The 114,746-nt window shown below is 63.2% G+C and carries 104 protein-coding genes and 1 tRNA gene (1 of these 105 running past the window's edge); 53 read left to right on the top strand and 52 right to left on the bottom strand.

What is annotated here, in order from left to right:
* The 6 genes from pheT to CFB17_RS11385 all read right to left on the bottom strand — a co-directional run.
* Positions 1-1,138, bottom strand: partial view of a phenylalanine--tRNA ligase subunit beta gene (pheT, locus tag CFB17_RS11410; protein ID WP_088561674.1) — the 5' end (the start) only. It extends 1,271 nt beyond the left edge of the window; only the first 1,138 of its 2,409 coding nucleotides appear in the window; the start codon lies at positions 1,136-1,138; its stop codon lies off the left edge, out of view.
* Entirely contained in the window at positions 1,135-2,229 is a 1,095-nt protein-coding gene (gene pheS / locus CFB17_RS11405) for a phenylalanine--tRNA ligase subunit alpha (protein ID WP_088561673.1), read from the bottom strand. Before pheS ends, pheT begins: the two co-directional genes overlap by 4 nt.
* 164 nt (positions 2,230-2,393) lie before the next feature.
* Entirely contained in the window at positions 2,394-2,753 is a 360-nt protein-coding gene (rplT, locus tag CFB17_RS11400) for a 50S ribosomal protein L20 (RefSeq protein WP_088561672.1), read from the bottom strand.
* 143 nt (positions 2,754-2,896) lie between these two features.
* A complete protein-coding gene (gene rpmI, locus CFB17_RS11395; protein WP_088561671.1) occupies positions 2,897-3,094 on the bottom strand; it encodes a 50S ribosomal protein L35 in 198 nt (65 codons plus the stop codon).
* A gap of 165 nt (positions 3,095-3,259) precedes the next feature.
* Positions 3,260-3,487, bottom strand: coding sequence for a hypothetical protein (locus CFB17_RS19455; RefSeq protein ID WP_207762031.1), 228 nt, complete (start codon positions 3,485-3,487; stop codon positions 3,260-3,262).
* 248 nt (positions 3,488-3,735) lie between these two features.
* Entirely contained in the window at positions 3,736-4,254 is a 519-nt protein-coding gene (locus tag CFB17_RS11385; protein WP_088561670.1) for a protein phosphatase CheZ, read from the bottom strand.
* A gap of 192 nt (positions 4,255-4,446) precedes the next feature.
* On the opposite strand from CFB17_RS11385, the gene larC reads away from it, so the two are divergent.
* Entirely contained in the window at positions 4,447-5,634 is a 1,188-nt protein-coding gene (gene larC / locus CFB17_RS11380; protein WP_088561669.1) for a nickel pincer cofactor biosynthesis protein LarC, read from the top strand.
* Here the strand turns inward: larC and CFB17_RS11375 are convergent.
* The 7 genes from CFB17_RS11375 to clcA all read right to left on the bottom strand — a co-directional run bounded on the left by CFB17_RS11375 (position 5,627) and on the right by clcA (position 14,841).
* The gene (locus CFB17_RS11375) at positions 5,627-6,442 is read right to left on the bottom strand and encodes a carbohydrate ABC transporter permease (protein ID WP_088561668.1); all 816 of its coding nucleotides are present in this window, start codon (positions 6,440-6,442) and stop codon (positions 5,627-5,629) included. The two genes, larC and CFB17_RS11375, sit on opposite strands and share 8 nt — an antisense overlap.
* The gene (locus CFB17_RS11370) at positions 6,439-7,353 is read right to left on the bottom strand and encodes a carbohydrate ABC transporter permease (RefSeq protein ID WP_322112138.1); all 915 of its coding nucleotides are present in this window, start codon (positions 7,351-7,353) and stop codon (positions 6,439-6,441) included. The genes CFB17_RS11375 and CFB17_RS11370 overlap by 4 nt, the downstream gene beginning before the upstream one ends.
* 16 nt (positions 7,354-7,369) lie before the next feature.
* On the bottom strand, positions 7,370-8,704 hold the full coding sequence (locus tag CFB17_RS11365) for an ABC transporter substrate-binding protein (protein ID WP_088561666.1): 1,335 nt from the start codon (positions 8,702-8,704) through the stop codon (positions 7,370-7,372).
* Between the two features lie 421 nt (positions 8,705-9,125).
* Positions 9,126-10,100: a transaldolase gene (gene tal / locus CFB17_RS11360; RefSeq protein WP_088561665.1), complete on the bottom strand. Its 975-nt coding sequence runs from the start codon at positions 10,098-10,100 to the stop codon at positions 9,126-9,128.
* A 120-nt stretch (positions 10,101-10,220) separates the two neighbouring features.
* Positions 10,221-11,114 carry a 50S ribosomal protein L11 methyltransferase gene (locus CFB17_RS11355; RefSeq protein WP_088561664.1) on the bottom strand — a complete coding sequence of 298 codons (894 nt, stop codon included), beginning with the start codon at positions 11,112-11,114 and terminating at the stop codon, positions 10,221-10,223.
* Positions 11,114-13,372: an ATP-dependent helicase gene (locus tag CFB17_RS11350; protein WP_088561663.1), complete on the bottom strand. Its 2,259-nt coding sequence runs from the start codon at positions 13,370-13,372 to the stop codon at positions 11,114-11,116. The genes CFB17_RS11355 and CFB17_RS11350 overlap by 1 nt, the downstream gene beginning before the upstream one ends.
* A gap of 47 nt (positions 13,373-13,419) precedes the next feature.
* Positions 13,420-14,841, bottom strand: coding sequence for a H(+)/Cl(-) exchange transporter ClcA (clcA, locus tag CFB17_RS11345; protein WP_207762030.1), 1,422 nt, complete (start codon positions 14,839-14,841; stop codon positions 13,420-13,422).
* Positions 14,842-15,019: 178 nt separating this feature from the next.
* On the opposite strand from clcA, the gene CFB17_RS11340 reads away from it, so the two are divergent.
* The 4 genes from CFB17_RS11340 to CFB17_RS11325 all read left to right on the top strand — a co-directional run bounded on the left by CFB17_RS11340 (position 15,020) and on the right by CFB17_RS11325 (position 17,608).
* Positions 15,020-15,580, top strand: a complete 561-nt coding sequence (locus tag CFB17_RS11340; RefSeq protein ID WP_088561662.1) for a hypothetical protein — start codon at positions 15,020-15,022, stop codon at positions 15,578-15,580.
* A gap of 118 nt (positions 15,581-15,698) precedes the next feature.
* Positions 15,699-16,700, top strand: coding sequence for a ketopantoate reductase family protein (locus CFB17_RS11335; protein WP_088561661.1), 1,002 nt, complete (start codon positions 15,699-15,701; stop codon positions 16,698-16,700).
* A 27-nt stretch (positions 16,701-16,727) separates the two neighbouring features.
* Positions 16,728-17,219: a GreA/GreB family elongation factor gene (locus tag CFB17_RS11330; protein ID WP_088561660.1), complete on the top strand. Its 492-nt coding sequence runs from the start codon at positions 16,728-16,730 to the stop codon at positions 17,217-17,219.
* Positions 17,220-17,362: 143 nt separating this feature from the next.
* Entirely contained in the window at positions 17,363-17,608 is a 246-nt protein-coding gene (locus CFB17_RS11325; RefSeq protein WP_088561659.1) for a DUF2312 domain-containing protein, read from the top strand.
* Between the two features lies 1 nt (position 17,609).
* On the opposite strand, the gene CFB17_RS11320 is transcribed toward CFB17_RS11325, so the two are convergent.
* Positions 17,610-19,040 (bottom strand): MFS transporter, encoded by a 1,431-nt coding sequence (locus tag CFB17_RS11320; RefSeq protein ID WP_088561658.1) that lies wholly within the window; start codon positions 19,038-19,040, stop codon positions 17,610-17,612.
* Between the two features lie 206 nt (positions 19,041-19,246).
* On the opposite strand from CFB17_RS11320, the gene CFB17_RS11315 reads away from it, so the two are divergent.
* From CFB17_RS11315 to CFB17_RS19830, 3 genes are all read left to right on the top strand, one after another.
* On the top strand, positions 19,247-20,146 hold the full coding sequence (locus CFB17_RS11315; RefSeq protein ID WP_088561657.1) for a M48 family metalloprotease: 900 nt from the start codon (positions 19,247-19,249) through the stop codon (positions 20,144-20,146).
* Positions 20,147-20,265: 119 nt separating this feature from the next.
* Positions 20,266-20,580: an SWIB/MDM2 domain-containing protein gene (locus tag CFB17_RS11310; RefSeq protein WP_088561656.1), complete on the top strand. Its 315-nt coding sequence runs from the start codon at positions 20,266-20,268 to the stop codon at positions 20,578-20,580.
* A 39-nt stretch (positions 20,581-20,619) separates the two neighbouring features.
* Positions 20,620-20,754 (top strand): hypothetical protein, encoded by a 135-nt coding sequence (locus CFB17_RS19830; protein WP_279311743.1) that lies wholly within the window; start codon positions 20,620-20,622, stop codon positions 20,752-20,754.
* Between the two features lie 6 nt (positions 20,755-20,760).
* Here the strand turns inward: CFB17_RS19830 and CFB17_RS11305 are convergent, their stop codons facing one another.
* Complete coding sequence (locus CFB17_RS11305) at positions 20,761-21,168, bottom strand: DUF4326 domain-containing protein (protein ID WP_106408568.1); 408 nt, start codon at positions 21,166-21,168, stop codon at positions 20,761-20,763.
* A 301-nt stretch (positions 21,169-21,469) separates the two neighbouring features.
* On the opposite strand from CFB17_RS11305, the gene pyk reads away from it, so the two are divergent.
* Both pyk and CFB17_RS11295 read left to right on the top strand, forming a co-directional pair.
* A complete protein-coding gene (gene pyk, locus CFB17_RS11300) occupies positions 21,470-22,882 on the top strand; it encodes a pyruvate kinase (RefSeq protein ID WP_088561655.1) in 1,413 nt (470 codons plus the stop codon).
* Positions 22,883-23,020: 138 nt separating this feature from the next.
* Complete coding sequence (locus CFB17_RS11295) at positions 23,021-23,227, top strand: DUF1127 domain-containing protein (protein WP_106408569.1); 207 nt, start codon at positions 23,021-23,023, stop codon at positions 23,225-23,227.
* Between the two features lie 23 nt (positions 23,228-23,250).
* Here the strand turns inward: CFB17_RS11295 and CFB17_RS11290 are convergent, their stop codons facing one another.
* Positions 23,251-24,117, bottom strand: a complete 867-nt coding sequence (locus tag CFB17_RS11290; RefSeq protein WP_088561653.1) for a response regulator transcription factor — start codon at positions 24,115-24,117, stop codon at positions 23,251-23,253.
* The gene (locus tag CFB17_RS11285) at positions 24,114-27,536 is read right to left on the bottom strand and encodes an ATP-binding protein (RefSeq protein WP_243389855.1); all 3,423 of its coding nucleotides are present in this window, start codon (positions 27,534-27,536) and stop codon (positions 24,114-24,116) included. Before CFB17_RS11285 ends, CFB17_RS11290 begins: the two co-directional genes overlap by 4 nt.
* A gap of 199 nt (positions 27,537-27,735) precedes the next feature.
* Here CFB17_RS11285 and urtA point away from each other — a divergent pair, with 199 nt between their 5' ends.
* The 5 genes from urtA to urtE are packed head-to-tail and all read left to right on the top strand — an operon-like array spanning position 27,736 to position 33,253.
* A complete protein-coding gene (gene urtA / locus CFB17_RS11280; protein ID WP_088561652.1) occupies positions 27,736-29,061 on the top strand; it encodes an urea ABC transporter substrate-binding protein in 1,326 nt (441 codons plus the stop codon).
* 24 nt (positions 29,062-29,085) lie between these two features.
* Positions 29,086-30,681, top strand: coding sequence for an urea ABC transporter permease subunit UrtB (gene urtB / locus CFB17_RS11275; protein WP_088561651.1), 1,596 nt, complete (start codon positions 29,086-29,088; stop codon positions 30,679-30,681).
* Between the two features lie 11 nt (positions 30,682-30,692).
* Positions 30,693-31,787, top strand: coding sequence for an urea ABC transporter permease subunit UrtC (gene urtC, locus CFB17_RS11270; protein WP_088561791.1), 1,095 nt, complete (start codon positions 30,693-30,695; stop codon positions 31,785-31,787).
* Positions 31,784-32,551, top strand: coding sequence for an urea ABC transporter ATP-binding protein UrtD (urtD, locus tag CFB17_RS11265; RefSeq protein WP_088561650.1), 768 nt, complete (start codon positions 31,784-31,786; stop codon positions 32,549-32,551). The genes urtC and urtD overlap by 4 nt, the downstream gene beginning before the upstream one ends.
* Before the next feature lie 6 nt (positions 32,552-32,557).
* Positions 32,558-33,253 carry an urea ABC transporter ATP-binding subunit UrtE gene (urtE, locus tag CFB17_RS11260; RefSeq protein WP_088561649.1) on the top strand — a complete coding sequence of 232 codons (696 nt, stop codon included), beginning with the start codon at positions 32,558-32,560 and terminating at the stop codon, positions 33,251-33,253.
* Here urtE and CFB17_RS11255 read toward each other — a convergent pair.
* The 7 genes from CFB17_RS11255 to CFB17_RS11225 all read right to left on the bottom strand — a co-directional run bounded on the left by CFB17_RS11255 (position 33,238) and on the right by CFB17_RS11225 (position 37,874).
* Complete coding sequence (locus CFB17_RS11255; protein ID WP_088561648.1) at positions 33,238-33,669, bottom strand: DUF6314 family protein; 432 nt, start codon at positions 33,667-33,669, stop codon at positions 33,238-33,240. The genes urtE and CFB17_RS11255 overlap by 16 nt on opposite strands.
* A gap of 177 nt (positions 33,670-33,846) precedes the next feature.
* Positions 33,847-33,923: transfer RNA gene (locus tag CFB17_RS11250), tRNA-Arg, on the bottom strand.
* A gap of 61 nt (positions 33,924-33,984) precedes the next feature.
* On the bottom strand, positions 33,985-34,272 hold the full coding sequence (locus CFB17_RS11245) for an ETC complex I subunit (RefSeq protein WP_088561647.1): 288 nt from the start codon (positions 34,270-34,272) through the stop codon (positions 33,985-33,987).
* An 80-nt stretch (positions 34,273-34,352) separates the two neighbouring features.
* Positions 34,353-34,997 carry an NUDIX domain-containing protein gene (locus CFB17_RS11240; RefSeq protein ID WP_207762028.1) on the bottom strand — a complete coding sequence of 215 codons (645 nt, stop codon included), beginning with the start codon at positions 34,995-34,997 and terminating at the stop codon, positions 34,353-34,355.
* 27 nt (positions 34,998-35,024) lie between these two features.
* Positions 35,025-35,267, bottom strand: a complete 243-nt coding sequence (locus tag CFB17_RS11235) for an Lrp/AsnC ligand binding domain-containing protein (RefSeq protein ID WP_088561645.1) — start codon at positions 35,265-35,267, stop codon at positions 35,025-35,027.
* Positions 35,267-36,817, bottom strand: a complete 1,551-nt coding sequence (locus CFB17_RS11230; protein WP_322112136.1) for a DEAD/DEAH box helicase — start codon at positions 36,815-36,817, stop codon at positions 35,267-35,269. The genes CFB17_RS11235 and CFB17_RS11230 overlap by 1 nt, the downstream gene beginning before the upstream one ends.
* Before the next feature lie 505 nt (positions 36,818-37,322).
* Positions 37,323-37,874, bottom strand: coding sequence for a hypothetical protein (locus tag CFB17_RS11225; protein WP_088561643.1), 552 nt, complete (start codon positions 37,872-37,874; stop codon positions 37,323-37,325).
* On the opposite strand from CFB17_RS11225, the gene CFB17_RS19020 reads away from it, so the two are divergent.
* From CFB17_RS19020 to CFB17_RS11195, 6 genes are all read left to right on the top strand, one after another.
* Complete coding sequence (locus CFB17_RS19020; RefSeq protein WP_133063892.1) at positions 37,858-38,286, top strand: hypothetical protein; 429 nt, start codon at positions 37,858-37,860, stop codon at positions 38,284-38,286. The two genes, CFB17_RS11225 and CFB17_RS19020, sit on opposite strands and share 17 nt — an antisense overlap.
* Positions 38,283-39,731, top strand: coding sequence for an amidase (locus tag CFB17_RS11215; RefSeq protein WP_088561641.1), 1,449 nt, complete (start codon positions 38,283-38,285; stop codon positions 39,729-39,731). Before CFB17_RS19020 ends, CFB17_RS11215 begins: the two co-directional genes overlap by 4 nt.
* A gap of 1 nt (position 39,732) precedes the next feature.
* Positions 39,733-40,632 (top strand): DMT family transporter, encoded by a 900-nt coding sequence (locus tag CFB17_RS11210; protein ID WP_088561640.1) that lies wholly within the window; start codon positions 39,733-39,735, stop codon positions 40,630-40,632.
* Positions 40,633-40,668: 36 nt separating this feature from the next.
* Entirely contained in the window at positions 40,669-41,979 is a 1,311-nt protein-coding gene (locus tag CFB17_RS11205; RefSeq protein ID WP_165769571.1) for an NAD(P)-dependent oxidoreductase, read from the top strand.
* Positions 41,980-42,060: 81 nt separating this feature from the next.
* Positions 42,061-42,900, top strand: a complete 840-nt coding sequence (gene map, locus CFB17_RS11200) for a type I methionyl aminopeptidase (RefSeq protein WP_088561638.1) — start codon at positions 42,061-42,063, stop codon at positions 42,898-42,900.
* An 84-nt stretch (positions 42,901-42,984) separates the two neighbouring features.
* Positions 42,985-44,568, top strand: coding sequence for a peptide chain release factor 3 (locus CFB17_RS11195; RefSeq protein ID WP_088561637.1), 1,584 nt, complete (start codon positions 42,985-42,987; stop codon positions 44,566-44,568).
* A 6-nt stretch (positions 44,569-44,574) separates the two neighbouring features.
* Here the strand turns inward: CFB17_RS11195 and putA are convergent, their stop codons facing one another.
* The 3 genes from putA to CFB17_RS11180 form a co-directional block, all read right to left on the bottom strand.
* Positions 44,575-48,402 carry a trifunctional transcriptional regulator/proline dehydrogenase/L-glutamate gamma-semialdehyde dehydrogenase gene (gene putA, locus CFB17_RS11190; RefSeq protein WP_088561636.1) on the bottom strand — a complete coding sequence of 1,276 codons (3,828 nt, stop codon included), beginning with the start codon at positions 48,400-48,402 and terminating at the stop codon, positions 44,575-44,577.
* Between the two features lie 121 nt (positions 48,403-48,523).
* Positions 48,524-49,381 carry a glycine betaine ABC transporter substrate-binding protein gene (locus CFB17_RS11185; RefSeq protein WP_088561635.1) on the bottom strand — a complete coding sequence of 286 codons (858 nt, stop codon included), beginning with the start codon at positions 49,379-49,381 and terminating at the stop codon, positions 48,524-48,526.
* A 43-nt stretch (positions 49,382-49,424) separates the two neighbouring features.
* Positions 49,425-50,267, bottom strand: coding sequence for an ABC transporter permease (locus tag CFB17_RS11180; protein ID WP_088561790.1), 843 nt, complete (start codon positions 50,265-50,267; stop codon positions 49,425-49,427).
* Positions 50,268-50,646: 379 nt separating this feature from the next.
* Between CFB17_RS11180 and CFB17_RS11175 the strand changes: the two genes are divergently transcribed.
* Positions 50,647-51,078, top strand: a complete 432-nt coding sequence (locus CFB17_RS11175) for a hypothetical protein (protein WP_088561634.1) — start codon at positions 50,647-50,649, stop codon at positions 51,076-51,078.
* Here the strand turns inward: CFB17_RS11175 and CFB17_RS11170 are convergent, their stop codons facing one another.
* The 5 genes from CFB17_RS11170 to CFB17_RS11150 form a co-directional block, all read right to left on the bottom strand.
* Positions 51,079-52,116 carry a TAXI family TRAP transporter solute-binding subunit gene (locus tag CFB17_RS11170; RefSeq protein ID WP_088561633.1) on the bottom strand — a complete coding sequence of 346 codons (1,038 nt, stop codon included), beginning with the start codon at positions 52,114-52,116 and terminating at the stop codon, positions 51,079-51,081.
* Positions 52,117-52,131: 15 nt separating this feature from the next.
* On the bottom strand, positions 52,132-52,809 hold the full coding sequence (locus CFB17_RS11165) for an ABC transporter ATP-binding protein (protein ID WP_088561632.1): 678 nt from the start codon (positions 52,807-52,809) through the stop codon (positions 52,132-52,134).
* The gene (locus CFB17_RS11160) at positions 52,802-54,052 is read right to left on the bottom strand and encodes a lipoprotein-releasing ABC transporter permease subunit (protein WP_088561631.1); all 1,251 of its coding nucleotides are present in this window, start codon (positions 54,050-54,052) and stop codon (positions 52,802-52,804) included. The genes CFB17_RS11165 and CFB17_RS11160 overlap by 8 nt, the downstream gene beginning before the upstream one ends.
* A gap of 25 nt (positions 54,053-54,077) precedes the next feature.
* Positions 54,078-55,370: a proline--tRNA ligase gene (gene proS / locus CFB17_RS11155; RefSeq protein WP_088561789.1), complete on the bottom strand. Its 1,293-nt coding sequence runs from the start codon at positions 55,368-55,370 to the stop codon at positions 54,078-54,080.
* Positions 55,371-55,520: 150 nt separating this feature from the next.
* Positions 55,521-57,167: a response regulator gene (locus CFB17_RS11150; protein ID WP_088561630.1), complete on the bottom strand. Its 1,647-nt coding sequence runs from the start codon at positions 57,165-57,167 to the stop codon at positions 55,521-55,523.
* Between the two features lie 137 nt (positions 57,168-57,304).
* Here CFB17_RS11150 and CFB17_RS11145 point away from each other — a divergent pair, with 137 nt between their 5' ends.
* Complete coding sequence (locus CFB17_RS11145) at positions 57,305-57,967, top strand: TenA family protein (RefSeq protein ID WP_088561629.1); 663 nt, start codon at positions 57,305-57,307, stop codon at positions 57,965-57,967.
* 4 nt (positions 57,968-57,971) lie between these two features.
* On the opposite strand, the gene hydA is transcribed toward CFB17_RS11145, so the two are convergent.
* From hydA to CFB17_RS11120, 5 genes are all read right to left on the bottom strand, one after another.
* On the bottom strand, positions 57,972-59,432 hold the full coding sequence (gene hydA / locus CFB17_RS11140; protein ID WP_088561628.1) for a dihydropyrimidinase: 1,461 nt from the start codon (positions 59,430-59,432) through the stop codon (positions 57,972-57,974).
* An 83-nt stretch (positions 59,433-59,515) separates the two neighbouring features.
* Entirely contained in the window at positions 59,516-60,244 is a 729-nt protein-coding gene (locus CFB17_RS11135) for an HAD family acid phosphatase (RefSeq protein WP_088561627.1), read from the bottom strand.
* Positions 60,245-60,589: 345 nt separating this feature from the next.
* Positions 60,590-61,702 (bottom strand): NAD(P)/FAD-dependent oxidoreductase, encoded by a 1,113-nt coding sequence (locus CFB17_RS11130; protein ID WP_088561626.1) that lies wholly within the window; start codon positions 61,700-61,702, stop codon positions 60,590-60,592.
* Positions 61,703-61,714: 12 nt separating this feature from the next.
* Positions 61,715-62,779 carry a malate/lactate/ureidoglycolate dehydrogenase gene (locus CFB17_RS11125; protein ID WP_088561625.1) on the bottom strand — a complete coding sequence of 355 codons (1,065 nt, stop codon included), beginning with the start codon at positions 62,777-62,779 and terminating at the stop codon, positions 61,715-61,717.
* Positions 62,780-62,855: 76 nt separating this feature from the next.
* The gene (locus CFB17_RS11120) at positions 62,856-64,808 is read right to left on the bottom strand and encodes a potassium transporter Kup (protein ID WP_088561624.1); all 1,953 of its coding nucleotides are present in this window, start codon (positions 64,806-64,808) and stop codon (positions 62,856-62,858) included.
* 501 nt (positions 64,809-65,309) lie between these two features.
* On the opposite strand from CFB17_RS11120, the gene dusA reads away from it, so the two are divergent.
* Complete coding sequence (gene dusA, locus CFB17_RS11110; RefSeq protein ID WP_088561622.1) at positions 65,310-66,296, top strand: tRNA dihydrouridine(20/20a) synthase DusA; 987 nt, start codon at positions 65,310-65,312, stop codon at positions 66,294-66,296.
* 98 nt (positions 66,297-66,394) lie between these two features.
* Positions 66,395-66,772 carry a DUF4870 family protein gene (locus CFB17_RS11105; RefSeq protein WP_207762027.1) on the top strand — a complete coding sequence of 126 codons (378 nt, stop codon included), beginning with the start codon at positions 66,395-66,397 and terminating at the stop codon, positions 66,770-66,772.
* 30 nt (positions 66,773-66,802) lie between these two features.
* Here the strand turns inward: CFB17_RS11105 and CFB17_RS11100 are convergent, their stop codons facing one another.
* A complete protein-coding gene (locus CFB17_RS11100; protein ID WP_088561788.1) occupies positions 66,803-68,278 on the bottom strand; it encodes an AMP nucleosidase in 1,476 nt (491 codons plus the stop codon).
* Between the two features lie 171 nt (positions 68,279-68,449).
* Between CFB17_RS11100 and CFB17_RS11095 the strand changes: the two genes are divergently transcribed.
* Positions 68,450-69,646: an acyl-CoA dehydrogenase gene (locus CFB17_RS11095; protein ID WP_088561620.1), complete on the top strand. Its 1,197-nt coding sequence runs from the start codon at positions 68,450-68,452 to the stop codon at positions 69,644-69,646.
* 7 nt (positions 69,647-69,653) lie between these two features.
* Complete coding sequence (locus CFB17_RS11090; RefSeq protein WP_088561619.1) at positions 69,654-70,136, top strand: PaaI family thioesterase; 483 nt, start codon at positions 69,654-69,656, stop codon at positions 70,134-70,136.
* Between the two features lie 12 nt (positions 70,137-70,148).
* Here the strand turns inward: CFB17_RS11090 and CFB17_RS11085 are convergent, their stop codons facing one another.
* The 7 genes from CFB17_RS11085 to CFB17_RS11055 are packed head-to-tail and all read right to left on the bottom strand — an operon-like array spanning position 70,149 to position 78,129.
* Complete coding sequence (locus CFB17_RS11085; protein WP_088561618.1) at positions 70,149-71,066, bottom strand: sulfotransferase domain-containing protein; 918 nt, start codon at positions 71,064-71,066, stop codon at positions 70,149-70,151.
* Positions 71,067-71,081: 15 nt separating this feature from the next.
* The gene (locus CFB17_RS11080; protein ID WP_088561617.1) at positions 71,082-71,486 is read right to left on the bottom strand and encodes a ketosteroid isomerase-related protein; all 405 of its coding nucleotides are present in this window, start codon (positions 71,484-71,486) and stop codon (positions 71,082-71,084) included.
* Positions 71,487-71,545: 59 nt separating this feature from the next.
* The gene (locus CFB17_RS11075) at positions 71,546-72,289 is read right to left on the bottom strand and encodes a TrmH family RNA methyltransferase (RefSeq protein WP_165769570.1); all 744 of its coding nucleotides are present in this window, start codon (positions 72,287-72,289) and stop codon (positions 71,546-71,548) included.
* 11 nt (positions 72,290-72,300) lie between these two features.
* Positions 72,301-73,083: an RNA methyltransferase gene (locus CFB17_RS11070; RefSeq protein WP_207762026.1), complete on the bottom strand. Its 783-nt coding sequence runs from the start codon at positions 73,081-73,083 to the stop codon at positions 72,301-72,303.
* Positions 73,084-73,099: 16 nt separating this feature from the next.
* Entirely contained in the window at positions 73,100-74,515 is a 1,416-nt protein-coding gene (cysS, locus tag CFB17_RS11065; RefSeq protein WP_207762025.1) for a cysteine--tRNA ligase, read from the bottom strand.
* 42 nt (positions 74,516-74,557) lie between these two features.
* Complete coding sequence (locus CFB17_RS11060) at positions 74,558-75,880, bottom strand: glutamate--tRNA ligase (protein WP_088561613.1); 1,323 nt, start codon at positions 75,878-75,880, stop codon at positions 74,558-74,560.
* A gap of 20 nt (positions 75,881-75,900) precedes the next feature.
* A complete protein-coding gene (locus CFB17_RS11055; RefSeq protein ID WP_088561612.1) occupies positions 75,901-78,129 on the bottom strand; it encodes a ComEC/Rec2 family competence protein in 2,229 nt (742 codons plus the stop codon).
* A 143-nt stretch (positions 78,130-78,272) separates the two neighbouring features.
* On the opposite strand from CFB17_RS11055, the gene gltX reads away from it, so the two are divergent.
* From gltX to CFB17_RS11000, 11 genes are all read left to right on the top strand, one after another.
* Positions 78,273-79,700 (top strand): glutamate--tRNA ligase, encoded by a 1,428-nt coding sequence (gltX, locus tag CFB17_RS11050; protein ID WP_088561611.1) that lies wholly within the window; start codon positions 78,273-78,275, stop codon positions 79,698-79,700.
* Positions 79,701-79,794: 94 nt separating this feature from the next.
* The gene (gene gltA, locus CFB17_RS11045; RefSeq protein WP_088561610.1) at positions 79,795-81,096 is read left to right on the top strand and encodes a citrate synthase; all 1,302 of its coding nucleotides are present in this window, start codon (positions 79,795-79,797) and stop codon (positions 81,094-81,096) included.
* A 224-nt stretch (positions 81,097-81,320) separates the two neighbouring features.
* Positions 81,321-82,544, top strand: a complete 1,224-nt coding sequence (locus CFB17_RS11040; protein WP_207762024.1) for an FAD-binding protein — start codon at positions 81,321-81,323, stop codon at positions 82,542-82,544.
* Between the two features lie 4 nt (positions 82,545-82,548).
* Positions 82,549-83,856 carry a glycolate oxidase subunit GlcF gene (gene glcF, locus CFB17_RS11035; protein WP_088561609.1) on the top strand — a complete coding sequence of 436 codons (1,308 nt, stop codon included), beginning with the start codon at positions 82,549-82,551 and terminating at the stop codon, positions 83,854-83,856.
* Between the two features lie 190 nt (positions 83,857-84,046).
* Complete coding sequence (efeU, locus tag CFB17_RS11030) at positions 84,047-84,892, top strand: iron uptake transporter permease EfeU (RefSeq protein WP_088561608.1); 846 nt, start codon at positions 84,047-84,049, stop codon at positions 84,890-84,892.
* Between the two features lie 24 nt (positions 84,893-84,916).
* Positions 84,917-86,077, top strand: a complete 1,161-nt coding sequence (gene efeO, locus CFB17_RS11025) for an iron uptake system protein EfeO (protein ID WP_088561607.1) — start codon at positions 84,917-84,919, stop codon at positions 86,075-86,077.
* 5 nt (positions 86,078-86,082) lie between these two features.
* On the top strand, positions 86,083-87,393 hold the full coding sequence (gene efeB / locus CFB17_RS11020; RefSeq protein ID WP_088561606.1) for an iron uptake transporter deferrochelatase/peroxidase subunit: 1,311 nt from the start codon (positions 86,083-86,085) through the stop codon (positions 87,391-87,393).
* 54 nt (positions 87,394-87,447) lie between these two features.
* Positions 87,448-88,278, top strand: coding sequence for an iron uptake system protein EfeO (efeO, locus tag CFB17_RS11015; protein WP_088561605.1), 831 nt, complete (start codon positions 87,448-87,450; stop codon positions 88,276-88,278).
* Positions 88,279-88,375: 97 nt separating this feature from the next.
* Positions 88,376-89,149 carry a DUF6683 family protein gene (locus CFB17_RS11010; RefSeq protein ID WP_088561604.1) on the top strand — a complete coding sequence of 258 codons (774 nt, stop codon included), beginning with the start codon at positions 88,376-88,378 and terminating at the stop codon, positions 89,147-89,149.
* 216 nt (positions 89,150-89,365) lie between these two features.
* On the top strand, positions 89,366-90,994 hold the full coding sequence (locus CFB17_RS11005; RefSeq protein ID WP_088561786.1) for an MFS transporter: 1,629 nt from the start codon (positions 89,366-89,368) through the stop codon (positions 90,992-90,994).
* Between the two features lie 243 nt (positions 90,995-91,237).
* A complete protein-coding gene (locus CFB17_RS11000) occupies positions 91,238-91,720 on the top strand; it encodes an autotransporter outer membrane beta-barrel domain-containing protein (RefSeq protein ID WP_165769568.1) in 483 nt (160 codons plus the stop codon).
* A 13-nt stretch (positions 91,721-91,733) separates the two neighbouring features.
* Here CFB17_RS11000 and CFB17_RS10995 read toward each other — a convergent pair whose 3' ends face one another.
* Entirely contained in the window at positions 91,734-92,432 is a 699-nt protein-coding gene (locus tag CFB17_RS10995) for a fumarylacetoacetate hydrolase family protein (protein WP_088561602.1), read from the bottom strand.
* A 223-nt stretch (positions 92,433-92,655) separates the two neighbouring features.
* Between CFB17_RS10995 and folE the strand changes: the two genes are divergently transcribed.
* Positions 92,656-93,279: a GTP cyclohydrolase I FolE gene (folE, locus tag CFB17_RS10990; protein WP_407642409.1), complete on the top strand. Its 624-nt coding sequence runs from the start codon at positions 92,656-92,658 to the stop codon at positions 93,277-93,279.
* A gap of 137 nt (positions 93,280-93,416) precedes the next feature.
* Here folE and hemA read toward each other — a convergent pair whose 3' ends face one another.
* Positions 93,417-94,628, bottom strand: a complete 1,212-nt coding sequence (gene hemA, locus CFB17_RS10985; protein WP_088561601.1) for a 5-aminolevulinate synthase — start codon at positions 94,626-94,628, stop codon at positions 93,417-93,419.
* Positions 94,629-94,820: 192 nt separating this feature from the next.
* Here hemA and apaG point away from each other — a divergent pair, with 192 nt between their 5' ends.
* A complete protein-coding gene (apaG, locus tag CFB17_RS10980; RefSeq protein WP_088561784.1) occupies positions 94,821-95,213 on the top strand; it encodes a Co2+/Mg2+ efflux protein ApaG in 393 nt (130 codons plus the stop codon).
* A 49-nt stretch (positions 95,214-95,262) separates the two neighbouring features.
* Positions 95,263-95,727: a tellurite resistance TerB family protein gene (locus CFB17_RS10975; protein WP_165769567.1), complete on the top strand. Its 465-nt coding sequence runs from the start codon at positions 95,263-95,265 to the stop codon at positions 95,725-95,727.
* 15 nt (positions 95,728-95,742) lie between these two features.
* Here CFB17_RS10975 and CFB17_RS10970 read toward each other — a convergent pair whose 3' ends face one another.
* On the bottom strand, positions 95,743-96,831 hold the full coding sequence (locus tag CFB17_RS10970; protein WP_165769566.1) for an MBL fold metallo-hydrolase: 1,089 nt from the start codon (positions 96,829-96,831) through the stop codon (positions 95,743-95,745).
* 198 nt (positions 96,832-97,029) lie between these two features.
* Here CFB17_RS10970 and CFB17_RS10965 point away from each other — a divergent pair, with 198 nt between their 5' ends.
* From CFB17_RS10965 to CFB17_RS10920, 10 genes are all read left to right on the top strand, one after another.
* On the top strand, positions 97,030-97,587 hold the full coding sequence (locus CFB17_RS10965; RefSeq protein WP_088561598.1) for an HNH endonuclease: 558 nt from the start codon (positions 97,030-97,032) through the stop codon (positions 97,585-97,587).
* Positions 97,588-97,939: 352 nt separating this feature from the next.
* A complete protein-coding gene (locus CFB17_RS10960) occupies positions 97,940-99,229 on the top strand; it encodes a flagellar hook-length control protein FliK (RefSeq protein ID WP_165769565.1) in 1,290 nt (429 codons plus the stop codon).
* A gap of 12 nt (positions 99,230-99,241) precedes the next feature.
* Positions 99,242-99,916, top strand: a complete 675-nt coding sequence (locus CFB17_RS10955) for a flagellar hook assembly protein FlgD (RefSeq protein WP_088561596.1) — start codon at positions 99,242-99,244, stop codon at positions 99,914-99,916.
* A gap of 42 nt (positions 99,917-99,958) precedes the next feature.
* Positions 99,959-101,308, top strand: coding sequence for a flagellar hook protein FlgE (flgE, locus tag CFB17_RS10950; RefSeq protein ID WP_088561595.1), 1,350 nt, complete (start codon positions 99,959-99,961; stop codon positions 101,306-101,308).
* 125 nt (positions 101,309-101,433) lie between these two features.
* Positions 101,434-101,736 carry a CtrA inhibitor SciP gene (gene sciP, locus CFB17_RS10945; RefSeq protein WP_243389854.1) on the top strand — a complete coding sequence of 101 codons (303 nt, stop codon included), beginning with the start codon at positions 101,434-101,436 and terminating at the stop codon, positions 101,734-101,736.
* A 342-nt stretch (positions 101,737-102,078) separates the two neighbouring features.
* Positions 102,079-103,830: a flagellar basal-body MS-ring/collar protein FliF gene (gene fliF / locus CFB17_RS10940; RefSeq protein ID WP_088561594.1), complete on the top strand. Its 1,752-nt coding sequence runs from the start codon at positions 102,079-102,081 to the stop codon at positions 103,828-103,830.
* Between the two features lie 34 nt (positions 103,831-103,864).
* Positions 103,865-104,881, top strand: coding sequence for a flagellar motor switch protein FliG (gene fliG, locus CFB17_RS10935; protein ID WP_088561593.1), 1,017 nt, complete (start codon positions 103,865-103,867; stop codon positions 104,879-104,881).
* A 1-nt stretch (position 104,882) separates the two neighbouring features.
* Positions 104,883-105,566, top strand: a complete 684-nt coding sequence (locus CFB17_RS10930; RefSeq protein WP_088561592.1) for a hypothetical protein — start codon at positions 104,883-104,885, stop codon at positions 105,564-105,566.
* Between the two features lie 15 nt (positions 105,567-105,581).
* Positions 105,582-105,890, top strand: a complete 309-nt coding sequence (fliN, locus tag CFB17_RS10925) for a flagellar motor switch protein FliN (protein ID WP_088561591.1) — start codon at positions 105,582-105,584, stop codon at positions 105,888-105,890.
* Positions 105,891-105,959: 69 nt separating this feature from the next.
* Entirely contained in the window at positions 105,960-107,282 is a 1,323-nt protein-coding gene (locus CFB17_RS10920) for a sigma-54 interaction domain-containing protein (RefSeq protein ID WP_088561782.1), read from the top strand.
* 1,866 nt (positions 107,283-109,148) lie between these two features.
* Here CFB17_RS10920 and ctrA read toward each other — a convergent pair.
* On the bottom strand, positions 109,149-109,847 hold the full coding sequence (gene ctrA, locus CFB17_RS10910) for a response regulator transcription factor CtrA (RefSeq protein WP_088561589.1): 699 nt from the start codon (positions 109,845-109,847) through the stop codon (positions 109,149-109,151).
* Between the two features lie 133 nt (positions 109,848-109,980).
* Here ctrA and CFB17_RS10905 point away from each other — a divergent pair, with 133 nt between their 5' ends.
* Together CFB17_RS10905 and CFB17_RS10900 are read left to right on the top strand one after the other, a co-directional pair.
* Positions 109,981-111,426 (top strand): FliI/YscN family ATPase, encoded by a 1,446-nt coding sequence (locus tag CFB17_RS10905; RefSeq protein WP_088561588.1) that lies wholly within the window; start codon positions 109,981-109,983, stop codon positions 111,424-111,426.
* 253 nt (positions 111,427-111,679) lie between these two features.
* Positions 111,680-112,123, top strand: a complete 444-nt coding sequence (locus CFB17_RS10900) for a cation:proton antiporter (protein WP_088561587.1) — start codon at positions 111,680-111,682, stop codon at positions 112,121-112,123.
* A 612-nt stretch (positions 112,124-112,735) separates the two neighbouring features.
* Here CFB17_RS10900 and CFB17_RS10895 read toward each other — a convergent pair.
* From CFB17_RS10895 to CFB17_RS19205, 3 genes are all read right to left on the bottom strand, one after another.
* The gene (locus tag CFB17_RS10895; protein WP_088561586.1) at positions 112,736-113,050 is read right to left on the bottom strand and encodes a 2Fe-2S iron-sulfur cluster-binding protein; all 315 of its coding nucleotides are present in this window, start codon (positions 113,048-113,050) and stop codon (positions 112,736-112,738) included.
* Between the two features lies 1 nt (position 113,051).
* A complete protein-coding gene (locus tag CFB17_RS10890; protein ID WP_088561585.1) occupies positions 113,052-114,095 on the bottom strand; it encodes an NAD(P)/FAD-dependent oxidoreductase in 1,044 nt (347 codons plus the stop codon).
* A gap of 180 nt (positions 114,096-114,275) precedes the next feature.
* Positions 114,276-114,746, bottom strand: a 471-nt coding sequence (locus CFB17_RS19205) for a hypothetical protein (protein ID WP_165769564.1), incomplete at its 5' end; no start/stop codon positions are given.

Raw genomic sequence — 114,746 nt, 5'->3', positions numbered from 1 at the left:
CATATTCGGTAGCCGGCATGACCAGTTCTGGATCGAGCCCACGCTCGAAACGCACCCTGGCATCGCTCTCGATGCCCAGGCGGCGTCCCGTCCGGGCAGTCACCATCGGATCGAAGAGCGCTATCTCGAGCAGAATATCGGTCGTGGCCTCGGTAACGCCCGACGCCTCGCCCCCCATGATGCCGCCCAGAGCCTGCGGCCCCTTGTCATCGGCGACGACGACGGTTTGCGCGTCCAACTCGTAGGTCCGCTGGTCCAGTGCCGCCAGCTTCTCCCCCGGACGCGCCATGCGCACGGTGAGATCCCCCTCGAGCTTGCCCAGATCGAAGACATGCAAGGGGCGGTTGATGTCCAGCATCACGAAATTCGTGATGTCGACCAGGGCCGAGATCGGCCGCAGGCCCACGGCGCGCAACCGCTCCTGCAGCCAGCGCGGACTGGCCCCATTACGCACGCCGCTGATCCGCCGGCCAACGAAGAGCGGACATGCCTGCCGTTGCTCCGGCATGAAATCCAGCCGGATCCCGGGCCCGCTTGGTCCTTCGACCGGGATGGGATCGAAGGAGCGCGGCCTGAGCCTGCCCATGCCGGCCGCCGCGAGGTCGCGCGCGATTCCGGCAATGCCAAAGCAGTCCGCGCGGTCGGGCGTCAACTTCACCTCGATCACCGGACCTTCGAGACCAAGTGCGCACGCCGCTGGCATGCCGACCTCGAGCCCTTCGGCCGACAGCTCGATAATGCCGTCATGGTCCTGGCCGAGGCCCAGTTCCCGTGCCGAGCAGAGCATGCCCTGGCTCTCCACGCCGCGGATCCTGGCCTTCTTTAAAACCTCGCCGCTGGCTGGAATCCTCAGCCCCTCGACCGCAAGGATGCCCCAAATATCCCCCCGGGCATTGGGCGCACCGCAGACGATTTCCTTAAGGCCGTCCTTGGTATCGACCGTGCAGATCTTCAACCGTTCGGCATCGGGATGCGGGCGGGTCGAGAGCACATGCGCCACCGTAAAGCCCTCCAAGGGAGCTCCCGGATCGACGATTTCCTCAACCTCGAGACCGAGTGCCGTCATCTTGTCGGCAAGCTCGGCCAGACTTTTGTCGGTATCGAGATGCTCCGTGAGCCAGGGCAAGGTCAGCTTCATCGCGAAAGCCCCGCATATGTCGTCGGAAGATCAAGCGGCAAGAAGCCGTAATGGTGCAGCCAACGCAGATCGGCCTCGAAGAAGGTCCGAAGGTCGGGGATGCCATATTTAAGCATGGCCACACGATCGATCCCCATGCCGAAGGCAAATCCCTGCCACTCGTCGGGATCCAGGCCGCAGGCGCGCAGAACGTTGGGGTGCACCATGCCGGAGCCCAAAATCTCCAGCCAGTCATCCCCCTCGCCCAGGATCAGCTCGTCCTTGGAACGCCGGCAGCCAATGTCGACCTCGGCGGACGGCTCGGTGAAAGGAAAGAAGCTCGGGCGGAAGCGTACCGGCACGCGCTCGCGCTCGAAGAACGCCGACAGGAAGTCGGTAAGACATCCCTTGAGGTGTCCCATATGGGTCTGACGGTCGATCATCAGCCCCTCCACCTGATGGAACATAGGCGTATGGGTAAGGTCGCTGTCGCGCCGATAGGTCCTGCCCGGTGCAATGATGCGATAAGGCGGCTTGCCGCCCAGCATGGTGCGGATCTGCACGGGACTCGTATGCGTACGCAGGACGAGAGGTCGACCCTTGGCGATCCCTTCGGCCGCGCCCTCGGCCAGGTAGAACGTGTCCTGCATCTGCCGGGCCGGATGATCCGGCGGCATGTTGAGCGCCTCGAAATTATGCCAGTCATCCTCGATGTCCGGCCCCTCGGCCACCTCGAAGCCCATGTCGGCGAAGATCGCCGTGATCTCCTCCTGTACCTGGCTTACCGGGTGGATGCGACCAACGGGGCGCTCACGCACCGGCAACGTCACATCCATGCGCTCATCGCGCAGGCGGGCATCGAGTGCTTGCGCCTCGAGTTCGGACTTGCGGACGGCGAAAGCCTCCTCAAGCTCGCGCTTGAGCAGATTGAACAATTGGCCGAGGCGAGGGCGCTCCGACGGGTCGACGCTGCCCAGGCCTTTCACGAGCTCGGTAACCTTGCCCTTCTTGCCCAGGGAAGCGACCCTGGCCTCATCCAAGGTGCGAAGATCCGCCGCGTCGGCGATCGCCGCCAGCGTCGTCGCCTTGAGCGCGTCCAACTGTTCTTCCATGACCTGTCTTCCGTCCAGCAGCGCTCTCCGCCCGGCTGGCTGGCAAAGCGTCGCAATTCACGATGCAGAACAGCAAAAAGGGGCCGCATGGGCCCCTTTCCTACGCAAGCTGGCTTGTCTGCAGCAGCACCATCAAGATGCCGCAACCATCCCGAGGCTCTACCTCAGGCCTGCAAGGCAGCCTGCGCCTTCTCGATAAACAAGCCGAAACCTGTCCGGTCATGCACGGCCAGATCCGCCAGCACCTTGCGATCAACCTCGATCCCAGCCTTGGAGAGGCCATGGATGAAGTTGCCGTAGGTCATGCCATCCTCGCGAACGGCCGCATTGATGCGCTGAATCCAGAGCGCCCTGAACTCGCGCTTCTTCACCCGCCGATCGCGATAGGCGTACTGAAGCGCCTTCTCCATCGACTGCCGGGCAGTCTTGATGCAGCTATTCCGCCGACCGCGATGGCCCTTGGTCTGCTCCAGGACCTTCTTGTGCCGAGCGTGGCTCGTAGTACCGCGCTTGACGCGTGCCATCTTGCTACTCCGAAACTAACATCCGGGGCTGAAATGCCCCAACTCGAACCCGAAAGGCATCATTGGGCCTAGGCCCACCGGGCTGCCTGAACCAAGAGGCTCCATCAGCGGAACGCTCCCGGCCGGGCCCGAGCATGAAAAACTCAGCCGTAAGGCATCATCAGGCGAACGAGAGCCGCGTCACCGGGCGCGAGGTAGGTGGCCTTGCGATGCAGTCGCTTGGCTGCCTTGGGCTTGCTCGACAGCATGTGACGCTGGGTCGAGTGCCGGGCCTTAACCTTGCCGGTACCGGTAAACGTGAAACGCTTCGCCGCCGAGCGCTTGGTTTTGATCTTCGGCATGAAAAAGAAAACTCCAAAAGCGCGGGGTTCGGCCCTGCCGCCCGCGCAAGCTGGGGGCTTATAACGGGAGCCATCCTCCGATGCAAGCACCCGATGGCACGAGCCTGACGGCAAAAAGCTCCCCGCACTCGCGGGGAGATCCAGAGCACCGGCCTTTTGATTTCTTTAGGCGCCGACGTCAACAGGTATAGGCGCCCATTCGCGAACGTCCGACTCAGTACTACCCAGGGCCGCCGCCACCCGGACCGCCTCCACCGCCACCCGGGCCACCACCGGGTCCGCCCCCCGGGCCGCCAGAACCACCCCGGTAGCCGCCAGAACCGGGGCCAGGCGAGCCAGAGTCGCCATGACGTCCTCCATCCCAGTGGCCGCCGCGGCAAGCGTCCAATCCAAGAAAGCCGCAGCCGCAGGCCGACAGTGAAGAGGCACCCAGTATGAGGCTGGCCACGAGTGCCACGCGCTTTAAACCAATTGAAAAGGACATGGCCATGTATCGCCCTCTCGAGCGAGCCGTGGCGGCACCCTTGCCGCCGGTCAAGTCAAAGCTCGCTCCGGGTATAACGACGTGGGCGGCGCATTCCGTCGCGCAATCGACTGATGGGTCCATAGTAGCGCGGGTCGCCGGCCTGTGAAGGCCACGCTCAATGCATGAGCGCGTCGACCGAGTCCTGCTCCAGTCCCTGCCCCGTCCTGGCGGGACCGTTCAAAAGGGCAGCGTCACCGTCCGGCGCGGCGGGTATGTCGACTGGATCGAACCGGCGAGCGCCAAGCGCCTCGATGATGGTGCTTAGCCGCGCGTCGATATCGCGGAGCAGCGTCGTTACTTTGGCAATACGCTGCCCACTTAGATCCTGGAAATTACAGGCCTCGAAGATGCGTGTCGTGATGGCGCTCATCGGCTCCCGCAACGAGTTGCCTTGAGCGTCCCACGCGCCTTGCGCCATCTGCTCCAGCAATTCCGCCGCATCGAGGATCGCATCTGTCGCTGCCTCGGTATCGAGAACCATGGCGGCGAGTTCGTCGACAGCACCGCTCAGCCTGTCGTCCTCCATGGACGGATGACGAACGCCACCGACCTCCTTGATGGTGGTGGCGATCATCAAGGACAACTCGTCGAGTTGCAGCTTCAACTGCTCGATCTCGCTAAGTGGTTCGCTCATCGCTCAATCCCCATCTGGTTCCCTAGATCAGCGCTTCGCTATTCGCCGCCCGCCCCAGACCGGCTAACCAAACGCGGCCGAGCGTCGGCCTCTTTTAATCCCGATCCTTTAGCCAAAGGTTAACGGACCCTTCGCGCTGCGCTATCAGCAGGTCATACGTAGATCACCCACCGCTCTGCTTTGGGTCGACACATGCATCTTCATCTGGACCCGCTGGGCGGCATTGCCGGCGACATGTTCACAGCCGCCCTTCTGGATGCCTTTCCGGGCACGCGGCAGGCCCTGGCGGCGACCTTGGCCCCGATCGCGGCTAGGCTGGGCTTTAAAGCCGACCACGCGGCTCATCACGACGGCATCCTTAGCGGCTCGCGCTGGCTGGTCACGCTGCCGCCGGAAGAGCGCGGCCACGACCACGGCCACGGGCATCGACCCTGGCGGGAGATCCGGCGCCTGCTGCATGAAGCATCCTTGCCAGCCGGCATCCTCGCTCATGCCCTCTCGATCTTCGGTCTGCTGGCCGAGGCTGAGGCCGCGATCCACGGCGTGGCCGTCGATGCCGTAGTTTTCCATGAGGTGGGCGGTCTCGATTCGATCGCCGACATCGTCGCCGCGGCCTGTCTGATCGACGAGATGGACGGAGCGTCCTGGTCCGTCGGCACGCTGCCGCTCGGCAGCGGCCGGATCAAGACGGCGCATGGCCTCCTGCCCGTGCCGGCCCCGGCCACCAGTCGCCTGCTGACCGGCTTTCGCTTCGCCGATGACGGTATCGACGGCGAGCGCGTAACACCGACCGGGGCCGCGATCCTGCGCCATCTTTGCGAACCCGGCCGGCCCCGCCCGACGGGCCGTCTCGCATGCCGGGGCTATGGCTTCGGCAGTCGGCGACTGCCGGGAATCAGCAACTGCTTGGCGGTGTTGGCGCTCGACGACCAGCCGGAGCCGAATTTGGCGAGCGGCACGGTCGGAGTCATCACCTTTGAGGTCGACGATCAAAGCCCTGAGGACCTGGCGCTCGGGCTCGAGCGCCTGCGCGCCAGAAGCGACGTCCTAGACGTCCTCCAGATTCCCGCGTTCGGTAAGAAGGGCCGCCTCGCCCTACAGGTCCAGATTCTCTGCGACGCGGGAGCGATCCCGGCGGTCACTGATGCCGTCTTTCTCGAGACCAGCACGATCGGCCTGCGCCAGCAGGAGGTGCAACGGCGTATTTTGCCGCGTGAGAGCCTTAGCATCGCCAGCGATGCAGGCAGCTTGAGGATCAAGCGGACCCAACGCCCCGACGGCACAACCAGCTTGAAGGTGGAAGCTGACGATCTTCATGGCGACATGCAAGAACGCCAGCGCCTGCGCCGACACGCCGAGGACGATCCCGGCCCTATTTGACCGCTCCGGACGTCATGCCCTGGACGATCTGCTTTTGCGCGATGATCGTCAAAAGCAGGACGGGCAAGGTGACGAGGATCGCCGCGGCAGAGAGCGGTCCCCAGCTGATCTGCTCATAGGTCAGGGAATTATAGACCGCCACGGGCAGGGTCCTGGTCGTGCGCCCCGCCAGAACGATACCAAACACGAAATTGTTCCAGGAGAAGATAAAAGCCAGGATCAGCGCCACCATGATGCCGGGACGGGCCAGCGGCAGGGCAATCAGACGAAAGACCTGCCAACGATTGGCGCCATCGATCCGCGAGGCCTCCTCGAGCTCGATCGGCAGGGTCTCGAAGAAGCTCGTCATGATCCAGATGACGACCGGGACGGTCACCACCAGATGCGTGATGATCTGCGGCCAGAGCGAGCGCATGAGCCCCAGATATTGGAAGAGCAGAAAAAGAGGAATGAGGAAACTCAAGGCTGGCGTCATCCGGGCGATCATGACGACGAGGGCCAGCTTGTGCGCCTTTGCCCGGGCAATGCCGTAGGCAGCCGGCACGCCCACCAAGAGGGCCAGCGCCACCGCCGAACCCGTCACGATCAGGCTGTTAGTGAAATAGCGGCCGAAATCATGCTCATTCAACATGGCCGAGTAGTTTGACCAGTCGAGGCTGGAGGGGATCAGGACCGGCGGATAGGCCGTATTGTCGATCTCGGGCTTGAGCGAGAGCGAGGCCATCCAGAGAAAGAACAGGAAGGCCGGCGAGATCACCACCAGGACGACAAGGAACAGCACCAGTTTCTGCAGCGGTGTGCGGCTCATCCTTGTGCCTCCCGCCAACCCGTGCACCCACGCAGCCAGAGAAGAATGAGTGTCAGCGCAACGACAAGGACCATGAAGATGACGGCAATGGCGGAGCCGTACCCCATGTCGTTGAAGGAGAAGGCCTGGAGATAGAGATAGATGTTGATCGTCTCAGAAGCCGTGCCCGGGCCGCCTTGCGTGATGGCGAAGATGATGTCGAAGCTCTTGAGGGCATCCACGCCGCGAAGGAAGGCGGCGACGACGAGAAAAGGCACTATCATGGGCAAGGTGATGAAGCGCAGGCGCTGAAACCAAGTGGCACCGTCGATCAAGGCGCTCTCATAGGGCTCGCTCGGCAGCGAGGCCAGACCGCCCAGGACCACCAGCATGACGAGCGGCGTCCATTGCCATGTCTCGACCAAAACAAGCGAAGGGATGACCGTGCCGGGATCGAACACCCAAAGCTGTGGCGGGATCCCGAGCAGCGAGAGAAGGTAATTCAAGATCCCGAGTTGCGGATGGAACATCATCGTCCAGACGAGGGCGATCGCCACGGGCGTTGCCATCATCGGCATGACGACGATGCCACGCAGGAACCCTCGGAGTGGAAATTCCTCGTGGAAGACCAGGGCGGCGATCGTTCCGAAGATCAGAGGCAGCAGGACCGACAGAAACGTGTAGAGGAGCGTCCGCCCGGTCGCCTCGAAGAAGCGCTCATCGGAAAAGAGCCTCGCATAGTTCGCAAGGCCGATGAAACTCCGCTCCGCGCCTACCTGCCAGTTCTGCAGGCTCATCCAACCCGTGAATACCCAGGGGAAGACGATGACAGCCAACGTTATCAGCAAAGCTGGCCAGATGAACGGCATGTAGCCGCCCGAATGCCAGTTCAGCCGGCGGCGACGCGACCCGCCAGCCGGACGGCCGACCATTCCTAGCGCGGCCATCCTAGGCTTCGCTTTTCTCAAGAATCGGTCGGAACTGGTCGGTCGCCTTCTGTAGCTCGTCCTTCGGATCGGCGCCCGATAGCGTGTTCGTCAGTGCTATCCCGAATATGTCGCGAAACTCAGTGACCGGAACGACAACCGGCAGGCCGAATTTGCTGACCTCGGCCGAACCGATGACCGAATCGACCCAGGCCGCAGGCATCTTCACCCCCTGGCGAACCGTCTGGTCCGCCAGAACCGACTTGCGGAAGGGGACGCCCGAGCCAGTCTGCAGCAACTGCGCTTGCAACGGTTTAGAGAGCGCCCATTGCAAGAAGAGGAAGGCAGCTTCCTTGTTCTGGCTCGCATCGGCAATGCCAAGGCCGTCGCCGAAAGTCGCGGAGGCATGTGCCTGAGGGCCTTTGGGCATGACGGCGTAGCCCACCTTGCCAACGACGCGGCTCTTGGTCGGATCCTCGAGAGGCGGCGCGAAGCCCACGCCGTCCAGCCACATCGCCGCCTTGCCCTGCAAGAAGGCGGCCTGGCACTCGTTCCAGTTGAACCCGATGGTTCCAGGGGGAGCGGTCTTGGTCAGGAGATGCTGGTACATGCGTGTCGCAGCCAGAGCACCTTCGCTTGTCGTGTTGAGTTGAAGGCCCGGCCCGACCGGTTCGACGCCATAGCCCAGAAGAAAGCTGGCCCAGACCGGCAGATTCGCGTTCTTCATGCCGCGCGCGACGAAACCATAGGTCCCCGTCGCGGGATCGGTCAGCTTCTCCGCCGCCGCGATGAGTGCATCAAACGTCTGAGGGAATTCGAGCCCGGCTTTCTGGAACAGATCCTTGTTCCAGTAGATGATCCAGTAGTCGACGCTGATCGGCAGACTGCGCAACTCGCCCTGCTCATTCGTGGCGTAGGCCTTGCCCGCAGCGGAGAAATCCTCCGGATCGAGATTGGGATCACGCAATTCCGGATCGTCAAGGAATGGCTTGAGGTCGGCCAACCACCTGCCCTTCTCGAAGAGCCGCTTTTGCACATGGTAGGAGAGATGGCAGACATCGAAGCTCGGCCGCCCGCTCGAGAACTCAACAACCGATTTTTGCCGCTGCTGCTGCTCGGGCACCTGCTCGAGCCCGACCTCAATCCCGGTCAGATCCTCGAACGCCTTCAGATTCTTCTGGATGATATCGCCGCGCGGACTTTTGATCATCGACACCTCGATCGAGGTGCCATCGAACTTCCGCCAGTTCGTCGCTGCCAAGGCCCGCCTGACGAACGGCATCCCGACCCCCGCCCCCGCGGCCACGCCCGTCACAAGAAACTGCCGACGGGTCGTCCTTCCGAACGAACGGATCATTATTGATTGCCTCCCCTTAATCTTTGTCCCGATCTATGACCGAGAACGACAAGGGAGGCCAGCCAAAGCTTGGACAAGAGGAGGTGAAGGCAGGATGCGGCTACCTAGCCGCTGCCTCACGATTGGTGTTTATCATAACGCCGTCAAAGGGATAAGCAGGAAGCGTGTGGACGCTCCACATGAGCTCGAGCGGCGATTGGCGGAAGCTTGTGCGCGATGATAACCGTCCGGTGTCGGTCGACACACGCCGAACATCGCGACTGACGGGCTGCCCCGCCATATCGACCTCAAGATATTCCCGGCAACGGATCCCGAAGAGCGGAGCGTCATGCGCTCCTTTCCGTCTTCGCCAGGCTCGTCGGCAAACTGGATGCTACGGACCGGCCGGCTCTCGAGCCAGCCGGTCATTGAAACCACGGCCTCAGGCTGCCTTTGCTGTCTGCTCGATCTGCTTGCCGATCAGATCGTGCAGCTTGCGAAGGTCGGCGGCGAAGGCGCGGATGCCCTCGGCCAGCTTCTCAGTCGCCATCGCGTCCTCGTTCAGCGCCCAGCGGAACGAACGCTCGTCGGTCGCCGGAATGACAGGTACCGTGCCATAGGCATCGGGCGACATCTTGCGCTCGAGCTTGCCTTGATCCTTGTCCAGCTCTTCAAGGAGGGCTGGCGAAATCGTCAGGCGATCACAGCCAGCCAGCGCCTCGACTTCGGCCGCAGATCGGAAAGAGGCCCCCATGACGATCGTCTTGATGCCCTTGGACTTATAGGCCGCGTAGATGCTGCGAACCGAGATGACGCCCGGGTCTTCCTCCGGACCGAAATCCTTGCCCTCAGCCTTCTTATGCCAATCCAGGATGCGACCGACGAAAGGCGAGATCAAGAAGACACCCGCTTCCGCGCAGGCCATGGCCTGGGCAAGCGAGAAGAGAAGCGTGAGGTTGCAGTCGATGCCCTCGGCCTGGAGGACCTTGGCGGCCTGGATGCCTTCCCACGTCGAGGCGATCTTGATCAGGATACGATCCCGCTCAATGCCTCGGTCCTTATAGGCGCGGATGATCTCGCGCGCCTTCTCTATCGTCGCCGCGGTGTCGAAAGAGAGATTGGCATCGACCTCGGTGGAGACGCGGCCTGGCACCAGCTTGGTCAGCTCGGCGCCGACGGAAACCGCCAGACGGTCGGCCACGGCGGAGATGACAGCCTCACGGCTGCCGTTCTGCGTCCCGCCCCAAGTTACCGCCTCGCGGACGATATGGGCCAAGCCCTCCATGCCTGCTGCCTTCAGAAGCAGTGTGGGGTTGGTCGTGCAATCGACGGGCTTTAGCTTGCGAATCGCATCGATGTCGCCGGTATCGGCAACGACGACGGTCATGTCGCGCAGTTGATCAAGCTTGGAAGCCATGACACCTCGCTGAGTGAATGAGTTACTTATTGCTGCGACATAGTATACCTCCTCCGAGGTTCGAGTGCACACTCCCAGCAATGAATGACGGCGATGCGCCTTCGCCTCAGGCGTCGCCGCTCAGGCCGTCGTCAGAACGAGGGCGCGCCACGCATCGCGCTCGACCCTTTCCAGCTCGCGCAGGCCCTGAGCCTCATGCGCCCCCAGGACACGCGGAAGGTCGCGACCGATAAAGCCTGAGAGCACGACCACGCCTCCCGAGGCCAGATTTGGTGCCAGATCCGTTGCCATCACGATTAGGGGATCGGCCAGAATGTTCGCCAGGACCAGATCATAGGGTGCAGCCAGCCGGACGAGATCGGAGCGCCAGCCCTCGCTTACGCCGGCGGTGATCCTGCCCCCCACGCCGTTCAAGAGCGCATTCTCGGCCGTCACACGCGCGGCAACCGGGTCATTGTCGACGGCGGTCACGACGGCTTCGGGCCAGAGATGGGCCGCAGCGATCGCCAGAATACCCGAGCCCGTCCCAAGGTCGAGAACGCGGGCGAAGCGCCGACCGGTCAGCCCCTCCATCGCATCGAGGCAGGCTTGCGTCGTCTGGTGCTCGCCCGACCCGAATGCCAGGCCCGCTTCCACCTCGATCCCGATCGCATCCGCTGGCACTTCGCTGCGCGCGGCTGCGCCATGCACGAAGAATCGGCCAAGCCGAAGCGGTTTTACAGCCGCAGCGGTTACCGCCAACCAGTCGGCTTCGGGGATGGGCTCGAGCGCCGCCAGACGTAACGTGAAACCGTGCCTACCGACGATCTCCTGCAGCCCGGCTTCCAGCTTATCCAAGGCCGGCTCGTGATCGAAGGTGAGGTCGATACGCCAGCGGACAGTCTCCTCCAGCTCGTTGGCCTCGTCCTCGAAGACCGCGACGCTGAGCGCCAGCTCATCGAGATCATCGAGCAGCGCCGGCATGGCCGATGCCGGAGCAAGGAAATTGGTCTTCCAGAGACTTATCGAACGCATTATGTCGCCTCGACGAAGCTGTCGACAACCTTCTTCCGACCCGCCTTCTCGAAGGCAATCTCGAGCTTGTTGCCCTCGATCGCCTCGATGCGGCCATAGCCGAACTTGTCGTGGAAAATGCGCTGGCCGATGTCGAACTTGCGGGACGGCGTGCTCGAGCGCACCTGCAGAATCTCCGCTCGACCTTCGATCAGCTTGGCCTGCTCGGCCCGACGCGAACGAAAGCGATTGGGAATGGGCGCGAAGGGCGCATCATCGAAAAACGGGTCGAGATCCGGCCGCGCATCGGGCGCGCGCTCGAGATGATCCACATGTTTGCTCGGCAATTCGTCCAGGAAACGGGACGGAACCGAGGACGACCATTGACCATAGACCCGTCGATTAGCGGCGAAGGAGATGGTCAGCCGCCGCCTCGCCCGCGTGATTCCCACATAGGCAAGCCGACGTTCCTCCTCCAGAGCCTTGGCTCCCCCCTCGTCAAGGGCCCGTTGGTTGGGAAAAAGACCCTCTTCCCAACCAGCCAGGAAGACATTTTGGAATTCAAGACCCTTGGCGCCGTGCAGCGTCATGATGCTGACCATGTCGGCCGTCGGATCAGCGGCGTTTTCCATGACCAGACTCACATGCTCGAGAAAGGCCGCCAACGTGTCGAACTCCTCCAGCGCCTTCACGAGTTCCTTGAGATTCTCGAGCCGGCCAGCGGCATCGGGTGAGCGCTCCTGACGCCACATCTCGGTGTAGCCGCTCTCGTCCAGCACGGTCTCCGCCAATTCGCGCGGGCTTTTCTCCCGCATGTCGCCGCGCCAGCGATCGACCATATGAAGAAAATTGACGAGCGAGGTCCGCGTCCGTGCCGCCAGATCATCCGTGCCGGACAGGGCATGACCGGCTAGATACAGCGACACGTGACCAGCACGGGCCATGTTGTGGACGGTCTTCATGGCGGCATCGCCGATGCCGCGCTTGGGCACGTTGACGATTCGCTCGAAGGCCAAATCATCGTCCGGGCTGGCGACCAAGCGAAGATAGGCGATCGCATCGCGGATTTCGGCGCGCTCATAGAATCGCGGGCCACCAATGACGCGATAAGGCAGGCCCATCTGGATGAAGCGCTCCTCGAGCGCGCGGGTCTGGAAGGAGGCACGGACCAGGACCGCGACGTCGGCCAGCTTGTGCTTTTGCCGCTGCCACGATTCGATCTCGTCGCCAATCCAGCGCGCTTCTTCCTCCTCGTCCCAGAGCCCCGCGACCTTGACCTGCTGACCCTCTTCGTCGTCGGTCCAAAGCGTCTTGCCATGCCGCTGACGGTTGCGCGCGATCAGGCCCGAGGCAGCCCCGAGTATGTGGCCGGTGGAACGGTAGTTTCGCTCCAACCTGATGACCTCGGCGCCGGGAAAATCCTGTTCGAACCGTAGGATATTGCCAACTTCGGCACCACGCCAGGAATAGATCGACTGGTCGTCGTCGCCGACGCAGGTGATGTTGCGCCACGTCTGCGCCAGAAGACGCAGCCAGAGATACTGGGCGACGTTGGTGTCTTGATACTCGTCGACCAAGATCGCCTTGAAACGCCGCTGATAACGCTCCAGCACGTCCGGGTGCTGCGTCAGGATCGTCAGGCAGTGCAGGAGAAGATCGCCGAAGTCGCAGGCATTCAGCGTCGCCAGGCGGCCCTGATAGGCTTCATAAAGCTCCAGTCCTTTGCCCAACGCGAAATCACCGACCTCCGAGGCTGGTACCTGGTCGGGTCGCCAGCCTTTGTCCTTCCATCGCTGGATGAGGCCGACCAGAGCACGCGGCGGCCATTTCTTATCGTCGATATTGGCGGCCTGGAGAACCTGCTTGGCCAGGCGCTGCTGATCGTCGGTGTCAAGGATCGTGAAGTTGGATTTCAGGTGGACGAGTTCGGCATGAGCCCGCAACATCCGCACGCCCATTGCGTGGAACGTGCCGAGCCACATGCCCTGCACACCATGGCCGACCAGGCCCTCCACGCGGTGCACCATCTCTCGCGCGGCCTTGTTCGTGAATGTGACGGCCAGGATCTCGCCCGGCCTCACCCTGCCGGTGATGAGGAGATGGGCAAGGCGCGTTGTTAGGACCCGCGTCTTGCCCGTACCCGCGCCGGCCAGGACCAGAAGGGGCCCATCCTCGGCCACGACCGCCGCGTGTTGCTCGGGATTTAGTCCTTGGAGATAGGAATCTTGCGGCCGGGGGGAGCCTGGCTGCGGCGTGGGAAGGTCCTGGGTGTCGCTCATGGCGCCAGTCTATTGATCGCGGATCGGCAAAAAGGCAATGCGCCGGCTCATTCCGGCGGCGGTTTGGTCCCCCGGCGGCGTGACCTCAGCGAACGGGCACCTAGCCCTGCTCCAGACCCAGGGTGAGAAATGGGTAGCTGGCCCGCGAGTTTGAGCTTCCGGTCGAGAAGGGCCTCGTAGATCGGCCGGCCTCCCAGCCGCCCAGCGACATGGTGCGCGATGGCGCAGGTCAACAGGACAGGCACCAGAAGATCCCAGGCCCCTGTCAGTTCCAGCGTAAGAATGGCCCCGACCAGGGGCGCGCGTACCGCGGCCGCAAAGGTCCCGCCCATCGCTGCCACCGCGATCGCCGGCAGGATCGGGATCGAGACATAGCTCTCTGGCAGGACGAGCAGCACAATCTTGCCGAAGACCAGGCCCGCCGCGGCGGCCAGCGCCAGGAGAGGCGCGAAGATGCCGGCGGGCGCGCCGCAGGCGTAGGAGGCGAGCGTCAGAAGGAAACGGAACACCGCTACGGCTAGAAGGAAGGTCAGCCCGTGAGGCGCGCCAAGCAGTTCCTGGACAAGATGCTCGCCGCCACCGGTGGCCTCATGGAAATGGCCCATCAGAATGCCGATAATGGCGCCAACGACGATTACGAAGGCGATGCCGCCGCGGCGGCCGAGGCGGGCTACCAGATCCAGCGTGCCCAGCAAGCTGGTATTAAAGATCACGCCGAGACAGCCGAGGACGGCGCCCAGCGGCAGGAAGAGGATCAGACTCGCGAGCGGCACCGGATCTGCGAGTGTCAATAGCTGCGGCACCGTGCCGGCGATACCCTCGGTCAGCAAGGCTGCCAGGCAGGAAGCCACGATGACGGCCAAGTAGGTACGCTGGGCATAGGGGAACTGCCGTCGCGTCTCCTCGATGACGAAGAGAATGGCGGCGAGCGGCGCGTTGAAGGCGGCAGCAAGGCCGGCTGCGGCACCTGCCGCCAGCAGGCCCTTATAGTCATTGTCGGTCAGCCGGAATCGCTCGGCCAGCCCGGCTGCGACCGAAGCACCGAGGTGCACGGTCGGTCCCTCGCGTCCCCCGACCAGGCCCGAGCTCAGAGCCATGATGCCGCCCAATAATTTCACCGGGAAGACGCGCCGCCAGCGGATCGTCGATCGTCCCTCGATCGCCGCCTCGACCTCGGGAATACCGCTGCCGGCCGCCTCCGGCGCCAGGTGGATCGCCAGGGTGCGCGCCGCCAGAATGAGGGTCGGTGGGATGACGACAAGGAGGACGGTGCCTGCCCCCGCGCCCAGCCTGGCAGACAGCCAATCCGGCCAGTGTGAGAAATACTCCACGGCCACATGCAGAATGACGCCGGCAGCGCCACCCAGGATGCCCACGAGGACGGCGATCAGCAGATAAAGCTCTACCGAAGGTCGGCGCATGCTCACCCGCTGCGGGGCATGGCCCACCACTGCCTCCACCTCTGTCACGCCAATCCGCCTTCAATCAGCCTCGTTCCGCGTGACACCTCGAACCAGGGCCACTCCATTGAAAATCCAAGAAGGCGCATTCGATCCCTGTCTGCCCAACCCTTGATACAGCAACGCTTCGCCTGCCATAGAGCAGGACCTCACTTCTTCCTTTTGCATCAGCGAGGCGGTCCTTGTCATGCGGCGTGTGCTCTGGCGCAACCTCGTCTCCCTTTCCACCTTGCTTCTGGCCGTGGCCTGCGCCGGCGACAAGGACACTAACGATACCGAAGCGGTGATCGCATCAGGAGGAGCCGTCACCGGCTTTTGCGATGGCGTCCTCCAGATAGCCCGTGCCGAATCGGCCGGCTTCGCCAGCCTCCGGGCCAAACCGATCGGCATGAGCGCGTGGACTGGAAGGGTCATTCCGAAAGGCTTTCGCTCATGCTCCGTTGAGGGCTCGGCCCGCTTTCGCGCCGAGTACGTCTGTTGGGGTGACGATGCACAGGGTGACGACGGCAGCGCCCTGCAGGGCGCCTTTGACCAGACGAGCAAAGCCGTCGATAGCTGCCTAGCCAGCAGCACGCCAGGTCATCGTTATCAACGAAGCCAGACATTCGAATTTGCCGGCGGCGAACGAATTGCGCTCTGGCGCGACATGGCAGGTGGTCCTGGCCCGGGCTTCAGCTTGAAAATCGAAGAAAATCTGTCGCGGGCCGGCCGATACTCAATTCGCCTGGGCACCATGACGCTGCGCTAACGCCCATCGTCAATCTGCCTTAAAAGTACTGGTCGGTCACCGCCCGTGCGGCGGCGGCGTCAGTCTTCGTCAATGCCGCCCGATTTGCGCGGGCCGCCAAAGTGATCGGAAGAATCGCATGCAGATCTGCATCTTCGGAGCCGGTGCCGTGGGCGGCTATCTCGCCGCAAGGCTGGCACGCGCTGGCAAGAACGTCTCGCTCATCGCCCGAGGCGCCCACCTGCAGGCGATCCGCTCGCAAGGTCTACGCCTGCAGACTCCGGCCGAGGATTTCGTCGTTCATCCGACCGCCAGCGACGATCCAGCCGCTCTAGGTCCTCAAGATGTCGTCATCCTCTCGGCCAAGACACCGGCGCTGCCTGGCATCGCCCGTAGCATCGCTCCGCTCATCCATCCGGAAACGGCGTTGGTCTTCGCGGTGAACGGCATTTTTTGGTTCTACGCGCATGGCTTTCGACCCGGCGGCTTGGGCCCGGATACACGTCGTCTCGACCCGGACCAGACCCTCGAGAACCTAATCGGTGCGGACAAGGCTTTGGGCATGGTGATCTATTCGCCCAATACGGTCGTGGCACCCGGTCATGTGCAAAATGCGCGAGCCCAGGGCGATCGTTTCATCCTGGGCGAGGCGCGCCAAGGAGCAAAGGCGCGCGCTCTCAAGGTGGCGAGCGCGCTTGCGGGAGCCGAGCTGGATGTGCGCATGGACCCAGATATCCGGCGCGCCATGTGGACGAAGCTAACGCTCAATGTCGCGAGTTCGCCCATCTGTTGCCTGACCGGGCAAACGGCGAAGGCGGCATTTGCGAATCCCGAGATCCGTTGCCTTGCGCAAGGACTGATCACGGAGACACTGGCAATCGCGAGAGCGCACGGCTTCGAGTTGGACATCGATCCCGAACAGCAAAGTTCGGCTGAAAAGACGGACCATAAGCCCTCGATGCTGCAGGACCTTGAGCTTGGCCGACCGATGGAGATCGATAGCCAGCTTCTGATCCTCAAAGATTTTGCGCGCCAGCTTGATCAGCCGACACCCACACTCGACATTATCTTGCCGCTTCTCGTGCAGCGCGCCCGGCAGGCCGGCGCCTATCCGCTGGAGCCGGAGATGGCGGGGACGTGAAATAAAGCATCGACCTGGGGAGAAACGATGAGCCGCGCCTTCGTCAATGAGGATGCCACACAGGGACAGATCGAGATTCCCGACAGAGCCGTGAGCGGTCGGCCGAACCTCGTGACAGCGAACGGCATCAAAATGATGGATGAGAAGATCGCCAGCTTGCGGGCAGCTCTGGACGCGCATGATCCCGATGCTCCCGGCGACGCTACGGCCAAAGAGCGTCAGGCTGTGTTGATTCGCGATCTTCGCTACTGGCAACAGAGGCGATCAACCGCCCAACTCGTTACTCCGTCTGAGGGTCCGATCGACGAAGTGAGCTTCGGGACGAGCGTCACGTTGCGGGACGCCAACGGCCAGCAGCGCACCTATCGGCTGGTGGGCGAGGACGAGGCAGATCCGACAGCCGGGCTTTTGAACTGGACTGCCCCGTTAGGCGAGGCGCTGCTCGGCGCCGTGGTTGGCGACGAGGTAAGCTTCGATCCATCGAGGCCGCCCATGGAAGTTCTGCGCATCGAGCGCTAAGGATCTTTTAGGCGTCAGCTGAGCTGACCCGTGGGCGAAGCGCCGGCGATCTGAAGCCAGCGGTCTGTCAAGGGCTGGCCTCCACCCAGCCCACGCCCTAGAACCGCGCTCGGCCTTGCAAACCAGTGAATTGAGGGATTGAGATGGCGGACACTCAAGGTATCGCCGGCGATCAACTGCGCAACCTGATCGAAAAAGTCGAACGACTGGAAGAGGAGAAGCGCGAGGTCGCCGAGCAGATCAAGGAGGTCATGGCCGAGGCCAAGGGCGAGGGTTTCGACGTCAAGGTGATCCGCAAGCTCCTCTCGCTGCGGCGTATGAAGCCGCATGACCGCGTCGAGCAGGACGAACTTTTGGAACTCTACAAATCAGCCATCGGCATGATGTAACTTAGGAACTGGCGCTGGCGGAAAGGGGCGTGGCTATGTCCTCCAGCGACTTGCCCTCTGCGTCCACGCCTATCATGAGCTCGACCAGGGCAGCGACCAGCATAAGAACCGCTGCAGCGATAAAGCCACCGAACAGAGCCCAGATGGACCCGGTATCGACGAGCCGGCCGAAGATCAGCGGACCGAGCACACCGCCCACCGCCGTTCCGATGGCATAGAAGAGCGAGATCGCCAGGGCGCGCACTTCTAAAGGGAAGATCTCGCTCACCGTCAGGTAGGCGCTCGACGCTGCGGCCGAAGCAAAGAAGAATATGATCGACCAACAGACAGTCTGCGTCGTGGCCGTAAGCAGGCCGTTTACGAACATCCAGGCGGTCAACGCCAGAAGTATACCCGAGAGCGCGTAGGTAGAGGTGATCATGAGCCGCCGGCCGATCGTGTCGAAGAGCGGACCAAGAAGAACCGGCCCCAGGAAATTGCCGAGCGCGAACGGCAGAAGATAGAGTCCCGCTCTGGAGGCATCGACGCCGAAGAAATGGATCAAGATCAAGGCGTAGGTGAAGAAGAGGGCATTATAGAGGAAGGCCTGCGTGCCCATGAGGGTCAGGCATAGGACGGCCTGACGGCGATGCGTCGAGAGCATCGCTTTCAAGATCCGGGCAAACCCGAATGTCCTTTGCGGATGAATGGTAATGGCCGAGCCCGGCGGCGGAAGATGGGCCTGTGCCTCGGCTGATACCGTTGCCTCGATGCGTCGCATCGTCGATTCGGCTGCCTCCACGTAGCCGTGCGTCGCCTGCCAGCGCGGGCTCTCGGGCACGAATCCACGCAGGAAGAGCACGACGACGGCAATGAGCGCCCCCAGGCCAAAGCCGATCCGCCAGCCCAGGTCGACGGGTACGATGGCAGGGTCCAGGAGGATCGTCGTCAGGCTGGCACCGACCGCCGCGCCAATCCAGAAACTTCCATTGACGAGGAGGGCGATACGTCCACGCAACCGTGCCGGTATGAGTTCATCGATCGCGGAGTTGACCGCAGCATACTCGCCGCCAATGCCAAGTCCGATCAGCAGCCGGCCGACGGCCAGCGACCAGAAGCCCTGGGCAACGCTGCTGACGACGACACCTGCCAGATAGACAGCCAGGGTGAGGAAAAAGATCAGGCGACGCCCCTGCCGGTCGGTCAGATAGCCAAAGAAGAGGGCCCCGATCACGGCGCCAGCGATGTAGAGGGCGCCGATATCGCCGATCTGCGCGGCACTTAAGGCCAGCGTATCGCCATGCTGCAGCACGCCACCCATTGCACCGACGATGGTCACTTCCAGGCCATCCAGGATCCAGGTGATGCCGAGCGCTAGGATCACGAAGAGATGAAAACGTGTCCAGGGCAGACGGTCCAGCCTAGCTGGAATCTGCGTCCTTATCGCGTCCATGGCGCCCCCACATGCTTTTTTTGCTGGATAAGAAAGCAGCGAAAGCGACAAGTGGTTGCATGGTCGGCTTCGCACCTTCCACGACTTATCGCGAATGCCCCAATGGCAGCTTCACTCGACGCTTTCGAAAGGTTGATAAATAATTATTATTATCTACCTTTGGTTGATATTCTGGAATTTCCGCCAGCATCAGTCGGGAGAGTGTCATGGGACGCGGGACGAGGCTTGGCGCCGCCGTTGCTCTCCTGCTCACAGGCTGCACGAGCGGCGTGACGCTCAGCGATGTCGATGGCGACGCAGTGCGGGCCGACACCGATCGGCTCGCGAACATCGATCGCTCGTCGCTCACTCCAATCGCCTTGACCTCGCGGGAACGCGTCCGGCCGGCCGAGGCCTATGCCATCCTGCAACGCTTGAACGTCGCGGCAAAGCCCGTCTGCGATGCCCTTAACGGCGATTGTCGCGTACGGCTCAAGCTTTCGAACAGCCGGGCACTGACCCCCTCCATGTCACGCAACGGTGAACTAATGCTTACCGGCCACTTGGTACATGTGCTGCAATACGAAGATGAGCTGGCTTTCGTCATGGCGCGCGAGATCGGCCATCGCATTGCCGGCCACGGCAATCTTTTGTCCTTGCGCGAGCGCATCGGCGCTGTTGCCGGCTTCCTCCTCGGTGCCGGGCTGATGACCGCCTCCGCCATGGGCGGCGTCTCGATGGACCATACGAGTTCCCAGGAACTAGGACGGGCTACTGATGGATTGGCCGCAAAGGGCCGCGATGCGGCTACGCTCGTTTTCTCCCAACGGGAGGAGCTAGAGGCGGACAAGCTCGGCCTGGAAATCATGAACGCTGCCGGCTACGATCAGTCAGCCGCCCTTCGCGCCCTGGAGCTGCTTTCGATCGAGACCGGCGGCAAAGACAACGATACGAACTTCTTTGGCACGCATCCTGGGCTTGGCGAGCGCATCGCGCATCTTCGCGTCGAAATCGCGGCCCTGCCGCCCGGCCCACCAAGGGCAATTAGCGACGCCGCCAGGGTCGTACGGACGCACCCGCAACCGGCCATGATGGTCTGGAGCGATGATCTTTCGCCACTTAAGTGATGAAATAGCGTTGGCGGATTGCAAATATCTGCTGGAACGTGGCGATTTGAAGGCGGTTCATGGGGACGAGCCGCGCCGGCGCGTCTATGTTGAACGGCGGGAACCACGGAGGATTGAGCATGGCAACCAAGACGACGGAGAAGAAAGCGCCGCCTGCCAAGACGGCGGCGGTCAAGAAACCCGCCGGAGCGAAACCCAACGCTTTGCAGCAGCCCCTGCAGCCGTCGCCCGAGTTGGCCGAGATTGTGGGCAAGGCCCCCTTGGCCCGCGGCGAGGTGGTGAGCAAGGTGTGGGAATACATTAAGAAGCACGACCTGCAAAATCCCGCGGACAAGCGCGAGATCCTGGCCGACGACAAGCTGAAGAAGGTGTTTGGCAAAGACAAGTGCACCATGTTCGAAATGAACAAGTTCCTGGCCCAGCATTTGAAGTAACGGGCGGCAGGCTTCGTCCCTATGCGGAGAGGTGGCCCTATGCGTGGTGGTATTCTGATCGGTCTGACACTGCTGGCCCTTAGTGCCTGCACGTCGCCGGATCAGACGCGTGTCACGCCGCAGCAGGGCCGCGATCTACACGACTTCATCAACGCGTCGCCGACGAAGCCGTAATGCCTCTCAGTCGCTCGCGAACGCCGAGGGGTTACTCCTTGCGTTCGCGAGCGACAGCAGAACGTCCGCATGGCAAGGCTGGTCCAGGGCGCACCAGCAGGCTAGCTGGCGGCCGCCGAGTTCGCGGCTGACATGACTTTGCCCGAAGCGCTCGAGAATATGGGCCTTGTACAGACCAAGGACGCTGGGAAGCGTCAGCGGGGCTTCCCAAAGGTGGACGAGCGGCAAGCCTTTTCGGCCCTCCACGCTGTATTCGATCCCGTAAGCAACCGGCTTACGGTCGAGTTCGCTTGGATGGACCGCCAGAAGATGGGTCTGGCCGATATGGAACGGGTTGGCCCAGCAGGTCCCCCTGCCGACAAAAACCGCCTTGCCCAAATCGGCGCCGGGCCGGCGCTGGACGCGTCTGCTCACGCAAACCACTCCGTTGCACGCATAGCCATCTCACCGCTTCGCTGCATGGACGGGTCCTCCCGGCAACGCCAGCCATATTTCTAGCAAGATATCAGCCAGACGATAATGGACGGCGGCATGGCCTTGGAATAGCCGGCGCGCCATCCTCCATCCCGTCGCCGGCGAAAAAGGGCAAGCAGGATATGCAGATGTTGGCTCCCACCTGCTGACGGATATTACGACAGGGTCTAGGAACGGAGCTCTTACGCCCATTATCCGTCACTCGGACGGGGCGTTCGCCCATCCAAGCAAGGCTCTCTTCATGCACAGACATCGTCACGCGAAGATCGTAGCTACCATCGGGCCAGCGAGTTCGTCGCCCGAGAGACTGCGTCAGCTGTTCGATGCCGGTGCGGACGTGTTCCGGCTGAATTTCAGCCACGGCACCCACGACGATCATCGTGCCGTTCACAAGGCCATTCGCGACCTCGAAGCCGAGGTTCGCCGGCCGATCTGCATCCTGCAAGACCTTCAAGGGCCAAAGATCCGGGTCGGCGTCATCAAGGACGGCAAGATCGAGGTTGCCGCCGGCGAAACCGTCACGTTCGTCCTTGGCAAGGAGGAAGGCGGCAAGGCCGCCATACCGCTACCCCACCCGGAAATCTTCAAGGCCATCCTGCCGGGCGCCTCCCTCCTGATCGACGATGGCCGGGTAAAGCTCAAGGTTAAGGAGTTGGAGACGGACAAGATCCATGCGGAAGTGATCGTCGGTGGCGTGATCAGCAATCGCAAGGGCGTCAACCTGCCCGACACACCGCTTGATCTCTCCCCGCTGACGCCCAAGGACCGGGCCGATCTCGCCTTTGGCCTCGAACTCGGCGTCGACTACGTGGCTCTGTCCTTTGTACAGAAGCCAGGCGATCTAATCGAGGCGCGTGGCCTGATTGGCGATAAGGCCGCGCTCCTGGCCAAAATCGAAAAGCCGCAAGCTCTAAAGCAGATCGAGGACATCGTGCGCCTTTCCGATGCCATCATGGTAGCGCGGGGCGATCTCGGCGTTGAGATCCCACACGAAGACGTGCCCGGGCGCCAAAAGGAGCTCGTGCGCCTGTGCCGTATGATCGGCAAGCCCGTAATCGTGGCGACGCAGATGCTGGATTCGATGGTCAATGCGCCAACACCGACACGCGCCGAGGCGTCGGATGTGGCGACCGCCATCTATGACGGCGCCGACGCCGTCATGCTCTCGGCCGAGAGTGCCTCGGGCGCCTATCCGGTCGAGGCCGTGACGATGATGTCACGCATCATCGAACGTACCGAAACCGACGGCTCCTATCGCTCGCTCATCCACGCGCTCCATCCGGACCTCGACACCACCGTCCCTCATGCCGTCGCGGCCTCCGCCGCCGCCTTGGCCGAGGCTATCAGCGCTAGGTTGATCGTCGTCTACACGTCGAGCGGGACATCGGCGGCGCGCCTGGTCCGCCAGCGCCCCGGCATCACCGTCCTAGGCTTCACGCCCAATGAACAAGTGGCCCGCCAGATGGCGCTTCTCTGGGGTGTGAGCAGTCTCCACTCCCGCGTCATCAATACCTACGAGGAAATGGTCGAGCATACCCGTCAGCAGGCGGCGGCAGCGGAATTCGCCGAACCGGGGGACCATGTCGTCGTCGTCGCCGGCATTCCCTTCGGCCAGTCCGGCACCACGAACAATCTTCGCGTGGTCCAGATCTGAGACAACGCACCGCATGTCACATGTTGCATCGGTGCGATGCAACATGTGAACTTACCCCGATATCATGCAAAGGATATCTCTGGCTTGCATAGATGAGCAGATGCCCATCGGCACTGCTAGATCTGGATCGACATGACCATGCCCGCCTCTCTGACGAGCCCGCTGTTGACCGACAAGGCCCCGCACGCGTTTGCGTTTCTTCGGCGCCTGGCCGCTCGCCGTCGCGCCTATCGTCGAGCGATGACCGAGTTCAGCTATCTGAGCAACGCCGAACTGGCCGATCTCGGGATCGGCCGCGATGATTTCATCAAGCTAGCCCGCGAGGTCGCCCGACTTGAAGCCTGAACGGCTTGCCTCCGGCAAGAACGCTAGGTGCTGGAGATGATCTTGACGGTGAGCGCTGTCGCGGCGGCGCGGTTCTCGACGCCGAGCTTGGGGTAGATCTGTTCGAGGTGTTTGTTCACCGTTCGTGGACTAAGCAGCAGAATATCAGCGATATCCCGATTGGACTTGCCGCGTCCTAGCCAGACCAGCACTTCCGCCTCGCGGCTGGTCAGTTGCAGCCGCTCCTTGAGGAGTGTGGCCTCCCTTTCCGGATCCGCGGCGGGCATCACTCGGAACAAGCGTTCTTCATCGCTCACTTGGCCAACATGCTGCAATTCGAGCGATGGACCGACCAGGCTACCGCCTGGATTTCGATCGAGTTGGCCTGCAAGGCTTGGCACACATGCATCGAGACCGGCCGCGGCCAACAGGCTCCTCGCCTGGGGTGTCGCCCAAAGAATCCGCCCCTCGGGATCGACCGCCAGGAGATAGCGCCCCGCGACATCGAGTGCCGCTTGCGAGCTTCGAGCCAGGCGGGCATTCGCCAAGTGCACGCCAAGACGGGCTATGACCTCGTCGGGTCGAAGTGGTTTCGTCACATAATCCACGCCGCCCGCCTCCAGGCCACGTACCACGCTGGCACTCTCGGTCAGGCCAGTCATGAAGACAATGGGCACATTGGTAAGCTCAGGCAACCGTCGCAGGCGACGACAGGCCTCAAAGCCGTCCATCCCCGGCATGATCGCATCCATGAGAATGATATCAGGCGCAACACGCTCGATAACGCTGAACGCGGCAGCGGCCGATTGGGCCAGCAGCACCATGAACCCGGCGCTCTCGAGGGCATCGTTCAACATGCCGAGCGTACCTGGCGTATCGTCGACGACGAGAACGACGTCGCGCCTTGTCAAGAGGACGCCGCCCCGGCAATGCCGGCTGCAAGCTCGGCTTCCGCCTTATCGAGCGCCTCCGTGAATGCCTCCAGACGATAATCGGCGAGCAACGCCTTGAGCTGACTGATGAAGGGCCGTGCCAGCGTGAATTCCTGTTCCAGCGCGTCTAGCCGGTTGCGGATCCCGCGCACATAGCCGATCGCGGCAAGTTCCCGTAACTCGGCCAATTGCGAACCCGACAAGAATGGCACATCCGCCACGACCGCCTCGGGCGTGACATCGAGACTTGTCCATTGAATACGAAGATAATGACCGATCTTGTCCAGGAGTTGCTGCAGATCGATTGGCTTGGACACCACATCGTCGTGGAAAGTCTCCTCGTGGGGTGGCTCCTGCAGCTCACGCAGCGTCGCCGAGACGATAAGGATGGGCGTGTTGGAAAATCCCTCGGCACGCAACTGCCTGGCCAACTCCCAGCCGTTCAGAGGGCCGGGCATGCGGATATCGACGAGAAAAAGATCGGGCGACGACTGCTTGGCCAGGGCTAGGCCCGATGCTCCATCCGAGGCCTCAAGCACGAGCAGCCCTAAAGGGGTCAACATGTCGGCGATCAGCCGGCGGTGAACCATGTCGTCGTCGACGACCATGATGGAGCGTCTCTCGCCCGTATGGCCGATGACCCGGCGATTGCCTTCCGCAGCTCGCTGCCGTGCCAGGGAGGCGGGTCTGCCACCGTGCTCGACCCTGGCCAGCATCAACCGGACGCGAAATCGGCTGCCTTTGCCAAGCTCGCTGACCAGCGTGAGTTCGCCTCCCATGATCGCCGTCAATAGCTTGGAGATCGTGAGGCCAAGCCCTGTTCCCGGCGCACCGCTAGCGGTCGGCAGACGCTGAAAAGGCTCGAAAATGCGCTCTTTATCGGCCTCGGCGATACCGGGCCCGGTGTCCTCGACTTCGAACTCCGCAATCTCGTTACGCCAGCGCAATCTGAACGTCACCTGCCCCACGGTTGTGAACTTGATGGCATTGGAGAGCAGATTGATCAGCACCTGCCGAAGACGCTGCTCATCGGCATAAACCAGCTCCGGCAGGAGCTTCGGGCGGTCATAGTGGAAGGCAATGCCCTTGGCATCGGCTTGCACCCGCAGCATCTGCACCAGTTGGTCGAGAAAGAGTGGCAGCCGGAGTTCGTCGCGATAAAGAGCGATACGGCCGGCTTCGATCTTGGAAATGTCCAAAAGGCCTTCGATCAACGCCGTCAGATGCTCGCCACTGCGCCTGATGATGGCGATTCCCTCGCGTCGACCCTCGGGAATAGCGGCGTCGTGCTCGAGAAGCTGGGCATAGCCCAAAATCGCATTCAAGGGGCTGCGCAACTCGTGGCTGATGCCGACGACATATCGGCTTTTGGCAAGACTGGCAGCCTCGGCCGCCTCCTTAGCCTGCTGCAAGGCGGCATCGGTTTGCCGGTGAGCGCGGATCTCGGCCATGAGAAGAGCGGTCTGCCGCTTCGTCTCCGCCTGCGAGGCACGCCGGCTTTCCTGCGCTAGCACCAACAGCCAGGCAGCGATGCCACTAACGATAAGCAAAATGACGAAAACGGTACCAAAGGCCGCGGCGAAGCTCCGGGCCGAAACGACGGCGGATGTGACTGTCTGGGCGTGAATGACGAAGAGGACGAGGCCGATAGTCCCGGCAAACAAGAGAAAGACCCCGAGAAAACGGGCAAGCAGCCCTCCAGCGATGCCTTGCCAGTTGCCGGGCATGAGCGCCCGTAACGGGGCGAGTATCTGGTTGCCCAGGCGGGCATGCGGCTTGCACCCATCCTGGCACCGCGCGTCCAAGGTGCAACAGAGCGAACAGATCGGACCCGCATAGACCGGACAATAAGCCATGTCCTCGGGCTCGAAGTCGTGCTCGCAGATCGAGCATTTCAAACTCTCAAGTCGCGACCAGGCCGCCCGCGGCTTGCGGGCCAGATAGAAGCGCCCCCCTGTCAGCCTGGCCAGCATGGGCGCGGTCGCGAAGGCAACTGCAAAGGCGATAAAGGTCGAAAACGCCTCAGCTTCGACTCCGAGCCAGCCCGCATAGGCGGCAAGCGAGAGAATGCCGGCCAGCATCATGGCGCCTACGCCGACCGGGTTGATGTCATAGAGATGAGCGCGCTTGAACTCGATATGGCGCGGACTCCAGCCCAACGGTTTGTTGACGACGAGATCCGCGATCAAGGCCCCCATCCAGGCGGCCGACACATCGGAGTAGATGACCAGCGTGTTCGCGATCGTCTTGTGGATGCCCAATTCCATCAGGAGGAGCGCGATCATGATGTTGAACACCAGCCAGACGACGCGGCCCGGATGCGCATGCGTCAGGCGGGAAAAGAAATTCGACCAGGCGAGCGAACCCGCATAGGCGTTGATGACATTGATCTTGAGTTGCGAAACGGTGACGAGAAGAAAGACGAGCATGACCGCGGTGCCCGGGCTGAACCAGGTGCGGAAGGCCACGAGATACATCTCGTGCGGCTGAACTGCTTGCTCGGGCGGCAAGCCGTAGCGCAAGGCCGCATAGGCGAGGAAGGAGCCGGCTAGGAGCTTCAAGACGTCGATGACGATCCAGCCCGGTCCGCCGGCCAGGAGGGCGGTCCACCACCGAAATGGCTTCTGACCGCGCCGATCGGGCAAAAACCGAATCACATCGACCTGCTCGGCCGTCTGGGTGATCAGAGCGAAAAGGATCGATGCGGCGCCCCCGAAGAGGAGGAGATCAAAAGACGCACCTCTGGGGCCAGCCGAACCGGTGAAGCTGCGCCAATCCGGCAACCAGTCGGGATGCGCGCCAAGGATCAGGACCAACGGGACGAGATTGAGTACGAACCAGAGCGGCTGCGTAGCGATCTGCAACCGATTGATGAACGTGAAGCCGTAGACCACGATGGGAATGACGACGAGCGCGCAGAGAATATAGCCAAGCCAGAGCGGAATGCCGAGAAAGCTCTCGAGCATGGCAGCGACGATGACGGCCTCGATGCTAAAGAAGATAAAGGTGAAAGAGGCATAGATCAGCGACGTGATGGTCGAGCCTATATAACCAAAGCCGGCGCCCCGGGTCAGGAGGTCGACATCGACTCCGTCACGGGCGGCATAGTAGCAGATCGGCACGGACGCGACGAAGATGAGGGCAGCCACGACGAGAATGGCCGCCACGGCGTTGGTGACCCCGAAAGTGAGCGTGATGGCGCCGCCGATCGCCTCGAGTGCCAGGAAGGAGACGACCCCCAGGGCGGCGTGGGCCACCCGCCAGGCGGACCATCGCCTAGCAGCTTTGGCCGTAAAACGTAGCGCATAGTCCTCAAGCGTCTGGTTCGCGACCCAGCGATTATAGTCGCGCCGTTCACGAACGATCCGTTGCCGCCCCACCGCCGCCTGCTCGTCCAAGCATCACTCCATCGCAGCGGATCGAAACCAAGCCGCTTCAATCATTAGCGGTTGCCCTAGGCGCACTCCAGCGCCAAGCCCTTCTCCTCATAGAGCTGGCGCTACGTCATTCGACGTATTCCCTGAACTGCCCAGGACCCGCATCCAGGGCCTGCCGGAGCACCGCCGTCTTGGTGCGTCCCAAGGGAGAAATGTGATCATGACGTCAGCGCCTCGAACCCTGTCTCGCCGTGCCTTTGCCGGCATCGCAGCAAAGGGCGCCGCCGCGGCAGCGCTCCTACCAACCCTCAGCCTGGGCGCAGGCCAGGCGTTGGCCGCCGATGCGACGATCAAAGTCGGCATCCTCCATTCGCTGTCCGGCACTATGGCGATTTCGGAGACGACGCTAAAGGACGTCATGCTGATGCTCATCGAGCAGCAGAACGCCAAAGGCGGCCTGCTCGGCAAAAAGCTTGAGGCTGTCGTCGTCGATCCGGCCTCCAACTGGCCGCTCTTCGCCGAGAAGGCCAAGGATCTCCTGGAAGCCCAAAAAGTAGCTGCAGTCTTCGGCTGCTGGACCTCTGTCAGCCGCAAGTCGGTGCTCCCGGTCTTCGAGCAGGACGACGGCATTCTTTTCTATCCCGTGCAGTACGAGGGCGAGGAAAGCTCACGCAACGTCTTCTATACGGGCGCGGCTCCGAACCAACAGGCGGTGCCGGCGGTTGATTATCTGATGAACGAGGAAGGCGTCGAGCGCTGGGTGCTGGCGGGGACGGACTATGTCTATCCGCGCACGACCAACAAGATCCTCGAGGCTTATTTGAAGCTGAAGGGTGTCGGCGCTGACGACATCATGATCAACTATACGCCGTTCGGTCAGTCCGACTGGCAGACGATCGTCTCCGAGATCAAGAAATTCGGCTCCGCCGGCAAGAAGACGGCCGTAGTCTCGACGATCAACGGCGATGCCAACGTACCGTTCTACAAGGAGCTTGCCAACCAGGGGGTCAAGGCGACCGACATTCCGGTCGTCGCCTTTTCGGTCGGCGAGGAAGAATTGGCGGGTCTCGACACGAAGCCTTTGGTCGGCCATCTGGCGGCCTGGAATTACTTCATGAGCGTCGATACGCCCGAGAACGCGGCCTTCATCAAGGCGTGGCACAAGTTCATCAAGAACGACAAGCGCGTCACCAATGACCCCATGGAGGCCCATTATATCGGCTTCAACATGTGGGTTAAGGCTGTCGAAAAGGCGGGCACGATCGACCACGATGCCGTCATTGATGCGATGATCGGCGTCTCGGTGCCGAACCTGACGGGCGGCTATGCGACGATGATGCCCAATCATCACATCACCAAGCCCGTCCTGATTGGCGAGATTCAGGGTAACGGCCAGATCAACACGGTCTGGGAGACCCCCGGCCTCGTCGTCGGCGACGAGTGGTCCGACTATCTGGAAGGCTCCAAGGACCTCATCGCCGATTGGCGTAAGCCCATGAATTGCGGCAACTTCAACGTCAAGTCAGGCAAATGCGGCGGCGTTTAAACACCGCCGCATAAGGTTGCAACCATGCTGCGCATCCTCCTCCTAGCCTTCCTTCTCTGCTTCGGACTCTCAGCAGAGACCCGGGCCGACGGCTTCGATGACGGTCTCCACCTGCTGGGCGGGAAGTTCGACGACGTGGAGCGGGGCGTGGTTATTTTGGCGGGCAGTGGCGATCAGCGTGCCGGGGCGGTGCTTGCGGCCCTTCAGGACAACAGGCTGATGGTTGTTGCCGGCGATCCTCCCAGCTTTTTCATCCGGCAGGCCGACGACAGCCTGCTCGATGCCGCCACGCTGCAGCCAGCGGGGGATGCAGCGGCCGGCGCCAAGGCGGTGCGCGTTAACAACCGCATTCGCCGGGCAGCCGAGGCAGCGTTGGGGACGCTCAATCTGAGCAGCCCCAACGCTGCGATCAGGCGACAAGCCGCCGATGCAGTCTTCAAGGCACGCGATGGCGAGGCCCTGCCTGCGCTCGAAGCAGCCCTCGCCAAGGAACGAGATCCCGACGTCAAAGCCGTGATGGAGACCGCGCGCGCCGCCATTTTCCTCGCGAACGGCCAGGGAGACGAAGCGCAGCGTCTCCAGGCGGTCGAGACGATCGGCAGGCGCGGTGATCCGGACGCGCTGGCCATGCTGCGCAACCTTGCGAACGACACCTCCGCGTCGATACGCGAGGCGGCAGCGGCCAGCGTCTCCTCGATCGAAATGCGTCAGTCGATGCTGGCTCGCGTTCAAGATGCGATCTACGGAATAAGCTTGGGTTCGGTCCTGCTCCTGGCCGCCATCGGCCTTGCCATCACCTTCGGCGTCATGGGGGTGATCAACATGGCGCATGGCGAGATGGTCATGCTTGGCGCCTACACGACCTATGTCGTCCAGACGCTGTTCGTGACCTATCTTCCCGATGCAGCCAATTGGTCGCTTATTGCCGCCGTGCCGGCCGCTTTCGTCGTGGGCGGGCTTGCCGGCGTCATCCTGGAGCGCACGGTAATCCGGTTCCTCTACGGGCGACCGCTTGAAACCTTGCTTGCCACATTCGGCATCTCGCTCATCCTGCAGCAGGCAGTCCGCTCGATCTTCGGTCCGACCAATCGCGAGGTCACCTCGCCCAGCTGGATGAGCGGCTCCTTCGACATCCTCGACGGCCTGACCCTGACGAGCGGCCGGCTCGTCATCATCATCTTCTGCCTGGCCGTCTTCCTGGGTCTCCTGGCCTTCATCCGCTATTCGCGCTTCGGCCTCGAGATGCGGGCCGTGACCCAGAATCGACGCATGGCCGCCTCCATGGGCATCCGTACCGGGCTCGTCGATGCGCTGACGTTCGGGCTCGGCTCGGGCATTGCCGGCATCGCCGGCGTGGCACTCTCCCAGATCGACAATGTGAGCCCCAATCTCGGGCAGGGCTACATCATCGACAGCTTTCTCGTCGTCGTCTTCGGCGGGGTTGGCAATCTCTGGGGTACGCTGACCGGCGCCATGGCGATCGGCATCGCCAACAAGCTGCTCGAACCGTTCACAGGCGCTGTGCTCGGCAAGATCATCCTTCTCGTTCTCGTCATCCTCTTCATTCAAAAACGCCCCCGCGGCCTCTTCGCGCTCAAGGGCCGGGCCATCGAGGCATGATCAGCAGCCGCATGCCCTTCGCATCGGTCGTGGTGCCGGCCGTCCTCATCGCTATCGCCATCCTTGTGCCGATCCTGCATCTATCGACCGGCACCCTGCCGACCTACGCCGTCAGTCTCTTCGGCAAATATCTCTGTTACGCCATGTTGGCATTGGCCCTCGACCTCGTCTGGGGCTATTGCGGCATCCTCTCGCTCGGCCACGCCGCCTTCTTCTCGCTCGGCGGCTATGCGATGGGCATGTACCTCATGCGGCAAATCGGGTCGCGCGGCGTCTATGGCGACCCGATCCTGCCGGACTTCATGGTGTTTTTGAACTGGAAGGAGCTCCCCTGGTACTGGTGGGGCATGGATCATGCCTGGTTCGCCTTTCCCATGATCGTCCTGGTCCCCGGGGCACTCGCCCTCGTCTTTGGCTGGCTGGCCTTCCGGAGCCGCGTGACGGGCGTCTATCTCTCGATCATCAGCCAGGCCATGACCTTCGCCCTCCTGCTGGCGTTTTTCCGCAATGACATGGGCATGGGCGGCAATAACGGCCTGACCGACTTTAAGGAGATCCTCGGGTTCGATACGGGGGCGGATGCGACCCGCTCGGCACTCTTTTCCGTAACGGCGATCACGCTTGCCTTGGCCTATCTCCTTTGCGTCTTTGTTACGCGCTCAAGGGCAGGTCTCGTCATCGTCGCCATCCGCGATGCCGAATCGCGCGCGCGCTTTTGCGGCTATCGCGTCGAGCACTACAAGCTCTTCGTCTGGACGATCTCGGCCATGCTGGCAGGCATCGCCGGGGCCCTCTACGTGCCTCAGGTAGGTATCATCAATCCTTCCGAGTTCGGGACGGGCAACTCGATCGAGGCGGTGATCTGGGTAGCGCTGGGCGGTCGCGGCACGCTCTGGGGCGCCATTGTCGGTGCCGTGGGCGTCAACTTCGTGAAATCCTGGCTGACGAACAACTTCCCGGAATGGTGGCTCTTCGCGCTCGGCCTCATGTTCGTGCTCGTCACCCTCTTCCTGCCCAAAGGCATAGCAGGCCTACTTCGCCTGGGCGGCATCGACGCCTTCAACCGCAAGTCCGCGGCCGCCGAAGCCGGGGAGGCCCGCTCATGAGCGCCGTGTCCGTCGATCGCCCCGCCCGTGACCCTATCCTTTATCTGGACGGCATTTCGGTGACGTTCGACGGTTTCAAGGCACTGAATGCCCTTTCCCTGCTGCTCGAGCCCGGCGAGATGCGGGCCATCATCGGCCCCAACGGCGCCGGCAAGACAACGATGATGGACGTGATCACGGGCAAGACCCGCCCCCAGAAGGGAACGGCGCGCTTCAAGGGCAATCTCGATCTTACTCGGCATGACGAAGCGACCATCGCACGCGCCGGCATCGGCCGAAAATTTCAAAAGCCGACCGTCTTCGAGAACCATACGGTCTTCGACAATCTCGTGCTGGCGATCGCCGGACCACGCGACGTTTTCAGCACCCTCTTCCGTTCGATCAAGCCCCGCCAGATCGAGCGGATCGACGCCGTCCTGGAAACGGTGCGGCTGACAGCCGCTCGCGATCGTCCGGCAGGCGATCTCAGCCATGGTCAAAAGCAATGGCTGGAGATCGGCATGCTGCTGGTTCAAGAGCCCGAGTTGCTGCTCGTCGACGAGCCTGTCGCCGGCATGACGGATCTCGAGACCGAGGCGACGGCCGATCTCCTGCGGGAGATCAACAAGACGCGCTCAGTCATGGTCGTCGAGCACGACATGACCTTCGTGCGCGCCCTCAACGTCAAGGTCACCGTGCTCCATGAAGGCTCGGTGCTGGCGGAAGGGTCGCTCGATCAGGTCCAGAGCAACGAGCGCGTCATCGAAGTCTATCTGGGGAGGTAGACGATCATGCTTCGCGTCGAGCACATCAATCTTCACTATGGTAAGAGCCAGGCCCTCTGGGGCGTATCGCTGGCAGCCGCTGAGGGAGCGATCACCTGCGTCCTCGGCCGCAACGGCGTGGGCAAGACCTCGACGCTAAGGGCGATTACCGGCCAGCACCGACCAAGCGGTGGACGCATCACGTTTGACGGTCACGATATCACGACGATGGCGCCAGCCGAGCGCGCCCGGCGCGGCATTGCCTTTGTGCCGCAGGGTCGGGAAATCTTCCCGCTCCTGACGGTCAAGGAGAACCTTGAGACCGGCTTTGGCGTCCTGCCACGAAATCGTCGGCGGATCGATGATGAGATCTTCGCGCTCTTTCCGGTCCTGGGCAAAATGCTCAATCGACGGGGCGGCGATCTGTCGGGCGGCCAGCAACAGCAACTGGCCATCGGCCGGGCCATGGTCACCAATCCCAAGCTGATCGTCCTGGACGAGCCGACCGAAGGCATCCAGCCCTCGATCATCAAGGATATCGGCAACGTCCTTAAATATCTGCGTGATCAGCGCGGCATGGCCGTGCTTCTAGTCGAGCAATATCTCGATTTCGCGCGAGAACTGGCCGACCGCATCCTGGTCATGGATCGCGGCCAGATCGTGCTTGACGGGGCGCCGGACAAGATCGACGAGGCCGCCATCAAAGCTCATCTTACCGTCTGACGCTGATAGGTGCCGATCAGGCGATAGTCCTTGAACGGTCCTTTGACGTCATGAACGATGCGGATGAAATTGCCGATCTCGTAGGTCGTGAGATAGCGATCCCGCCCGCAATCATGATGACCTTCGGCTCTGAACGTGCCGTCGTCTCCGGCCTTCAATTCCATTCGATGGAACAACCTGGGCGGCTGCTCGTCGAAATAGACCGTTAGCCTCAATTCATCGAGCTGGAAGAGGTAGCTGCGATAGCACGAGAAAATGCGGCCATCGGCCAGCCGCATCGTCCCGTCCTCGCGATAGTGCAGATGCCCCGCCTCGGGCCTCCAGACGGCGCGACCGCGATAGCTGGCGCCATTGGAAATAACGCGAGAGAGCTGCCAAGCACCTACCAACCGTTCGATCAGGTGCTCCCCGCTCATCTCGTTCGAACCTCTTCGCAACTGAGAAACAGCCAAGCCCGGGCTCGGGCGATCTGCTTGCACGGCTGCTTCTGCCGGTAGCCGCGGCTACTCCTTGAACCGTGGCTTTCCGTCAGCCCGCTCGCGACGATCGTCGAGACACCGGTTCGACACCAAAAATCAGCCCACCGAAAAAGATGGCGCGCCCGACAGGACTCGAACCTGTGACCCTCTGCTTAGAAGGCAGATGCTCTATCCGGCTGAGCTACGGGCGCGCAGGACCGGCGGCGGGTTTATAGCAAAAGCCGCCGAACAGCTCTAGCCGCGCCGGTCGCGTCAGGTGCGGCGGATGAAATTGTCGGCATAGGCCTTCGGGCGAACGATGCGGGCATGCGGCAGCGACAAAGTATAGTCGATGCCGTTCTTCTCGCAGTAGGCGATCGCCTGCTCCTGGCTTGCGAAGCGCAGCGTCAATTGCCGCTCGGTCTCGCCATTGCCGATCCAGCCGATCAGGTGATCGGCCTCCTGGCGCGAGCGAGGCTCGAATTCAACAATCCAGCTCTTGGTCCGGAAACGGCCGGATTGCACAGCAGTTTTGGCGGGCTGATAAATACGGGCCTGCATCGCGCGGTTCGCGTCCACTTGTTGCATCGAATTCTTAAGATCGGATCCAGTCTAGATCGGATCAAGAGCCGGCGATAGCGTCAGTCGCGCCCGGCCCGCCAGCGTTCTTGCAAGGCGGCGGAGGAGGACTTCATCCACAGAAGGGCCATGACGGCCGTAACACCCTGGATGCGCCCGTCATCCAGCCAGGACAGCGCTTCCTCCAGTTCCAGGACATGGTTCAAGATATCCTCGTGCTCCGAGGCCAAGCCGTGGACGCTTTGGCCAATGACCGGCAGGTCTACCTCGGCGACGAACAGATTGACCCTCTCGGCCGAGGCGCCTGGGCTCGGGTAGAACTGGTGAATCAACTCCATACGATCAGCAGTCAGGCCGCATTCCTCGACGAGTTCGCGACGACCAGCCATCTCCGGATCCTCGCCGGTCTCGATCAGGCCCGCCGGTGTCTCGATCATCCAGGGCTGCGCCGTTGTCGCGTCGCGCACCGCGCCCAGCGGACCTGTGCGAAATTGCTCGATCAGCACGACGCGATTGCGGCGCGAATCATAGGGAAGAATGCCGACCGCGTTGCTGATGCAGAAAAGCTCGCGCCGTATGGGCTGGCTCCAGCTGCCATCAAATTGTTCGTGCCTGAGATCGACGACATCCAGCGCGAAAAAGCCCTGATAGGCCCGCTGTCTTGCGATAATCTCGAACCTGCTCGGCCTCAGGGGCTTGTCGCTCACTACCATACGGCTCCGTCGCTATGCCGCCTAAGCGAAGGCCTTGAATGCGATCAGGGTGAACGTCTCCCTGACACCGTCCAGGGTCTGCACCCGGCTCGTCACGAACCGACCGATATCGACATCGTCGGCAAGGTGGAACTTCATGATGAGATCGAACTCGCCTGAGGTCGAATAGACCTCGGAAGCTTCCTCGATGCTCTCGATCGCCTGCTCTGCGGTCGCATAGGCTCGACCGAGCGCGCATTTGACCTGAACGAAGATGGTCCGCATCAGTCCTCGTCCGACTCGTCCGCCACATTGCGCGAGCGAAGCCGGGCTGGAACTTTCTGCAGCATGAAGGCGGGAACATCGTCGCCGAAGCCGAGAACGGGGCTTTCGCTCCGCTTCTCCTCCTGGCTCCCCCGCCCCCCCTTCGCCCCGTCACGACGCGCGGGAGAAGCCGCCTTGGCAGGCTGGCGCGCGGTGCTGGCTGCCACGACGGGCGCGGGCTCGGCCGCCGGTCGTTCCGTCTCGACGCGCCGTCGTCTGCGTCCACCCGCGGCGACCGGCGACGGCGACGAATTGTCGGCGTCCGGAACTGGCTCGCTAGGCCGGGCTAACCTGTGGCGGCCGGTTCTGGCCATGTCGGCGTCGCGCCCCGGATCCTTGTCGTCAATGACGTCGTTGCCAGCTTCACCGACGACGAGACGCTTGATGTTGCGCTGAGTGACGCGCTCGACGTTCGCCAGCAGCTTGCGGTCCTCCGGCCCCACCATCGTGAAGGCGCGACCCTTGCGGCCAGCACGCCCCGTCCGGCCGATACGGTGCACATAATCGTCGGGATTAAGCGGCACGTCGTAGTTGATGACGCAAGGCATGTTGCTGACGTCGAGACCGCGCGCGGCTACATCCGTCGCCACAAGGAAGTCGACTTCACCCTTAGTGAACTGGTCGAGGGTGAGCTGCCGGTGATGCTGCTCGAGATCGCCATGAAGATCACGCGCATTGAGACCCGCGCGCTGCAGATGGCGCATGACACCACCGATTTCGCGCTTCCGGTTGCAAAAGATGATGGCCTTCTCGATCCCCTCGCGGCGGATCAGCTTGGCCAGCGTCTTCTTCTTGTCCTCGCCAGCCTCGACGATGAAATCCTCGACCGTCGCAGCCGTCGTTGCCGGAGGCGCTACCTTGATCTCGATCGGATGGTCCAGGAAGCGGTCGGCCAGCCGACGGACTTCCGGCGGCATGGTCGCGGAAAAGAGCAGGGTCTGCTTGCGTCCTAGCAGCAGGGAGACGATCCGCTCCACATCGGGCATGAAGCCCATGTCGAACATGCGGTCCGCCTCGTCGATTACAAGAACCTCGACACCGCCCAGAAGCACACGGCCACGCTCGAACCAGTCGATGAGACGACCAGGCGTCGCGATAAGGACGTCAACGCCCTTTTCGAGAACCTTTTCCTGGTCACCCATCCCTACGCCGCCGATGAGGAGCGCCATCGACAGATTGAGATACTTACCGTAAATCTCGAAATTTCGCGCCGTCTGCGTCGCGAGCTCGCGCGTCGGCGACAGGATCAACGAGCGAGGCATGCGCGCCCGCGCTCGGCCAGCAGCCAGGATATCGAGCATCGGCAAGGTGAACGATGCCGTCTTGCCCGTCCCCGTTTGCGCGATACCGATCACATCGGTACGCTTCAAGACATAGGGAATTGCCTCCGCCTGGATAGGCGTCGGCTGGCTGTAGCCCATCTCATCGATGGCACGAAGAATTTCCGGTCGCAGCCCCATGGCCGCAAAGCCGGCCTCGGGAGCCGCGATCATTGAATCAGCGGGCGACAAGTAATTCCTAACATAAGCATACGCGTTTGCGTGCGTATATGGACAGGGCCGCAAGGATGTCAATTCGCTCGTATGGCAAACAACGGGGACAGGGTTTGGTCGATCCCGCGCAAGTCCGGCAATCGACCTGCGCCATCCTTGTCGAGGGACGAGCAGCGCCCCTATCGACGATCACATCAGATGAAGAACCAACGAAGCATTGGTCGCGAATTCATCGCTCAGTTGAAGTGATCAGCATCACTGTCGAAACCGATCGCACCCCAGACGACAATCAATACTTCCGCACTTTCATCTAAGCTGCGATTTCTGAACCGTCGAAGCGGCGCCAATTTCGTCGTTCCGGATTTCGGCGGGACATCTACAAGCAACCGAGCCCGGCGAAACCGCTGAAGACTTCACTCAGATGATAGCGCGACGCCAACAAATCGGCGTCCCAAACACGTCCTAAGACAGCGTGCAGCGGCGATGTTTGCGGCTGCACGATCGTCCCTCCCCCGTGCGGCCCTCAGGCGAGGTCCAGCTTCTGCAAGGCCTCGACCAACGTCGGATGCAATTGCCATACGATATCCGCCTTCTTGCTGGCGGGCTCAGCCACGGCCAGAACACTGGCATGGCCCGTTCCTTCATCGTCAGCCGAGACGGGCATGCCCAGATAGTCACCTATCAGCCGGCCGAGCTTGCCATATTGGGTGGCGGTCACGGTATAGGCCTTGTAGCCGCCGGCCTTGGCGATCTCGATCGACGTCATGCGATGATCGGCGGCGGCCGCATGTGCGCGCAGCATCGCCTTCAGCGGCTCGGCAATCTCCATTTTCTGGAGCGCCTCGACGAACGAATCAACGGATGGAACACCGTCGACCCAGCCCTGCCGCTGCTTTTGGTCACGTTCATCAAGGCGTGCCTTCATAGCCTCGATCGCTGCTTCGGACGTGGGCCCCGAAGTGTCCTTGAAGACGAGATGATCCGCCACGAACGAGCTGGCCCTCCAGCTTGTTCCGATCTTCATCGTCCGAATACGATAGGTTCCGTGCGGAACCTCGATGACGCCCGAGCTCATACTCTCGCCGTTCTGGTTTGTCGGCTGTGTCCGTTCCGCGCCGGGCGGAAAGAGGATCTATGCCACATTCATCCGAATTCGCGCCATCAAAGCACGTAACGATGCGCAACGGCAACATCTGCGGGGGCCGGGGCTCTTTAGTGCGATGTCAGCCAATGGTAGCTTGCCACTCGTGGTAAGAAGAGGACGGACCGGGATGGCGGGCGACGAAACGACGACTGGTCCTAAGGATTTAGGGGCGCAACTGACCGTTCCGCCCGCCGCGATCGAAACCGCTCAGGCTTTGGCCGAGACTGTGCTGCGTGCCACCGCCGACATGCCGTTCGCCGCTGAACCACAGCAGTTTCTGGAAGCGCTCGAGGTCCTGAGCGCCTCGCCCGAGAGCACCGCGAATGTGGGCGAGAACAAATGAGGAATGCTGAGCTGCTGAGCCTGGGTCTCATAGAGATCGCCCAGAAAATCCGGACGGGCGAGGTCACCTCGCTCGAGGTGACTGAAGCCATGTTATCGGCGCTGGACAAGGAAGGCCGCGCCCTCAATGCCACTGCCCGCGTGCATGCAGAGGCCGCTCGCGAAGAGGCCGCGCGTTGCGATGCGGAACGTCGGCGGGGAATCCTGCGAGGCGCCCTCCATGGCGTGCCCCTGGCGCACAAGGACATGTTTCATCACGCTGGCCGGCCCTCCGAGATGGGCAGCCTGATCTTCAAGAACTATGTGCCGCAGGTCACAGCGACTGTGATTGAACGCCTAAGTGCGGCGGGCTCCATTGATGTGGGCCGCCTCAACATGGTGGAGTTCGCGCTGGGCGTTACGGGTCACAACGACCATACCGGCCACCCGAAGAATGCCTGGAATCCGGAGCGGGTCACCGGGGGTTCGACCAGCGGCGGTGCCACGGCGGTGGCTGCCAGGCTCACGTTCGCCACATTGGGATCCGACACGGGCGGCTCGATCCGTACTCCTTCGTCGCTCTGCGGTGTGGTCGGTATCAAGCCCACCTACGGAAGGGTGAGCCGAGCGAATGCGATGCCGTTATCATTCTCCCTCGACCATGTGGGCCCCATCGCCCGGTCGGCCGCCGACTGCGCCTTGATGCTCGAATTGATCGCCGGCTTCGATCCCAAGGATGGCACCACGAGCCGGCGCCCCGTTGAGCGTTACCGCCAGCGGATCGGCCAGCCTATCAAGGGCCTGCGCGTGACGCTGGCTACCGAAGAAGGCTTTGAGGGTCCGCTCGACGACGATGTCCGCAACGGTTTTGCCGAAGCTGGCCGGGTGCTTGCCGAGATCGGCCTGGAAGCGACGAAGCGGCCGCTGCCCCCAATGGAGCCTTTAAACGCCCTTCGGCGGCTGATCTCCGTGGTGGAGGTAGCCTCCCTGCACGAGACTCTCGTGCGCACCCGGCCACATGACTACAATGTCACGACGACTTCGCGCATGCTCCCCGGCTTCGCCGCTCCCGCTAGCGCTTATCTGCGCGCGCTGTCTGCCAGGGCAGGCCAGTTGCGGGCCTATTGCGACGCCGTCTTCGCCGACGCCGACATCATCGCCCTGCCAACCATCCCTCAACGGCCGCCCACCATTGCCGAGACGAGCACGGGCGGTGATGCACGCTATGTCCAGGCATCGAACGAGCTGGCGGCCCTGATCGGCGCTTTCAACTATCTGGGACTACCGGCGCTCAGCACGCCCATGGGCTTCGATCGCGACGGCATGCCCATGGGCTTGCAACTGGTAGGCCGACCTTTCGCGGAAGCCCAGCTTCTAGCCGTGGCAGAAGCCTTTGAATCGGCCACAGGCTTCGCCGTCCGTCGTCCGGCTTGGCTCGAGCGCGGCGGCATGCCGGCGAGAGCATGAGATGGTGGCACGACCCGCGCTGGCAGTGGCACGTGCACCGGAACTGACGGGCATCCTCCTGACGCTTGTCGCCATGGGCATGTTCGGGACCATGGACGGCCTGAGCAAGGCGCTCGTCCAGTCCTATCCACCCCAGCTCGTTCTTTGGCTGCGCTATCTGATGGCGCTGCCGCTGGTGATCCTGGCGCTGGCCCCACGTCACCCGCTGGTCGCCATGCGGCAGACGCGTGCATTCAAGTTACAGTTACTCCGCTGTCTGTTTCTTATCGTCGAGACCGGGCTCGTCATCACCGCGTTCAAGACCCTGCCGCTTGCCAACGCCCACTCGATCTTCGCCGTGACGCCATTGGTCGTGACAGCCCTTTCCTTCTTCTTCCTGGGCGAGCAAGTCGGATGGCGACGCTGGACCGCCGTCGCCATCGGCTTTGTTGGCGTCCTGATCATCCTGCGGCCCGGACTGATGCCGCTTGGCAGGGATATGGCCTTCATCGTCGTCGCCATGCTGCTCTATGCGACCTACATGGTGCTCACGCGGCTGGTGGCGCGCGTCGATGCCGCCGATACCAGCTATCTTTTGCAGAGTATCCTCATGGTGCTGATGCTATCGCTGATGGGGCCGTTCTTTCTCACGCCCATCGCGCTTCGACATATCCCGTTGCTGGTTCTCCTGGGTGTACTCGGTGCTGCCGGGCACTACTTTCTCGTCCAGGCCCTGGCATTGGCACCGGCGGTCGTGGTCCAGCCCTTCACCTATACCCTGCTCCTCTGGGCAGTCGGGATCGGCTACCTATTTTTCGGTGACCTCCCCGATGTATGGACGGGAGTGGGCGCTTCACTGGTGGTCGGGGCCGGCCTGTATGCCGCTTGGCGCGAGCATCGCAGGCGAGCCATTCCAGCCTAGGGAGGTTGCACCAAACAACATAAGAGGGTGATGAGCATGAAGGGATCAGAGGGATTTGTCGTCCTGGTTGAATTTTCGGTCAAGGAAGGCAGGACGAAGGAATTTCTCGAGCTGATCACCCGTCATGCCGAAGCTTCATTCGCCAACGAAACCGGTTGCCTGCAATTCGACGTCATCGAGGACGGAAATGACGCGCATCGGGTGTTCCTCTACGAGGTCTACGCGGATCAGGCTGCGTTCGAGGCACACCGGACGATGCCTCAAATGCCAACGACGCTGGCCGGCCTCGAGCCTCTGATCGAGAGCTCGCGGATCTCAATGCATAATCGGTTTCGTCATCCCCGCCCGACAGCCGCTGTCTCTCGACGAATCCTCGTGACCGCTCCTGCTTTGCGCGAACGCCACCATCTTCTCAAAGGCCTGGAACAGGCCGGTTATGAGCTGATCTTCGCCCCGCTCGATTACACGCCCGGTGAGACCGAGCTGGTCACCATGCTGGGCGGCTGTTGTGCCGTTATTGCCGGCATGGAGTCCTACACCCGCCAGGTTTTCGCCCAATGTCCCGAGCTTCGCTGTATCTCGAGGCTGGGCGTCGGCCATGAGCATGTCGACCTGATGGCGGCCTCCAATGCGGGTGTCGCCGTCGCGGTGACCCTTGGCACCAACAACGACACCGTTGCCGACTATGTACTGGCAGCCATGGGCCTGCTCGCCACACGGACGCTCGACTACGACGCCGCCGTTCGTCGAGGCGAGTGGGCGCCGCTTTTTCATAGTGGCCTTTCCGGCGCCATCATCGGCCTCGTCGGCTTTGGCCGCATCGGACGTAGCATTGCCAAGCGCTGCCAGGGGTTCAGCGCAGAGATGCTGGTGGCCGACCCGAACATGGATCCCGATACGGTCGCCCGACTGGGCTGCACGCTGATGCCGCTGGAGCGCCTGCTGCCACAGGTCGATTTCCTCTCGATCCAGGCGCCGCTGCTGCCGTCGACGCGGCAGCTCATCGGCGGACGGGAGCTCGCAGCCATGAAGCCCGGATCCTTTCTCGTGAACGTAGCCCGCGGCGAGTTGCTCGACGAGACGGCTCTCGTCAGCAGCCTGCGGGCCGGCCATCTCGGTGGTGCCGTTCTCGATGTTTTCCAGCGCGAGCCCCTTCCAGCGAATTCGGCGTTGCTCGAGGCGCCGAGGCTGATCTTGACGCCGCACATCGCCGGCCTCTCGGAGACGTCGCTCGACGCCATGGCCCGTCGCGCCGTGCACTCGCTTCTTGACGTGCTGAATGGTGTTGATCCCGGGCAGGGCTACCTTCTCAATCCCGAGGTGGTCGAACCAATTGCTGTACTCTAGATATTTGACAAGCGGGCGCACGCAATGCTAGGCGCCCGGAATTGAGCGCCCCAAGCCATGTCCAGGAAATTGTCGGCAGGTATGAAACGCACGGTCATCGATACGGGCGGCACTAATCGTCCCGTGCACCTTTACGAGCCCGCCGATTTCGCCGCCGCACACCGCGCCGGCAACCTTGCCGCGCGGACGCTCGACTTCATCACTGCTCATGTCCGCGAGGGGATCTCGACGGCCGAACTCGATCGCCTGATCGATACCTTCATGCGCGATCATGGCGGCGTGCCGGCCACGCTCGGCTATAAAGGCTATCCTGCGTCGTCCTGCATTTCGATCAACGAGGTCGTCAATCACGGGATTCCGAGCGAAAAGCGCCGGCTGCGCGAAGGTGACACGCTCAATATCGACGTTACCGTCATCCTCGACGGCTGGTATGGCGACACGAGCCGCATGTTTCATGTGGGCTCGAAGATACCGGTTAAGCGAGCCCTTTTGACCGAACGGACGTTCGAGAGCATGTGGGCCGGGATCAACGCCGTGCGCCCGGGTGCCACGATGGGCGATATCGGCGCGGCCATTCAGGCCGTGGCGGAAGAGAACCGGAAGGGTCGCAGCTTTTCGGTCGTTCGTGACTTTGTCGGTCACGGCGTCGGACGCGAGTTCCACGAACCGCCCGAAGTGCGCCATTATGGCAAGCCTGGTCAGGGACTCGTCCTCGAGCCCGGCATGATCTTCACGATCGAGCCCATGATCAATGCCGGTACATGGCAGGTCCGCATCCTCGACGATGGCTGGACGACCGTCACCAAGGACCGCGAGCCTTCCGCGCAGTTCGAGCATATGCTGGGGGTGACCGAAGAGGGCTACGAGATCTTCACCCTCTCCCCCGCGGGCTTCGACAAACCGCCCTACGGCGTGCCTTAGGCACCTAGGCGCCTGTTTTTAGCGTGGCACCAGTCCAGCCGTCGGCGTTCATAGGCCGACGACTTTCCCTTTCCTGGACCTCTCATGGCACTCTCCCCCATCGTCGAAGCCGAGGCGAAGAAACGGCGAACCTTCGCCATCATCTCTCACCCGGATGCGGGCAAGACGACGTTGACCGAAAAGCTGCTGCTCTTCGGCGGTGCCATCCACTTGGCCGGCGAGGTCAAAGCCAAGGGCGAACGGCGTCGCGCGCGCTCGGACTGGATGAAGATCGAGCAACAGCGCGGCATCTCCGTCTCGACGTCGGTCATGACCTTCGACTATGGCGGTTGCACGTTCAACCTCCTGGACACGCCCGGTCATGAGGACTTTTCGGAGGATACATACCGGACGCTGACAGCGGTCGACAGCGCCGTCATGGTGATCGACGCTGCCAAGGGCATCGAGCCGCAGACACTGAAGCTCTTCCAGGTTTGCCGCATGCGCGACGTGCCCATCATGGCGTTCATCAACAAGATGGATCGCGAGGCGAAGGACCCGATCGAACTCCTGGACGAGATCGCCTCCCGCCTGGCGCTCGACGTGGCGCCGATGAACTGGCCGATAGGCATGGGGCAGAATTTCCGCGGCGTCCTCGAGCGCGAGAGCGGCCGTCTCACGCTGCTGGGCGATGCGAGCGAGCCGGAGCAGACGATCGCCGACCGTCGAAGCAATAGTCTGGCCGACCGCGTCCCCGCGGCACAGCTAGCCGACCTCGACGAGACGATGGAGCTGGTGGACGGCGCCTTGCCGCATTTCGACGTGCAGTCCTATCGCGAAGGCCACCTGTCGCCTGCCTTTTTCGGCAGTGCGCTCCGGACGTTCGGCATCCGCGCTCTTCTGGACGGGCTCGTCGCCTATGCACCCCCGCCTCGCCCACAAGCGTCGGTCGATCGTGAGATCGAACCTGGCGAGGACAAGGTGGCGGGCTTCGTGTTCAAAGTGCAGGCCAACATGGATCCGAAGCACCGCGACCGCGTCGCTTTCGTTCGTCTTTGCTCCGGTCGCTTCATGCGCGGCATGAAGCTCACCATGGTTCGCCACGCCAAGCAGCTGGCTGTCTCCAATCCGATCTTTTTCATGGCCGGCGACCGCGAACTGGCTGACGAAGCCTGGCCTGGCGACATTATCGGCGTGCCCAATCATGGCCAGCTTCGGGTGGGCGACGCCCTGACCGAAGGCGAACCCATCAAGTTCACCGGCATTCCGAACTTCGCACCCGAAATCCTCATGCGCGTGCGGCTGGGCGACCCGATGCGGGCCAAGCATCTCAGAAAGGCGCTAGAGGACCTGGCCGAGGAAGGAGTCACGCAGGTTTTTCGGCCGATGATCGGCGCCGACTGGATCGTCGGCGTCGTTGGCCAGTTGCAGCTCGACGTCCTGAAGACGCGGCTGGAGGCTGAATATAATCTGCCGATCGACTTCGAGTCCGCGCCTTACGTCACGGCGCGCTGGTGCGATGCTGACGATTCGCGTGCCCTGGACGCGTTCCGGACGCAGAAGAAATCGTCCCTCGCCGAGGATCGCGACGGAAACCCTGTCTATTTGGCTCGCAACACCTGGGACCTGAATCGAATCCAGGATGATTTTCCCGCCATCCGTTTTACCGAGACACGCGAGCGCGCCTAGGCATCGTCAGCCGATGCTCATCAGGCTCGCATTGCCGCCGGCTGCGGCCGTGTTGATGCTGATCGAGCGCTCCAAAATCAACGCCTCCTGGCGATAGAGGCTGCCGCCCGCTATCTCGTCGCTCGTCAGGCCGAAAATGCTGCGGATCGGCCCGTCCAATGCAGCCAGCGCTTGGCTGACCTCGGCCAGTTCGTCGCCCGGCCCTTCGAAGAGCACCGCCAAGGCATGGCTCTCTGTCACCGACTCGATCACCGTTACGTGTGAGCTGATCTCAGGCGGCAAGGCCTTGAGTTTGGGGGCCAGCGCGGATGGTAGGATTATCTCGACGCGCGCACCCGCGAGGAACGCAGCACCGAGTTGCAACCAAAATCCGGCCTCGCTGCGGGGCAGGCAAAGCAGCCAAGATCGCGGGATCAACTCGTAACTGTTCCGCTCACCGACGGGTCCCGCTAGGTCGATCGCTGCGTCGGCGATGATCGGCAACTGGGCCAGCCGTTCCGCCAGCTTTCGTTCGCGCGCGCCAAGCCAGGAGAGGTAGGAGCGTGCAAGATCCGGCATTCCGCCCTCGATATGCAGATCTTCAAGGCAGGTGGCGAGCAGACGGCGCATATAAAGGGGGCCGCCTGCCTTTGGCCCCGTGCCCGAAAGGCCATGGCCGCCAAAGGGCTGAACGCCGACGACGGCCCCAACAATATTGCGGTTCACGTATATATTGCCGGCCTCGATGCGACGAATCAGTCGCGTGATCGTCTCGTCAATCCGGCTGTGAATGCCGAAGGTCAGGCCATAGCCCGTGGCATTGATCGCGTCGACGAGATGATCAAGATCGGCGCGCCGATAGCGTAAAACATGCAGGACGGGACCAAAGACTTCCGTCTCGAGTTCCTCGACCCGCTCGATCTCGATCAGCGTCGGCGCCACGAAAGTGCCCCGTCCCGTGCCTTCCGGCAGCACCAGACTGTGAACAGGATGGCCTGAGGCTCGCATCGCGGCGATATGCGCTTCGATCGTTTGCTTGGCGTCTCCCGCGATGACCGGGCCGATATCTGTTTCGAGCCGGTCTGGGTTGCCGATCGAGAGCTCGTCCATGGCGCCCTTCAGCATGGTCAGGAGCCGATCGGCGATGTCGTCCTGCACGCAAAGCAGGCGAAGCGCTGAGCAGCGCTGGCCGGCCGAATCGAAGGCCGATACGAGAACGTCGGCCACGACCTGCTCAGCCAGGGCAGAACTGTCGACGATGAGAGCATTCTGGCCGCCGGTTTCAGCAATCAGCGGAATGGGCCTGCCCTCAGGGCTGAGCCGTGCTGCCAGCTGTCGCTGGATGGCGCGGGCGACGCCAGTGGAGCCGGTGAACATGACGGCGCGCGTGCCCTGATGGGCGACCAGCGCCGCACCGATCTCGCCATCGCCCGGCAGGAGTTGTACGGCGCCCGGAAGGATCCCGGCTTCCCTGAGGATGGCGACTGACTGAGCGGCGATGAGCGGTGTTTCCTCGGCAGGCTTGGCCAGGACCGGATTGCCCGCCGCCAAGGCTGCCGCGACCTGGCCTGTGAAGATGGCAAGGGGGAAGTTCCACGGACTGATACAGACCACCGGGCCCAATGGTCGGTGCGCGTCGATGGAAAAATGCGTTCGCGCCTGCAAGGCATAGTAGCGAAGGAAGTCCACGGCCTCGCGAACCTCGGCTACCGCATTGGCCAGGGACTTGCCGGCCTCACGAACGATGAGCCCCATGAGAACCGGCATCCTTGCCTCGAGGAGCTCGGCTGCCCGCTCGAGACAAGCAGCCCTTTCCGAGGGCGGCGTCGATTGCCAGATCGGCGCGGCTGCAAAGGCGGCTGCCATGGCCGCCTCCACCTCCTCCGGCGAACTGTCCAGCACATGACCGACGACATCATGGTGGTCGGCCGGATTGAGGATGGCCCTGCCGCCCGCGGCCGATGGCGGGACGGCCTCGCCGATCAACGGGGCAGCCTGCCAGGTCAATTCAGCACTGCCAAGAAGCGAGGCCGCCAGCGACGCCAGTCGCTGCTCGTTGCTGAGATCAAGGCCGGCGGCGTTGGCCCGATCACCATAGAGGTCTCGCGGCAGCGCGATTGCCGGATGGGGCATGCCATGCACCGCCTGGGCCTGAACCTCCGCCACGGGATCTGCCACCAGCGTCTCGATCGGAATGGCGGCATTGCCGATCCGATTGACGAAAGACGTATTGGCGCCGTTCTCCAGAAGGCGGCGGACGAGATAGGCCAAAAGCGTCTCGTGCGTGCCGACGGGCGCGTAGATGCGACAGGGGCGGTTCAGCTTCTCCCTGCCCACCACCTCCTCGTAGAGCACCTCGCCCATGCCGTGCAGGCACTGAAATTCATACTGGCCAGCATAGTAATTCTCCCCAGCCATGGTGTGGATGGCTGCGAGGGTCTGGGCGTTGTGGGTGGCGAATTGCGGAAAGACGGCGTCGGGCGCCCCCAGAAGCTTGCGGGCGCAGGCCAGATAGGAAACGTCGGTGTGGACCTTTCGCGTGAAGACCGGGAAGCCCTCCAAGCCATCGACCTGTGCTCGCTTGATCTCGCTGTCCCAATAAGCGCCTTTGACGAGCCTGATCATGAGCCGGCGGGAACTGCGGCGTGCAAGGTCGATGAGATAGTCCAGCACGAAGGTGCAGCGTTTCTGGTAGGCTTGGACGACGAAGCCGATGCCGTTCCACTCGGCCAGATCCGGATCGAAACAGAGTCCTTCCAGAAGATCGAGCGAGAGTTCCAGCCGATCGGATTCTTCGGCATCGATATTGATGCCGATGTCATAGCGGCGCGCCAGCAGGATGAGGTCCTTCAGCCGCGGCAAAAGCTCTTCCATGACCCGATGACGCTGGCTGCGGCCATAGCGTGGGTGAAGTGCCGATAGCTTGATGGAGATGCCTGGCCCCTCATAGATGCCGCGCCTGCCGGAGGCCTTGCCGATGGCGTGAATCGCCTGCTCGTAATCCCGGTAATAGCGGGCGGCATCGGCGGCGGTGGTCGCGGCCTCACCCAGCATATCGTAGGAATAACGAAAGCCCCGCGCCTCCAGCCGACGGCTGTTGGCCAGCGCCTCGGCGATCGTCTGACCGGTAACGAACTGCTCGCCCATCATCCGCATGGCCATGTCGACCCCCTTGCGGATCAAGGGTTCCCCGCCTTTGCCGATCAGTCGGCCAAGGGCACTGCTCAGGCCCGCTTCGCTATTGGTGGTCGTCAACTTGCCGGTGACGACCAATCCCCAAGTCGCGGCGTTGACGAACATCGAAGGGCTCTGCCCCAGATGGGCCTGCCAGTTGCCGTCCTTGATCTTGTCGCGGATCAGCGCATCGCGCGTAGCCCGGTCGGGAATGCGCAAAAGGGCCTCGGCCAGACACATCAGGGCGATGCCCTCCTGGCTGGAGAGTGCATATTCCTGGATCAGGCCTTCGACCCCACCGCGACGGTTCTTGGCCCGCAGCTTCAAGGCCAGATCTTGCGCCAGCTTGGTCGCACGCTCGCGCGCCGGTGCCGGGAGGGCCGCCGACGCGAGGAGCAACGGCAGGCACTCCTCCTCGGGTCGACGATAAGCGGCCGTAATAGCTGCCCGCAACACGGATTGCGCGCCGACGCCTCGCGCGAATGCCAGGAACGGCATTGGTACGGCTTCGCTGTCAACGTCGCCGATGGCCATAGGCAGTCCCTGCTCCCAACGGTCGAGCAACAATGCGATCGACTGCTTGATCAAGGCGTGTGGCGTGCGCCCGAGCGATTCCGCCGCATCCTTGAGTCTGGCTCGCAGATCCTCGTCGATCTTCACCCCGACCGTCGTTGTCGCCACGCCGCCATCCCCCCAATAGCCCGTGGTGAGGATAGCGCGACATCGCTAAGGCGCAACCTAAATAAAAAAGGGGCGCAACCCCCATTTTAAAGGGTTGCGCCCCTCGGGCGTCAGATTGCGATTAGGCCAGCCACGCTTTGACCTTCTCGGGGTTGGCAGCTACCCAGTCGGCCGCCGTCTTGGCCGGATCCACGCCAGCGTCAAGGTTCTTGAGCATGAGCCCTTGCTCGTCGTCGAGCGACAGCTTGAATTTGGTCAGGATGGCGTAGACCTCGGGGAGATCATCTTTCAGACCCTGGCGCGCTACCGTGTTGACCGTCTCTTCGCCGCCCAGCGACTTTTTCGGGTCCTCCAGGTATTTGAGCTTGAATGCCGCCCACATCCAATGCGGCGTCCAACTGGTCACGACGATGCTCTGCTTGCGGTTGATGGCGTCCTTGAGGGCCGCCGTCATCGTCGCATCGCTGCCCTCGACGAGCGTAATATTGGAGAGGCCATAATCCTTGATCGCCTTTTCGGACGCCCGCATGAGGCCGGCACCCGGATCGATGCCGATCACCTTGTTGTCGACGAGGTCGCCCTTGGCCTTGAGATCCGCGATCGAGGTGAGCTCGACATAGTCGGGCACGGCCCAACCGAGGCGGGCGCCCGTGACGTTGGGCCCTATCAGGTCCACCTGGTTCTTGAGCTTCTTATAGTAGTCAGCATGTGTCACGGGCAGCCATGCTGCCACCATGGCATCGGCATCGCCCGTGGCCACAGCCTGCCACATGGCCGCGCCCGAGACGGGCGTCAGGGTGGGCTTGTAACCCTGCTGCTTGAGCACTTGCGCAAGGATGTTGGTTGCTACGATGGTGTCAGACCACTCGACATAGGCGAGCTTGACGTCCTTGCTGGCTGCCAGCACGGGAGCGCCCCTGAGAAGGCTGGCGCCCGCGACCAGACCGGCAGCGCCGGTCAGCAGATGACGACGTTGCATGCACGTTTCCTTCAGTGGTTAGATCAATCGGTGGGGAGGCGGATCAGCGTGACTGCGGTCGACGCGAAACGGCCTGCGTGATCCGATCCAGGATGATGGCAACGATGGCGATTGCGATGCCAGCCTGGAAGCCCTTGCCCGCCTCAAGGCGCTGAATGGCGCTCCAAACCTCACGACCGAGGCCACCCGCTCCGATCATCGCCGCGATCACGACCATCGAGAGCGACAGCATGATAGTCTGATTGATACCCGCCATGATCGTCGGCAGCGCTGTCGGAATCTGGACCTTCCAAAGCTTTTGCCAACGCGTTGAGCCGAAGGCCTCGGAAGCTTCGACCATCTCGCCCGGCACCTGCATGATCCCCAGCGCTGTCAGGCGGATAGTCGGCGGCATGGCAAAAATGACGGTCGCGAAGCAGGCCGAGACCGGGCCCAGGCCGAAGAAAGGAATGGCTGGGATGAGGTAGACGAAGCTTGGCATCGTCTGCGCCAGATCCATGATCGGCGCCACGGTTTTCCAGGTGCGCTTGCTGAGCGCGCAGGCGATCCCAATCGGCAGGCCAATGATCACGGCCGCCGCTGTGGAGAGCACGACAAGGACGAGCGTGATGATCATCGGATCCCAAAGGCCCAGATTCCAAAGGAAGGCCAGCCCAATGATGCTCATGAGCGCGATCCGCCAGCCGGCCACTCGCCAAGCGAGCAGGCCAACGACGATGATGAAGGCCCAGGGCGGGATGACCTGCAGAAGATCAGACAGATTGCTGATCCAGCCTGACACGGCACGACTCAAGACGCGGGTCACGCCGGAGAGATGATCGGTGAGCCAGGTGAGCAGCTGATCGCACCAGTCGTCGAGCGGTATTCGCGGGATCGTCAAGTCCATTTGGGCTCCGTCATCCAAGCATGCGCTGATCAGATCGCGAGGTGCCTCCGGCCGCAATCCCATGACTGATCAGTTGGGAGATCTAGCTGACCAGGAGCGTGTGATCGGCAATGATCACGACGTCTTCGTGTCCAGACGCGACAAGCCCCGAGGTCGATGCCTTGATCAGACATTTTAGACGCGTTGCCACCTGATGGTCGATGGTTAAGCAAAATTCCCCGGCAATCTCCCGGGAATGCATTGTGAACGCCGTCTAAATGCAGCGCGTGTGCCTTCCTTATTCGAAGGAAACCTAGACTAAACCCCAATCATAAGTTGTTGATTAAGATCGTCCGGATCTTCATGGTTTCCTTTTCGATACCAAGGAGCGCCTGAGGAAATGTTTGCAGATCGCCGTGCCGCCAAGCCCTCCAACGAGCCATCGCCTTTCGTGGCCTACACGACACGGCACGAAAATCCGGAACTTCTCGAAGCGCTGCACGAGAAGCTAAAAGCCGAACTTGATCCCAACGGTGCCATCGAATCGCACCTTGTTTGGGCGATCACCATGTCCTTCTGGCGAGCCGAACGAGCGGCGAGGCTGGAGCGCGCCGTCTTCGACGAGCGGCATCCAACCACTGAGGCGATCGAAGCGGCGGCGCACTATGCCAACAGCCAGCGGGAAGCGACCCGGGACATGCTGGACCTCCTCGACAGGCATTGCCGGTCGCCGGGAAGATTGGCCGGGCCGCACCGCTGGCGCGGCGGACTTGGCTGGCCTGCCAATGACAGGGGTAAGGACCGGGACGATCCGGCGGCGACGGTCGGCTGATCAGGCGAGGCCCATGGCGCGATACTGCTTCAGCGCGCCATCATGCAACATCAAGGGCAGGTCGCGAATCGCTTCGGCCGCGCCCTTCAGGTTGAAGCCGGCTCGCTGCAGCTCTTGCTGCACGGCCGACGACCAGAGGGCCGCGGTAAAAGCGCTGACCCACCGCGCTTGTTGCTGGCGCATCGTCACGAGCAGCGTCCGCGTGGAAAGCGTCGCCAGACCACCCGGCGGCACGATGCCATAAAGCCCCTCGGCCAATGTGGTGCGTGTCAACAAGCTGCCATTGGCGAGGAAGGGCTGCAGTTCCGGCCCGTCCAGGGGGAGAAGTGCGATCCGACCGGCGAACGGGGCCAATTCGCCTTGGGCATCTTTCGCGTTCACCTCGCGAAGCGGTGCCGCGCCCGTGAGGAACGCGGCGTCCAGCTGGCCATCCAGAAGGCCACGCAAGGCCTGCAGGGGCAACACGTTGCTTGCTTGCAGGTCGGCCGGCTGAATTCCGAAAGCACCAAGGACGAAATCAGCGTCGACCCTGGTGCCCGAGCCCTCCTCGCCCAGAGCCACGCGCTTGCCGCGCAGATCGCCGATAGCGCCGATGCCGGCATCCGCGCGCACCAGCAGATGAACGGCCTCGTCGCCGAGCGCCGCGACGACACGTAGCGAATCGACATTGGCACCGGTTCGAAGCGGCCCCTCGCCCTTGGCCAGCCATGTCGCGACATCCGCTTGGCACAGGGCAAACTCGATGCCCGAATCGACCAGCGCCTTGACGTTGGCCCGCGAGCCGGCCGAGGGCTGTGCGGTGACGATTGCGCCGGGAAGACCGCAGCTGCTGGCGGTATCGCAAGCAGCGCCCGGGGGCGAGGATAAGGCTGCGACCATCGCCTTCCCAAGCTGGGCGTAGCTGCCGCCGCCTCGCGCCGTGCCGATCCTGACAAAATTCAACGCCGCCGCCTGACCACGACCGACCGCGACCGTGCCGGCGAGCAGGCTGCCCAACCCCGCAAGGACGGGTCGTCGCGTAATCGCCATGCTGGTCATGCGCTTTGCTCTCCCTCAGGCTTGCTCAAGGCGACCCTCGACGACGCGATAGGTTGCATCCATGCGTGCGGCAAGATCGGGATTGTGGGTCGCAATCAGAGCGGAGATCTTCGCGTCACGCGCAAGCTCGATAAATGCGTCAAAGACGGCATCGGCGGTCGCGATGTCGAGATTGCCGGTCGGCTCGTCGGCCAGAATTAGAGCCGGCTCATTAGCCAGGGCACGGGCGATGGCCACACGCTGCTGCTCGCCGCCGGAGAGACGTCCGGGCCGGTGATCGAGACGATGTGCAAGGCCTAACCGTGTGAGCAGGTCGATCGCCCGGGCGCGTGCCTCGGCCTTGCCCCGTCCGGCGATGAGTTGCGGCATCATGACGTTCTCGAGCGCCTGAAAATCGGGCAATAGATGGTGGAACTGATAGACGAAGCCTATCTGGCCACGCCGGATGCGCGTCCGCTCGCCGTCGCTGAGCTTGCTGACCTCACGGTCCTGGATGAAGACGCGCCCGCTATCCGGCCGCTCCAAGAGGCCCGCTAGATGGAGCAGCGTTGACTTTCCGGAACCGGAGGGCCCGACGAGGGCGACGATGCTGCCCATCGGGATGGCGAGATCGACGCCACGCAGCACATCGACGCGCGCGCCAGCTTGCTCGAACGATCGGCAGACCGATTCCAACTTTAAGACGTCATTCATAGCGGAGAGCTTCGACCGGATCCGTTCGGGCTGCCTTGAAGGCGGGATAGAGTGTGGCAAGGAAGGAGAGGCCGACCCCCATGAGGACGACGCGAAGCGTGTCGTCGAACTCGACCCTGGCCGGGAGCTGCGACAGGAAGCGGATCTCGGGCGACCAGAGATCGACGCCCGTCAGGCTTTGAAGCCACATGCGGATCGTGTCGATGTTAGTGGCAAAGGCAAGGCCGACCAGGAAGCCCGCCAGTGTGCCGGCAATGCCGATCGATGCGCCGGCAAGAAAGAAAATGCGCATGATTGAGCCGCGCGAGGCACCAATGGTGCGCAGGATGGCGATGTCGCGCGCCTTGCTGCGCACAAGCATCGTCAGCCCGGTAATAATGTTGAAAGCGGCAACTATGATGATGAGCGTCAGGATCAAAAACATCACGTTGCGCTCCACCTCGAGCGCGGTGAAGAAACTGAGATTCATTTGCTGCCACGTCACAAGGCGCAGGGGCCCGCTGCCAAGCTGCTGCTGCAGGCTTGGCGCCACCCGGCCGATGCGTTCCGGATCGTCGAGCTTGATCTCGATCGCATTCGCCCGATCGTCGAGCTGGAAATAGGCCTGGGCGTCAGCCAGCGGAATGAAGACAAAGGCATTGTCGTATTCGTACATGCCGACTTCGTAGATGGCCCCTACCTTGAAGGTTTTGACCCGGGGAATGGTGCCGAAAGCAGTGGCCGCACCCTGCGGGGAGATCAGCGTGATGTTCGACCCGACCGTCAGTCCCATCCGGCCAGCCATGCGCGAGCCGATGACGGCTGTGTCCGTCTGCCCGAGCGAGTCCAGGCGGCCTAGGACGATATGGTCGTTAAACAAAGGCTGCACGGCGAGATCATGGGGCCGAACGCCCCGCACCACCGCGCCAGAGCTCACCTCATTGGCGCTGGCCATGACCTGTCCCTCGACATAGGGCATGACGCTGATCACGCCATTCACCTGCCGAAGCCGCCCGACGACGCTATCGAAATCGGCAATGCCGGCTGGTCCGGAGATCACATTCGCGTGGCCGTTGAAGCCCAGGATGCGGCCCATGAGCTCGTCGCGAAAACCGTTCATCACCGCCAGCACGACGATCAACGTGCCTACACCGAGGAGAATGCCCAGGAACGCGAAGCTGGCGATGAGCGAGACGAACCCTTCCTGGCGCCGTGGGCGAAGATAGCGCCAGGCGACGAGACGCTCGACCGAGCCAAAGATCATGGGCGATTCCCGAAAAGGAGCCTGGTCAGGACTGGGTGAGCCGCTGGATCAGCGCGTCCACGCCGATCTCGACCTTGTCGCCGCCGCGACGTGACTTCAGCTCCGCCAGTCCCGCGGCCGCTCCCCTTGGACCGACGGTGACCTGCCAAGGCAGACCGATCAGGTCCATCGAAGCGAACTTGACGCCGGGTCGCTCATTGCGATCATCGAGCAGCACGTCGACCCCGGCCTTTTGAAGCGCCTCGTAGATGGTCTCGGCGACGCCATTCGTCGCTTCGTCCTCCGGCCGCAGGTTAACGATGCCGACTTTGAAGGGTGCCACCGATTCCGGCCAGACGATCCCTTGATCGTCGTGAAAGGCCTCGATCAGGGCGCCCACAAGTCGAGAAACGCCGATGCCGTAGGAACCCATGTGGACGGGCACCTCGGCACCGTCCGGCCCCGTCACGACGCCCTTGAGCGGCACTGAATATTTCGTCCCGAAATAGAAGATATGGCCCACCTCGACGCCGCGACCGGTGCGCAGTCGCTCGGGCGGCACGGTACAGGCGGCCGCGTCATGCTTCTCGTCGGCAGCGGCATAAAACCGTTTCAGTTCCTCGACATCGAGGTCGGGAGAAGCAAAGTCGACCTCCTCGAACGCTGCGTCGTAATAAACGGCACTCTCACCGGTCGGCGCCAGGATCTGGAACTCGTGCGACAGGTCTCCACCGATGGGCCCAGTCTCCGCCTGCATCGGAATGGCGGTCAGGCCCATGCGCCGAAAGGCCCGCAGATAAGCCACGAACATCGCCTCATAGGAGCGTTTGGCGCCCTCGAAATCGATATCGAAGGAATAGGCGTCCTTCATCAGAAATTCGCGGCCGCGCATGACGCCAAAGCGCGGGCGGATCTCGTCACGGAATTTCCACTGGATGTGATAGAGATTGAGCGGTAGCTGCCGGTAGCTGCGGACATGGCGACGGAAGATGTCAGTGACCATCTCCTCGTTCGTCGGGCCAAAGAGCATGTCACGCTCGTGCCGGTCCTGGATCCGCAACATTTCCTTGCCGTAGGCATCGTAACGACCGCTCTCCCGCCAGAGATCGGCCGACTGGATCGTCGGCATCAGGATCTCGATCGCACCGGCGGCATTCATCTCCTCCCGCACGATCTGCTCCACCTTGCGCAGTACGGCATAGCCCAGCGGCAGCCAGCTATAGATGCCGGCGGATTGCTGCTGGATCATGCCGGCGCGGAGCATCAGCTTGTGGCTGACGATCTCGGCCTCGGCCGGCGCCTCTTTCATGACGGGAAGGAAGTAGCGAGACAGGCGCATCAAGAAACCCGGATTCGATGGGCAAAGGGCATCGGGCATGACCCGACATCGGCAAGGCAACGCAGGAGCGGGCTGGATGCCACGCGCAAGCGCCGCGCAATCTAGGCGCTGCGGGCGCGCGCGGCAACGGCGCCTCGATAGCTTCGCTCTTTAGGCCGCCCGCTGCCGCTGTCGGACCAGGCGCTCGAGAATGGCGACTAGACGCGCACCATCGATGGGTTTGGTGACATAATCATCCATGCCAGCCTCGCGGCATTGTCGTCCCGAATCGCTGGTCGCGTTCGCCGTCAAGGCCACGATGGGCACGCTGCGGGCGAGCGGCGATTCCAGCCTGCGGATTAGCCGCGAGGCCTCGAGACCGTCCATGCCAGGCATCTGGACATCCATCAAAATCGCATCGAACGTCGTTCGTTCAACTGCCGCCAGCGCGCCTGCCCCATCCTCCGCGATCGCCACGCGGTGGCCCGCACGCTCCAGGAGAATCGAGGCCAGCCGTCGATTGACTGGATTGTCGTCGACAACGAGGATCGAGAGCGATCGCCGCGATTCCGCGAGCCCATGGACGGTGATCAGCGGTTGCGCCGGCTCGTCGACTGCGGCCGCCTGCTGAAGGCAGGCGCGCAAAATGTCGCTTGCCACCGGCTTTGGCAGATAGGCGGCAAACCCCATTTCCTTGGCCCAAGCGGCATCGCCCCGCATGCCGGCCGCGGTTTGCAGGATCAGCCGAGTCGAGGCTAGATGCGGCGCGTCGCCAAGTCGGCTAACGAATTCCTCGATGCTCATATCGCTCAAGGGCGATTCCGTCAGAAGCAGGTCGATCGGCCGTCCTCGATCGGAGGCTTCGTGAAGGATGGTGATCGCCTCGCGACCGCTGCGTGCGCCGCGAACTCGCATCCCCCAAAGCTTGGCGAGCCCGGAAATGGCAAGGCGCGAGTCCTCCTGGCGATCAACCACGAGAAGGCTCAGTCCTTCGAGCGTGGCGGACGAGCCATGATTGGCCGCCGCCGAAAGGACGGCCACCTGGCAGGTAGCGCGAAAATGCATGCCTCCTTCGACCCGCGGTTCCCAGCTCAGGTCACCGCCCATGGCATGCAGCAGCCGTCGCGTAATCATTAGGCCTAGTCCGCTGCCACCATAGAGCTGGCCAATGGATGCATCACCTTGCTGGAAAGCCCCGCCCAGGCGCTCCCTGGCTGCGGCATCGACGCCAATGCCGGTATCGACCACGTCGATCTGCAAGGTCGCCACGTCGTCCTTGGCGCCAACGAGGCCGATCAAGACCCGCACGGAGCCCTCCGGCGTGAACTTCAAGGCGTTGGTGGCAAGATTCAGGATGATCTGACGCAGGCGGCCCGGGTCCGCCCGCAGGAATGGCGGCATGTCGGGTGCCAGAATGATCTCGAAGGTCACGCCGCGCATGGCGGCTCGCGGCTGCAGCATGGCAACGATGTCGTGCGTCAGGTGCGAGGGCCGAAACGTCACGTCGAGGAGTTCGAGCGCACCTGCATCGATGCGCGAGGCATCGAGCAGATCGTTGACGAGTTCGAGAAGGGTTCGTGCCGAAGTTTGGACGCCCTCGACATAACCGGTCTGCTCCTCGTCGAGCTTGGTCTCGCGCAAAAGGCGTGAGAGACCGATGATGCCATTGAGTGGCTCGCGCATCTCATGGCTCACGATAGCAAGCTCGGCGGCGCGGTTCCTCGCGATCTTGTCGTCGCGGCGCGATTGCCTCGCCAGCTTAGCCATCCGCAAATGCATCTGCCGCTCGCGCCGCACGACCTTTCGTCGCTCATCCATCCTTGGCTATCCCTGGCGATACGCTCACCGCCGATGCGTCATGTGTTGTCGCGGCAGCTTTCGATGCATCTTTACGCAACCTGGTAAATAAATCGTTGTCGCCAGCGCTACCACAAAGCGAGCTCAAGGAACCGTCAATGAGTTTTTCTCGTCGTATGTGGAATGAGATCGATCCCATCTACCAGGCTGTCCTGGCGCATCCCTTCAACCTCGAGATGTCGAATGGACGTCTCGATCGCGACGTCTTTCTGTTCTACATGATCCAAGATGCGCATTATCTAGGCGTGTTCGCGCGGGCACTCGCTTTGGCAGCCGCAAAGGCGCCGATGGCAGCCGCCCAGATCAGGCTGGCGGACTGTGCTGCGGACGCCATCCGCGTCGAACGCGGACTGCATGCGAGCTTCTTCAAGAGCTTTGGCGTCAGCCAGGCCCTCTTCGAGGCAACACCCCCCTCGCCGACCTGTGAGGCCTATGGCAATTTCCTACTCGCGCGCGCCCATGGCCCAGGATACGGCGTCGCCGTTGCCGCCGTCCTACCCTGCTTTAAGATCTACTACGAAGTGGGCCAGGTCCTGTTCGGCCAGAGTTCGAGCAGCAATCCCTTCAGGGAATGGATCGACACCTACGCCGACGAGGCCTTCGGCCGCACGGTTCGCGACATCGAATCGCTTGCCGATCAAGCCTTCGTAGAGGCATCGGCGAGGGAGCGGCTTGAGATGGACCATGCTTATCTTACGGCCAGCCGCTATGAGTGGCTCTTCTGGGACAAGGCCTATAGTCGGGAGGCGTGGCCGGTCTGAGTCCTCAGGGCGTCTGCTGAAGATTGACCTGACGCTGCACGGGTGAGGGCCGCGTCTGATCGTTGCGCAGGGCTTGAGCGATGAACGCGGGTGCCATGGGTGGCCGTTCGACGAAGTGGCCCCGACCGCGCTCGACATCCAGACTGCCGTTCCGCCAGACGATCCTCCCGTTGCTGAGGGTGACGGCGGGATAGCCTTTGACCTCCATCCCCTCGAAGACGTTCACGTCCAGTTTTGAATGGTGGGTCGAGGAACTGATCGTCTTGGTGGCAGCAGGGTCCCAGACCACGATGTCCGCATCCGCCCCGGCCGCGATGACACCCTTGCGTGGGTAAATATTCAAGATGCGGGCGATGTTGGTCGAGGTGGTCGCGACGAATTCCTCGGGCGTCAGCCTGCCGGTGTTCACACCCTGGTCCCAGAGCACCGGCATCCGCTCCTCAAGGCCGCCCGTGCCATTGGGTATGCGGGTGAAATTGTCGAGACCAAGCTTCTTCTGCTCGATCGTAAAGGCGCAATGGTCCGTCGCCACAACCTGCAGCGAGCCTGCCAGAAGACCATCCCAGAGCGATTTTTGGTGGTCCTTGGAGCGAAAGGGCGGGCTCATGACGCGCGCCGCCGCGAACGACCAGTCCACGTCGCGGTAGACGCTCTCGTCCAGGGTGAGATGCTGGATCAAGGGCTCGCCATAGACCCGTTGGCCGTCGGCGCGGGCGCGCGCGATCGCCTCATGCACCTGGCGACAGCTCGTGTGGACGATGTAGAGTGGCACACCGGTCAGCTTGGCCAGCATGATGGCGCGCGTCGCTGCCTCGGCCTCGACCTCAGGCGGCCGCGAGAGGGCATGACCCTCCGGTCCGGTTATGCCCTGGGCCAGCAGTTGGGTCTGCATGCGAAAGACGGCCTCGCCGTTTTCGGCATGGACCAGCGGCAGGGCGCCAAGCTCGCGACAGCGACTGAAGCTTTGGAACAAAACCTCGTCGTCGACCATCAAGGCGCCCTTATAGGCCATGAAGTGCTTGAAGCTGTTGATGCCGCGATCGACGCAGGCGGCCATCTGCTGCGCCACCCGGTCGGACCACCAGGTCACGGCGACATGGAAGGAATAATCGGCCACAGCCTTTCGAGCCATGTCCAGCCAGTGATCGAGCGCGTCGGTCAGACTCTCCTGCGATGCTGGCAGGCACATGTCGACCAGCATCGTCGTCCCGCCGGCCAGCATGCAAGCCGTGCCGCTCTCGAAATCCTCGATCGCGGTCGTGCCCATGAAGGGCATTTCCATGTGGGTATGGGGATCGATGCCGCCCGGAAGCACGAAAGCGCCGCCCGCATCGATCGTCTCGCTGCCGGTCGGCATCGGCAGGTTCTGGCCGACGGCCACGATCTTGCCCGCATCGACCAGGACGTCAGCTTCAAAACGCCGATCAGCGTTGACAACAATACCTCCACGGACGACCAGAGACATGGCGCGACTCCCTCCCTCATCGGCGATCCATGTGCCCTACCCTAGCCCTCTGCGAGCCGAGGGCTAGAGGCGGTACTACGGCCTCAGGGAATGTAATAGAATGGATTGGGAAGCTTCACCCAGGCTTCGGCGGCGCCGCCCAAGAGATCACTCCACTGATCGCCCATGGTCAGAATGATCGTGTAGCCTTTGGCTTCGATGGTCTTGCGCTCGGCCGACTTGAAGTCGGCTGCCGATTCGAAATTGGCGGCGGCCGGCTCGAGCACCAGGCCATCCCAACGGTCGAAACCGGCGGAGCGGAGATTGCGCGAGGTCGCATCGCGCAAGGTCTCCGCGCGATTGGAAACAAAGAAGACGGCAACGCCCTGGTCGCGGGCGAAGCGGTAGAGATCTAGCGTCGCCTCGATAGCAGGGGCCGCGCCCGACTGCGCCCAGGCGGCGAATCCGCAGGGGCTTGAGGGGACCCCGCGTGTGATCGGGCAAGGGAGTTCCTCGAAATAGGCGTAGCCATTGGCCTGGATCTCGGAAAGATTCGAGAGGGCCGTCTCGTCCACATCCAGAACGATGGCCAGCCGCTCGTTCGAGCGTTTATGCCGCAACCGCTGGGCAACCTTCGCCTGCGCGCCGGAGACGGCCTCGACGATGTCGGAAAAATAGCGACCTTCATCGACATAGGCATCGAGATCGGCGGCAAGGACACCGATGTTCTGCGGCTCGGCCTTCGCCGGCCATACCCATGCGAGATCGCCCGTGATCATGACAAGGGCGAACCAGGCCATCACCGTGGCGGGAAGGCTCAGCCCTCTATTCATCGACGCTCTCCCGGTCCTTCCTTGCTATCTATGGTCGAGAGGCGAGGAGGCCCGCAACGCCTGGCGTTAGACAAACGCGCATTAATCGTCTCCGTGCCAGGAACGCCACGTCGATGATGCATGCGAGCATCATCGACGTGACTCTTGGCCCGCGGCCCCATCTCAATCGACGGCCGACCCAGCCACGAATGTGCGGCGGGACATCCAAAATGCCTCGCACGACGCTGACCAGCGACCCTGGAGCAAACGCCTCGATGGGCTCGTACCGGCTGGTGCCAGGCAGCCCGCCTGTCTAGAGCCCTCTCATATCTCGAAGATATGGGCTAAAGCACGTTGACTTGGCACTCACGGAATGTCGATGCCAAGCGCCTGACCCACGCGCAACGCAATTGCCCATGAGGCTGTGAGGCCCGGGCTTTCGATCCCGTAAAGGTTGACGAGGCCTGGCACGCCGTGAAGTGCCGGGCCGTCGATCCGAAAATCGGCGGCGGGCTCGCCACTCGCGCTGATTTTAGGCCGTACCCCAGCATAACCAGGTTCGAGAGCACCATCCTTCAGACCCGGCCAATAGCTTCGCACGGCGGCATAGAAGACATCTGCTCGACGTGCGTCGACATCGTAGTCGATGCGTTCGATCCACTCGGTATCCGGCCCAAACCGACACTGGCCACCAAGGTCGATTGTCAGGTGGACGCCGAGCCCCGCCTTTTCCGGCACAGGATAGATCAGGCGGCTGAAGGGCGCCTTGCCCGTCAGAGTGTAGTAGCTGCCCTTGCAATAATAAGGCTTGGGTATCGTCTCGACTGGGAAGCCCTCGGTGCGGCGTGCCAGGTCCGGCGCGTCGAGGCCAGCACTGTTGACGACGCTCGTGGCCAGGATGCGCATGGGCTCCTTCCCACCCACATGCAGCTCGATTCCGTTGTCGTGTAGAATGGCCCGCTCGAGCGGGCTTTCGAGAGCCAGCATGGCGCCCGCCGCCTCCGCATCCCCTTGATAGGCCAGCATCAACCCATGGCTGTCGATGATGCCGGTGGTGGGAGAGAAGAGCGCGTGCGTGCAGAAGAGTTCGGGCTCCATCTCCATGGCACGCTCGCCATGCCAGAATTCAAGATCCGGCATTCCGAGGTCGGCGGCGTTGGCGCGAATCCGCAGAAGCTGCTCGCCTTGCGCATCGTTAACAGCGACGATCAGCTTGCCGCAGCGGCGATGCTCGATCCGACGCTCGGCGCAATAGGCATATAGGAACCTCTTGCCCTCGATGCAGAGCTGCGCCTTAAGGCTGCCTTGGGGATAATAGATGCCCGCGTGGATCACCTCGCTGTTACGGGCGCTGGTAATGCTACCGATCAGCGGCTCCCGCTCGAGAATGATGACCTCGCGGCCTGCTTCGGCCAGCCGCTTGGCGATGGCGAGGCCCACGACGCCCGCCCCGACGACGACACAATCGACGCGCTCCATGCGGGCCTGCCCTCAACCGTGCAGCGCGTGGTCGATCTCGGCATCCTGGAGGCCAAGCCGGCGGGCCGAATGTTCGATGTCGGCCCAGCTCTTGTCGTCAACCGGGATACCCTCGGCGCCGCGATGGTCTGCCGTGCGTCGTTCGGGCTCGCCCGGCAAGAGCACCTCGTCGAAGCCAGGGGCTGGTGGGGCAGCCTTAATCCAGCCTTTCACGCCATCGATCTCCCGGCGAATGGCATCGCCGCCACCAAAGCGTGTCGTGTCGACGATGAAAGCCAGCATATTATTGACAATGCCCTCCTTCTTTTCCTGCACGATGGTCTGACCACCGATCAGGGCGGCCCCCAGTATCTCGCACATGATGGCCAGGCCCGAGCCCTTGTGTAGGCCGAAAGGCAGCAGCGCACCCTTGTGGTGGTCGACAATAGGGAGAGGATCGTTGGTTGCGTTGCCCCGCTCGTCGATCAGCGAGTTGTCGGGCACGGGAACGCCCTTGTTTCGCGCCACACGTGCCTTGCCAAAGGCGATCGCACTGGTCGCCATGTCGAGTACCAGGGGCGTGCCGCCTTCCCCTGGCACCGCCGCGCAGAACGGGTTGGTTCCGAGGCGTGGATCGCTACCGCCATAGGTGGCAACCCAGGGGGCGTGGTCGGCGACATTAACGAAAGCCACGAAGGCCATGCCCTCGGCTGCGGCTTGCTCGCCATAAGTGCCGATTCGACCGATATGGGAGCTGTGACGAAGGGCGATGGCGCAGGTGCCAAGCTCACGCGCCCGCGCGATACCTCGGCGGGTCGCTTCGGCCGCCATTGACTGCCCCGCCCCTCGTGCGGCCTCGAAGATCAGGAGGGCGCCGGCATCTGCAACCGTGGTCAGGGTCTGATTGGGGATCCAAAGACCCTTCTCGAACATCTCGACATAGCTGGGCAGCATGCCGATGCCATGGCTGTCATGGCCTGCCAGATTGGCACGCACGAGGTGGTCGGCCACCTCATGGGCTTCCTCCTCGCGGCTGCCCATCTTGGCGATGATGAGCTTGGCATAAGCGTAGAGCCGCGACGGCTTGACGTAGGGCATGAAAGAGCCTTTCCCGATCCTCGTAGAACGCATTTAGCACAGAGCCCAAGAGGGCGCCAAAGCGGGCCTTGATCTTTCAGATCGAAACACGCTCTCCAAGCTCGATCGTCTGTTCTGGCGGCAGTCGGAAGAATTCAGCCGCGCTCGTCGCATTTTGCGCGATAACGACGAAAAGGCGCTCGCGCCAGATCGACATGCTGCGCTTTTGCGTCGGCACGGGAATGATGCGGCTGAGGATATAGGAAATTCCGCCTTGGTCGATGCGCACACCCATGCGCTCGCAGTCGCGCATGACTTTGGGCACGCTCGGATGCTGCATGAAGCCGAAACGGGCTTCGATCTTGAGCACGTTCGGGATGATCTCCTCGATCGTAATCGACTGGCTGCGCCTTATACGCGGTTCGGCCACGGTGAGGAGCGAGAGGACGATAATCCGCTCATGCATGACCTTGTTATGCTTGAGATTGAGCTGGAGCGCCTGCGGCACACGGTCGATACGGCTGGTAAGGTAGACCGCGGTTCCTGGCACACGTTGCCTGTCGGCCCCGCGCATGCGCCGGATGAAGGTGCCTAGCGGCTGGTCCTCCGCCTCGAAATGGCGCGTGACGACCGCGCGTCCTTGATACCAGGTGCTCATGATGAGGTAGATCAAAGCCCCCACCACCAGCGGCAACCAGCCGCCATCGGCAACCTTGAGGAGGTTGGCGCCGAGGAAGGCCAGGTCGATGGTGAGCCAAACCAGAAGCGCGATCGAGGCCAGCCAGATATTCCAGCGCCAGAGATTGGTGACCACATTAAATAGGAGGAGCGTCGTCATCGTCATGGTCCCCGTCACGGCGATGCCGTAGGCGGCGGCGAGGTTGGCCGAAGAACGGAAGCTTAAGACCAGCAAAAGCACGCCGATCAAGAGGATCCAGTTGACGGCTGGCAGGTAGATCTGGCCGATATGCTTCTCGCTCGTATGCCAGATGCGGGTGCGCGGGAAGATGCCCAGTTGGATCGCTTGGCGCGTGATGGAATAGGCGCCGGTGATGACGGCCTGAGATGCGATCACGGTAGCGGCGGTTGCCAGGATGACCAGCGGGATGAGGAACCAGGCGGGCGCCATCTTGAAGAACGGATTATCCACAGCACTAGGTTCGCTCAAGATCAATGCTGCCTGGCCCAGATAGCAAAGCAGCAGACAGGGCAGGACGAAACCGAGCCAGCTCAGCTGGATAGGCCGTTTGCCGAAATGTCCCATGTCGGCATAGAGCGCTTCACCACCGGTGATCGCCAGAACGACGGCACCCAGCGTCGCAAAGGCACGAAATCCGTCGGCAATGAAGAAATCGATTGCATGGACGGGATTGATCGCCTGAAGCACCATCGGATTCTGGATCAGTTGGATGATGCCAAGGCCGGCGATCACCGCGAACCACAGGACCATGACCGGGCCGAACAGCGCGCCGATATGGGCCGTGCCACGCCGCTGGACCATAAAGAGACCGATCAGAATGACGACCGCCACCGGCACGACGGCATAGTCGAGCTGCGGCGCGACGACTGTGATGCCCTCCACGGCCGAGAGCACCGACATGGCCGGCGTGATGATCGAATCGCCATAGAAGAGAGCGGCACCGGCGATGCCGATGGCTGTGACCATCCCGATGCTGAACGCTCCACCACGCTTGGCCAGCGTCAAAAGGGCCAGAATGCCGCCCTCGCCTCGATTATCGGCCCGCATGACGAACAGCACGTATTTAAGTGTCACGACGACGAGCAACGACCAGACGACCAAAGAGACGAGTCCCAGGACATTAGTCTGATCGACCGAGACGTTGTGCGCGCCGCGAAACGCCTCGTGAATCGTATAAAGAGGACTGGTTCCGATATCGCCGAAGACGACGCCGATGGCGCCGGTTACCAGCTTGGCGAGGGATGGCGTTATCTCGTCCTCGCCGTCCTCGAAAGCCCCGTCCGCCTGATTGTCGCCGGAATCGCCCTCGTCGCGCGTATCGACGAATTCCTCGCCTGGTTCCTCGCTCATCAAGAAGCCTTGGGCATTATCGGGACCAAGGGAATAGCGTTGGCCATGCTGATCTCCTCTACCCGACCAGGTCCGGGAAGGTTGCCCCTCCCCCCTGGTTCGACAATTCCTACCGGGCCGCGCCTTTCCCTCATGCGTGGCGTGGCCTTTTGCGCGACGAGCGGCCTTGGCTGCAAATCGCAAACCCGTGTCCCGGTCATACCCGTCGCCGCGCGGCACTCATGCCCGTTAATGATCGATTCGTCACCCCAGCCATTGAAATGCGTCACGAATCCGACGATCTGCACCGGCGACCGTCCTTGGGGTAGAAGAGGACATCAGCGTGGCAGGCCTGAGGACACACGCCTTGACCGTCGATTTCAGAATTCCGGCCAATCTGTCCGGCTCCTCTCCTCATGTCGACATCCTGGCAGGCTTCGTTCATGCCGCCAGCCCCGAGGTCGGAGTCACGAGGTCGCAGGCCGTAAGGCCCGTCCTGCCTGAGCAGGAGGGGTACCCGCCTTGACCGGACTCGACCGTCGTCTATGCGTGGCCCCCATGCTGGATTGGACCGACCGGCATTGCCGGTTCTTCCATCGTCTCATCACGCCGCGCGCAGTGCTCTATACGGAAATGGTGACCACCGGCGCGCTTCTGCATGGCGACCGCCAGCGATTTCTCGGCCATGACACGGCGGAGCATCCCCTGGCACTTCAGCTGGGCGGCAGCGAGCCCGGCGAGCTGGCCGCCTGCGCGGCACTGGCCGAAGAAGCGGGCTTTGCGGAGGTGAACCTTAATTGCGGCTGCCCGTCGGAGCGGGTCCAGCGTGGCAGCTTTGGCGCCTGCCTGATGCGGGAGCCGGCGCTGGTTGCCCGTTGTGTCGCCGCGATGATCCGTGCCACGAGCCTGCCGGTGACAGTCAAATGCCGGATCGGCGTCGACGATGTCGAGGACATGCCCTTTCTCCTGGCCTTCGTCGACGAGGTCGCGGCGGCGGGCTGCAGCACCTTCATCGTGCATGCGCGCAAGGCATGGCTCAAAGGGCTCAGCCCCAAGGAGAACCGCGACCTGCCGCCGCTCCGGTACGAACTGGTCCATGCGCTGAAGGAGCGCGCCCCGGAGCTCGAGATCATCTTGAATGGCGGCCTTCGGCAGGTCGCGGCGGCATGTGCCCATCTTCCCTTGCTCGACGGCGTGATGATCGGGCGCGAGGCTTACGAGAATCCGATCGCGCTTCGCGCCTTTGATGCCGCCATCTTCGGTCCGCTGCCGCCGCTCGGCCGGATCGAGATCGTCGAGGCCATGCGTGCCTATATCGATCGAGAGGCCGAGGCCGGCGTGCCGGTCAAATCGATTACGCGACACATGCTAGGGCTCTTCAACGGCCTCCCCGGCGCCCGGGCCTGGCGGCGGCATCTCTCCACGCACGCCATAAGCTCTAAGGCTACTTCCGCCGTCCTCCTCGAGGCGGCCACGCATGTCGACCCCGCTCTCGAGCTTGCCGCCTAGCGCAAAATTCGGCGTGGGTACCCTTCAAGCCGGCAGGCAGGCACCTATGTTAATGATGTTAACATGGATGTCCCCGCCCACAGCTTGGAGTGGCCCGCGTGTCGTATGACCAGTATGCCGACCCTGGCCGTTTGTTGGTGATGGAGCCCGGATGGCGCGCGCGCGACGACAGCCTGCGCGGTTGGGCGCTTGCCGGTTACGGCTTGAACTTCGCCAGCCTGTTTACCGGCGGCATCACCTCGTTGGTGGCGCTTATCCTCGCCTATGTGAAGGCGAGCGATGCGCGAGAGACCATCTATGCCAGTCATTTCGACAACCAGATCAGCGTCTTTTGGTGGTCGCTGGTATGGTCGGTCGTGGGCTTCATCTTCATGTTCGTCGGGATCGGCTGGCTCGTCTGGGGCTTGGCGTTTCTCTGGTTCGTTTATCGCATGGTCAAGGGAACCGTACGCACGGTGGACCGCGTCGGCTTCTAGCCATGGCGGGGCCGACTGGGAGCGCCATGGCTAGCGGAAGGCGGGTTCGTCGAAGCTGCGCAGCTTGCGCGAATGCAGGCGCTCGGGACCCTGAGCGCGCAGGATGCGGACGGCCTCGAGGCCGATCTGAAGATGCTGATTGATCCGCTCGCGATAAAACGTGTTCGCCATGCCGCGCATCTTGATTTCGCCATGCAATGGCTTGTCCGACACGCAAAGCAGCGTGCCGTAGGGCACACGGAAGCGAAAACCGTTGGCGGCGATGGTGGCGCTCTCCATGTCGAGCGCGATGGCGCGGGACTGATTGAGCCGCAACCATGATTCGTCGAAGCGCAGCTCCCAGTTGCGGTTGGCCACGGTGGCTACCGTGCCAGTGCGCATCCGCGTCTTGAGGTCGAGGCCATGCAGCCCCGTCACGCTGGCCATGGCTTCCTGCAACGCCATTTGCACCTCGGCTATCGGCGGCACCGGCGCGAAGAGCGGCAGTTCGTCGTCCAGGACCTTGTCCTCGCGCACATAGCCATGCGCCAGGACATAGTCACCAAGCCGCTGGCTGCGCCTCAGGCCGGCGCAATGGCCGAGCATCAGCCAGCAATGGGGACGCAAGACCGCCACATGGTCGGTAATGTTGCGCGCATTACTCGGCCCGACGCCGATATTGATCATCGTCACCCCGCGACCGTCGGGCCGGGTCAGATGATAGGCCGGCATCTGTGGCAGGCTGGCAGGCGGATGGCCTGAGGATGGCTCGCTCGTGAGGCGCGGATTGCAGGTCACGACGTTGCCGGGCTCGACCAAGCGGTCATATTCCTCGCCGCTAGTGATCTCGCTGCGCGCATAGTCGAGAAAATGATCGATGTAGCGCTGATAGTTAGTCAGCAGCACGAAGCGTTGAAAGAACTCGGGCATGGTGCCGGTATAGTGATGCAACCGGTGCAGGCTGTAGTCGACGCGCTCGGCTGAGAAGAGCGCCAGGGGCGAGGGCGCATCCGGCCCGCGCCGCCAAGTACCATTGGCGATGGCGTCGTCCGTCCGGCTGAGATCGGGCATGGCGAAGACATGCTGCAGCTCGTTGACCCGCTCGGGCGGCACGTCGGCCGAAATCTCATCGATGGCGAAAGGCAAGGGAATGGGCCGGCGGCTGAGACCGACGACGACCGGTACCGCGTGGTTCGCCATCAAGATGCCGAGCTGCGTCTTGTAATAATCGCGAAAGAGCTGGGGCCGGGTCAATGTGGCGCCGTAGAGGCCGGGATCGTGAAGCACGCCATAAGATAGCCGTGCATCGTGATTGAGCTCGGGCCGCCCGACCCGCACCCCGACGAACGGATAGCAGGCGTCGGGCATCACCTCCGGCGGCTTGCCTCGGCACATATCGGCAAAGGCTTGCTCCAGCCTTGTCATCGATTGCTCATAAAGCCGCTCGACTTCCCGCACGGCGCCCTCGGGATCGTCGAACACCGTCATGTGACGAATCCCGAACGCACCGAACTCTTCCAACGTCATCGAACTCACCATTAGCTCTAAGTGGCGGGACCCCGGTCCTTCAGATGTTCTAGCACGGGATGCGTCCGGTCGCGCGATCGGACCGGGGGTGCCTTGCGGGCCCGGCTGCGATAGACTTGCTGCTGGAACCCAAAAGCAAGAATTCGATAGGCGCAGGCTGTGGACAGGACGATGACGGAACGAGAAGCGACACGGGCATTCGCCTTCGACTGGGCCGATCCCTTCGATCTGGACAGCCAGTTGAGCGAGGATGAGCGCCTGATCCGCGACAGTGCGAGGGATTATTGCCAGGGCCAGCTCCTGCGGCGGATCGTCGAAGCCAACCGCCATGAGACGTTCGATCGGGAGATCTTGACCGAGATGGGCGCACTCGGTTTCCTGGGCGCCACCCTGCCCGAGGAAGATGGCGGTGCCGGTGCCTCGCACGTCGCCTATGGCCTGGTGGCGCGCGAGGTCGAGCGGATCGATTCGGGCTATCGATCCGCCATGAGCGTCCAATCCTCGCTCGTCATGTATCCGATCCACGCCTATGGCACGAAAGCGCAGCGCGAGCGCTGGCTGCCGCGGCTGGCAACGGGCGAACTCGTCGGTTGCTTTGGCCTGACGGAGCCCGATTTCGGCTCGGACCCGGGCGGCATGCGCACACGAGCGAAGAAGGTGGACGGGGGATGGATCATCTCCGGTTCGAAGAACTGGATCACCAATTCGCCGATCGCCGATCTTTGCATCATCTGGGCCAAAGATGAGGAAGGCACAATTCTCGGCTTCGTCATCGAACGGGGGGCCAAGGGCCTGACGACGCCCAAGATCGAGGGCAAATTCAGCCTCAGGGCCTCGACGACCGGGATGATCATGATGAGCGAGGTGTTCGTCCCCGACGAAAACCATCTTCCCAACGTCAAGGGCCTGAAAGGGCCGTTCGGTTGCCTCAACAAGGCCCGTTTCGGCATTGCGTGGGGGACGATGGGCGCCGCCGAGTTTTGCTGGCTGCAGGCCCGGAACTACACGATGGAGCGCAAGCAGTTCGGCAAGCCCTTGGCCGCCAACCAACTCATCCAGAAAAAGCTGGCCGACATGCAGACCGAGATAACGCTAGGCCTGCAAGCGGCGCTAAGGGTAGGGCGACTCATCGATGAGGGCCGCTGGGCACCGGAGATGATCAGCCTTATCAAGCGCAATAATTGCGGCAAGGCACTCGATATCGCCCGTCAGGCGCGCGACATGCACGGCGGCAACGGCATCGCCGACGAATATCACGTCATTCGCCACGTCATGAACCTCGAGGCGGTCAACACCTACGAGGGGACCCACGACATTCACGCCTTGATCCTCGGCCGCGCCCAGACCGGGCTACAGGCATTCTCCTGAAACTGCCATGCCAGAGCGCACTTACGCCTTCGAGGCACCGCCGGCCGATCGCGGACATCTAGCGACCCTGGATGGCCTGTCGATCGTCCGTGGCATGCTGACGGGAGATGTGCCGCCAGCGCCGATCTGGCAGACGGTCGGACTTGAGCTTGCAAGCGTCGAGGAAGGTTTGGTGGTCTGTGAGGCCGGCGTCGAGCCATGGATCTTGAATTTCCGTGGCGTCGGCCAGGGCGGCTGGCTCGCAACGCTCCTCGATACCGCCATGGGCCTGGCCATCCTGACAACTCTGCCGCAAGGCCGTCTGCACGCGACGCTGGAACTCTCGACGCGCTATATCCGTCCGGTTGTCCCGGCCCTGCGAAAGGTGCGCGTGACCGGCCGTGTCCTGCATGCAGGTCACCAGACGGCGACCGCCGAGGGCGATGTCAGGGTCGGGAACAAACTCTTCGCCCATGGCCAGACGACCTGCATCGTCTTCGATGCCAGCTGAGGCGAATGCGACTCAGTAGCCGAAGGGAAGCGGTGCCTGTCCCGCCAGCCAGGCCTCGATCGTTGCGATCTGATCGGGCGTGAACTCGTCCCGCCAGCCGCCGACCTTGCCACGCCTCGTCTTGAAACTCTGCGGATCGCTGGAGCCGGGCTTCATCCGCCGCCCGGCGAAGGCGATCCCACCGGTAGCCTCGAGGGCACGCATGTTCTCAAGGCTGCCATAGGCGACGGCATCGGCGATCTCGGCTTCGCTCGGCTCCTCGCCAAAGAAGCGAAGGACCCGCATCAGGGGCGCGGCCGCGTCCTTGCGCATCTCCTCATAGGAGACGACCTCGTGCTGGCGCAGATGCGGCAGTTCGCGTTCCCAGACGGCAAGGTAATCGACGATCTTGGGCAGGCCACAGCGTTCACTCATCACAAAGTCGAAGATCGAGCTTTCCGCACCGGGCGGCGGATAATCGTTCAAGATCTTCTTCCAGCCGCGCATGCGGTGGCGCCACTGGTAATATTGAGAGACGGCGGTATCGACGGGATCGCGGACGAGAAGAAGAACGCGCTTGGAGCGAAATTCCGCCCGATTATCCCAGTGGCCGGTCGCATCGCGAATATAATTGGCGTGGGTGAAGAGGATCCGCGGCACGCGCGGATTGAGCCGATAGAGATTGTCGAACTCGAGCGCCTGGCCTTCCGGCAGCGCATAGCGCCTCTGGAAATAGCGCGAGACCATCACCCGCAACCAGGTCCGACCGCTCTTGCCATAGGAGACAATAACGGTATCCGCGCTACCCAGTCGTCGCAGTTCGTCCAACCCGCGCCAGCGCCGGTCGAGCAGGCGGCGGCGGTCCCGGGGGACCACCACCAGTCCATGCACCACCACCTCGCGGACGATGTCGCGCCAGTTCTCAGGGTTGCGAAGAAGGGATAGGTCCATCGTGCCGGCGTGTCGTCAGGCCTGAACCTGACGCAGCCACTCCTGCAGATTATAATAGTTGGTCACGCGCGCGATCTTCCCCTCCTTGACGGTAAAGAAGGCGCCACCCGGCAGCTTGTAGGTCTGTCCACGAGCTTCCGGCAGGCCGGCATCGGTTGAAAGATAGGTGCCGTTCACGATGAACTCGGCGGCCGCCCGCGCGCCATCGGCGGAGACCATGACGACGATGTCGGTCAGATTCTCGCGGTAGCAATGGTTCATACGCGCCATGAAGTTCTTGAAGGCCGCCCTGCCCGGCTCGCGCCCGCTCTCATTGACGTCATGGGCGACGTCATCGCTCAAGAGCGCCAGCATCCCCTCGACGTCGCCACGATTGAAGGCGGCATAATAGTCGGCGATCAGGGTGGCGGTATCGGACATGGCCCTCGGACTTCCAGTCGGTGTCGATTTGGCGCCTCGTCTAGGCGAGCTAACCCGGCTTAGCAAGCGGAGCCCAGCCTGTCGGCATAGAGCGTCACGGCCACGGACGTGGCAAGATTGAGGCTCGAAACCCCTGCTGCCATGGGGATCGTCAGCCGACGATCGGCTCGCTGCAGCCAGGAGGGATCGAGCCCGCGGCGCTCGGAGCCGAAGACCAGGATCGGCCGCTCGCGCAGGCTTTCCGCGGTCAAAGGCTGGCCTTCGGGATGGAGCGCCAGGATCGGCCGGCTTACCTGGCCCAGATCCTCGATCCGCAGGACGGGCAGGGCGAAATGCAACCCGGCGCTGCCGCGCAGCACCGGAGCGCCCCAGGGGTCAAGCTGTCCCGTCGTCAATACACCCGCCGCAGCCGCGGCGGCACTCACGCGCACCACGGCGCCGACATTGCCCGGGTGGGTCGGTCGATCGAGAAGAACGACAGGCCCCGGCCGCTCCAGGATCGCCTGAAGGGTGACGTCGGGTCGCCGCGCGATGGCGATGATGCCGCTTGCAGGTGCCTTAGGGGCTAATCGGGCGAAAACGTCCGCCGGCACCTCGACCAGATGCCGGCGTAGCTGCGGCAGGATGTCGGGTGCGAGCCTGGCCGCGAGGCCTTCTGGCACTGAAGCATCGGCGGTGAGTGCCAATTCGACCTCCGCCTTAAAGCGAATCGCATGCTTGAGCGCATGCAGCCCTTCGAGCACGACAAGTGCTGGATCCTTGTAGGCGGCGTGCACGCGAAGCAGGAACGACTGACTTTCCATTGGACAGCCCGTCAGCGGGGACGGTGACCCGTGGCGATCTCCCGGACGATACCGCGCATGAGGTTGACCTCCGCCTGCGTCCAGCCGCGACGCTCGATCATCAGCTTGACAGCATTGCCGAGGCTGACCCGCCGCTGCGGGCTCTTGAAGAAATCGACCGCCTCGAGTTCGACCAGCATATGGTCGAGCAGTCCCGCAATGTCGCCCTTGGTGGCCGGCACATCCTCTGCCATCTCCTTGGGCAGAAGCCGTTGACCGGCTCCCAGATCGACCACCTTGCCCCATTCATGCACGATCAAGAGCACGGCCTGAGCGAGGTTCAAGGAGCTGAAATCGGGATTGGTCTGGATGCGCACCAGGGCATCGGCCAGGACCAGTTCCTCGTTCTCGAGACCCGTGCGCTCGGCGCCGAAGACCAGGCCCACGCCGTGGCCGGCCTCGAGCTGCGCCTTGGCACGGATCATCGCCTCGCCAGGCGTCACGACGGGCTTCTTCATCTCACGCAGACGGGCAGTCGTGGCATAGAGGTGATGCAGGTCCGCAGTGGCGGCTTCGAACGTGTCGAAAATCTGAACCTCGTTGAGGACGACGGTCGCGCCCGACGCCATGGCGACCGCCTTGGCATTCGGCCAACCGCATTCAGGCTTCACCAGCCGCAGGTCGCGCAAGCCGAAATTCAGCATGGCGCGCGCGGCGGCACCGACATTCTCGCCGATCTGTGGGCGGCAAAGAATCACGACTGGTGCCGCCGGGAGGGCATCGACCCAGTCGCGGTCGCCCTTGGTCTGCTTCATCGAAGTTGTCATGGGCTCAGACCGCGGACCGCTTTTGGACCCAGCCGGTCGTGCCATCCTTGCGGTCCTCGAGCTCCACGCCCTCGTCGGCCAGCTGCTTACGGATCGCATCGGCACGGGCGAAGTCCCTGCCGGCGCGGGCCGCGCGGCGCTCCTCAATCAAAGCTTCGATGCGAGGGCCGTCGACGCCAGCCCGGCCGCGCAGCCAGTGCGCCGGATCGTCGTTAAGAAGGCCCAAAAGTTTGGCCGAGGCCTTGAAGGTCAAGGCGATGCCCCTCGCCCCGGCGGGATCGCGCTCCTGGATGTGGGCTGTGAAGACACGCGTGGCCAGGCCATGCAGTTCGGCAATGGCCCTGGGGGTGTTTAAGTCATCGCTCAGGGCCGCCAGGAACTCGGCTGCTGGCTGGCCTTCCTCGTCGTCGTCCGGGCCGCCGAGCCCGGTCAGTTCGAGCACCTTGTAGAAGCGGGTCAGCGTCTCCTCCGCCTCGCGCAGCCCTTCGGGCGTACAATCCAGCGGCTGACGATAATGTGCCCCCAGGATGAAGAAGCGGATGGCCTCTCCCGGGACGATGGCCAGCGCGTCGTCGACGCGCAGCACGTTGCCCAGGGACTTCGACATCTTCTCACCACGCATGTCGACGAAGCCGTTATGAACCCAGTATCTGGCCATGGCGGACGCATCGTGGGCGCCACGGCTTTGGGCGATCTCGTTTTCGTGATGCGGGAAGATCAGATCGAGGCCACCACCGTGAATGTCGAAAGGCAGTGGGCCCAGCAAGGCTTCGGCCATGGCTGAGCATTCGATATGCCAGCCGGGACGACCCCGTCCCCACGGACTGTCCCAGCCAGGCTGGCCGTCCTTGGAGGGCTTCCAGAGAATGAAATCGGCAGGGTCGCGCTTGTAGGGGGCTACCTCGACGCGGGCGCCCGCCACCATCTCGTCACGCGAGCGGTTCGAGAGTTGGCCGTAGTCCGGCATTGAGGGAACGGAGAAGAGGACATGCCCTTCCGCCTCGTAGGCGTGCCCCTTGGCAACAAGCAGGCCGATGAGTTGCACCATCCCCTCGATATGCGCCGTGGCGCGCGGCTGGTGGCTGGGCGAGAGGCAACCCAACGCCACGCAGTCGGCAAGGAAAGCCTCGCTCGTCCGGGCGGTCAGCGCCTCGATCGGTTCACCGTTGGCCTTGGCCTGGTCGATGATCTTGTCGTCGATGTCGGTGATGTTGCGGACATAGGAGACCGCCGCCTCGCCATAGATCTGGCGCAACAACCGGAACAGGATGTCGAAGATGATGATCGGCCGCGCGTTGCCGATGTGGATGCGCTGATAGACCGTCGGACCGCAGACATACATCCTGACATTCGCGGGATCGATGGGGACGAAGCGCTCCTTCGTCCGGGTAAGCGTGTTGGTCAGGTGGAGCTCTGGCACCTTAGGCAATCTTTTCGCGGTATCAGTTAATGGAACAAGAATTCAGGCGACTTGCCCGCGCAGCCGCATGACGGCACGATCTTTGCCCATCAGCGCTAGCAGAGTTCCCAGGTCGGGTCCACGCTCGCGCGCCGTGAGCGCCAGCCTGAGTGGGTGGAAGAGCGCCTTGCCCTTGCGGCCGCTGGCCTCCTTGAGAGCATCCAGCCAGGCTTCAACCGAGCTCGATTGGCCAAGAAGATTGGCGGCTGTGGCCAGATAGGCGCTATCCTCGATGACGGGCTGGAGCGGCTCCTGGCAGATCGACCACCAGAGCCCCGCATCCTCGAGCCGCTCGAGATTAGCCCGGATGGCATTCCAGAATGGCTGGTCGAGCCCGGCCAGTCCCATGCCCTCGAGCCGCGCCTGGACGGATACGAAGTCCAGATGGTGCAGGACCGCCGCCGAATGGCGGGCAATGTCGGCCGTAGCGAGGCGCGGCTGGGCGGTACCGAAGGCCGCGAGATCGAAACCGGCAACGAGTTCCGCAAGCGTCGCCTCCGCGCAAGCCGGCCGGCCCGTGCCGAGGGCGGCCAGGACCTGGAGGATGGCCAGAGGCTCGACGCCTTGCTCCCTGAGGTCAGCCAAAGTGGCTGCGCCCAGGCGCTTGCTGACCTTTTGGCCGCCCGCATCGAGGATTAGCGGCAGATGGCCGAAATCGGGGGGGCGACCGCCCAGAGCCTCCATGAGGTCAATCTGAACCGCCGTGTTGGTCAGATGGTCCTCGCCGCGGATGACCTCGGTGACGCCGAGGTCGAGATCGTCGACGACGGAGGCGAAGGTATAGGTGAAGCTGCCATCCGCCCGTCGCAGCACGGGATCGGAAAGATGTCGTAGATCGATGCGCTGCGGGCCGCGCACGCGATCGACGAAATCGATCCGCCGGTCGCTCAGGCGCAGGCGCCAGTGCGGCTTCCTGCCCTCCGCCTCAAGGCGCTGTCGGTCGGCGGCCGCGAGCCTGAGGCTGGTACGATCGTAGCGCGGGGGGAGGTTCTTGTCCTTGAGGCGCTGGCGCATCGCCGCCAACTCTTCGGGCGTTTCGTATGCCGGATAAAGACGATCCCCGGCGGCGAGCCCGGCGAAATGACGCTCGTAGACGGCGGTCCTCTGGCTCTGGACGGCGCGCTCGTCGACATCGAGCCCCAGCCAGGCCAGATCCGCGTCGATGGTCAGGGCAAGCTCCGGGCGCGAGCGCTCGATATCGGTATCGTCGATCCGCAAAAGAAATATACCGCCGGCCTGGCGGGCCGCCAGCCAGTTGACGATCGCAGTCCTGGCATTGCCCAGATGCAATAGTCCTGTGGGGCTGGGGGCAAAGCGCACGCGCATGAAGGAACGCCCTTGGTGGCTTATTCGGCGCCGGGATTAGGGCCTGACGTCGCATCCGGCAAGGCAGCAACCGGCGCATCGGCCGTCTGATCCGTCTCGTGCCCCTGCCCCGGATGCCAGGTCCAGGGCCACCGCCCCCGGTCGTCGGACACCTTTTCGAGCACGAGATCGCTGCCCGTCCACCAGACTGCGACCCCTTCGGACGACCTTAATGCCCGTGGGCCCAGCAGGCGAGCCCCCCCTTTTTCACAGCGCTCCGCACCGACTGAGGCAATGACGAGATCGGCCTGGGCGCAATCCTCGGCGACGGCCCCAGCGTCAAAGCTCAGGGCCAGGCGCCGGCCGTGTCGCGCGAGCAGGCAGCCCGATGCATCGCAGCTAAGATCCCTCTCGGCCCCCGTGAACGGTAAGGGGAAAGCGTTGGCAGCCTGCTGACCCATGGCGCGCAGCCAGCTCGAGCGGATGATGCTGTTGCTCTGTCGGCTGAGCAGACGGAGCGAGCCATCCGGATCGCGGACCGCCGCCATGTCAAAATAGGGCTGCACCAGCATGTCTGGAGCCTGTGCCCGCAAAATGAGCACGAAGGAGCCGAGCAGAAGCGGCAGGCCGAAGGCCCGCCACCGTCCGCGCCAGAGGCAAAGCCAGACCATGCCGATGCCGAAGAGGACGAGGGCCAGGATGGGGGCTTGGACTACAAGGAAGGCCGAGCCCGGCAGGGAGGCCGCCAGATGCGCGATCTTGAGGATGACCCAGACGCTGGCGTTCATCAAAAGGAAGGCCGGCCGGTCGAGCCCGAGCGGCATCAGCGCCAGGCCCAGCATGCCGGCCGGCATGGTGACGAAGGTGGAAAGCGGGATGGCCAGAAGATTGGCCAGCGCCCCGAAGGTGGTGATGTTCTGGAAATGATAGGCCGCGAGCGGCGTCGTCGCGGCGGTGGCGATCACTGTCGAGACGATGGCGGCGGCGACATAGAGAATCGGCCCTTGCCAGAACGGTGGGTCCTCACGACGGTTCTGGGTGAGTCTGGCAGCACCGGCCTCATAGGCCGACATCAGTGCCAGGACCGCCGCGAAGGAAAGCTGGAAGGAAGCGCCCAGCAGGCTCTCGGGCCGATAAAGGAGGACGACGATGGCGGCAAAGGCCAAGAGGCGGAGCGAAAACGGGTTACGATCCAAGAGGACGGCTGTGAAGGATACCAGCACCATGAGCCAGGAGCGTACCGCCGGAACCGAGCCATCCGAGATCAGGAGATAGCCGGTAACAGCCAGCATGGCGCCGATAGCCGCCAGCTTCTTGACTGGAAAACGGAGCGCCAGAGGCGGAATCAGGGCCAGACCGTAGCGAAGGACGAGGAACATGGTGCCGGCTACGATTGCCATGTGCAGGCCGGAGATTGAAATGAGATGGGCCAGGCCCGAGCGCTGCATGTCGGACCATGTCGCCTGGTCGATACCGGCATCGAGGCCTGTAAGGAGTGCTGCCGACATCTGCCCCGTCGGCCCCGGCCAGAAGGAGATGATGCGCTCGGCGATACGCTGACGAAGGGGATTGGCGGTCTGGGCCAGGGGCACGCTGCCGGTATGCCCCACCAGATCGACCTTGCCGAAGGCAAATCCCAGGGCACCGATGCGCTGGAAATACGCCTGCCGCGCATAGTCGAATCCGCCGGGCAAGGCTGGTCCCTGGGGCCGTTGCAGGCGCGCCAGGAGATGGACGCGATCGCCGGTGGCGATCGGCGTCGCCATGCGGACGGCGACACGGACGAGGGCTGGCGTTGCCGCAGGTGCCAGGCCATCGATCGCAACGTCGGCAAGGAGGAGCCTTGCCCCATTTGCCGTCGGCTGCAGTTCGACGATCGTACCTAGGAGCCCGTAGGTTCCGGCCCGGCCGAGAACGGGCGCCTCCACCATCGCGAGGCGAAGGGCGGCCGCCAGGTACCCTAGCGACATGAAGGCAAGGCCCGACAGCGCCAGCATGCGAAGCGGACGCCGCTCGCCCAGTCGCCACGCGATGGCGCCGCTGGCCAGCATGAAAAGGAAAACCGGCAAGGCGAGCCAGCCAGCCGGCATGACCGACTGGCTGAAATAGAGGATGATGCCCAGGGCGAGGGCGATCGGGACGAACAGGAACCAGCGGTCTGCCTCGGCCCGGAGATGCGATCGCAACCAGGCGACGGGCCGCATGAGGGCCGAACGCGTGACTGGACGCGCATTACCCTCGTCGTCGCTGTTGGCCAGGCTCGTCGTCAAGCGCCCTGTCGCCCTTTGCCTGCTGAGACCGGCAGCCCGCGCTGACGCTGCGTGCCGCCTGTGCTAAGCAATCACGCCCATGGCGGGCCTTTTCCCGCCTTGTCATGCCAGATCACGCTTCTTTCAACCACGGCTTTTCAATCATGAGTGTCGTCGTTCGTTTCGCGCCTTCGCCTACCGGTTATCTGCACATTGGTGGTGCGCGGACCGCGCTCTTCAACTGGCTCTATGCCCGACACACGGGTGGCCGCTATGTTCTGCGCATCGAGGACACGGACAGGCAGCGCTCGACCGAGGCAGCCGTCCAGGCCATCCTGGACGGGCTGAGCTGGCTGGGTCTCGACGCGGACGCGCCGCCGGTCTTCCAGTTTGCCCGTGCGGAGCGCCATCGGGAGGTGGCGGAGCAACTCCTGGCCAAGGGCTTGGCCTATCGTTGCTACGAAACGCCAGCCGAGGCCGAGGCGCGTCGAGCTGCCCAGCAGGCACAAAAGCTGCCGGTTCGCTATGACGGCAAATGGCGCGATCGTGATCCGAGCGAGGCGCCCGAGGGCGTGTCCCCCGTCATCCGTCTGCGTGCGCCGACCGAAGGCGAGACCGTCATCGATGACCTTGTCCAAGGCAGGGTCACGGTGCGCAACGACCAGCTCGACGACATGATTCTGCTCCGCTCCGACGGCACGCCCACCTACATGCATTCCGTCGTCGTCGATGATATCGACATGGGCATCACCCATGTGATCCGTGGCGACGATCATCTGACCAATACATTTCGCCAGGCCCAGCTCTACCAGGCGATCGGTGCCGCACTGCCGCGCTTTGCCCATATCCCGCTGATCCACGGGCCGGACGGGGCAAAGCTCTCAAAGCGACACGGCGCGCTGGCCGTTACCGAGTATCGGGAGATGGGGCTTCTTCCCGAGGCGGTGCGCAATTATCTCCTGCGCCTCGGCTGGGGCCATGGTGACGAGGAGATCATCTCGATCGACGATGCGATCGCCTGGTTCGACATCAAGGATGTCGGCCGGGGGCCGTCGCGTCTCGACATGGGCAAGCTTGAGAACCTGAACGCGCATTATCTCCGCCAGCGACCGAACGCGGAATTGCTCGATCTTTTGGACCCTTTCCTGGCGAAGGCAGGCTTGGAAGCCGATGCGACGGGTCGGGCCCGACTGCTGGCGGGCATGGACGGGCTGAAGCAGCGGGCGCGCACGCTGGTCGATCTGGCCGCCGCCGCCGCGATCTATCTGCGCGCCCGGCCCCTCCCTTTGGACGCCAAGGCAGCGGGTCTCCTGACCGACGAGGCGCGCGACCGGCTGGCCAGCCTCGCGGCACCGCTTGCGGCGCTGCCGAGCTGGGACGAAGCCAGCCTTGAGGCCGTCTGCCGCGAGGCGGCGGAAGCTGCAGGCATCGGCTTCGGCAAGCTGGCCCAGCCGCTGCGGGCCGCCGTGACGGGAAGCAATGTTTCGCCAGGTCTTTTCGAGGTCATGAGGGTTCTCGGCCGAGAGGAAACGCTGGCTCGCCTGGCGGATGTCACCGCTGGTCGCAACCCTGCTGCGCTTGCGACGAATTGATGCGGGCAGCCCAAGGTTCTAGATAGCTGCGAAACGGGCGTCGGATGCTGCACCGCAAACATCGGATGATCCGCAACCATCCAGGAGCGAAACGATGAGTGAAGCTGCCACGCGAGCCGTCACGCTGGATGCCGGCGATAATCGCCGCGTCGAATTCCCGATTCTGAGCGGCGCGATCGGCCCCGACGTCATCGACGTGCGCAAGCTCTATGCCGGCACAGGCATGTTTACCTACGACCCGGGCTTTACCTCGACGGCGTCCTGCACCTCCAAGATCACCTATATCGACGGTGACGAAGGCGTGCTCCTCCATCGTGGCTATACGATCGAGGACTTGGCCAAGAACAGCAATTTTCTCGAAGTCGCCTATCTGATCCTCAAAGGCGAGCTGCCCTCGGCATCCGAGTACGAATCGTTCGTCAACAACGTCACCTACCACACGATGCTGCACGAGCAGATCAACCATCTCGTGCGAGGCTTCAGGCGCGATGCCCATCCGATGGCGGTCATGATCGGCCTGGTCGGCGCGCTCTCGGCCTTCTACTATGAGGATCTGGACGTCGAGGATCCGAAGAAGCGCGAGATCGCAAGCTTCCGGCTCATCGCCAAGATGCCGACCATCGCCGCCATGGCGTATAAATATTCGGTGGGCCAGCCCTTCCAGTATCCCCGCAACGATCTGGGATACGCCGCCAATTTCCTCTACATGATGTTCGGCATCCCTTGTGAGCCCTACAAGGTCAATCCGACGCTCTCCAAGGCGCTGGATCGCATCTTCATCCTGCATGCCGACCACGAGCAGAACGCCTCGACCTCGACGGTCCGGCTGATCGGCTCGACCGGTGCCTCGCCTTACGCGGCAATCGCGGGCGGCATCGCCGCCTTGTGGGGGCCGGCCCATGGCGGTGCCAACGAGGCGGTGGTCAAGATGCTGGAGGAAATCGGCTCGGTCGATCGCATCCCGGAATGCCTGGCGCGCGCCAAGGACAAGAACGATTCCTTCCGCCTGATGGGCTTTGGCCATCGCGTCTACAAGAACTACGACCCTCGGGCCGGCGTGCTCAAGGAGAGCGCCGATCAGGTGCTGGCGGAGCTGGGCCAGAAGAACAACCCCAAGCTGGCGATCGCTCGCGAACTCGAGCATATCGCGCTCGAGGATGATTATTTCCGCGATCGAAAGCTTTTCCCCAATGTCGACTTCTATTCGGGCATCATCCTCGAGGCCATGGGCATTCCCACCAAGATGTTCACAGCGATCTTCGCGCTTGCCCGAACAGTCGGCTGGATCGCGCAATGGAGCGAGATGATTGAGGATCCCGAGCAGAAGATCGGCCGTCCGCGGCAGCTCTATAAGGGTCCGGCCCAGCGCCCCTTCGTAGCGATCGATAAGCGCTAACAAGCGACGAACCTATGCAGCAGCTCGGGGCGCGAAGGTCGCATGGTCGGCCGGCCTGCGTGCCCCTGGTTGGTATTGTCGCCCTGGCTGGGCGTCACGGTTTTTCCGGATAGTGGCAATCTTCTCGCCCTGCAGCGATTGGAGCCCTTTGCGAATAGCTCTAAGATTAACGCCCGGCTTGTTCGACGGGGCCAATAAAAATATCGCTTGAGAGCAGGGGCGTCTTGGAGCAATCAATTCTCGAACCGGCCACGCTTGAGGAAACCCGCGACCTGGTCGCCGAAGCCGTCCTGGACGGCAAAACCCTGGAAATCATGGGGGCTGGCAGCAAGCGGGGCCTCGGACGACCGGTCCGCGCTGAGCGGGTCCTCTCCACGCGCAGGCTCGAAGGGGTGGACCTTTATGAGCCGGCCGAGCTCGTCATGTCTGCCGGCGTCGGCACACCCATGGCGACGATCCAGGCGACGTTGGCCGAGCGCGGGCAGGAATTGGCCTTCGAGCCCGCCGATTATGGCGTCATCTTCGATCATGAGCCGGGAGTGCAGACGATTGGCGGCGTGTTCGCCGCGAACCTTTCGGGACCGCGGCGACTGAAGGTCGGCGCTGCCAGGGACCATCTGCTGGGTGTTACCTGCGTGACCGGCCGGGGCGAGGTGATCCGTGCCGGCGGCCGCGTGGTCAAGAACGTGACCGGGTATGATCTCTGCAAGCTTCTCGCGGGCAGCCATGGCACGCTGGCCGTCATGACCCGGGTTATCTTCAAGGTGCTGCCGCGCGCGGAGACCAGCGCGACGCTTCTGGTCAGGGGCGCCGACGAGCAAAGGCTGCTGGCGGCTCTCCGATTGGCGATGAACAGTTCCTTCGAGGTCTCCGGGGCGGCCCTACTGCCGATCCTGGCGGCAGGCCGCTCGAAGGTGGCCATGCTGCGCAAGCCCGTACGGTTACAGGCCGCCTTGCGGCTGGAAGGGCCGCCGCCCTCCGTCGCACATCGCATCGATGCGCTGCAGCAGTTGCTGGCGGAGGATGGCGGACTCGGATTCGAGCGGCTGGATGCAAACGATACCGCCACGTTGTGGGCGGAGATCCGCGACCTGAAGCTGCTCTCGCCCGCGTTGCCGCTCTGGCGGCTGTCCATGCCGCCCTCGGTTGCAGCAACACTCAGCGAATGGATCGGCCAGATGTCGGCCGAGCATCTCTATGATTGGTCTGGCGGTCTCGTCTGGCTGGCCTTGAAGCCGGCTTGGGCCGGCGAGGCGGATCTGATCCGCCGAGCGCTGGCCGATCATGGCGGCCACGCGACTCTCATTCGTGCCGCCTACGAGGTTCGCGAGCGGGTGCCCGTGTTCGAGCCTCAGCCTTTGGCCCTGGCAGCCCTGACGCGGCGGGTGAAGGAGAGCTTCGACCCCAAGCATATCCTCAATCCCGGCCGTATGTACGCGGAAGTCTGAACAGATGCAGACCAATTTCACAGCGACGCAGTTGGCTGATCCCGCGACAGCCGCCTCGGAAGGGGTGCTGCGAAAATGCGTCCATTGCGGCTTTTGCACGGCCACGTGCCCGACCTTCACGCTGCTGGGGGATGAGCTCGACAGCCCGCGCGGCCGCATCTACCTGATCAAGGACATGTTGGAGGGCGGCAAGCCGGCCACGGCCGAGACCGTCAAGCATGTCGATCGCTGCCTTTCCTGCCTTTCCTGCATGACGACCTGCCCGTCGGGCGTGAACTACATGCATCTGGTCGATCATGCGCGCGCCTATATCGAGCAGACCTATCGGCGACCTTTTGCCGACCGCGCCCTTCGGTCGCTCCTTGCCTTTCTTCTGCCCAACCCTTTCCGCTTCCGGCTGGCCCTCAAGGCGGCTACCCTGGGACGGCCGTTCGCCAAGCTGATGCCGGCGAAGCTCGCCGGGATGATGGCCCTCGCCCCCGCCCAACTGCCGCCCCCCTCGCCCGTCGACCGGCCGCAGACGTTTCGCGCTGAAGGCGCAAGGCGGGCGCGCGTGGCGCTTTTGACCGGATGTGCCCAGCAGGTCGTGGCCCCCGTCATCAACGAGGCGACCGTGCGGCTCCTGACACGGCTGGGCGTCGAGGTGGTCGTGGCCAGAGGGGGCGGCTGTTGCGGCGCGCTCACCCACCATCTAGGTAAGGAAGCGAACGCGCACGGCTACGCCAAGGCGGCGATCGATGCCTGGACCAGCGAGATCGACGGCGACGGGCTGGATGCCATCGTCATCAACGCCTCGGGCTGCGGTACGACGATCAAGGATTACGGCTTCATGTTCCGTGAGGACCCGGTCTACGGGCCCAAGGCGGAGCGCGTCGCCATGCTCGCCAGGGACATTACCGAATTCCTGGCGGAGCTGGGGCCATTGCCCATCCGGCGCGAGGTGGACCTCAAGGTGGCCTACCATTCGGCCTGCTCGATGCAGCATGGCCAGAAAATCACGGCCCTCCCCAAGCAGTTGCTGAGCGAAGCCGGGTTCAAGGTGCGCGAGCCCCTGGAGGGTCATCTCTGCTGCGGCTCTGCCGGCACCTACAACCTGTTGCAACCCGAAATCGCCACCCAGCTACGTGATCGCAAGGTTCTCAATCTCGAGCGCACCGATCCCGACATCGTGGCAACTGGCAATGTCGGCTGTATCACGCAAATCAGCAGCGGGACGCGCATACCTGTATTGCACACGGTCCAGTTGCTCGACTGGGCCACTGGTGGTCCGGAGCCCGTAAATCTTCGTCGTCGCGAGCCGATCGTAGTCTAGCCTCTCGGAGCCGAGAGCAAATCAAGATCATCGTGATATTTCTTTATAATAATTCTTATATTGTTCGACTCATCTATTTCTAATCTTTAGCTTGTTCCTAAATCGGGCATGGAGTAGGCGATCCTCCGAGTTTAATGCAGCGGCGATCGCGAGTTCCTCTTGCCGACGCCGCCGCACTTGGATCGTTGGCATGTTGGTTCCATTCCTGATCATGTTGCGTGAAGGCATCGAGGCTGCCCTCGTGGTCGGCATCGTGGCCTCCTATCTGCGCCAGACGGGCCAAGAACGCTGGATGCCCGCCGTCTGGATCGGCGTTGTCGTGGCGGCCATCCTTTGCCTCGTCTTCGGCATGGTCCTGGATGTCGTGAGCGGCGAGTTCCCACAACGCGAGCAGGAGCTGTTCGAGGCGGCGGTCGGCCTGATCGCCGTCGTCATCCTCACCTGGATGGTATTTTGGATGCGCAGGGCGGCGCGATCGATTCGCCATGAAATCCACGATGCCATTGATGCCGCGCTTGAGCGCCACAAGACCCGCAACGGGCAGGCATTGGCATTGACGCTGATGGCATTCTTCGCCGTCTCGCGCGAAGGCTTGGAATCGGTCTTCTTTCTTCTAGCGACCTTCCAGCAGGAGTCCGGGTTGGCGGCGCCAATCGGCGCCTTTCTCGGCCTAACGCTCGCCATCGGGTTCGGATTCGGGATCTATTATGGCGGCGTTAAGCTCAATCTTGCCCGCTTTTTTCGCTGGACCGGCATCTTCATCCTCTTCGTCGCGGCTGGGCTGCTGGCCGGATCGCTGCGCGCCCTGCACGAGGCCGGGCTTTGGAACGGGCTGCAAAGCGTGGCCTTTGATCTGAGCCAGGTGCTGCCGGTCGACGGGGCGCTGGGCACGATCCTGGCCGGCATCTTCGGTTACGAGGACACGCCGACGATCGGCGAGGTCCTGGTCTATGTTCTCTTCCTGGTGGCGACACTGCCGCCCTTCCTGTCGCAGGCCGCGCCGCGTCCTGTCGCGACGGATGCCGGTGCGCACTGACGCGCGAATTTAGGATCGACCAGCATGACGCGGCCTTCCAATCGATTTCTGGGCGTCGGCATCGTCGTCCTTCTCCTCCTTGTAACCTTTGTCGGCCTCTATGGCGTGGCGCGGTACAAGCGCGCCCAACAATCGACGGCAGGTGACGGGGCGATCGCTGTCGTGATCGACGCCAAGGGTTGCCAGTCCCCCGATTTCAAGGTGCAGGCCGGTCGCAACGTCTTCGAGATCGAGAATCGCAGCGACCGCGCCGTGGAGTGGGAAATCCTCAACGGTGTCATGGTGGTGGCCGAGCGTGAGAACATCGCGCCTGGCTTCAAGCAGCGCCTGACCGTCAGGCTCGAGCCTGGCCACTACGAGATTACCTGCGGTCTCCTTTCCAATCCGCGCGGCACCCTGGTTGCGAGCGAGACGGATGCCAGCCGCGCCGCCGCGACCAAGGGACCGGACCTGCGGGATCTGCTCGGGCCGACCGCGGAATATCAGGTGGGACTGGGTATGGCGGCAGCCGATCTGCTCGAGGCGACGACAAACCTGGCGCAGGCCGTGGCGGCCGGTGACCTCGAGGCAGCGCGTAATCTCTATGCGCCAGCGCGTCTGGCCTATGCGAGGCTCGAGCCCTCGGCCGATCTCTTCGGCGATCTCGCCAACAAGATCGACGTCCAGGCCGACTATTTCGCGCAACGCGAGGCCGATCCCGCCTTCATCGGCTTCCATCGCCTGGAATATGGCCTGTTCAAGACGGGCAGCCTGGATGGGCTGGCAGCGGTCGCCCAGCAATTGCAGGCGGATGTGCAGAGCCTGAACGATCGGATCCTCGATCTTGCGGTGACACCCGCCTCGATGGTGAACGGCCCGGCATCGCTCCTGGACAAGATCCTGGGCGGTCGTCTCGATGGCACGGGCGAGCGCTATAGCGGCCTCTACCTCGTCGACCTGCAGGGTAATCTTATGGGTATCCGCCGGGCCGTCGAGCTCCTGGCACCCGCTCTGAAGTCGGCCAAGGACCTGCCGCCCTTGCTGCTGGCCGACATCGATGCGGCCCGTGCCCTGATCCCGACCGATGGCGACGGGCCGACATCGGCGACGAAGCTCGACGAGAAGGCGAGAGCAGACTTGAAGACCTCGTTGACCAAGCTCACCGCCGACTTTGGCCGCCTGCGCGGCGCACTTGGCATGGACTGACCGACATGCATGACCCCAATTCGATACCGTCACCGCCGACACCGGCGGAACTCCCGCGCACCGGCCGTCGAGGCCTGCTTTTGGGCCTCGGGGCGGCCGCCGGCGGCGCGCTGATCGGCGAGACGGCCAAAGCCGAGAGTGCCTCCGGGGGCTCGGTGACGGTGGCGCCGACGCCCAAGGGGCAGGCGGGTCAGGGCGAGCGGCAGTCTTTCTACGGCGTGCATCAGCCGGGTATCGTGACACCCCGGCCGGCCCATGGCATGGCAGCTGCCTTCGACGTGCTGGCAAGCTCCAAAGAGGATCTGGTCCGCCTCTTCAAGACGCTGACCGAGCGCGCGGCTTTCCTGATGCAAGGTGGGCCGGTGCCGGAGGTCAATCCGCTTTTTCCGCCGCCGGATTCGGGCTTGCTCGGGCCTGTGGTCGAACCGGACAATCTGACCTTGACCGTCGCGGTGGGCGCCTCCCTCTTCGACGGACGTTTCGGCCTCGAGGCGGCCAAGCCCCGGCAGCTGGCGCGGATGACCCGCTTTCCCAACGATGCGCTCGAAGCCGCTCAGTGCCACGGCGACCTGATGGTGCAGATCTGCTCGAACTCGGCGGACGCCAACATCCACGCGCTCCGCGATCTCATCAAGACGATGCCCGACCTTCTGGCGATCCGCTGGAAGCAGGAGGGATCCGTGCCGGTGGTGGCCGCCAAGGACGGCCCGCCCGAGAATGCGCGCAATTACCTGGGCTTCAGAGACGGCACCGCCAATCCGGCCACCAACGATCAGGCACTCATGGACGAGCTCGTCTGGGTGCAGGCCGGCCAGGGCGAGCCGGACTGGGCCACAGGCGGGAGCTACCAGGTCGTGCGCATCATCCGCAATTTCGTCGAGCGCTGGGATCGAACGGCGCTGAAGGAGCAGGAAGACATCATGGGGCGCCAGAAGATGAGCGGCGCGCCCCACGGCGGCAAATCGGAATATGACGAGCCCGTCTATACCGACGATCCGAAGGGAGAGCGCACGAAGCTGGATGCGCATATTCGCCTGGCCAACCCGCGCACCGCCGAAACACGCAAAAACCTCCTGCTTCGTCGTCCCTTCAACTATTCACGCGGCGTGGCGAAAAATGGCCAGCTCGATATGGGCCTCCTTTTCATCTGCTTTCAGCGCGACCTAGAGGCCGGCTTCATCACAGTGCAGCGGCGGCTCAACGGCGAGCCCCTGGAAGAATACATCAAACCCGTCGGCGGCGGTTATTTCTTTGCTTTGCCAGGCGTTCTATCGGATAAGGACTTTCTCGGTCGCTCTATGCTTGAACATATTTGAATGGTTCCAATGTTCACTGACCGCGACTGTCTTTAGGCAAAGGATTACTTCAACATGCGCAGGAAGCTTCTTTCAACCCTTACGTTGGCATCGGCGTTGGCCCTCGGAGGGGTCGGAAGTGCCGGTGCCGCCGATGCTTCCTTGGACCTGGTCAAACCCCTAGCCGCCTACAAGCTCTACGTCGCGGCGGAGACGAAGAAGCTGGTGGCGGGCACGGAGGCTTTCACCAAGGCCATCAAGGCGGGCGATCTGGAGAAGGCCAAGAGCCTCTTTGCGACGACGCGCGTGCCTTATGAGACCATCGAGCCCATCGCCGAACTCTTCAGCGATCTCGACAGCTCGATCGATAGCCGCGCCGACGACCATGAAGGTGGCGAGAAGGATGACGGCTTCGTCGGCTTCCACCGCATCGAATACGTGCTCTTTACCCAGAACACCACGGATGGCCTGGGCCCGTTCGCCGACAAACTGATGGCGGACGTCAAGGATCTGAATGGTCGCATCGCCGCCTTGACCTTCCCGCCGGACAAGGTCGTCGGCGGTGCCGCGGCCCTGGTCGAGGAAGTCGCGGCCACCAAGCTGTCGGGCGAAGAGGATCGCTACAGCCATACCGACCTCTACGACTTTCAGGCCAACATGGATGGCGCGCAAAAGATCGTCCAACTCATCCATCCGCTGGTCGTCAAGCAGGACAAGGCGCTGGCCGCCAAGATCGACGCCAACTTCAAGCAGGTCGACCAGATCCTGGCCAAGTACAAGACTAAGGATGGCGGCTACGTCACTTATGATCATGTCTCGGACACGGACCGGACGGCCCTCAAGGGCCCGATCACGACCCTGGCTGAGGATCTCTCGAAACTGAACGGCACCCTGGGCCTCGAATAGCTGAAAGATGCCTGCCCCGCGGGGCAGGCCTCAAGGCATTGCCCAACCGCTCTTCCAATGCCATCTCTGCAGCGAACAGAGGGGATGGCCCATCACGATGCAGATGGCAGTGTCGCGCGCTTTGCGTCGGCTGAAAGCGGTATGGCGCCGGCATGCCGCGCGTGCCCGGGTAGTCCTTTGCCTGGCCATCGTCTCAGCCTGCACCCTGGCCCTCCTCTATCCGGTTTCAAACGCGCGTGCCGCCAATGAGCAGGCACCGCTTTTGGCAACAAGCCTCCTGCAGCGCATGGCCGAAGCCGGCGACCTCGCCACGCGCCGGGCCACGGAGGCAGCACCCGATTCGACTCTCGTCTTCAGCCGCCAGCCGGATGTCAGCGCCGCCGTCTTCAACCGCGTGGTGCATGGGGCCACGGATGATCAGGCCAGAGCCGATGCCATCGCCGACGCGCTGCGGCAGCTCGATCCGGTCCGCGCGACCAAGGATCTCCTGGCCCGCTACGGTCTCAGCGGCGATAACTTGGCGGATGTCATGGCCGCCTATTGGGTCAATAGCTGGGAAGTGGTGAGCGAGGGTGCCTCGACGGACGCCGTACCTTCAGGCCGTGCCATGCTGGCGGTCGAGGGAAGCCTAAAACAGGCGCTGCTGGAAAACGCGGCCTTGCCCAAGCTCTCCGATGCGCAAAAGCAGGCCATGGCCGATTCGATGATCTACCAGTCGGTCCTGGCCTCGGCGGCGGCGGAATCCATGGGCAAGACGCCCGACCCTGCGCGGCGAGCCGCCTTTATCGATCAGGTCAATGCGCCCTTCGCGGCCGCGGGAGTCGACCTGCGCCAGCTCAGCCTGACCGAGGAAGGCTTCATCCGGCGCTAGTCTCGGCCATCCGGCGTGCGTCGACGGCCATCCGCATCCTCCAGCGATAAATTATCTTGATGAGCTTCATGAAGAACGCTTCATTGAGGCTCTAAGGACTCGTCGAGGCACTCGACCTCAATAACGCCGACGAGCCGCAGGGAGGTTGATAGGGCGATGCAAACAACAGCGCGACCCGACGGCGCACGCGTGACCGGCAAGGACGATACGAGACCGATGAATGCGGAGGAAAGGAAGGTCATCTTCGCCTCCTCGCTCGGCACGGTTTTCGAATGGTACGATTTCTATCTCTACGGCTCGCTCTCAGCGATCATCGCCAGGCAGTTCTTCTCGGGCGTCAATGAGACGGCCGCCTTCATCTTCGCGCTTTTGGCCTTTGCCGCCGGCTTTGCCGTTCGCCCGTTCGGCGCACTGGTATTCGGTCGGTTGGGTGACCTGGTCGGGCGCAAATACACCTTCCTCATCACGATCGTCCTCATGGGCCTCTCGACCTTCATGGTCGGCATCCTCCCCTCCTACGCGAGCTGGGGATTCCTGGCACCGACAATCCTGATCGTCCTGCGGCTGGTCCAGGGTCTGGCACTGGGCGGCGAATATGGCGGCGCTGCGACCTATGTTGCCGAGCATGCGCCCCAGGGCCGGCGCGGTTTCCATACCTCCTTCATTCAGACGACGGCGACGCTGGGCCTCTTCCTCTCGCTCCTCATCATCCTGGGCGTGCGCACCTGGATGGGCGAGACGGCGTTCGGCGACTGGGGCTGGCGCATCCCGTTCCTGGTCTCGATCATCCTTCTGGGGGTCTCGATCTGGATCCGCATGCAGCTGAGCGAGAGCCCGGCTTTCCAGCGGATGAAGGCGGAGGGCAAGGGCTCGACCGCGCCGCTGCGCGACAGCTTTGCCAACTGGCCGAACCTGAAGGTGGTGATCCTGGCACTTCTAGGCCTGGCCGCCGGGCAGGGGGTCGTCTGGTACACCGGTCAGTTCTACGCGCTCTTCTTCCTGACCCAGACGCTCAAGGTCGACGCCGCGACCGCGAACATCCTGATCGCGCTGGCACTCCTGGTGGCCACGCCCTTCTTCCTCGTCTTTGGGGCGCTCTCCGATCGCATCGGCCGCAAGCCCATCATCCTGGGCGGCTGCCTCCTGGCGGCCCTGACCTATTTTCCACTGTTCAAGGGAATCACGCATTTTGCCAATCCGGCGCTGGAGGCCGCCCAGGCGAGCGCGCCGGTCACGGTCATCGCCGACCCCGCGGAATGCTCCTTCCAGTTCAACCCCGTGGGGACCTCCACCTTCCTCAGTTCCTGCGACATCGCCAAGGGCTTCCTTGCCAGGAACGCGGTGAACTACGGCAACGAGGCGGCGGCGGCCGGCACGGTAGCCTCGGTCCAGATCGGACCGACGACGATTCCGGCCTTTGACGGGCAGGCGCTGGCGACGGCCGACTTCAAGACCCGGTCGGACGCGTTCACCAAGTCGATGACGGATGCGATCCGGGAGGCCGGCTATCCGGCGAAGGCCGATCCGGCGGAGATCAACAAGTTCATGACGACCGTCATGCTCTTCGTCCTGGTACTCTATGTCACCATGGTCTACGGGCCGATCGCGGCGGCCTTGGTCGAGATGTTTCCCACACGCATTCGCTACACCTCGATGTCGCTGCCCTATCACATCGGCAATGGCTGGTTCGGCGGCTTCCTGCCGCCCACCGCTTTCGCCATCTCGGCTGCCACCGGCAACATCTATAGCGGCCTTTGGTATCCAATCGTGATTGCGCTTGGCACCTTCATCATTGGCCTGTTCTTCATTCGCGAGACGAAGAACGTCGATATTCATACGAATTAGTTATATCTATTGAAATAAAATAGATTATTACTTATAGTTACATGGCACCACAGGCGCATAAATTTACTGGGATGCATAATCTGGGGTTGGTCGCGACACTACGTCATTCAGCCCCAGGGTTCCCATGAGACAATCCTCCCTGGTGATCGCACTGCCAGGGTTGAGCATGACATGCGCTCAACAACTCGACGCCCGGATTGTAGCAGTAGGCTATACGACCGGCAGCAGTTCGCTCACTATTACTTGCAGCTTTATCCCTCTTTGCAATACCCGTCGGCCGCCTATGCCACGGCCTTGGGGCCGATCGACCTCGAGCCTTTCGCCGGCCTCGCCTACGTCAACCTCTCGAGCGACGGCGTCGACGAGAGCGGCGGCAGTGCCGCCTTGCGCGGCAAGGGCGACAGCGCCGATATCGTCTTCCAGACGCTGGGCCTGCGGGCCGGCCATGACCTCGTTCTCGACACGGTCAAATTGAAGACGGGCGGCTCGCTCGGCTGGCGGCATGCTTATGGCGACACGTCGCCGGAGGCGCATCTGGCCTTCGCCCAGGGAAGTGCCGGCTATGCCGTGCAGGGCAGTCCGGTCGCCAGGGACAGCCTCGTGCTCGGTGCGGGTGCGGCGCTCGACGTCCTGCCCCGCCTGGCGATCGGCCTCGATTACACGGGCGAGCTTGCCCACGATGCGCAGGATCACGGCCTCATGGCGACCGTGACCTTCAAATTCTAGCGAGCGTGCCTCCCTAGGCCACGCGCAACCGCAACGTGCCGATGCCCTCGACACCACCCTCGAGCACCTGTCCCCGTGTCACGGCCCCGACGCCGGCCGGGGTGCCGGTCAGGATCACATCGCCGGCGCGCAGTTCGAAAAGGCCCGAGAGATAGGCGATCGTCTCGGGAATGTTCCAGATCATGGCGCTGGTCCTGCCATCCTGGCGGATGGCGCCATCGACGCGGGCCCAGATCCGGCGATCGCCGATGTCGCCGACCTCCTCCGCCGGGACCAGCGCCGTGCAAGGTGCCGAATGCTCGAAGGCCTTGCCGATCTCCCAAGGCCGCCCGGCCTTCTTGGCCTGGCCTTGCAGGTCTCGCCTGGTCATGTCGAAGGCTGCCGCATAGCCATAGACGCAGGCCATCGCCTGGTCGACCGGGATGTCCGTGCCGCCCGCCTTGAGCGCCAGGGCCAGTTCGATCTCGTGATGCACGTCCTCAGTCTTGGAGGGATAAGGGAAATTCCCCGTCTCGCCGTCAGGGATCGGCAGGAGATTGTCCGGGTTTTTCTGGAAAAAGAAGGGTGGCTCGCGATCCGGATCATGGCCCATCTCGCGCGCATGCTCGGCATAGTTCCGGCCGACGCAATAGACGCGGCGGACGGGGAAGAGCTGGCCGCTACCCTTGATCGGCAGCGTCACGCGAGGTTCAGGCTCGAATACGAAAGACATGGCAGCGTCCCTTGGCGGCCCCGACAATGAAAGCTTGCGGCCGGCTCTTTCCTAGACCCGTTCGGCCCTCCTTGGAAACCGGGCCTGGCGCCGCGAAGAACAAGGGCTTTTCCTTCCGCATGCGAAAGCGTCTAAGATGGGCTTTCGCGTCATCCACCGAGTAGCTGCCATGTCCTCCGATCGCTCGCTAGTCGAGCTCCTGGCCCGTCCGCAAGGTGCCCACATCACCAAGACGCCGCCCAGGCTCGATCCCCGCGCCAAGCCCTCCGCCCAGGAGGCGCAAGATGCCGTCCGCACGCTACTGCGCTGGATCGGCGAGGACCCGTCCCGGGAGGGGCTGCAGGACACGCCGACGCGCGTGACGAAGGCGTTCCTCGAGCATTTCGCCGGATATACGCAAGAGCCGCACGAAATCCTGGCTCGGACCTTCTCGGAGGTCGAGGGCTATGACGACGTCGTCGTGCTCAAGGATATCAGCTTCGAATCGCACTGTGAGCATCACATGGCGCCCATCATCGGCCGGGCGCACGTGGCCTACATGCCCAACAGCCGCGTGGTCGGCATCTCGAAGCTGGCCCGTCTGGTCGAGGTCTTCGCCAAGCGCCTGCAGATCCAGGAGCGCATGACCGCCCAGATCGCCGACACGATCCAGGAAGTACTCCAGCCACGCGGCGTTGCCGTCATGATCGAGGCCACGCATCACTGCATGACCACGCGCGGCATCCACAAGCCGGGCTCGCTGATGGTAACGAGCCGCGTTTCGGGGATCTTCAAGACCAATCCCGACACGCGGCGCGAATTTCTCTCGATCATCGGCAAGTCGGGGGCGGAGAGCCTGGCCCGCTAGGCGCGGGCGCGCCAAATCCCTCCGGGGCGGTAACCATTCCTCAATTCAGCGTTCCCAGGCTCGCCTCATAAAAATATCTGTGAGGAGAAGAGGACATGAACGTCGAATCGATGGCCGGACGGAACGTCCAGGGCGGCTCAGGCCGCCAGGCGGATCTCCAGATGCGACCAGACTTCGCCCAACGCCTCGACCAGCCGGTCCATCACCGCATCGTCGTGCAGGGGCGTGGGGGTGATGCGCAGGCGCTCGGTGCCACGCTGGACGGTCGGATAGTTGATCGGCTGGATGTAGATGCCGTACTGCGCCATGAGCATGTCGGAAGCCTCCTTGCAGCGACGCGGCTCGCCGACCAGGAGGGGGACGATATGCGAGGGTGAGGGCATGACCGGCAGGCCGGCGGCATGCAGCCGGCGCTTGAGACAGGCCGCGCGCTCCTGGTGACGCTCGCGAAGCGCGCTCGCCTGCTTGAGATACTGGACCGAAGCCAGCGCGGCGCCGACGACCGCTGGCGCCAGGGAGCTGGTGAAGATAAAGCCTGGCGCATGCGAGCGGACGGCATCGATGATGGCGCCGTCGGCGGCGATGTAACCGCCCATGCAACCGAACGCCTTGGCGAGCGTGCCCTGAATGACGTCGATCTCGGCCATAAGCCCGTCGCGCTCGGCAACGCCGGCACCATGCGCGCCATACATGCCGACGGCATGCACCTCGTCCAGAAAGGTCATGGCGTTATAGCGCTTGGCGAGCTCGACGATCTCGGCGATCGGGCCGAAATCGCCGTCCATCGAATAGACGCTCTCGAAGACGATCAGCTTCGCGCGCTCGCGGGGCTGGGCGCGCAGCAGCTGCTCGAGATGGGCGACGTCGTTGTGACGGAAGATCTGCTTCTCACAGCCCGAATGGCGCACGCCCGCGATCATCGAGGCATGGTTGTAGGCATCCGAGAGGATCAGGCAGTCCGGCAAAAGCTGGGCGATCGTCGAGATCGCGGCCTCGTTGGCAACGAAGCCCGAGCTCATCACGAGAGCCTGATCCTTGTCGTGCAGGCTGGCGAGCTCCGCCTCAAGGAGCACGTGGAGATGGGTCGTGCCCGAGATGTTGCGGGTACCTCCCGCACCTGCTCCATAGGTCTGGACGGCCTCCGTCGCGGCGGCCAGCACGTCGGGATGCTGTCCCATGCCCAGATAGTCGTTGGAGCACCAGACGGTCACCTCGCGAACACCGGCCGGGTCACGATGATGGGCCGCGGGGAAGGCGCCGGCCTGGCGCGCGAGATCGGCGAAAACGCGATAGCGTCCTTCGCGGCGCACCTTGTCGAGGGCGCTCTCGAAATGGCTCTTGTAATTCAAGACTCTCTGCCCGGCTTGTCCGTCGTTCTTACTTTCGTCTGGTTTTAGCTTAGGACGATTCGTGTCTGCGGCAACATCCCTGTTGACGCAGGGCCGACCCTGCAAGATGACGGCTGTGCCAATGGACAGACAGACCGCGCCGCCGCATAGTTGAGCGTCATCCAGACGAAGAGGCTCAAGGTCGGATTGGATATGTACGAGACCGTCACCAACGATATCGCGATCTCGGTCGAGCCTTTCTACATCGAAGATCAGTCGGAGCCGGACAAGGAACGCTGGGTGTTCGGCTATCGGGTGACGATCGAGAATCGAGGCAGGGTCCCGGTGCAGCTCATGACGCGGCACTGGCGGATCACCGATGCGCGCGGCCGGCAGATCGAGGTCAAGGGCGAGGGCGTCATCGGCGAGCAGCCGCATCTCTCGCCGGGCGAGCGCTTCCAGTACACGAGCGGGACCCCTCTCTCGACGCCCACGGGCTTCATGATGGGCAGCTATGGCATGGTGGCCGAGGACGGCCTCCCCTTCGAGGTTGCCATTCCCGCCTTTTCACTCGACGTGCCGGACGAGCGGCGCCCGTTACACTGAAACCCCAGGCACCGCCTGATCCTTTGGCCCCATCGCGAAGGGAGGGCACGTGTTCGGCTTCTTCGAGAAACTCCTGGCCGGCGCAAGCCGGGACCAGGTGGCGGTGCAGGACGACAAGCCGCATCAACTGGCGGCGGCCGCGCTGCTGGTCGAGGCGGCGACGGCCGATGGCGAGTTCGCCGCGAGCGAGCGCGATCGGATAAGCCGGCTGCTCGTCGATCGCTTCGGCCTTGGGCCCTTCGAGGCCGCAACGCTTCTGGAGCAGGCGGAAAAGCGAGCCAAGGAGGGCAGCGACTGGCAAGGTTTCACGCGGGTCCTCAAAGAGGCCTATGGCCCCGAAGGCCGGATCGCCATCGTCGAGATGCTTTGGGAAGTGGTGCTCGCCGATGGCAGCCTTGATGACTTCGAGGCGGCGTTGATGCGCCAGCTACCCTCGCTCCTCTATGTCAGCGATCGCGAGAACGCCGAGGCGCGGGCGCGGGTGCGTGCGCGCCTCGAGGCGAAGGACGGCTGAGGAGCGTCACGGCGACTAGAAAGCGCGGCTGCCGCCGATCGGCAGGACAAAGGCATCCTCGGGCGCATAGCCGCTGGCGAAAGCCGCCTGCGCGAAGCGGCCAGGTGGCTCGAACGGTGGCTCGTCGGTGAGTGCTATCGTGCCCCAATGCATGCCGCAGAGCTTTTTCGCCTGCACGGTCTTGCCGATCGCCACGCCTTCTTCCGGCATGCAGTGGACCCCGCGCATCAGCGCACGGGGCGCATAGGCGCCGATTGGCACGAGCGCCAGATCCGGGGGTGCCAGGCGCTCCGCGAGATCGGCAAAGACAGGACCAAAGGCCGTGTCGCCGGTGAAATAGACCGAACGGCCACCGCCCTTGAGCACGTAGCCGCACCAGAGCGTCCGGTTGCGATCGAAAAGCGTGCGCTTGGAGAAATGGATGGCCGGTACCGCCTCGATCTCGAGCCCAGCCTGGCTGACCGACTGTCCCCAGCCGATCTCCAGCGTCGGCTTAAAGGGCAGGCCTTCCAGGTAGCGACTGACCCCCAGGGTCGTGATCAAGGGCGGCTGCTGCAAGGCCGCCAGCCGGCGCAAGGCGGGCAGATCGAGATGATCGTAATGATTATGAGACAAGAGGAGGAGGTCGAGCTTGGGAAGCTGCTCGACGTCGAGGCCGGGTGGCGCGAAGCGCTTGGGTCCGAACCGGACGAAGGGTGACGCCCGCTCACTGAGGAAAGGATCGATCAAGACGGTCTTGCCGGCGAGACGGACGAGAAAGCTCGCATGGCCGAGCCAGAGAATGGCGTCTTTCCCCTCGAGCGCCTGCCATCCGGCCAGCGCGGCACCGGACGGGAGGAGATGGCCTGCCGGGATGACCGGGGCAGAGGACGGACGGACAAGGCGGCGCCAGAAGAACCCGCTCCAGTCACTGAAGCCGCCGCCACTTTTCGGGCTCCCCGGCGGATTATGGTAGCGGCCGTCCGCGAGGCCGCCGGTGTTCCAGGTCGTGGCGCCGACGACGCCACCGCCGAGCGCATTACCACCGAGCGCGCCGCCAAGGCCGCTGATGAGATGGCGTCGATCCAGACGCGGACCGCGGGGAGCCCCGTCGCTTTCGCTCAATTCGCTTCTCCTCCAAATGTGGTCGGGCGCGGCGTCAACCGGCCTCTTGCCTTGCAAGTCTCACGCCCTTGCGCTAGCTCCAAAGACATTGATGTAGGCTAGCGACGTATATGGAGTTGGCATGCGGTCCGACATCTGGCGCGTCTTCGCTTTTCTCTTCCCCAGTACGTCTGACTGATGGGAGGACCCGGAAACGCCATGCTTGCCTTATCCGCATGTCCGACCCTGGTCCTCAACGCCGACTATCAGCCGCTCTCCTATTATCCGCTCTCCGTCTGGAACTGGCAGGAGGCGATCAAGGCCATCTTTCTCGATCGCGTCGCCGTCGTCTCACTCTATGACCGGACCATTCGTTCGCCAGGACGCGAATTGCGCGTGCCCAGCGTCGTGGCGCTCAAGGAATATGTCGTACAGACACGGCGGCCGCCCTTTACGCGGTTCAATGTCTTCCTGCGCGACCGTTTCACCTGCCAGTACTGCCAAGGTGCCTTTCCGACGCACGAGCTCACCTTCGATCACCTGATCCCGCGTTCGCGCGGCGGCCGGACGAGTTGGACCAACATCGTCACCGCCTGCACCCGCTGCAATCTGCGCAAGAGCAATCGCCTGCCAGCCGAATGCGGCATGCAGCCACACAACCGGCCCTTCGCACCCTCGGCACCGCAATTGCAGCAGCATGGGCGCTCCTTCCCGCCCAATTACCTGCATGATAGCTGGCGTGACTATCTCTACTGGGACGTCGAGCTCGACGCTTGAGGCGGCCCGGCAGAACTTGCCGCCCATCCTCGGTAAATTTTGCCCGGTCGCATGGGAATAGTACGCTTTAACCTTTATTAATCGCCCAGAATCAATAGCTTAGGCGATTGGCACGCTAACTGCATCAGTGGCGGCCATGATGATACAAAGCTTATGCCCGCCACGGCCTGCCGAACTCTCGGAACGAAACTCGTCCACCGCCCGGACGAGCGCGCCGACCGATTCCTTCGCGGTGCTGCTGGGTGACCTCGAAACGACACCCGATTCTGCCGTGTCGGTCGATAGCACGACGCTATCGGGCGTTAGCGGCGAAGAAGGCGCGTCGGCGGCAGTCGGCGAGGCATCGGGCCCAATGCCATCAACAAAGGTGGAGAGCGAAGCCGAAACGTTGCAGACGGGCGCTCCCACCATGGCTCCCCGGGCCACGGAGTTGCCCTTCCCGACCTTGCCGATGATATCGAAGCCGGCGATTTCCGTTCCCGATCTTGTCGTCGCCTCGCGGCAGGGATCCGTCGCCCCTGCCGATCGGGATCCGGCAGGGGGACTGGCCGATAAGGATGACCCCGTGGTCGCTGCGGCAGCCGATCCGGCCGCCGCCTATGCCGGGGTGCTGGCCATGATGCGGCCGCCGTCATCGCCGACCCTGTCGGTCCAGGTGGGACCTGCCGCTCTTCCCTCTTCTACACCCGAGATCGGGGTGGCGAACGCGCCACGCCAAATGCGCGTGGTGACGACCGGCACATCGGCCGCCAACGCCGAGGCCGGCCGCGTTGACGCTCCAGCGACGCCGACTGCACCGCCAACGATCGCGCAGGCGGCAACGACCGGCATCGGCCCCACTACCGGCTTCGACGTCGTCGGCGAGGCGGCGGATTCCAAGAAGAACGACGATTGGGCGCCGGAAACCGCAGGTCCTGTCAGTTCCATCTTTGCTGCCCGCGACGCGATGGCGGCGCCCCCGACGGGTCGGACCGTGGGAACGACCGGCGCCCTGCCCCTGTCCAGCGCCCCGGCCGTGTCGATGGTCGATCCGGCCGCGCCCGTCTTCCTTGCGGGGACGAGGCAGGCAAAGCCGGCGGCCGGCGAGACGGTCGATCCGAGGGACGATGGCAGCCAGGGACGAGTCCCGTTTGGCCTGATGACCGACGCGACCGCGGCCGTTCCACCCTTCAAGGCCGAGGCTGCGATACCGCCCGTCGGCGCGCCAGCGGCAGCGTCGACTCCCACGCCGTCTGCCGCCTATCCGCTCGACATGCATGTCGGTCGGATCGTCAAGCAAGCAGAGGACAGGATCTCAATCGTACTCGATCCGCCGGAACTGGGGGCCATGCATGTGACGCTGCATGGCCGCAAGGGCAAGAATCTGGCCGCCTCCATTGTCGTCGACCGCCCGGAGACACTGGACCTGCTGCGGCACGAGAGCGGCACCATGGAGCGGATGCTGAGCGAGGCCGGGGTTCAGCTCGACCCGTCGGGGCTGCAGATGAGCCTGCGCCAGGATAACCCGGATCGACAGGAAGCGGGCTCACAGATTTTCGAAAAGCTGGCCACCCAGGCCGGCATTGATACCCATGACGAGAGCGCGGTGGAGCCGCGGCAAGGCAGGCTGCCATCGACGCGCCTGCTCGACCTATTAGCCTGATCGGAAACAAGCATGACGACCGTTTCGAGTTCGACATCGAGCAGTACCACCACCGCCTCCTCCGCGGCTGCCTCGGCGCGGACGAGCCTGGCTGGTGACTACACCAATTTCCTGAAGCTGCTGACGACGCAACTGCAAAACCAGGATCCGCTCTCGCCCATGGATACGGACAAATTCACGAGCCAGCTTGTCCAGTATTCGCAAGTCGAGCAGCAATTGGCGACGAATACCAAGCTCGACACGCTGGCCGCCTCTTCTGCCTCGGCTTCGCAGGCGGCGGCGGTCAATTATCTGGGAGCGAAGATTGACCTGAACAATGCTCTGACCGAGCTGACGAGCAGCGGTGCCACCGTCACATACAAGTTGGCCAGCGAGGCGACCGATGTCGATCTGAGCTTCTACAATTCCGACAACAAGCTCGTTTACACGCAGGTCGGCAAGCTCGCGGCCGGCGTCAACACGGTAACCTGGGATGGCACGCTGGATGACGGCACACAGGCAGCTGCCGGGACCTATCGCGTGGCGATCTCGGCCAAGGACGCCACGGGTGCGGCGGTCAGCAGCACGGTCGATAGCAGCGGCACGGTCACGAGCGTCAATTTCGCCGCCGACGGCGTCACGCTGGGTGTTGCCGGAACGACCGTCCCCCTTTCCTCGGTCAACACCGTCTCCATCCCTCAATCCTGATAGCCAGCCTCAACGCAATCTCTCAGCTAAGGATCGATCTCCATGAGCCTTTTCGGGTCCCTCTTCTCCGGCGTCTCCGGCCTCAACGCCCAGAGCCGATCGCTTGCCATGATCTCCGACAACATCGCCAATGTCAGCACGAACGGCTATAAGCGCTCCGTGGCTGAGTTCGGCGATCTCGTGACCAGCTCGCAGTCGCGCACGACCTATAATTCGGGCGGCGTGCAGACTCATACGAGCTACACGATGGAAGATCAGGGTCTCATCCAGGGCACCTCGTCGTCGACTGACGTTGCAATCTCGGGCGGCGGCTTCTTTGCCGTCAACAACAGCGCCGACAGCTCGGGCGAGCAGCTCTATACCCGCGATGGCAGCTTCACCAAGGACGTGAACGGCTATCTCGTGACATCGTTCGGCTCCTATCTGCAGGGCTGGAAGCTGGATGCCAACGGTGATCCCATCAACGTCAACAAGCTCGAAACGGTGAGCGTCGCCGACACGGTCGGCTTGGCCCAGGCAACGACGAACATCAAGGTCGCGGGCAACCTCAACGCCGAGACGACGATCTCCGCCGCACCCGCGACGGGTGCGCTTGCCGCCTACGCGGCCGGCCAGACCGACAGCTCTACGCCGACGCCGGTGAAGCCCACGGTCAACCAGAACATCACCATCTATGACAGCCTGGGCCGCTCGCAGACGGTCACGCTGGGCTTCGTCAAGACGGGAACCAACACTTGGTATATGGAAGCCTATGGCGATCCAGCACAGCTCGATGCCACCGCCCATCCAAACGGCCTTATCGCTTCGGGGAACGTCACCTTCGGCACGGACGGCACGCTGACGACGTTGCCCTCCTTGACGAACAGCTACACGCCGAGCACGCCGGCTAGTGGCCTCGCCATCAAGTGGAACAGCGATAACGGTGCGGCTGACAACGATATCACGCTTAATTTCGGCACCGTCGGCACGACCTCGGGTCTTACCCAGCTGTCGCAGAATTCGGGCTTCAGCACGCTGACCCAGAACGGCTCCCCGACCGGGCAACTGAACGGGCTCAGCATCAACAGCGATGGCATGGTCATCGCGTCCTTTACCAACGGCAAGACGCGGGCCCTCTACCAGATCCCGATCGCCACCTTCACTAATCCGGGTGGCCTCGATCCGCGCTCAGGCAATCTCTATGCCGCCAGCGAGACCTCGGGGAACGTCTATATGCGCGCGGCCGGCGAAGGCAATGCGGGATCGCTCACGACCTCGTCGATCGAGGCCTCCAATGTCGACATCGCTGATGAGTTCTCCAAGATGATCGTTACCCAGCGCGCTTATTCCGCAAACACCAAGGTCATCAGCACGGCGAACGACATGCTGGACGATCTGTTGCGGCTGAAATAGGCGGCTAGCGCTCCCGGATCCTTCCCTGTCCCGCGCTCCACTTTGCTGGCCATGTAGGCCTTTCGCCAAGGTACGATCCGGGTCGTCTCAACAAGGCGGCGGGATAACGCTCGAAGAGCAAGGCAATGAACGAAGAAATGGTGGCCCCGGATGAGATCCGTCTAGCTCAGGATCCCATGACAGCATCGGTCGACATGGCCGCCCTCGCCCATCTTCCGGCGCCCGACACGCGCCGCTGGGTGGCCAGCCGCAAGAGTAAAGTCGTAGGGGCGGTGAAAGAAGGCCTCTTGACCCTGGAGGAAGCCTGCCAGCGCTACCAACTGACTGCGGAGGAATTCGCCTCCTGGGTACGGCTGATCGAACAGCACGGCCCGAGCGGCCTCAAGGTCACGCATCTCAAATCCTTCCGGTTGACCGCCAGACGCTAGCCGCAACTTGGCCCAGCCAGGGCCACCTATTTCCATAGGCTGAAGAGCCCATCTGAACCTTCCTCTCGCCAAACCGTGATCGGGACGGAGCCCTGCAATCTCCAGGGATCACCGGGCGTCGGCAATTTCAAGCCGGGGCGCCGGTCGCGCCCCGACGCCGCGAGCGAGGGATGGTGGTGCTGCCGGCAGGAGGGGTCTTCTTAACCAATCATTAGTTAGTTCCACGTAGAACCAGAACCGCAGTTGCGAAAGGCGGGTCGGCCGGGAGGCGCGATCAGCCGCTCGGTCCACGGGCAAGATGCTGTCGTCTAGACGGAGCGAGCCCTTTGAAAGCGGTTACTGATGACGAACAGCGCCACGTTGCCGGCCACCTTGAACGCCGCTGACACCTCCAGGGGACCAGCAGCGGGGCTGCTCGGCCTGTTCAAGGCTTTGGGGCCTATGCGCATCCTGGCGATGGGCGCCGTGGCGTTGGCGACGCTGGGGTTTTTCGCCTTCCTCATCTTCAAGGTGACAGCACCCGACTACACGATTCTCTTTGGCGACCTCGAGCCGGCGGCGGCCGGGCAGATCGTCGACCGACTCGAGGGCATGAGCGTGGCGCACAAGCTCTCCGACGATGGCCGGACGATCCTCGTGCCTGAGTCCATGGTAGCCAAACTGCGCATGGACCTGGCGCAGAACGGCCTGCCGGCCGCGGGACCGGCCGGCTACGAATTGCTCGACAGCAGCAACGCCTTCACCTCGACCGATCTTCTTACCAACCTCAATCTGCGGCGCGCACTCGAGGGCGAACTGGCTCGGACGATCACTGCCTTGAACGGCGTCGCGAGCGCCAGGGTGCACCTGGTGCAGCCAAAGCGGGAATTGTTCGAGCGCGACCAGCAACACTCCTCGGCCTCCGTCTTCGTTAAGCTCAAAGGGAGCGCCGGGCTCGAGCCGCGTCAGGTCCAAGGTATTCGTCAGCTCGTCGCCTCGGCCGTGCCCGGGCTCACGCCCGAGCGCATCACCATCGTCGACGATCAGGGCAATCTGCTGGCGAGGGCCAGGGAAGACGGCAATGACGAGGTCGATCAGGACGAGCTCGAGAGCCAGCGCATCGGCTATGAGGGCCGGCTGCGCCAAAAGGTGCTCAACCTGCTCGAGCCTTCGATCGGCATGAACCGTGTCGAGGTCGAGATCCATGCCGACATGGATTTCGACAACGAGACGACGACGAGCGAGAGTTTCGATCCCGATCGCGCCGTACCTCGCAGCACGCAGACGACCGAGGACAAGAGCGAGAGGACCGAGAGCCAGCCCGACTCGCCGACCACGGTCAGCAATAATTTACCGACCGCGCAGGCCGCAACGCCTGCTCCAGGTCCGGGTTCGAGCGAGAAGACGGCCAGAACCGAAGAAACGACAAATTATGAGATCTCAAAGACGGTCACTAATCACGTCAGGCGCGGCGCGCAGATCAAGCGCCTAACCATCGCCGTCCAGGTGGCCGAAGCTCAGGTCCAGGCAGCCGATGGCCAGATCATCAGCCAGCCCCGCGACGCGAGCGAGCTCGCGCAGCTGGCGGCCCTGGTCAAGACGGCCACAGGCTTCGATGAACAGCGGGGCGACGTGGTCGAGATCGTCTCGCGCAAGTTCAGCCCAGTGCCAAGCCTGGCCGACGAGGCAGCCCCCACGCTGCTCAGCCGCATCGATTTTGGCAAGATCGCCAATTACGGCATGCTCGGCGGCCTTGCTCTTCTCCTGATCTTCTTCGGCCTACGGCCCCTCACGCGCGAACTGGCCAGGGCGGCGGGAAGGACCGAGGTCCTGCCAACCCCGATCGAGGCGCAAGCGGCCCTGGTTACCGGCGACGATGTCCCGCTGCTGACCTCGACGGCCACCAGGGAGTTCACGCCGATCGAACTCACCGAAATCGCCGACGGCATGAACACTGGCGCCGGGCATGCCGCCGCCGGGGAAGAGATGGTCCAGCTGCCGCAAGTCACGGGCGCCATTCGCGGCGAGCTAGTGCGGAATGCCAACGGGCTCATCAAGGAGCGGCCGGAAGAGACGCTACGCGTTCTGCGCGGCTGGCTCGGCGGCGGTCAGTAGAGCAGAGAGACGAAGAACGGAAAGCCATCAAGCCATGTCCAACATCGTTCCCCGCTACGACACCATGTCGGGCAGCCAGAAGGCCGCAGCCTTCATGCTGGCCGTCGATCCGACGCAGGCAAGCTCGCTCCTTTCCATGTTGGAGCTCGATGAGCTGAAGGACCTGTCGCAAACCATGTCCCTGATCGGCCGGATCGACAGCGAGGTGGTCGAGCGCCTTTTGGAGGAATTCTGCCAGCAGATGCAGCATGAAAGCGGCATCATGGGCGGCTACCGGGCCACGGAGAGGCTGCTCTTGCAAGCACTCGACCCCGAGCGCGTGGCATCGATCATGGACGAGATCCGCGGTCCCCAGGGACGCACGGTCTGGGACAAGCTCGGCAATGTGAACGAGGCGGTGCTGGGCTCATATTTGCGCAACGAATACCCCCAGACGGTGGCAGTCATCCTGGCGCGCCTCCCGCCCGCCCATGCTTCGCGCGTGATCTCGACGTTTCCGGACGAATTGGCTCTCGACGTCATGCGGCGCATCATCGCCCTCGAAAACGTGCAAAAGGAGGTGCTGGCCGACGTCGAGCGGACGCTGCGCAACGAGTTCGTCAGCAATCTCGCGCGGACCAATCGCAACGATAATCACGAGATGGTGGCCGAGATCTTCAATCATTTCGACCGCGCTACCGAAAGCCGGCTGATTGAGATGCTCGAGCAGGCCGATCCGGAGGCTGCGACCCAGATCCGCAGCTTGATGTTCACCTTCGACGATCTGATCAAGATCGACGATTCAGGCATCCAACTCCTCCTGCGGCGCGCCGGCAATGACCGACTCAAATTCGCGCTCAAGGGTGCCAAGCAGGAAATTAGCGACCTGTTCATGCGCAACATCGCCGAGCGCACGGCCAAGATGCTGCGCGAGGAGCTGGCCGGCATGGGCCCGATCCGGCTGCGCGAGGTCGAAGAGGCGCAGCAGTTCCTGGTTAACCTCGCCAAGGAGTTGGCGGCCTCCGGGGAGATCGTTCTGCTCGAGGAGAGCGACGAAGAGATGGTGATCTAAGATGCGCCTCTTCGCCCGCCAATCGAACCGGATGCCGGATGGCAAGAAGACGGACGCAGCCGACAAAACGGCCGTCTTTCGCCGCCTGGAGGAAATCGCGCTCATCGCGGCCAAGATGCAGGCACCGACAGAGGTGCCGACCGAGGCCGAACCGGCAGCGAGCGCACTCGAGCTCGCCTGTGCCCGGATCCGCGAGGAGACCGCGCAGACCCTCGAGCAGGCCTTCGAGCAGAGGCTGGCCACACGCGAGCGCGACCTCCAGGCCGAGGTCGCAGGGGTCATCGCCTCGATCATCGAGAGCTACAAGGCCTCGATCCGGCGTCAGGACGACATCCTGCGCGGCGTTCTTGCGGCTGCTTGCGAACGCCTGCTGGATGCGGCGACGGCAAGACGTGCCATCGAGTTGATACCGACGGATCCGGCTCGACAGGCCCCCGTCCGAGTGACGACGGGCGCCGGCTTTCCAGGTACCGACTTGCTGCAGCTCCTGGCAGGCCGGCAGGCTGCCCGGATCGTCGAGATCGAGACGACGACGGCGCTGGCTCCGCATCAGGTTCTAATCGGCTGGGAACCTGGCTGGGCCGAGATCGACGGCACCGCCTGGCTCGACGGCCTGAGGGAGCGCCTCACACCAAGCGAGATCGACTCGGCATCGATAAGCGACCTCACCACCACGCAGGCATAGGCAAGGACAAAACCCATGTTGGATCTCAAGGAGCTGAGCGATGGCGAGCAACCCACTCCCGAGGAAGTCCATGAAGGTCACGCGGTCGATCGGCTAAAGGCGGTCTACGACGTGCCCGTTCAGGTCTCCGCCGTTCTCGGCCGCGCCCATCTGCCGGTCGGCCAGCTCCTCAAGCTCGGCCGCGGTGCCGTTGTCGAGCTCGACCGCAAGGTCGGCGAGCCTGTCGAGATCTTTGTCAACAACAAGCTCATCGCGCGTGGCGAGATCATCATCGTCGCCGAACGACTGGGCATCACGATGACCGAGATCGTGAAAGGCGAGTAATCGACTGTCCCGGCCGGTGCGTCACGCCCAAGCTCTGGACCTGAGAGTGAAAGTTCCATGGAAGCGATCATGAACCTCATCGCGCTAGGAGACGGCTCCTGTCGATTGCTCGGCCGTCTGGCGGCGGCAAATTCCGATACCGTTACGATCGAGCGGGCAACAAGCCTGGGGGCTGTGCTTGCCGCCCTGCGCGAGCGACCACTGTCCTGGATCGTCCTCGTCGACAATGACGACAGTTTCCAGTCGATCGAGGCCAGGCTTGCCACGGAGTTTGGCCAGGTGACCCTGGTCGGCGTCGAGAACGTAGCTGGCGCCGGCGATGCCGTTCGAGGGCGCCAGCACCTCTCCCTCGACATGACGATCGAATCGGTCATGGAGCATTTGCGGCAGCTCGAACATGGCCCAGGCCTGCCGGCCTGCGGCGACCCCAGCATGCGCCAGACGCTCCACATGGCGCGTCAGTTCGCGGCCTCGGATGCCAGCGTTCTGATCACTGGGGAGAGCGGCACCGGAAAGGAAGTCGTGGCCCGCTTCATTCACGCCCGAAGCAAACGCGCCGGTGGGCCCTTCGTCTCGCTGAACTGCGCCGCCATTCCCGAGACCCTGCTCGAATCCGAGCTTTTCGGTCATGAGAAGGGTGCCTTTACAGGCGCCATGACCAGGCGGGTCGGCAAGTTCGAGGAGGCGCATACAGGAACGCTGCTCCTGGACGAAATAACCGAGATGGATCCCCGTCTGCAGGCCAAGCTGCTGCGCGCGATCCAGGAGCGTGAGATCGATCGTGTGGGTGGCGGTCGGCCGCTCAAGGTCGATATCCGCCTCATTGCCACCAGCAACCGTAACCTGGAACAGGCCGTAAGCGACGGCCTGTTCCGTGAGGATCTCTATTTCCGCCTCAACGTCGTCAGCCTCGAGATCCCGCCTTTGCGCGAGCGGCCCTTGGATATCGGGCCGCTGGCCCATCATTTTGCCGCGAAATTCGCCAAGGCGGCCGGCATCTCGACGCCGCCGATCACCCAGGCCGCTCTCCGGCGGCTGAGCGCGCATGCCTGGCGCGGCAATGTGCGCGAGCTCGAGAACTGCATTCATCGCGCGGTTCTGCTCGGTCAGGGCAGTCCACTTGACGGCGAGAACATCGTCTTTCAGCGTCATTTGCGGCGTGACGACGTGACGGTACCCGACGCCCACCTTGGCTTCGTCGGCATGACGATCGCCGACATGGAGCGGGAGCTCATCACGCAGACGCTCGATCATACAAGCGGCAACCGCACGCGCGCCGCCGAATTCTTGGGCATCTCGATCCGGACCTTGCGTAACAAGCTGCGGCAGTATCAAGACACGCGACGGCCGCAGCCACCGGTAGCGATGATGGGACGCGAACTTTATCATTGACCCGCGAAGGTGCGCTCGAGACGCTCGACACTCGCATCGTGCCCGGCGCCGACTACGATATGGGTCCTGCATGCTCGGCCCGGCAACCGCATTGGCCGGTGCGGCGATGATTGCCCTGGCCGACCCTACCTCACCGCCGCATTCGTCGGCGCGCACCCGACCATCTGCGCCACCGTCTGCTGGCGCACGAACGTTTCGGCCGGCCGGAAACGACGCGTCTAGGCTACGCACGTTGCGCACCGCACTGGCCATTTCCACCCGTCGTCTAGTCGAAGAGAGTTTCGGCCGGCCGGAGATCATCACGGGCAGACATGCGAGGCGGCACATCGCATCCCGCTCATTCTTGAGCCGACGCGAGCAGGATAGCGGCCCCTTCGATCGGGCGCGTGAGAGCGACGCGCCGGTACTGTCTGGCCGCGTGGCGGATCGTCGGCAGGCGTGGCCGTGTTGTCTTCCGCAAGGCCGGGTGACGCCGCCCATAACGGCCGCGAGATTTGAAGGCTCCTGTAGGGGCTCGCTAAATCGCCCCTTATCGTGCCGTTCTAACAGGGACGCATCGACGAGGCGGGCAATGACATTCTCGTCTGGAGAGATGCCGAAGACCTCAGCACACGGCTTGATTCTGCTGCTGCGACGTTCGCATCGGTTCGTCGAGCGTCATTTCTCGCGATGTCGCGACCGAACGGGGCGCACAGGCCGGCCTGTCCTCCTCCGCGGCATTCAGCGGCTCGACAAGCTCGGGAGTGTCCGACCTGAACGACCCGCGATCTGGCGCCATCGGGTCTTAGCGGTACCGGCGGGCGGCTATGACGGCTGAGACGACGATCCGGCCGCCAGGCGCTCGGCATGAGAAAGCGTGCATTGCGGCCAGAAGCACGCGGCATCGTTGCCGGGTCCTGCTAATACGCGGGCCGCCGCTAGCGTCAAGCGCGTTCGAGAGGCCTAGATTCATCCAGCGAGTGTCGTGCCGCACCGCCAGGAAAGTTCGTTCAGACTGGCTTGGCCGCCGACCCGCCGATCGCTGTGTCAATCGTCTCGCGCGAAAAGTCGGCGGCGGCGCTTTTTCTTAGCAGGGCTCGGGGGTCCATGGTCTCTTCGGGCGTCGAAATCTCTGCTGGTCGAGCATCGCTGCCCGATTCGATCGGAGATCGCGGACGGCCCTCCGCGCGTAACACGATCACTTTAGAGACGACGGGACTGCCGCGCGGCCTTCGCTATGGGCGATCTGCGGCATGCTTCGTTATATTGACCGGGATGCAAATAAGGCGTTCTCGCGACATGAAGCAAACGGCGGATGCCGAGCGCGGGCCGGGCAGTCCCCTGGCCAGCGTCATCCCGATCGCTCGTAGACGATGAGGTTGCAGCACCTCCTTGGTACGCGCGCCACGTAGGTCCTACGATCGTGATGGAGCGCGAATAAGGATACGGCGTCACGCTGATCACGGGATCAGAGCCGGTCGGGTGTCTCGGGCAGTCTTCGCGGATACGAGGAAGAGGATGTTCATCGTCGGGGCCGTCTCGAGACTTGTCGAATAGCTGACCAAGGCCACCCGGTGAACAATGCCGGCGCGAAGCGGGAGGCCTTGACGATATGCCCGACGCCGCGCGCGAGCGGAAGGCGCTCTACTCGCCGGCGGGCTGGACATGCAATGACAGACGGGCCGAGGCGGCGATGCATGATCCGTATCCGCGCCGGCTGGTCGAGGCTAAACGCTATCGCCGTGGGACCGGTAGCGGGCGATCGGCAGACCGATACATGAGTGGGCCGGTAATAGACACGACCGCGTGACCGGTCCGCCACCGCTTTGCGCCCGATGGCAAGCGACGGTCTCGCTGGATGGACGATTGCGACGTTGGGGGAGCGGCTCAGGCCACCCGATCGACGGGAGCAAGGGTTTCCCTGAGCACGTAGCCTCGACCCCAGACGGTGCTGATATAGCTCTCGCCACCTGTCGCCGTGGCAATCTTCTTGCGCAGCTTGCAGATGAAAACGTCGATAATCTTGAGTTCGGGCTCGTCCATGCCGCCATAGATATGGTCGAGAAACATTTCCTTCGTCAGCGTCGTACCTTGGCGAAGCGCCAGCAGCTCCATCATGCTGTATTCCTTGCCGGTCAGATTGAGGCGCTTGCCGTCCACCTCGATGGTGCGGGCGTCCATGTTGACGCTGAGGCGACCGATCTTGACGGAAGGTTGCGAATGACCTTTGGAGCGCCGAACAACGGCTTGAATTCTGGCCGTCATCTCGCGGCGATCGAAAGGCTTGCTCAGGAAATCATCGGCACCGCAGGTCAGCCCCTTGGCCTTGTCGAGCGGGTCGGTCTTGGCCGAGACGATGATGACCGGGGTTCGCACGCGAGCATGGCGAAGGCGACGCAACACCTCGTAGCCTTCGATGTCGGGCAGGCGGATGTCGAGGATGATGACGTCGAAATCGTAGATACGCGCGAGTTCGATGCCCTCCTCGCCACTGGCCGTCGATTCAAAGATGATACCCTCGCTTTTCAGAGCGAGCTCGATCAAACGAACCGATACGGCGTCATCCTCAATCAGAAGAGCGCGCATCTTAAACTCCGGTTTGTGGCCCTCGCATGCCTCCTTTTTGCCAGAATGATCTTAACGCCGTGTTAATGGTCGACGGGCAGATTGGGCACATCCTCCTTCGTTTCAAAACCAGTCCTCGTGGCGACGACCATCCATGACCAACGCGTCCCCAACCTTTGCCGGCCTTGACGTCCCCCGGGCGTTACAGGCCATCGATGCCGAGCTTTGCCCGTGGCGCGAGAACGCGCTGGACCATCTGCGCCATGCTGCGCTGGTGCGGCGCGGTGGACGGGTGACGCGCTGTTCCAGTAGCCTCGTTACCTGCGCCGGCCTGGATGACGTGGCCAGCATCGGCAGCATGTGCTGGATCGAGCCCGAATATCTGCCCGGCCGGCCCTTCGACCGGGCGCGCGCCATGCTGGGTGAGGTCGTGGCCCTTCATCCCGAAGGTGCTCTGGTCCTGCCCTACGCGGAGCCACGCGGCATCATGCTGGGTGCCCGCGTGGCCATCGACGAGCGTCAGCACTGCGTCTTGCCCGATGCGTCCTGGCGGGGGCGCGTCCTCGACCCGCTCGCTCGCCCGCTGGACGAAAAAGGACCACTGCGAAATGGTCCTCGACCCTATCCGCTCCACGCACCCGCCATACCCGCCCACGAGCGAAGCGGCACCGGCTCAAAGCTCCATCTTGGCGTCCGTGCGATGGACCTATTCACGCCTTGCTGCGAGGGCCAGAGGCTCGGCATCTTCGCCGGTACCGGCGTCGGCAAATCTAGCCTTATGTCGATGATCGCTCGTGCAAGCGAGGCCGACATCATGGTGATCGGCCTGATCGGCGAACGCGGTCGCGAGTTGCACGATTTCCTCAGCAAGACGCTGGGCCCCGAAGGTCTGGCACGCAGCATCGTTGTCGTCGCGACGTCGGACATGCCGCCCATGATGCGGCGCCGGGCCGCTTATCTCACCTTGACCATCGCCGAGGCCTGCCGCGACAGCGGCCTCAAGGCACTCTGCCTCCTCGACAGCGTAACGCGTTTCGCCATGGCGCTGCGCGAGATCTACCTCGCGGCGGGCGAACCGCCGACGACCAGGGGCTATCCGCCCGGCGTCTTTGCCGAACTGCCAAGGCTCCTGGAACGCGCCGGCCCCGGTCGTCCGGACAGCGGCAGCATCACCGGTCTCTTCACCGTCATGGTCGAAGGCGACGACATGAACGAGCCCGTCAGCGACGCCGTACGCGGCATCCTGGACGGCCATGTCATCCTAGATCGCAAGATCGCCGAACGCGGGCGATTTCCCGCCATTGACGTCCTGCGCAGCCTCTCGCGCACCGCGCCCGACTGCTATGCGCCACAAGAGCGCGAATCCGTGCAGCACGCGCGCCAGCTGCTGGCCTGCCATGCCGAGATGGCGGAACTCATTCAACTGGGCGCTTACAAGACGGGCGCCAATCCGCTGCTCGACGAAGCCATCGCCCGGATGCCACGCCTCGAAGCGCTGATGCGTCAATCCGCCGACGAGCCGCCCACGGCCGGGAATGCCTTCGACCTGCTGGCCGCCTGCCTGGCATCCGAGCCAGCCGGCATGAGTGCCGGCGGATGAGAAAGTGCATGGCAAAGGCCGCCCCCGCTTCGTCTCATTGCGCCGCCGGCGCGCGATCCGCGTTGCCAGCGCTGCCATCACTCGCGCGGGCGATCGATGGCGACCGGCTGGCGGAAGCGAGCGCCGAACGCGCGGCGCCGTCGCCCATGCTCCAGGCCTCTGTTCCCTGCCAGCAGCGTCGACGTTCGACCGACGGGCACCCTCCCGTTTCGCCGCCGCCGGGAAGGGCTGAGCCCATCGGCGGCGGCGCGCGATGAAGGTCGCGACCCTGCGGCTTCTGGCGCGCCTGAGCCAGCCGGAACTGGACCTCGCGCGGGCCAATGTCCGTGACTGCGAGCTGCGCATCGAAGCGCTGGAGGCAGCCCTGACCGCCGACCTCCACGCCCTCCCACACGAGATCGCCATCAGCCGGACGGCCGAAGAGGTCGCTACGCTCGGCACCTGGCTGCAGGCCCGCCAGGCGGGACGCCGGGTGGCCGAGGAGATGCGCCAGGAACTGCTTTGCGAACGTGAGCAGTTGCGCGAGGTCATGTTCGCCCGGCATCGCGAGGTAAAACGCATCGAGACGCTGGCCGAGCGGGCACAACGATTTGAGGACGAGGAACGTCGGCAACGCGCCGCCCGCGAACTCGACGACATCGCTACCATGCGCCATGCCAACCGGCAGCGCGGCCGGACCGACGAGCCCGGTCGTTGATGCCAATGTCTCCCGGGCACCAGCGGAGTCTTCGGCTCCGGCCTGGCCGGCGGCGACACGCCCCGCGCTTGCCCGCACCACCTGCCGGAGAGGTGGCACGCGCCCGCACCCTGCCATCAACCGCGACACCGAATCCGGCATTTCCCCCGTCCCCGCGCGTCCTGCCGGCACGCGCGGGAGGCGGCAACCTGCGCCTGCGGTCAGCCCAAGTGCCGGCACCCTGCCACTCCAATCGCGGCACCGAATCCGGCACTCCTCCCGTCGCCCGTGCGTCCTGCCGGCACGCACGGGAGGCGGCGAACCCGCCTGCGTCCAGCAGGACGCGCGGGCACGCCAGGATCGCGACTCTCCGGACCGCTGACGTTCCCTGCGAGATCGGTCGAAGGCCGGCCATTCGGACCGCCCTCGACGCGGGCGAAGTCGGGCAGTCGATCTTTATAGGAATTGATGCTTAGATATCATGTCGTGAAAGCGGGCGCAACAGGCGCCGACCGCAGGCCGCGGGCGCGGGCGCGAAGAAAGACGGACTGAGCGCCATCAGGCGAACCGAAATTGAAGGCGGTCCTGCCAAGACGATGCCGGGCAGCCGGGGAATGCCCCGACCGCCGGTGATCAGAACTCGGGCGCCAGCGTGACCTTGAGGCCGTCCAACGCGTCCGTGAACTTGACCTGGCAGGAAAGACGCGAATTGTCCTGCACCTGAAAGGCCTCGTCCAGCATCATGCTCTCGTCGCTCTCAGGGGCAGCGAGCTTGTCCACCCAGGCAGCATCCACATAGACGTGGCAGGTCGCACAGGCGCAGCAGCCGCCGCAGGCCGCCTCGATCGGCAGGTTCGCCTCACGGATGATCTCCATGAGCGACCAGCCACTCTGGCCGTTCAGTTCATGATCCGCGCCTTCACGGTCGGTGACGATCACTTTAGCCATGTCAGGCGACGCCCAGCTTCTTGTGCAGATCGGTGGATGAGGTGGTGTAACGGAACACGAGCTTCTCGTCTGGATGACAATATTTGAAGGCCTTTTGACACATCAGGGCCGCCTCGTGGAAGCCAGATAAGATCAATTTTAATTTGCCGGGATAGGTAATGATGTCGCCAATCGCGAAAATCCCTGGCTCGCTCGTCTCGAACGCCTCCGTCTCCACCTTGATCAGATTGCGCTCCAGGCCCAGCCCCCAACTCGCCAGCGGCCCCAGCTCCATCTTCAGTCCATAAAAAGCCAAGAGCGCATTCGCCGGCAAGGATACGACCTCGCCCGCCGCATCCTTGATCGCCACGGCCGACAACATCGGGCCCTCACCCTCCAGCCCGGTGATCTGCCCGATCACCAGCTTCATCGCCCCCGAGGCCACCAGCTCACGCATCTTCTGCACCGAATCCGGCGCCGCCCTGAACTCGTCCCGACGATGCACCAGCGTCAGGCTCTTGGCCAATGGATGCAGATTGAGCGCCCAGTCCAGGGCCGAATCGCCGCCGCCCGCCACGATAAGGTCGCGCCCGCGAAACGTCTCCATCCGGCGAACCGCGTAAAAGAGCGACGTGCCCTCAAAAGCATCGGCCCCCGGCAAAGGCAGCTTGCGCGGCACGAAGCTGCCAGCCCCGGCCGCCACCACCACGACCGGCGCCCGGAACACCTGGCCCTCGCTCGTCGTCAGCTCGAAACGCCCGTCCTCCAGCCGCACCAGCTTCTCCGCCTGCTGGCCCAGATGAAACTGCGGCCCGAACGGCTCGGCCTGCCGCATCAGATTGTCGACCAGTTCCTGGCCCGTGCAGCTCGGAATAGCCGGAATGTCATAAATCGGCTTCTCGGGATAAAGCTCCGCACACTGCCCACCCACCTTGTCGAGATTGTCGACCAGATGACAGCGCAGTCCCAATAACCCGGCCTCGAACACGGTGAATAACCCCACCGGCCCCGCCCCGATGATCACCATGTCCGTTTCAATCACCAGCCTTGCTCCAACCTCGCCCATAACCGTTCCAAACCGCGCTCGCCAAAAGACGCAGCAAACTACATGCGGCGGCGTGAGGGGTGAAGGCCCCCGGAGTGTGAGGAGGAAGCAGCCTCCGGCGGCCAGGGGGCACCGCCCCCTGGACCCGGGGTGGGGCGGGATTGTCGGTGCGGGTGAGGTCCGGGTTTCAGGCGGCCACCATCACGAGGGCGGGCCGGTCCCATAGCGGCCGATCTTCCTCGCACCCTGCAAGCGTATCGCCGCCTGCATGCTCTCCGCCGGCCGTTCGTGCCAGTACCGCGCCACACCACGCGCCACCGCCTCAAGGCGAAGCGAGGGCAGCGCGTTCGGCCCGAGACCCGTACCCATCCGCTCGGCCTCGGACGCCAGCTTGTCCGCCAGCCGGTTCAGCTCAGCCCGGTTGTCCCGCGCCACCCGCCGCAGATCGGCCAGGGCCAGCGCTTCCGCCTCCTCCTGGTGCTCGGGTATCGCCGCGCAATGGCTCCAGTCGCCCGGCGGCTGGCGCGGTTCGGCCGGCGGTACGGGTAGGCGACGCTCGGGCCTGGGCTGCGTCTCCCGCGCGGCGGCCTCGGCCCGGGCGACGAAGCGCTCGGCCATGCTCCGGGCCGGATCGCGGCCCCTGTTCTGCTCATGGAGGACGAACATGGCGAC

The organism is Arboricoccus pini (genome assembly GCF_900187945.1).
GTDB lineage: Bacteria > Pseudomonadota > Alphaproteobacteria > Geminicoccales > Geminicoccaceae > Arboricoccus > Arboricoccus pini.
The sequence above is the reverse complement of the archived record's forward strand: the minus strand, read 5'-3'. Positions and strand labels throughout refer to the sequence as shown.

What these genes read in the sequence shown, in the direction of transcription:
- map (WP_088561638.1), top strand. Translation starts at nt 42,061, where the DNA reads ATGAAACGCACGGTCATCGATACGGGCGGCACTAATCGTCCCGTGCAC.
- CFB17_RS10905 (WP_088561588.1), top strand. Translation starts at nt 109,981, where the DNA reads ATGACCAACGCGTCCCCAACCTTTGCCGGCCTTGACGTCCCCCGGGCG.
- efeO (WP_088561605.1), top strand. Translation starts at nt 87,448, where the DNA reads ATGCGCAGGAAGCTTCTTTCAACCCTTACGTTGGCATCGGCGTTGGCC.
- CFB17_RS11235 (WP_088561645.1), bottom strand. Translation starts at nt 35,267, where the DNA reads ATGCGGACCATCTTCGTTCAGGTCAAATGCGCGCTCGGTCGAGCCTAT.
- CFB17_RS11210 (WP_088561640.1), top strand. Translation starts at nt 39,733, where the DNA reads ATGGTGGCACGACCCGCGCTGGCAGTGGCACGTGCACCGGAACTGACG.
- sciP (WP_243389854.1), top strand. Translation starts at nt 101,434, where the DNA reads ATGAACGAAGAAATGGTGGCCCCGGATGAGATCCGTCTAGCTCAGGAT.
- CFB17_RS11175 (WP_088561634.1), top strand. Translation starts at nt 50,647, where the DNA reads ATGTTTGCAGATCGCCGTGCCGCCAAGCCCTCCAACGAGCCATCGCCT.
- glcF (WP_088561609.1), top strand. Translation starts at nt 82,549, where the DNA reads ATGCAGACCAATTTCACAGCGACGCAGTTGGCTGATCCCGCGACAGCC.
- CFB17_RS10890 (WP_088561585.1), bottom strand. Translation starts at nt 114,095, where the DNA reads ATGGGCGAGGTTGGAGCAAGGCTGGTGATTGAAACGGACATGGTGATC.
- CFB17_RS11145 (WP_088561629.1), top strand. Translation starts at nt 57,305, where the DNA reads ATGAGTTTTTCTCGTCGTATGTGGAATGAGATCGATCCCATCTACCAG.
- larC (WP_088561669.1), top strand. Translation starts at nt 4,447, where the DNA reads ATGCATCTTCATCTGGACCCGCTGGGCGGCATTGCCGGCGACATGTTC.
- rplT (WP_088561672.1), bottom strand. Translation starts at nt 2,753, where the DNA reads ATGGCACGCGTCAAGCGCGGTACTACGAGCCACGCTCGGCACAAGAAG.
- ctrA (WP_088561589.1), bottom strand. Translation starts at nt 109,847, where the DNA reads ATGCGCGCTCTTCTGATTGAGGATGACGCCGTATCGGTTCGTTTGATC.
- CFB17_RS11335 (WP_088561661.1), top strand. Translation starts at nt 15,699, where the DNA reads ATGCAGATCTGCATCTTCGGAGCCGGTGCCGTGGGCGGCTATCTCGCC.
- CFB17_RS11130 (WP_088561626.1), bottom strand. Translation starts at nt 61,702, where the DNA reads ATGGAGCGCGTCGATTGTGTCGTCGTCGGGGCGGGCGTCGTGGGCCTC.
- CFB17_RS19830 (WP_279311743.1), top strand. Translation starts at nt 20,620, where the DNA reads ATGCGTGGTGGTATTCTGATCGGTCTGACACTGCTGGCCCTTAGTGCC.
- CFB17_RS11060 (WP_088561613.1), bottom strand. Translation starts at nt 75,880, where the DNA reads ATGCGCGTGCGCTTTGCCCCCAGCCCCACAGGACTATTGCATCTGGGC.
- CFB17_RS11170 (WP_088561633.1), bottom strand. Translation starts at nt 52,116, where the DNA reads ATGACCAGCATGGCGATTACGCGACGACCCGTCCTTGCGGGGTTGGGC.
- urtD (WP_088561650.1), top strand. Translation starts at nt 31,784, where the DNA reads ATGAGCGCCGTGTCCGTCGATCGCCCCGCCCGTGACCCTATCCTTTAT.
- proS (WP_088561789.1), bottom strand. Translation starts at nt 55,370, where the DNA reads ATGCGCCTGTCTCGCTACTTCCTTCCCGTCATGAAAGAGGCGCCGGCC.
- efeB (WP_088561606.1), top strand. Translation starts at nt 86,083, where the DNA reads ATGCATGACCCCAATTCGATACCGTCACCGCCGACACCGGCGGAACTC.
- tal (WP_088561665.1), bottom strand. Translation starts at nt 10,100, where the DNA reads ATGGCTTCCAAGCTTGATCAACTGCGCGACATGACCGTCGTCGTTGCC.
- CFB17_RS11320 (WP_088561658.1), bottom strand. Translation starts at nt 19,040, where the DNA reads ATGGACGCGATAAGGACGCAGATTCCAGCTAGGCTGGACCGTCTGCCC.
- CFB17_RS11185 (WP_088561635.1), bottom strand. Translation starts at nt 49,381, where the DNA reads ATGCAACGTCGTCATCTGCTGACCGGCGCTGCCGGTCTGGTCGCGGGC.
- CFB17_RS11100 (WP_088561788.1), bottom strand. Translation starts at nt 68,278, where the DNA reads ATGACGTTGGAAGAGTTCGGTGCGTTCGGGATTCGTCACATGACGGTG.
- CFB17_RS10995 (WP_088561602.1), bottom strand. Translation starts at nt 92,432, where the DNA reads ATGTCTTTCGTATTCGAGCCTGAACCTCGCGTGACGCTGCCGATCAAG.
- CFB17_RS11310 (WP_088561656.1), top strand. Translation starts at nt 20,266, where the DNA reads ATGGCAACCAAGACGACGGAGAAGAAAGCGCCGCCTGCCAAGACGGCG.
- CFB17_RS10920 (WP_088561782.1), top strand. Translation starts at nt 105,960, where the DNA reads ATGAACCTCATCGCGCTAGGAGACGGCTCCTGTCGATTGCTCGGCCGT.
- fliF (WP_088561594.1), top strand. Translation starts at nt 102,079, where the DNA reads ATGACGAACAGCGCCACGTTGCCGGCCACCTTGAACGCCGCTGACACC.
- CFB17_RS11375 (WP_088561668.1), bottom strand. Translation starts at nt 6,442, where the DNA reads ATGAGCCGCACACCGCTGCAGAAACTGGTGCTGTTCCTTGTCGTCCTG.
- urtE (WP_088561649.1), top strand. Translation starts at nt 32,558, where the DNA reads ATGCTTCGCGTCGAGCACATCAATCTTCACTATGGTAAGAGCCAGGCC.
- pyk (WP_088561655.1), top strand. Translation starts at nt 21,470, where the DNA reads ATGCACAGACATCGTCACGCGAAGATCGTAGCTACCATCGGGCCAGCG.
- CFB17_RS11005 (WP_088561786.1), top strand. Translation starts at nt 89,366, where the DNA reads ATGAATGCGGAGGAAAGGAAGGTCATCTTCGCCTCCTCGCTCGGCACG.
- CFB17_RS10960 (WP_165769565.1), top strand. Translation starts at nt 97,940, where the DNA reads ATGCCATCAACAAAGGTGGAGAGCGAAGCCGAAACGTTGCAGACGGGC.
- CFB17_RS11195 (WP_088561637.1), top strand. Translation starts at nt 42,985, where the DNA reads ATGGCACTCTCCCCCATCGTCGAAGCCGAGGCGAAGAAACGGCGAACC.
- apaG (WP_088561784.1), top strand. Translation starts at nt 94,821, where the DNA reads ATGTACGAGACCGTCACCAACGATATCGCGATCTCGGTCGAGCCTTTC.
- fliG (WP_088561593.1), top strand. Translation starts at nt 103,865, where the DNA reads ATGTCCAACATCGTTCCCCGCTACGACACCATGTCGGGCAGCCAGAAG.
- CFB17_RS11370 (WP_322112138.1), bottom strand. Translation starts at nt 7,353, where the DNA reads ATGGTCGGCCGTCCGGCTGGCGGGTCGCGTCGCCGCCGGCTGAACTGG.
- fliN (WP_088561591.1), top strand. Translation starts at nt 105,582, where the DNA reads ATGTTGGATCTCAAGGAGCTGAGCGATGGCGAGCAACCCACTCCCGAG.
- CFB17_RS11085 (WP_088561618.1), bottom strand. Translation starts at nt 71,066, where the DNA reads ATGGACCTATCCCTTCTTCGCAACCCTGAGAACTGGCGCGACATCGTC.
- CFB17_RS11315 (WP_088561657.1), top strand. Translation starts at nt 19,247, where the DNA reads ATGGGACGCGGGACGAGGCTTGGCGCCGCCGTTGCTCTCCTGCTCACA.
- rpmI (WP_088561671.1), bottom strand. Translation starts at nt 3,094, where the DNA reads ATGCCGAAGATCAAAACCAAGCGCTCGGCGGCGAAGCGTTTCACGTTT.
- CFB17_RS11125 (WP_088561625.1), bottom strand. Translation starts at nt 62,779, where the DNA reads ATGCCCTACGTCAAGCCGTCGCGGCTCTACGCTTATGCCAAGCTCATC.
- CFB17_RS11070 (WP_207762026.1), bottom strand. Translation starts at nt 73,083, where the DNA reads ATGAAGCAGACCAAGGGCGACCGCGACTGGGTCGATGCCCTCCCGGCG.
- CFB17_RS11255 (WP_088561648.1), bottom strand. Translation starts at nt 33,669, where the DNA reads ATGAGCGGGGAGCACCTGATCGAACGGTTGGTAGGTGCTTGGCAGCTC.
- CFB17_RS11090 (WP_088561619.1), top strand. Translation starts at nt 69,654, where the DNA reads ATGCCAGAGCGCACTTACGCCTTCGAGGCACCGCCGGCCGATCGCGGA.
- CFB17_RS10895 (WP_088561586.1), bottom strand. Translation starts at nt 113,050, where the DNA reads ATGGCTAAAGTGATCGTCACCGACCGTGAAGGCGCGGATCATGAACTG.
- CFB17_RS11095 (WP_088561620.1), top strand. Translation starts at nt 68,450, where the DNA reads ATGACGGAACGAGAAGCGACACGGGCATTCGCCTTCGACTGGGCCGAT.
- CFB17_RS11080 (WP_088561617.1), bottom strand. Translation starts at nt 71,486, where the DNA reads ATGTCCGATACCGCCACCCTGATCGCCGACTATTATGCCGCCTTCAAT.
- urtA (WP_088561652.1), top strand. Translation starts at nt 27,736, where the DNA reads ATGACGTCAGCGCCTCGAACCCTGTCTCGCCGTGCCTTTGCCGGCATC.
- CFB17_RS11365 (WP_088561666.1), bottom strand. Translation starts at nt 8,704, where the DNA reads ATGATCCGTTCGTTCGGAAGGACGACCCGTCGGCAGTTTCTTGTGACG.
- CFB17_RS11325 (WP_088561659.1), top strand. Translation starts at nt 17,363, where the DNA reads ATGGCGGACACTCAAGGTATCGCCGGCGATCAACTGCGCAACCTGATC.
- urtB (WP_088561651.1), top strand. Translation starts at nt 29,086, where the DNA reads ATGCTGCGCATCCTCCTCCTAGCCTTCCTTCTCTGCTTCGGACTCTCA.
- CFB17_RS10955 (WP_088561596.1), top strand. Translation starts at nt 99,242, where the DNA reads ATGACGACCGTTTCGAGTTCGACATCGAGCAGTACCACCACCGCCTCC.
- CFB17_RS11165 (WP_088561632.1), bottom strand. Translation starts at nt 52,809, where the DNA reads ATGAATGACGTCTTAAAGTTGGAATCGGTCTGCCGATCGTTCGAGCAA.
- CFB17_RS11135 (WP_088561627.1), bottom strand. Translation starts at nt 60,244, where the DNA reads ATGAATAGAGGGCTGAGCCTTCCCGCCACGGTGATGGCCTGGTTCGCC.
- urtC (WP_088561791.1), top strand. Translation starts at nt 30,693, where the DNA reads ATGCCCTTCGCATCGGTCGTGGTGCCGGCCGTCCTCATCGCTATCGCC.
- CFB17_RS11355 (WP_088561664.1), bottom strand. Translation starts at nt 11,114, where the DNA reads ATGCGTTCGATAAGTCTCTGGAAGACCAATTTCCTTGCTCCGGCATCG.
- pheS (WP_088561673.1), bottom strand. Translation starts at nt 2,229, where the DNA reads ATGGAAGAACAGTTGGACGCGCTCAAGGCGACGACGCTGGCGGCGATC.
- CFB17_RS10900 (WP_088561587.1), top strand. Translation starts at nt 111,680, where the DNA reads ATGAAGGTCGCGACCCTGCGGCTTCTGGCGCGCCTGAGCCAGCCGGAA.
- CFB17_RS11350 (WP_088561663.1), bottom strand. Translation starts at nt 13,372, where the DNA reads ATGAGCGACACCCAGGACCTTCCCACGCCGCAGCCAGGCTCCCCCCGG.
- CFB17_RS11385 (WP_088561670.1), bottom strand. Translation starts at nt 4,254, where the DNA reads ATGAGCGAACCACTTAGCGAGATCGAGCAGTTGAAGCTGCAACTCGAC.
- efeU (WP_088561608.1), top strand. Translation starts at nt 84,047, where the DNA reads ATGTTGGTTCCATTCCTGATCATGTTGCGTGAAGGCATCGAGGCTGCC.
- CFB17_RS11075 (WP_165769570.1), bottom strand. Translation starts at nt 72,289, where the DNA reads ATGGAAAGTCAGTCGTTCCTGCTTCGCGTGCACGCCGCCTACAAGGAT.
- CFB17_RS11340 (WP_088561662.1), top strand. Translation starts at nt 15,020, where the DNA reads ATGCGGCGTGTGCTCTGGCGCAACCTCGTCTCCCTTTCCACCTTGCTT.
- CFB17_RS10930 (WP_088561592.1), top strand. Translation starts at nt 104,883, where the DNA reads ATGCGCCTCTTCGCCCGCCAATCGAACCGGATGCCGGATGGCAAGAAG.
- CFB17_RS11180 (WP_088561790.1), bottom strand. Translation starts at nt 50,267, where the DNA reads ATGGACTTGACGATCCCGCGAATACCGCTCGACGACTGGTGCGATCAG.
- flgE (WP_088561595.1), top strand. Translation starts at nt 99,959, where the DNA reads ATGAGCCTTTTCGGGTCCCTCTTCTCCGGCGTCTCCGGCCTCAACGCC.
- CFB17_RS11010 (WP_088561604.1), top strand. Translation starts at nt 88,376, where the DNA reads ATGCAGATGGCAGTGTCGCGCGCTTTGCGTCGGCTGAAAGCGGTATGG.
- CFB17_RS11330 (WP_088561660.1), top strand. Translation starts at nt 16,728, where the DNA reads ATGAGCCGCGCCTTCGTCAATGAGGATGCCACACAGGGACAGATCGAG.
- CFB17_RS11295 (WP_106408569.1), top strand. Translation starts at nt 23,021, where the DNA reads ATGCCCGCCTCTCTGACGAGCCCGCTGTTGACCGACAAGGCCCCGCAC.
- CFB17_RS11160 (WP_088561631.1), bottom strand. Translation starts at nt 54,052, where the DNA reads ATGATCTTTGGCTCGGTCGAGCGTCTCGTCGCCTGGCGCTATCTTCGC.
- CFB17_RS11150 (WP_088561630.1), bottom strand. Translation starts at nt 57,167, where the DNA reads ATGGATGAGCGACGAAAGGTCGTGCGGCGCGAGCGGCAGATGCATTTG.
- CFB17_RS11215 (WP_088561641.1), top strand. Translation starts at nt 38,283, where the DNA reads ATGAGGAATGCTGAGCTGCTGAGCCTGGGTCTCATAGAGATCGCCCAG.
- CFB17_RS11120 (WP_088561624.1), bottom strand. Translation starts at nt 64,808, where the DNA reads ATGAGCGAGGAACCAGGCGAGGAATTCGTCGATACGCGCGACGAGGGC.
- CFB17_RS11245 (WP_088561647.1), bottom strand. Translation starts at nt 34,272, where the DNA reads ATGCAGGCCCGTATTTATCAGCCCGCCAAAACTGCTGTGCAATCCGGC.
- CFB17_RS11225 (WP_088561643.1), bottom strand. Translation starts at nt 37,874, where the DNA reads ATGAGCTCGGGCGTCATCGAGGTTCCGCACGGAACCTATCGTATTCGG.
- CFB17_RS11205 (WP_165769571.1), top strand. Translation starts at nt 40,669, where the DNA reads ATGAAGGGATCAGAGGGATTTGTCGTCCTGGTTGAATTTTCGGTCAAG.
- CFB17_RS10965 (WP_088561598.1), top strand. Translation starts at nt 97,030, where the DNA reads ATGCTTGCCTTATCCGCATGTCCGACCCTGGTCCTCAACGCCGACTAT.
- efeO (WP_088561607.1), top strand. Translation starts at nt 84,917, where the DNA reads ATGACGCGGCCTTCCAATCGATTTCTGGGCGTCGGCATCGTCGTCCTT.
- CFB17_RS19020 (WP_133063892.1), top strand. Translation starts at nt 37,858, where the DNA reads ATGACGCCCGAGCTCATACTCTCGCCGTTCTGGTTTGTCGGCTGTGTC.
- gltX (WP_088561611.1), top strand. Translation starts at nt 78,273, where the DNA reads ATGAGTGTCGTCGTTCGTTTCGCGCCTTCGCCTACCGGTTATCTGCAC.
- hydA (WP_088561628.1), bottom strand. Translation starts at nt 59,432, where the DNA reads ATGTCTCTGGTCGTCCGTGGAGGTATTGTTGTCAACGCTGATCGGCGT.
- gltA (WP_088561610.1), top strand. Translation starts at nt 79,795, where the DNA reads ATGAGTGAAGCTGCCACGCGAGCCGTCACGCTGGATGCCGGCGATAAT.